Annotated in this window: 113 protein-coding genes and 1 tRNA gene (1 of these 114 running past the window's edge); 59 read left to right on the plus strand and 55 right to left on the minus strand. The window is 57.2% G+C overall.

Annotated features, from left to right (window positions below; translation table 11 throughout):
- Positions 1-449: 449 nt before the first annotated feature.
- From AACZ86_RS00005 to AACZ86_RS00015, 3 genes are all read left to right on the plus strand, one after another.
- On the plus strand, positions 450-692 hold the full coding sequence (locus AACZ86_RS00005) for a multiubiquitin domain-containing protein (RefSeq protein ID WP_339688353.1): 243 nt from the start codon (positions 450-452) through the stop codon (positions 690-692).
- 403 nt (positions 693-1,095) lie between these two features.
- Positions 1,096-1,599 (plus strand): Mov34/MPN/PAD-1 family protein, encoded by a 504-nt coding sequence (locus AACZ86_RS00010; protein ID WP_339688355.1) that lies wholly within the window; start codon positions 1,096-1,098, stop codon positions 1,597-1,599.
- 11 nt (positions 1,600-1,610) lie between these two features.
- Positions 1,611-2,477 (plus strand): ThiF family adenylyltransferase, encoded by an 867-nt coding sequence (locus tag AACZ86_RS00015; protein ID WP_339688357.1) that lies wholly within the window; start codon positions 1,611-1,613, stop codon positions 2,475-2,477.
- Between the two features lie 168 nt (positions 2,478-2,645).
- Here AACZ86_RS00015 and AACZ86_RS00020 read toward each other — a convergent pair whose 3' ends face one another.
- The 5 genes from AACZ86_RS00020 to AACZ86_RS00040 all read right to left on the minus strand — a co-directional run bounded on the left by AACZ86_RS00020 (position 2,646) and on the right by AACZ86_RS00040 (position 11,573).
- Entirely contained in the window at positions 2,646-3,587 is a 942-nt protein-coding gene (locus AACZ86_RS00020; RefSeq protein ID WP_339688358.1) for a DUF2493 domain-containing protein, read from the minus strand.
- A 317-nt stretch (positions 3,588-3,904) separates the two neighbouring features.
- Complete coding sequence (locus tag AACZ86_RS00025; protein WP_339688360.1) at positions 3,905-4,324, minus strand: hypothetical protein; 420 nt, start codon at positions 4,322-4,324, stop codon at positions 3,905-3,907.
- A 13-nt stretch (positions 4,325-4,337) separates the two neighbouring features.
- Positions 4,338-5,294, minus strand: coding sequence for a zincin-like metallopeptidase domain-containing protein (locus tag AACZ86_RS00030; RefSeq protein WP_339688362.1), 957 nt, complete (start codon positions 5,292-5,294; stop codon positions 4,338-4,340).
- 189 nt (positions 5,295-5,483) lie between these two features.
- Positions 5,484-7,454 (minus strand): ParB/RepB/Spo0J family partition protein, encoded by a 1,971-nt coding sequence (locus AACZ86_RS00035; protein ID WP_339688364.1) that lies wholly within the window; start codon positions 7,452-7,454, stop codon positions 5,484-5,486.
- Between the two features lie 138 nt (positions 7,455-7,592).
- On the minus strand, positions 7,593-11,573 hold the full coding sequence (locus AACZ86_RS00040) for a strawberry notch family protein (RefSeq protein WP_339688366.1): 3,981 nt from the start codon (positions 11,571-11,573) through the stop codon (positions 7,593-7,595).
- 24 nt (positions 11,574-11,597) lie between these two features.
- Between AACZ86_RS00040 and AACZ86_RS00045 the strand changes: the two genes are divergently transcribed.
- Complete coding sequence (locus AACZ86_RS00045) at positions 11,598-11,822, plus strand: hypothetical protein (RefSeq protein ID WP_339688369.1); 225 nt, start codon at positions 11,598-11,600, stop codon at positions 11,820-11,822.
- Positions 11,823-11,921: 99 nt separating this feature from the next.
- On the opposite strand, the gene AACZ86_RS00050 is transcribed toward AACZ86_RS00045, so the two are convergent.
- Complete coding sequence (locus tag AACZ86_RS00050) at positions 11,922-12,833, minus strand: toprim domain-containing protein (protein WP_339688372.1); 912 nt, start codon at positions 12,831-12,833, stop codon at positions 11,922-11,924.
- A 137-nt stretch (positions 12,834-12,970) separates the two neighbouring features.
- Here AACZ86_RS00050 and AACZ86_RS00055 point away from each other — a divergent pair, with 137 nt between their 5' ends.
- Entirely contained in the window at positions 12,971-13,597 is a 627-nt protein-coding gene (locus AACZ86_RS00055) for a lytic transglycosylase domain-containing protein (RefSeq protein WP_339688374.1), read from the plus strand.
- Positions 13,598-13,617: 20 nt separating this feature from the next.
- On the opposite strand, the gene AACZ86_RS00060 is transcribed toward AACZ86_RS00055, so the two are convergent.
- A complete protein-coding gene (locus AACZ86_RS00060; RefSeq protein ID WP_339688377.1) occupies positions 13,618-14,769 on the minus strand; it encodes an integrase arm-type DNA-binding domain-containing protein in 1,152 nt (383 codons plus the stop codon).
- A 148-nt stretch (positions 14,770-14,917) separates the two neighbouring features.
- Positions 14,918-15,005 (minus strand) — tRNA-Ser (locus AACZ86_RS00065).
- Between the two features lie 220 nt (positions 15,006-15,225).
- Here AACZ86_RS00065 and AACZ86_RS00070 point away from each other — a divergent pair.
- The 6 genes from AACZ86_RS00070 (at position 15,226) to AACZ86_RS00095 (ending at position 20,614) form a co-directional block, all read left to right on the plus strand.
- On the plus strand, positions 15,226-16,215 hold the full coding sequence (locus AACZ86_RS00070; RefSeq protein ID WP_339688379.1) for a peptidylprolyl isomerase: 990 nt from the start codon (positions 15,226-15,228) through the stop codon (positions 16,213-16,215).
- 389 nt (positions 16,216-16,604) lie between these two features.
- Positions 16,605-17,594, plus strand: a complete 990-nt coding sequence (locus AACZ86_RS00075; RefSeq protein WP_339688381.1) for a peptidylprolyl isomerase — start codon at positions 16,605-16,607, stop codon at positions 17,592-17,594.
- Between the two features lie 85 nt (positions 17,595-17,679).
- The gene (gene ald, locus AACZ86_RS00080) at positions 17,680-18,801 is read left to right on the plus strand and encodes an alanine dehydrogenase (protein ID WP_339688383.1); all 1,122 of its coding nucleotides are present in this window, start codon (positions 17,680-17,682) and stop codon (positions 18,799-18,801) included.
- Positions 18,802-18,921: 120 nt separating this feature from the next.
- Entirely contained in the window at positions 18,922-19,893 is a 972-nt protein-coding gene (locus AACZ86_RS00085) for an oxidoreductase (protein WP_339688386.1), read from the plus strand.
- On the plus strand, positions 19,890-20,099 hold the full coding sequence (locus tag AACZ86_RS00090) for a DUF5818 domain-containing protein (RefSeq protein WP_339688388.1): 210 nt from the start codon (positions 19,890-19,892) through the stop codon (positions 20,097-20,099). Before AACZ86_RS00085 ends, AACZ86_RS00090 begins: the two co-directional genes overlap by 4 nt.
- On the plus strand, positions 20,096-20,614 hold the full coding sequence (locus tag AACZ86_RS00095; RefSeq protein WP_339688390.1) for a GNAT family N-acetyltransferase: 519 nt from the start codon (positions 20,096-20,098) through the stop codon (positions 20,612-20,614). Before AACZ86_RS00090 ends, AACZ86_RS00095 begins: the two co-directional genes overlap by 4 nt.
- Here the strand turns inward: AACZ86_RS00095 and rpoN are convergent.
- The 5 genes from rpoN to AACZ86_RS00120 form a co-directional block, all read right to left on the minus strand.
- Positions 20,611-22,125 (minus strand): RNA polymerase factor sigma-54, encoded by a 1,515-nt coding sequence (rpoN, locus tag AACZ86_RS00100; protein WP_339688392.1) that lies wholly within the window; start codon positions 22,123-22,125, stop codon positions 20,611-20,613. The genes AACZ86_RS00095 and rpoN overlap by 4 nt on opposite strands.
- 2 nt (positions 22,126-22,127) lie before the next feature.
- Entirely contained in the window at positions 22,128-22,889 is a 762-nt protein-coding gene (lptB, locus tag AACZ86_RS00105) for an LPS export ABC transporter ATP-binding protein (RefSeq protein WP_339689348.1), read from the minus strand.
- A 232-nt stretch (positions 22,890-23,121) separates the two neighbouring features.
- Complete coding sequence (locus tag AACZ86_RS00110; RefSeq protein ID WP_339688394.1) at positions 23,122-23,670, minus strand: LptA/OstA family protein; 549 nt, start codon at positions 23,668-23,670, stop codon at positions 23,122-23,124.
- 1 nt (position 23,671) lies between these two features.
- Positions 23,672-24,316, minus strand: a complete 645-nt coding sequence (gene lptC, locus AACZ86_RS00115; protein ID WP_339688396.1) for an LPS export ABC transporter periplasmic protein LptC — start codon at positions 24,314-24,316, stop codon at positions 23,672-23,674.
- A gap of 59 nt (positions 24,317-24,375) precedes the next feature.
- The gene (locus AACZ86_RS00120; protein WP_339688399.1) at positions 24,376-24,993 is read right to left on the minus strand and encodes a ribonuclease H-like domain-containing protein; all 618 of its coding nucleotides are present in this window, start codon (positions 24,991-24,993) and stop codon (positions 24,376-24,378) included.
- A gap of 206 nt (positions 24,994-25,199) precedes the next feature.
- On the opposite strand from AACZ86_RS00120, the gene AACZ86_RS00125 reads away from it, so the two are divergent.
- Positions 25,200-25,526 (plus strand): hypothetical protein, encoded by a 327-nt coding sequence (locus AACZ86_RS00125; protein WP_339688400.1) that lies wholly within the window; start codon positions 25,200-25,202, stop codon positions 25,524-25,526.
- 188 nt (positions 25,527-25,714) lie between these two features.
- The gene (locus AACZ86_RS00130; RefSeq protein ID WP_339688402.1) at positions 25,715-26,386 is read left to right on the plus strand and encodes a cold-shock protein; all 672 of its coding nucleotides are present in this window, start codon (positions 25,715-25,717) and stop codon (positions 26,384-26,386) included.
- Between the two features lie 162 nt (positions 26,387-26,548).
- Here AACZ86_RS00130 and AACZ86_RS00135 read toward each other — a convergent pair whose 3' ends face one another.
- The 4 genes from AACZ86_RS00135 to AACZ86_RS00150 form a co-directional block, all read right to left on the minus strand.
- On the minus strand, positions 26,549-30,040 hold the full coding sequence (locus AACZ86_RS00135) for an autotransporter domain-containing protein (RefSeq protein ID WP_339688404.1): 3,492 nt from the start codon (positions 30,038-30,040) through the stop codon (positions 26,549-26,551).
- 292 nt (positions 30,041-30,332) lie between these two features.
- On the minus strand, positions 30,333-30,797 hold the full coding sequence (locus tag AACZ86_RS00140; protein ID WP_339688405.1) for a DNA starvation/stationary phase protection protein: 465 nt from the start codon (positions 30,795-30,797) through the stop codon (positions 30,333-30,335).
- Positions 30,798-30,928: 131 nt separating this feature from the next.
- Positions 30,929-31,495: a TMEM165/GDT1 family protein gene (locus AACZ86_RS00145; protein ID WP_339688406.1), complete on the minus strand. Its 567-nt coding sequence runs from the start codon at positions 31,493-31,495 to the stop codon at positions 30,929-30,931.
- Between the two features lie 12 nt (positions 31,496-31,507).
- Positions 31,508-31,843: a hypothetical protein gene (locus AACZ86_RS00150; RefSeq protein WP_339688409.1), complete on the minus strand. Its 336-nt coding sequence runs from the start codon at positions 31,841-31,843 to the stop codon at positions 31,508-31,510.
- Positions 31,844-32,041: 198 nt separating this feature from the next.
- Between AACZ86_RS00150 and rpmG the strand changes: the two genes are divergently transcribed.
- Positions 32,042-32,209: a 50S ribosomal protein L33 gene (gene rpmG, locus AACZ86_RS00155; RefSeq protein ID WP_066741431.1), complete on the plus strand. Its 168-nt coding sequence runs from the start codon at positions 32,042-32,044 to the stop codon at positions 32,207-32,209.
- Positions 32,210-32,227: 18 nt separating this feature from the next.
- Here rpmG and AACZ86_RS00160 read toward each other — a convergent pair whose 3' ends face one another.
- The gene (locus AACZ86_RS00160; protein ID WP_323798998.1) at positions 32,228-32,596 is read right to left on the minus strand and encodes a response regulator; all 369 of its coding nucleotides are present in this window, start codon (positions 32,594-32,596) and stop codon (positions 32,228-32,230) included.
- A gap of 52 nt (positions 32,597-32,648) precedes the next feature.
- Between AACZ86_RS00160 and AACZ86_RS00165 the strand changes: the two genes are divergently transcribed.
- The 5 genes from AACZ86_RS00165 to AACZ86_RS00185 are packed head-to-tail and all read left to right on the plus strand — an operon-like array spanning position 32,649 to position 36,004.
- The gene (locus AACZ86_RS00165) at positions 32,649-32,939 is read left to right on the plus strand and encodes a DUF3572 domain-containing protein (RefSeq protein ID WP_339688427.1); all 291 of its coding nucleotides are present in this window, start codon (positions 32,649-32,651) and stop codon (positions 32,937-32,939) included.
- A complete protein-coding gene (locus AACZ86_RS00170) occupies positions 32,932-33,609 on the plus strand; it encodes an HAD family hydrolase (protein WP_339688429.1) in 678 nt (225 codons plus the stop codon). The genes AACZ86_RS00165 and AACZ86_RS00170 overlap by 8 nt, the downstream gene beginning before the upstream one ends.
- A 12-nt stretch (positions 33,610-33,621) precedes the next feature.
- Positions 33,622-34,089: a RidA family protein gene (locus AACZ86_RS00175; protein WP_339688431.1), complete on the plus strand. Its 468-nt coding sequence runs from the start codon at positions 33,622-33,624 to the stop codon at positions 34,087-34,089.
- Positions 34,086-34,844, plus strand: coding sequence for a glycerophosphodiester phosphodiesterase family protein (locus AACZ86_RS00180; RefSeq protein WP_339688433.1), 759 nt, complete (start codon positions 34,086-34,088; stop codon positions 34,842-34,844). Before AACZ86_RS00175 ends, AACZ86_RS00180 begins: the two co-directional genes overlap by 4 nt.
- Before the next feature lie 5 nt (positions 34,845-34,849).
- Entirely contained in the window at positions 34,850-36,004 is a 1,155-nt protein-coding gene (locus tag AACZ86_RS00185; RefSeq protein WP_339688435.1) for a GNAT family N-acetyltransferase, read from the plus strand.
- A 1-nt stretch (position 36,005) separates the two neighbouring features.
- Here the strand turns inward: AACZ86_RS00185 and AACZ86_RS00190 are convergent, their stop codons facing one another.
- The gene (locus AACZ86_RS00190; RefSeq protein WP_339688436.1) at positions 36,006-36,302 is read right to left on the minus strand and encodes an SEL1-like repeat protein; all 297 of its coding nucleotides are present in this window, start codon (positions 36,300-36,302) and stop codon (positions 36,006-36,008) included.
- A 172-nt stretch (positions 36,303-36,474) separates the two neighbouring features.
- Positions 36,475-37,314: a pantoate--beta-alanine ligase gene (gene panC, locus AACZ86_RS00195; protein ID WP_339688438.1), complete on the minus strand. Its 840-nt coding sequence runs from the start codon at positions 37,312-37,314 to the stop codon at positions 36,475-36,477.
- Between the two features lie 101 nt (positions 37,315-37,415).
- Here panC and AACZ86_RS00200 point away from each other — a divergent pair, with 101 nt between their 5' ends.
- The 3 genes from AACZ86_RS00200 to AACZ86_RS00210 all read left to right on the plus strand — a co-directional run bounded on the left by AACZ86_RS00200 (position 37,416) and on the right by AACZ86_RS00210 (position 40,175).
- On the plus strand, positions 37,416-38,240 hold the full coding sequence (locus AACZ86_RS00200) for a division plane positioning ATPase MipZ (RefSeq protein ID WP_339688440.1): 825 nt from the start codon (positions 37,416-37,418) through the stop codon (positions 38,238-38,240).
- A gap of 3 nt (positions 38,241-38,243) precedes the next feature.
- Positions 38,244-38,678: a J domain-containing protein gene (locus AACZ86_RS00205; RefSeq protein WP_339688442.1), complete on the plus strand. Its 435-nt coding sequence runs from the start codon at positions 38,244-38,246 to the stop codon at positions 38,676-38,678.
- 87 nt (positions 38,679-38,765) lie between these two features.
- Positions 38,766-40,175, plus strand: coding sequence for a phosphomannomutase/phosphoglucomutase (locus AACZ86_RS00210; protein WP_339688445.1), 1,410 nt, complete (start codon positions 38,766-38,768; stop codon positions 40,173-40,175).
- A gap of 185 nt (positions 40,176-40,360) precedes the next feature.
- On the opposite strand, the gene AACZ86_RS00215 is transcribed toward AACZ86_RS00210, so the two are convergent.
- Entirely contained in the window at positions 40,361-40,483 is a 123-nt protein-coding gene (locus AACZ86_RS00215) for a hypothetical protein (RefSeq protein WP_339688447.1), read from the minus strand.
- Positions 40,484-40,778: 295 nt separating this feature from the next.
- On the opposite strand from AACZ86_RS00215, the gene AACZ86_RS00220 reads away from it, so the two are divergent.
- Both AACZ86_RS00220 and AACZ86_RS00225 read left to right on the plus strand, forming a co-directional pair.
- Complete coding sequence (locus tag AACZ86_RS00220) at positions 40,779-42,485, plus strand: D-aminoacylase (RefSeq protein WP_339688449.1); 1,707 nt, start codon at positions 40,779-40,781, stop codon at positions 42,483-42,485.
- A gap of 5 nt (positions 42,486-42,490) precedes the next feature.
- A complete protein-coding gene (locus tag AACZ86_RS00225; RefSeq protein ID WP_339688451.1) occupies positions 42,491-42,901 on the plus strand; it encodes a DUF1801 domain-containing protein in 411 nt (136 codons plus the stop codon).
- A 4-nt stretch (positions 42,902-42,905) separates the two neighbouring features.
- Here the strand turns inward: AACZ86_RS00225 and AACZ86_RS00230 are convergent, their stop codons facing one another.
- Positions 42,906-43,997: an AI-2E family transporter gene (locus AACZ86_RS00230; RefSeq protein WP_339688453.1), complete on the minus strand. Its 1,092-nt coding sequence runs from the start codon at positions 43,995-43,997 to the stop codon at positions 42,906-42,908.
- Between the two features lie 181 nt (positions 43,998-44,178).
- Here AACZ86_RS00230 and AACZ86_RS00235 point away from each other — a divergent pair, with 181 nt between their 5' ends.
- From AACZ86_RS00235 to AACZ86_RS00250, 4 genes are all read left to right on the plus strand, one after another.
- A complete protein-coding gene (locus tag AACZ86_RS00235; protein ID WP_339688455.1) occupies positions 44,179-46,788 on the plus strand; it encodes a ligase-associated DNA damage response DEXH box helicase in 2,610 nt (869 codons plus the stop codon).
- A gap of 60 nt (positions 46,789-46,848) precedes the next feature.
- Positions 46,849-47,802, plus strand: a complete 954-nt coding sequence (locus tag AACZ86_RS00240) for a retroviral-like aspartic protease family protein (protein WP_339688457.1) — start codon at positions 46,849-46,851, stop codon at positions 47,800-47,802.
- A gap of 102 nt (positions 47,803-47,904) precedes the next feature.
- A complete protein-coding gene (locus AACZ86_RS00245; protein ID WP_339688458.1) occupies positions 47,905-48,879 on the plus strand; it encodes a retroviral-like aspartic protease family protein in 975 nt (324 codons plus the stop codon).
- Between the two features lie 175 nt (positions 48,880-49,054).
- The gene (locus tag AACZ86_RS00250; RefSeq protein ID WP_339688460.1) at positions 49,055-49,864 is read left to right on the plus strand and encodes a transporter; all 810 of its coding nucleotides are present in this window, start codon (positions 49,055-49,057) and stop codon (positions 49,862-49,864) included.
- Between the two features lie 664 nt (positions 49,865-50,528).
- Here AACZ86_RS00250 and AACZ86_RS00255 read toward each other — a convergent pair.
- Both AACZ86_RS00255 and AACZ86_RS00260 read right to left on the minus strand, forming a co-directional pair.
- A complete protein-coding gene (locus tag AACZ86_RS00255; protein WP_339689349.1) occupies positions 50,529-51,179 on the minus strand; it encodes a glutathione S-transferase in 651 nt (216 codons plus the stop codon).
- 5 nt (positions 51,180-51,184) lie between these two features.
- Entirely contained in the window at positions 51,185-52,123 is a 939-nt protein-coding gene (locus AACZ86_RS00260; RefSeq protein ID WP_339688462.1) for a rhodanese-related sulfurtransferase, read from the minus strand.
- A gap of 80 nt (positions 52,124-52,203) precedes the next feature.
- Between AACZ86_RS00260 and pdeM the strand changes: the two genes are divergently transcribed.
- From pdeM to AACZ86_RS00285, 5 genes are read left to right on the plus strand one after another with little or no spacing between them, the layout of a single operon-like run.
- Positions 52,204-52,932 (plus strand): ligase-associated DNA damage response endonuclease PdeM, encoded by a 729-nt coding sequence (gene pdeM, locus AACZ86_RS00265; protein WP_339688464.1) that lies wholly within the window; start codon positions 52,204-52,206, stop codon positions 52,930-52,932.
- Positions 52,933-52,942: 10 nt separating this feature from the next.
- Entirely contained in the window at positions 52,943-54,085 is a 1,143-nt protein-coding gene (locus tag AACZ86_RS00270) for an 8-amino-7-oxononanoate synthase (RefSeq protein WP_339688466.1), read from the plus strand.
- Positions 54,082-54,711, plus strand: a complete 630-nt coding sequence (bioD, locus tag AACZ86_RS00275) for a dethiobiotin synthase (protein ID WP_339688468.1) — start codon at positions 54,082-54,084, stop codon at positions 54,709-54,711. The genes AACZ86_RS00270 and bioD overlap by 4 nt, the downstream gene beginning before the upstream one ends.
- Positions 54,708-55,973 carry an adenosylmethionine--8-amino-7-oxononanoate transaminase gene (locus tag AACZ86_RS00280; protein ID WP_339688470.1) on the plus strand — a complete coding sequence of 422 codons (1,266 nt, stop codon included), beginning with the start codon at positions 54,708-54,710 and terminating at the stop codon, positions 55,971-55,973. The genes bioD and AACZ86_RS00280 overlap by 4 nt, the downstream gene beginning before the upstream one ends.
- A gap of 58 nt (positions 55,974-56,031) precedes the next feature.
- Complete coding sequence (locus tag AACZ86_RS00285) at positions 56,032-57,882, plus strand: cation:proton antiporter (protein ID WP_339688472.1); 1,851 nt, start codon at positions 56,032-56,034, stop codon at positions 57,880-57,882.
- Here AACZ86_RS00285 and AACZ86_RS00290 read toward each other — a convergent pair whose 3' ends face one another.
- Entirely contained in the window at positions 57,883-58,572 is a 690-nt protein-coding gene (locus AACZ86_RS00290; RefSeq protein WP_339688474.1) for a YggS family pyridoxal phosphate-dependent enzyme, read from the minus strand.
- Positions 58,573-58,607: 35 nt separating this feature from the next.
- Here AACZ86_RS00290 and AACZ86_RS00295 point away from each other — a divergent pair, with 35 nt between their 5' ends.
- On the plus strand, positions 58,608-59,183 hold the full coding sequence (locus tag AACZ86_RS00295; RefSeq protein ID WP_339688476.1) for a thiamine phosphate synthase: 576 nt from the start codon (positions 58,608-58,610) through the stop codon (positions 59,181-59,183).
- Between the two features lie 10 nt (positions 59,184-59,193).
- Here the strand turns inward: AACZ86_RS00295 and AACZ86_RS00300 are convergent, their stop codons facing one another.
- Positions 59,194-59,829, minus strand: coding sequence for a hypothetical protein (locus AACZ86_RS00300; RefSeq protein WP_339688478.1), 636 nt, complete (start codon positions 59,827-59,829; stop codon positions 59,194-59,196).
- 453 nt (positions 59,830-60,282) lie between these two features.
- Here AACZ86_RS00300 and AACZ86_RS00305 point away from each other — a divergent pair, with 453 nt between their 5' ends.
- Genes AACZ86_RS00305 through holA form a run of 4 tightly spaced genes read left to right on the plus strand, consistent with a single transcriptional unit; the run spans position 60,283 to position 64,831 of the window.
- Positions 60,283-60,732 (plus strand): DUF3576 domain-containing protein, encoded by a 450-nt coding sequence (locus AACZ86_RS00305; protein WP_339688480.1) that lies wholly within the window; start codon positions 60,283-60,285, stop codon positions 60,730-60,732.
- A gap of 27 nt (positions 60,733-60,759) precedes the next feature.
- Positions 60,760-63,288: a leucine--tRNA ligase gene (gene leuS, locus AACZ86_RS00310; protein WP_339688482.1), complete on the plus strand. Its 2,529-nt coding sequence runs from the start codon at positions 60,760-60,762 to the stop codon at positions 63,286-63,288.
- Positions 63,285-63,806, plus strand: coding sequence for an LPS assembly lipoprotein LptE (lptE, locus tag AACZ86_RS00315; protein WP_339688484.1), 522 nt, complete (start codon positions 63,285-63,287; stop codon positions 63,804-63,806). Before leuS ends, lptE begins: the two co-directional genes overlap by 4 nt.
- Positions 63,803-64,831 (plus strand): DNA polymerase III subunit delta, encoded by a 1,029-nt coding sequence (holA, locus tag AACZ86_RS00320; protein ID WP_339688486.1) that lies wholly within the window; start codon positions 63,803-63,805, stop codon positions 64,829-64,831. Before lptE ends, holA begins: the two co-directional genes overlap by 4 nt.
- 1 nt (position 64,832) lies before the next feature.
- Here the strand turns inward: holA and AACZ86_RS00325 are convergent, their stop codons facing one another.
- Positions 64,833-65,378 (minus strand): DUF4402 domain-containing protein, encoded by a 546-nt coding sequence (locus AACZ86_RS00325; protein ID WP_339688489.1) that lies wholly within the window; start codon positions 65,376-65,378, stop codon positions 64,833-64,835.
- A 115-nt stretch (positions 65,379-65,493) separates the two neighbouring features.
- Here AACZ86_RS00325 and msrB point away from each other — a divergent pair, with 115 nt between their 5' ends.
- Both msrB and AACZ86_RS00335 read left to right on the plus strand, forming a co-directional pair.
- Positions 65,494-65,892 (plus strand): peptide-methionine (R)-S-oxide reductase MsrB, encoded by a 399-nt coding sequence (gene msrB, locus AACZ86_RS00330; protein ID WP_339688492.1) that lies wholly within the window; start codon positions 65,494-65,496, stop codon positions 65,890-65,892.
- An 86-nt stretch (positions 65,893-65,978) separates the two neighbouring features.
- A complete protein-coding gene (locus tag AACZ86_RS00335; protein ID WP_339688494.1) occupies positions 65,979-68,093 on the plus strand; it encodes a PBP1A family penicillin-binding protein in 2,115 nt (704 codons plus the stop codon).
- Between the two features lie 9 nt (positions 68,094-68,102).
- Here AACZ86_RS00335 and AACZ86_RS00340 read toward each other — a convergent pair whose 3' ends face one another.
- From AACZ86_RS00340 to AACZ86_RS00350, 3 genes are read right to left on the minus strand one after another with little or no spacing between them, the layout of a single operon-like run.
- Complete coding sequence (locus tag AACZ86_RS00340; RefSeq protein WP_339688496.1) at positions 68,103-68,849, minus strand: SprT family zinc-dependent metalloprotease; 747 nt, start codon at positions 68,847-68,849, stop codon at positions 68,103-68,105.
- Positions 68,836-69,282: a YcgN family cysteine cluster protein gene (locus AACZ86_RS00345; protein WP_339688497.1), complete on the minus strand. Its 447-nt coding sequence runs from the start codon at positions 69,280-69,282 to the stop codon at positions 68,836-68,838. Before AACZ86_RS00345 ends, AACZ86_RS00340 begins: the two co-directional genes overlap by 14 nt.
- Entirely contained in the window at positions 69,270-69,887 is a 618-nt protein-coding gene (locus tag AACZ86_RS00350) for an SCO family protein (RefSeq protein WP_339688500.1), read from the minus strand. The genes AACZ86_RS00345 and AACZ86_RS00350 overlap by 13 nt, the downstream gene beginning before the upstream one ends.
- Positions 69,888-69,995: 108 nt before the next feature.
- Here AACZ86_RS00350 and AACZ86_RS00355 point away from each other — a divergent pair, with 108 nt between their 5' ends.
- Complete coding sequence (locus tag AACZ86_RS00355) at positions 69,996-70,649, plus strand: ankyrin repeat domain-containing protein (protein WP_339688502.1); 654 nt, start codon at positions 69,996-69,998, stop codon at positions 70,647-70,649.
- Between the two features lie 7 nt (positions 70,650-70,656).
- On the opposite strand, the gene AACZ86_RS00360 is transcribed toward AACZ86_RS00355, so the two are convergent.
- From AACZ86_RS00360 to AACZ86_RS00410, 11 genes are all read right to left on the minus strand, one after another.
- A complete protein-coding gene (locus tag AACZ86_RS00360) occupies positions 70,657-71,175 on the minus strand; it encodes an MmcB family DNA repair protein (protein WP_339688504.1) in 519 nt (172 codons plus the stop codon).
- A gap of 80 nt (positions 71,176-71,255) precedes the next feature.
- Positions 71,256-71,963, minus strand: coding sequence for a cell wall hydrolase (locus tag AACZ86_RS00365; RefSeq protein WP_339688506.1), 708 nt, complete (start codon positions 71,961-71,963; stop codon positions 71,256-71,258).
- 204 nt (positions 71,964-72,167) lie between these two features.
- Entirely contained in the window at positions 72,168-72,479 is a 312-nt protein-coding gene (locus AACZ86_RS00370; RefSeq protein WP_339688509.1) for a DUF1491 family protein, read from the minus strand.
- A gap of 19 nt (positions 72,480-72,498) precedes the next feature.
- Complete coding sequence (locus AACZ86_RS00375; protein WP_339688511.1) at positions 72,499-72,978, minus strand: PaaI family thioesterase; 480 nt, start codon at positions 72,976-72,978, stop codon at positions 72,499-72,501.
- 8 nt (positions 72,979-72,986) lie between these two features.
- The gene (locus AACZ86_RS00380) at positions 72,987-73,454 is read right to left on the minus strand and encodes a PTS sugar transporter subunit IIA (protein WP_339688513.1); all 468 of its coding nucleotides are present in this window, start codon (positions 73,452-73,454) and stop codon (positions 72,987-72,989) included.
- Positions 73,455-73,596: 142 nt separating this feature from the next.
- The gene (gene raiA / locus AACZ86_RS00385) at positions 73,597-74,169 is read right to left on the minus strand and encodes a ribosome-associated translation inhibitor RaiA (RefSeq protein WP_339688515.1); all 573 of its coding nucleotides are present in this window, start codon (positions 74,167-74,169) and stop codon (positions 73,597-73,599) included.
- Between the two features lie 46 nt (positions 74,170-74,215).
- On the minus strand, positions 74,216-74,914 hold the full coding sequence (gene dnaQ, locus AACZ86_RS00390) for a DNA polymerase III subunit epsilon (protein ID WP_339688517.1): 699 nt from the start codon (positions 74,912-74,914) through the stop codon (positions 74,216-74,218).
- A gap of 27 nt (positions 74,915-74,941) precedes the next feature.
- Positions 74,942-75,550 carry a dephospho-CoA kinase gene (gene coaE, locus AACZ86_RS00395; RefSeq protein ID WP_339688520.1) on the minus strand — a complete coding sequence of 203 codons (609 nt, stop codon included), beginning with the start codon at positions 75,548-75,550 and terminating at the stop codon, positions 74,942-74,944.
- Positions 75,547-76,365, minus strand: coding sequence for a shikimate dehydrogenase (aroE, locus tag AACZ86_RS00400; protein ID WP_339688523.1), 819 nt, complete (start codon positions 76,363-76,365; stop codon positions 75,547-75,549). The genes coaE and aroE overlap by 4 nt, the downstream gene beginning before the upstream one ends.
- Positions 76,362-76,967 (minus strand): Maf family protein, encoded by a 606-nt coding sequence (locus AACZ86_RS00405; protein WP_339688526.1) that lies wholly within the window; start codon positions 76,965-76,967, stop codon positions 76,362-76,364. Before AACZ86_RS00405 ends, aroE begins: the two co-directional genes overlap by 4 nt.
- Entirely contained in the window at positions 76,960-77,817 is an 858-nt protein-coding gene (locus tag AACZ86_RS00410; protein ID WP_339688528.1) for a pyruvate, water dikinase regulatory protein, read from the minus strand. The genes AACZ86_RS00405 and AACZ86_RS00410 overlap by 8 nt, the downstream gene beginning before the upstream one ends.
- A 302-nt stretch (positions 77,818-78,119) precedes the next feature.
- On the opposite strand from AACZ86_RS00410, the gene hemE reads away from it, so the two are divergent.
- From hemE to AACZ86_RS00440, 6 genes are all read left to right on the plus strand, one after another.
- Positions 78,120-79,154: a uroporphyrinogen decarboxylase gene (gene hemE, locus AACZ86_RS00415; RefSeq protein WP_339688529.1), complete on the plus strand. Its 1,035-nt coding sequence runs from the start codon at positions 78,120-78,122 to the stop codon at positions 79,152-79,154.
- Complete coding sequence (locus tag AACZ86_RS00420; protein WP_339688532.1) at positions 79,151-79,594, plus strand: CopD family protein; 444 nt, start codon at positions 79,151-79,153, stop codon at positions 79,592-79,594. Before hemE ends, AACZ86_RS00420 begins: the two co-directional genes overlap by 4 nt.
- A 150-nt stretch (positions 79,595-79,744) precedes the next feature.
- Positions 79,745-81,001 (plus strand): transcription termination factor Rho, encoded by a 1,257-nt coding sequence (gene rho / locus AACZ86_RS00425; protein ID WP_339688533.1) that lies wholly within the window; start codon positions 79,745-79,747, stop codon positions 80,999-81,001.
- A gap of 18 nt (positions 81,002-81,019) precedes the next feature.
- Positions 81,020-81,319 (plus strand): antibiotic biosynthesis monooxygenase, encoded by a 300-nt coding sequence (locus AACZ86_RS00430; RefSeq protein WP_339688534.1) that lies wholly within the window; start codon positions 81,020-81,022, stop codon positions 81,317-81,319.
- Complete coding sequence (locus AACZ86_RS00435) at positions 81,312-82,040, plus strand: YjbE family putative metal transport protein (RefSeq protein ID WP_339688536.1); 729 nt, start codon at positions 81,312-81,314, stop codon at positions 82,038-82,040. The genes AACZ86_RS00430 and AACZ86_RS00435 overlap by 8 nt, the downstream gene beginning before the upstream one ends.
- A complete protein-coding gene (locus AACZ86_RS00440; protein WP_339688538.1) occupies positions 82,037-82,573 on the plus strand; it encodes an AAA family ATPase in 537 nt (178 codons plus the stop codon). The genes AACZ86_RS00435 and AACZ86_RS00440 overlap by 4 nt, the downstream gene beginning before the upstream one ends.
- Here AACZ86_RS00440 and AACZ86_RS00445 read toward each other — a convergent pair.
- Positions 82,570-82,971 carry a nuclear transport factor 2 family protein gene (locus tag AACZ86_RS00445; protein ID WP_339688541.1) on the minus strand — a complete coding sequence of 134 codons (402 nt, stop codon included), beginning with the start codon at positions 82,969-82,971 and terminating at the stop codon, positions 82,570-82,572. The genes AACZ86_RS00440 and AACZ86_RS00445 overlap by 4 nt on opposite strands.
- Complete coding sequence (locus tag AACZ86_RS00450; protein WP_339689351.1) at positions 82,968-83,666, minus strand: dienelactone hydrolase family protein; 699 nt, start codon at positions 83,664-83,666, stop codon at positions 82,968-82,970. The genes AACZ86_RS00445 and AACZ86_RS00450 overlap by 4 nt, the downstream gene beginning before the upstream one ends.
- Positions 83,667-83,798: 132 nt before the next feature.
- On the opposite strand from AACZ86_RS00450, the gene AACZ86_RS00455 reads away from it, so the two are divergent.
- From AACZ86_RS00455 to AACZ86_RS00500, 10 genes are all read left to right on the plus strand, one after another.
- Positions 83,799-84,071, plus strand: coding sequence for a DUF6489 family protein (locus AACZ86_RS00455; RefSeq protein ID WP_339688543.1), 273 nt, complete (start codon positions 83,799-83,801; stop codon positions 84,069-84,071).
- A gap of 15 nt (positions 84,072-84,086) precedes the next feature.
- On the plus strand, positions 84,087-85,385 hold the full coding sequence (gene mnmE / locus AACZ86_RS00460; RefSeq protein WP_339689352.1) for a tRNA uridine-5-carboxymethylaminomethyl(34) synthesis GTPase MnmE: 1,299 nt from the start codon (positions 84,087-84,089) through the stop codon (positions 85,383-85,385).
- A 73-nt stretch (positions 85,386-85,458) separates the two neighbouring features.
- Positions 85,459-87,324: a tRNA uridine-5-carboxymethylaminomethyl(34) synthesis enzyme MnmG gene (gene mnmG, locus AACZ86_RS00465; RefSeq protein ID WP_339688544.1), complete on the plus strand. Its 1,866-nt coding sequence runs from the start codon at positions 85,459-85,461 to the stop codon at positions 87,322-87,324.
- Positions 87,321-87,938, plus strand: a complete 618-nt coding sequence (rsmG, locus tag AACZ86_RS00470) for a 16S rRNA (guanine(527)-N(7))-methyltransferase RsmG (protein WP_339688547.1) — start codon at positions 87,321-87,323, stop codon at positions 87,936-87,938. Before mnmG ends, rsmG begins: the two co-directional genes overlap by 4 nt.
- A gap of 28 nt (positions 87,939-87,966) precedes the next feature.
- A complete protein-coding gene (locus AACZ86_RS00475) occupies positions 87,967-88,749 on the plus strand; it encodes an AAA family ATPase (protein WP_339688549.1) in 783 nt (260 codons plus the stop codon).
- Positions 88,749-89,714: a ParB/RepB/Spo0J family partition protein gene (locus AACZ86_RS00480; RefSeq protein WP_339688551.1), complete on the plus strand. Its 966-nt coding sequence runs from the start codon at positions 88,749-88,751 to the stop codon at positions 89,712-89,714. The genes AACZ86_RS00475 and AACZ86_RS00480 overlap by 1 nt, the downstream gene beginning before the upstream one ends.
- Positions 89,715-89,980: 266 nt before the next feature.
- On the plus strand, positions 89,981-90,475 hold the full coding sequence (locus AACZ86_RS00485; RefSeq protein WP_339688553.1) for a DUF4402 domain-containing protein: 495 nt from the start codon (positions 89,981-89,983) through the stop codon (positions 90,473-90,475).
- 202 nt (positions 90,476-90,677) lie between these two features.
- A complete protein-coding gene (locus tag AACZ86_RS00490; RefSeq protein WP_339688556.1) occupies positions 90,678-91,544 on the plus strand; it encodes a molecular chaperone in 867 nt (288 codons plus the stop codon).
- Between the two features lie 59 nt (positions 91,545-91,603).
- Positions 91,604-94,339, plus strand: a complete 2,736-nt coding sequence (locus tag AACZ86_RS00495) for a carboxypeptidase regulatory-like domain-containing protein (RefSeq protein WP_339688557.1) — start codon at positions 91,604-91,606, stop codon at positions 94,337-94,339.
- 77 nt (positions 94,340-94,416) lie between these two features.
- Positions 94,417-95,307 (plus strand): alpha/beta hydrolase, encoded by an 891-nt coding sequence (locus AACZ86_RS00500; protein WP_339688559.1) that lies wholly within the window; start codon positions 94,417-94,419, stop codon positions 95,305-95,307.
- A gap of 10 nt (positions 95,308-95,317) precedes the next feature.
- Here AACZ86_RS00500 and AACZ86_RS00505 read toward each other — a convergent pair whose 3' ends face one another.
- From AACZ86_RS00505 to AACZ86_RS00535, 7 genes are all read right to left on the minus strand, one after another.
- Entirely contained in the window at positions 95,318-96,226 is a 909-nt protein-coding gene (locus AACZ86_RS00505; RefSeq protein WP_339688561.1) for a diacylglycerol kinase family protein, read from the minus strand.
- Between the two features lie 93 nt (positions 96,227-96,319).
- Positions 96,320-97,960: an acyl-CoA synthetase gene (locus AACZ86_RS00510; protein WP_339688563.1), complete on the minus strand. Its 1,641-nt coding sequence runs from the start codon at positions 97,958-97,960 to the stop codon at positions 96,320-96,322.
- 88 nt (positions 97,961-98,048) lie between these two features.
- Entirely contained in the window at positions 98,049-99,212 is a 1,164-nt protein-coding gene (locus AACZ86_RS00515) for a CoA transferase (RefSeq protein WP_339688564.1), read from the minus strand.
- A 92-nt stretch (positions 99,213-99,304) separates the two neighbouring features.
- Positions 99,305-100,459 carry a nitronate monooxygenase gene (locus AACZ86_RS00520; protein WP_339688566.1) on the minus strand — a complete coding sequence of 385 codons (1,155 nt, stop codon included), beginning with the start codon at positions 100,457-100,459 and terminating at the stop codon, positions 99,305-99,307.
- Between the two features lie 93 nt (positions 100,460-100,552).
- Positions 100,553-102,550 carry an acetyl-CoA carboxylase biotin carboxylase subunit gene (locus AACZ86_RS00525; RefSeq protein WP_339688568.1) on the minus strand — a complete coding sequence of 666 codons (1,998 nt, stop codon included), beginning with the start codon at positions 102,548-102,550 and terminating at the stop codon, positions 100,553-100,555.
- Between the two features lie 105 nt (positions 102,551-102,655).
- A complete protein-coding gene (locus tag AACZ86_RS00530) occupies positions 102,656-103,468 on the minus strand; it encodes an enoyl-CoA hydratase-related protein (RefSeq protein ID WP_339688570.1) in 813 nt (270 codons plus the stop codon).
- Complete coding sequence (locus AACZ86_RS00535) at positions 103,465-105,087, minus strand: carboxyl transferase domain-containing protein (RefSeq protein WP_339688573.1); 1,623 nt, start codon at positions 105,085-105,087, stop codon at positions 103,465-103,467. Before AACZ86_RS00535 ends, AACZ86_RS00530 begins: the two co-directional genes overlap by 4 nt.
- 121 nt (positions 105,088-105,208) lie before the next feature.
- Here AACZ86_RS00535 and AACZ86_RS00540 point away from each other — a divergent pair, with 121 nt between their 5' ends.
- Entirely contained in the window at positions 105,209-105,937 is a 729-nt protein-coding gene (locus AACZ86_RS00540; protein ID WP_339688575.1) for a TetR/AcrR family transcriptional regulator, read from the plus strand.
- Between the two features lie 56 nt (positions 105,938-105,993).
- Here the strand turns inward: AACZ86_RS00540 and AACZ86_RS00545 are convergent, their stop codons facing one another.
- The 3 genes from AACZ86_RS00545 to AACZ86_RS00555 all read right to left on the minus strand — a co-directional run bounded on the left by AACZ86_RS00545 (position 105,994) and on the right by AACZ86_RS00555 (position 110,788).
- On the minus strand, positions 105,994-108,183 hold the full coding sequence (locus tag AACZ86_RS00545; protein ID WP_339688577.1) for a 3-hydroxyacyl-CoA dehydrogenase NAD-binding domain-containing protein: 2,190 nt from the start codon (positions 108,181-108,183) through the stop codon (positions 105,994-105,996).
- 89 nt (positions 108,184-108,272) lie between these two features.
- Positions 108,273-109,487 (minus strand): acetyl-CoA C-acetyltransferase, encoded by a 1,215-nt coding sequence (locus tag AACZ86_RS00550; protein WP_339688579.1) that lies wholly within the window; start codon positions 109,485-109,487, stop codon positions 108,273-108,275.
- 140 nt (positions 109,488-109,627) lie between these two features.
- Entirely contained in the window at positions 109,628-110,788 is a 1,161-nt protein-coding gene (locus AACZ86_RS00555; protein ID WP_339688581.1) for an acyl-CoA dehydrogenase family protein, read from the minus strand.
- A 152-nt stretch (positions 110,789-110,940) separates the two neighbouring features.
- Here AACZ86_RS00555 and AACZ86_RS00560 point away from each other — a divergent pair, with 152 nt between their 5' ends.
- A complete protein-coding gene (locus tag AACZ86_RS00560) occupies positions 110,941-111,507 on the plus strand; it encodes an NAD(P)H-dependent oxidoreductase (RefSeq protein ID WP_339688583.1) in 567 nt (188 codons plus the stop codon).
- Position 111,508: 1 nt separating this feature from the next.
- Here the strand turns inward: AACZ86_RS00560 and AACZ86_RS00565 are convergent, their stop codons facing one another.
- Positions 111,509-112,510, minus strand: a complete 1,002-nt coding sequence (locus AACZ86_RS00565; RefSeq protein WP_339688584.1) for an SDR family NAD(P)-dependent oxidoreductase — start codon at positions 112,508-112,510, stop codon at positions 111,509-111,511.
- A 202-nt stretch (positions 112,511-112,712) separates the two neighbouring features.
- Positions 112,713-112,730, minus strand: the 3' portion of a protein-coding gene (locus AACZ86_RS00570; protein WP_339688587.1) for a TonB-dependent receptor. Its footprint extends 2,499 nt past the window's final position; the window shows 18 of its 2,517 coding nt (coding positions 2,500-2,517); its start codon lies off the right edge, out of view; it ends in the stop codon at positions 112,713-112,715.

The following is a 112,730-nucleotide window of genomic DNA, read 5'->3' on the forward strand; positions in this document are numbered from 1 at the left end:
CCTTCAACCCTTCAATGGCACAACGCGCAAGGCGGCCTACAGCTCTCGCTTACGACAATACTGTGCATTACCCCGAAGAAGAAAGGTCCAAGGTCAAGGTCTCTTGGCCACCTGCGAGGCTTCTCAGTTTCCAAAACCCGCTTAAAGGTCTCTTGCAACAAGTCATCTGAAGAGAGACCGCTCCTTGCCAGGCGACGGGATATTCCGACAAGACGAGCAACATCAGCGTCAGAGATAGCATTAAGCCTCTCTAGCACTTCCTCTGGCAAGTAATATTCTACGCTGCTCGCCGCGGCGTCCATTAGCACTTCTCTCCTTCACTTATGCTGCTCCGCCCCGGCATACATTCGGACACAAAGGCCAAAAAAAAAATTGGTGTCCGAACTTGCTAGGTTGAAGAGCAGTAAGTGGTGAGGACACAATGTCCCGATTATGGAAGGAATGCAACCATGGCTAAGCCCGAAAAGAACCTCGGCCCGAACTACTTTCTTGACATCGAAGGCACGGTGGTGCCGTGGGAAGAGCCCACAATCACGACCGAACAGATTGCTGAACTCGGTGGCTGGGATCTCAGTCAGGGTGTCATCGAGATCGATGCCGACAACAATGAACGGACGCTCTCGCCGGGCGAGGTGGTCGAGATCAAGCCCGGTCGCGGTTTCAGCAAGAAGCACAAGTGGAAGCGCGGCTGATGAGGCTTCGGATAGAGCAGGAGCTTGCGCTGCTTCGAGAGCGATTTCCTGACATCGAACATTTGGAACACGGCGGGGAGGATTGGTTCCGTCTCCCTGCCTACGCCTTCCCACCTGGTTGGGGAATCAAGGATGAACCGATCTCCGAAGCGCCTATCGTCTTCAAGGTTGTCGCCACATATCCAACAGGGGAGCCCTATGGCTTTGCAGCTCCCGCTGGCATCAATTTCCGGGGCAAGCCCCCACAGAACACGGGGTCGCCAATAGCATATCCCTTCGCCGGCGAATGGCAGCACTTCTCTTGGAGCCCGGACGGCTGGCACCCCACTAGCGATGTGGAAAAGGGGGCTAATCTTTTGGCCTGGGTCCGCAGCTTCGCCCAACGTCTGAAGGAGGGCGCCTAATGACTATCCTTGCCATGTCAGAATCGCTTTACGATGGGTTGATCAGTCATCTTCTCCCACCGCAGAGTGGGCGAGAGCAAGCGGCCTTCCTCTTCGCGCGACCAACTCCTGACGATCAGAACGTTTTCGAGGTTGTGGCCTCAGAAAGACTTACGTCAGTCGATTTCGCTGCTCAGGAAAACGACTATCTTGAATTAGATGATGAAGTGCGTGCCAAGCTCATAAAGCAGGCGCATGACCTTGATGCCTCGCTCGTTGAGATGCATTCCCATCCGGGGCCGTTTCCAGCGGCATTCTCATGGGCAGACAGGCGTGGGCTGAGCGAAACTGTCCCTTACATGTGGTGGCGTTTGAAGAAGCGCCCATATTTCGCGATCGTAGTCGCACAGAGCGGTTTCGACGCATTGGTTTGGCGCATTGATCCAAAAATAGCCAAGCCGCTTGAAGGCATCCGCACCGGGTCTCGGCTTTTGCATCCTACTAACAACTCTTTGGGAGGCTGACTGTGAGTGGTATGTCCGACCGCTACCACCGCAGCATGCTACTCTTCGGTGCAGAAGGCCAGCAGAGGCTTTGCGAGACCAGCGTTCTTCTCGTTGGCGCGGGCGGTCTCGGCAGCCCCTTTGCACAACACCTCGCTCTGTTGGGGGTTAAGCGTGTGATGGCGGCGGATGCAGAAGAACTAGACGAAACCAACCGCAACCGATTTGTGGGAGCACGGTTTGATGATCCTGTGCCCGGCAGCGCGAAGGTCGATCTCGTCTGTCGGACGGTGAAGGAAATCAATCCAGAGGTTGATGTGCAACCCCTCCCATTCAATCTAGTTTCTGCGGAGGTTTTTGCGGCTGCGCGAGAAGCTGATTGGATCGTCGGCTGTTTCGACAAGGACGGACCGAGGGCGATCTTGAACGAGCTTAGTGCCGTCTACGATAAGCCCTATATCGATCTGGCCTCTGACGTGCCTGAACCGGGAATTTACGGCGGTCGTGTCTGCGTGTCTCTCAATGGCAACGGCTGCTTGGAGTGTATGGGGTTACTCGACCGCCGCGAGGTTCGACGCTACTTCGAAACTCCTGAGCAGCGCGAGCGTGAAGATGCCATCTACGGGATTCCCCAAGGTGCGCTGGAAGAAAAGGGCCCTTCAGTTTCGCCGATCAATGGCGTGATTGCCAGCATCGCCGCGACTGAATTTATGGTGGCCGTCACGGGCATGCGAGAGCCGACTAGATTGCAGGAATATCGCGGCTGGGAGTCGAAGGTCTTGGTTAGTAAGGACGAACCGACGGCCGATTGCCCGATCTGCAAGGGCATACGAGGGAAACCTCAAGAGGCCGATGTTGAACGCTATCTCCGGCTGCCACATCTTAGGTTCGGCGAGTAATTCTAACGACTGCTTTTCGACTTGGAATCGCACGAAACCCAACAGTCCGCTACCGCCCACACCAAGCCATTTCACACTACCTAATTGAATAGCCGGTTGTAGACAATGAACGGGCTGTCGAAGATGTCGCAAACTGGGCAATTTTGGTACTGCATGTTTAAAAATCGCTCACCCAGGCGAATTTGGAGAAGTCCCAAGCAGGCCGCGGCGGTCCACAACCGTTATGCGGCGCGTCTTGGCTTCAATGACAAGACGTTCCAGAACACCTGTACCAGGAAAGGCTATCAAATATCGCGGATTGAGGGAGAGCATCTGCTCGTTGCGCTTAAATCCTGCCCGGGCTCCGAGGCGACGGTCGAGCGCGAATACTAGCTGCTGAATACCGCGACGTTCCGCCCAGGACGCGGCTAAGCGATCTGCCCCCTTGGTGTCGCCGCCATGGACAAGAACCATATCGGGAACACAGTCCGATACCTTGTCGAGTGTTTCCCATATATTTTCGGCAAATCGCTTCGCATCGTCAGTGCTGTTTTGTTTTGTTCGGCCGCCAGCGAAAATTACTGGCGTACCTTCGGGAATATGGGCTTTCTTCCGACTTTGCGCGCGAGCGCGGAGAAAATCACGGCCATTGATCACCGCTGATGTGATGCCTTTGGCATGATTTGGCCGGGAACCGGTCATCGGCTTCCAGGACGAGCCGGTTTCATGGATATAGAGAGAGGCAGCCGTTTCGCGCATGGCCTCAAAGGCAATCATGCTTGCTTCAGCAGCCTGTGCGCGTTCGATCTGTTCTTCGAGATTGGAACTGTGGATTTCTGATCCGTCGGCGCTTGCAAGAAGCGCCCGGATTTCGTCGGTTGCGCGGTCGACAGCCGAGGATTTGCGCGAAGCGGCGCGGTGAAAGAGATTGACGAAGCCCCACGCGATGTCTTCGCCATCAGCTTCCAGAGCGGTATCGCTGAAAAGCGCAAAGAGATCAGACCAGACGCCGGCAAGCGTCTGCTGGATCGCGTTTTCACATGGAAAATCTGTGGGGCCAAATGGCGGCGTGGTGATCGACAGACCTGAAAGATCAAGTCCTGACAGCGACCGGGTAAAATTGTCATACATGGTTTTGCCTCCTGAACTTGGAAGCAAAGCGGGCAGCGGGATTGCGACGCGCTGTTGCCTCCGGCAGTGCCCGCATCGGACCGGGAATAGGCAGACATGCCGCACCGCCAACGGCGGGAAACCTCAAAGGCAAGGCTGGCGCGGGCCACACGGGCCGCAGTCCTTTGAGGTTGCGGCTGGCTGCCGACCGGTCCAAGGGCCTGTCCTGACAGGAGGCAAGGGGTGAGCAGCGCTGCAGCCAGCACGCAATGATTAGAGGGCAATAGCAAGTTCATGCCAAAACGTACCGGTAGCGAGCAGTTAAGGAACGTATCGCATCAGCCAGACACTGGCTCATATATGGCTTCGCCATTCGAGAAACGGCCGATACAACGATAATGGGAAAACATCACCAGAAAGCGGGCTTCAATTTGGGAAAGCCATTGATCTGTGCGGCCCTTCAAGGGAGCAATGCTATCTTTGTCCCAATAGCGATTGTCATCACGCGCTGTGATCCAGATGGCTGCGAGACCGCAATATACCGAGATACCAAAATCAGCAAAAGCGTTGCGCAGCAGGATGCGATCCTCGCGTCCGCGCCAGCCATTATAGAGGTTAAGTGACGGAAAAGCTTGTTTGGCCTGATGGATAATATTCTCGACAATCGCTTCATATTCCAGGTCCCAATGATCATCGCCTGCTTCGATAAACTGATAGGCAGTGATGGCGCCGGTTGGATAGCTCACTGAACGTCCCATGATCTATTCTCCTTCAGGCTGCTTCGGCAAATGCAGCGTCGCTATCCTGCGCACTCATCTGCTCTTTGCCGCCGAGGCGCAGCAGAAGCGATGCGGCTTCTTCGGCCCGTGCAGCTGCAGTCAGCATGGCGCGGTCATCTGATTTCAGCAGCTTGAGCCAGTGGCTGATGTAGCTCGCATGATTATCAAGATGACTTACCGGCAAGCCAAGCTCTGCGCCCAATATGGCGCTTGAAAGTTCAGCTACCAGTTCTTCTGCGGCATAGGCAGCGCTGCCAAAGCGGTTTTTAAGATTGCGATTTAAGCGTGATTTATGTCCGGTCCAGTGGGTCGCTTCATGGGCAAGGGTAGCGAAAAACTGGTTCTGATCATCAAACAGACTTCTTGGCGGCATGGTAATGCGATCTGCTAATGGCTCGTAATAAGCACTGCTGCCATACTCGCGGATATTGGCCCCGATGCGCGCAAAAAATTGATCCAGATTTTCTGCGCGCCCTTCGGGTTCAATCTCAAGCAGTTCAGCCTTTGGATAATAGCGCTCCGGCAGACCGTCGCATTGATCGGCATTGAAAATGGCATAGGATTTAAGAACACGGCGCGCTTCTTCCTGCACCTCACTATGATCCGCTGCTTCAACTTCTTTGGTATAGCTTTTATAGAATATGGCGATGGTCGATTTTTCGCCGTTACGGACCTGTCCGCCGAGCTTCGCGCATTGGCGGTATGTCATCCAGTAGGGCGAACAAAATCCTGCAGATTCGGCTACCATCCAGAGCCAGAAAACATTCATGCCTCGATAGGGCGTTCCGCAGCTGCGCAAGGGCCGGGAGAGAGGAATGCCGCGCCATGGCTGAACCCAGGGCCTGGTACCAGCTTCAAGTTTTTCTATAATCGCGGCTGTGATGCGCTGGGCAGGTGACACCGCGTTTTGCCGTGAATGACGGCGGTTAGTGGCTTTTTTCTTATACATGGCTTTTCTCCTGAAATCTCCGGACGAGAATGTCCGGTTCATGTCGGCAAAAAGCCGCTCTCTCCTCTTCCCTCTGGATTGGTACCGGGCTTGTGAAGTGCGGCCGATCGATGCGGGCAAGCGAAAAGGCGGCCCATCCCCATCGGGATGGACCGCCTCAGCCGAGCAAACAAACCTGTCAGGAGGACGTCAGGCCGCTTGTTCGGCTATCTCCTTGTCGCTGGCATCGTGAGCGTCCGGACAATCTCCTGAATCGCCTGCGGAGCTAAGCGGCGGGAAAGCCATGACAGCGGGCACCCATGCCAATGCGCGTTCCTTCACGCCTGCTTCGGCAATGAAGTTGCCGGAGAAGATGCGTTCGGCAGTCGCGGCCAGATCTGCCTTTTTGGACGCAGCGTAGCGGCTAACAAGTTCAGGTCCGCCGACAGCATCGAACGCCTCAAGGGTGCGCGCCTTGGGTATCCGGTCAAAATAATTGGCTGCAGTTGGCCGCCACCAATGCGCCATTTCGATACCGAGCATGCTGCCCAGACAGTCGTGCAGCGGATTTTGGCGCTCGCCAGTTACCGCCAAGCTAGCGACTAGCGTGCGTGCAACCACGTGGCTAAGCCATTGGCCGCGGGCATCGTCTGTAAGACCGCGGAACAAGAGGAAGCGAGCGACTTCTCCGTCACCGCTGCGCCAGCTTTCATCCAATGCAGCCGATGTTTCTGCAAGCGCTGCGGTAGCTGGCGCGTCCTTCGCCTCAAATCCCGCCACCGGGCCATGTGCGACTGGTCCGGAAATTGTGAGCGCTTTGGCCTTCTGCCAATCATGACTATCCTGGTCAGCGAGCGTGAAGACCAGAAGATCGAGCGCGAGCGCAGGATCACTGGCAAGATAGAGCGCGAGAACATCGCGGCGCTGCATCGAGAGTTCATCAAGAAGGCGCTGGGACAATATTGCAGGTTTGCCTGCATCTTGGGATTCGCTTGCGACGGGCTCAAGCGCGCCGTCGTCCGCATTATCCGGTTCACTTGCGCTATAATATTGGGGCACCAGCATCGGTTCACCCTCGCGTGAGAGGATGAGGAACGCGCCCGCATCTTGTTTCAGCTCTTCGGCAAGAATGGGTGGGCGATTGCTAAGGGCGCGCAGTTCCTTGTCGATTATGGCAAGTTCGGATTCTGCCTTCATCACCTCGTCTTCGGCGCTATCCTCATCTTCCAAAATCGCTGCCTGGATGTCGTAGGCGGCTTCGAGTTCACCCAGACGTGCCGTTTCGGCGGCCTCCAACGGTGCTGGTTCAGCAGGAAGCCGACTAAGACCGCCTACGAGCTCATGGCTGACATAGCAGTCGAGTGTCGGTTTGACCCAGGCAAGACCGGTTTCGCCGGCTTTTGCTTGTGCCGCTGCGTCCATGGCTCTGGCCGCCAGTTCCTCAAGTAAAGTGATATCGAGCCAGCTCTCGCTTGCTTCGTCGTCAAACAGTTCGCGCTCAATGCGGCCACCAGCACCGATATAGGCGTCGCGGCCGACAAGAATAGCCCGGGGATCGCTACCGCGGACGCTGCGTTCGAGTACCATGCGGCGAATACTGTCGGCGGTGATTTGATAATAGGCGTCCTGAACCTCGGCAAATACCTGAGCTTGCCGATCGATATCCGAAGTTGCTCCATAGGCTTTGGCGATATCCAGCGTGATTTCTCCGGCAGCCAGACTTTCAAAGACGCAAGGCGCAAGCGCAGCGAGCCGCAGTCTGCCCTCCACAAATCGCACGGTGACGCCGAAACGGCGCGCAACATCCGCTGCACATGCGCCCGCTTCGATAATTGCTGCAAAAGCCTGCGCTTCGTCGGCGGGGTTCATCTGCAACCGCTGAAAATTCTCCGCAAGGCTGGCTTCGCGCATTTCGTGTTCGTCGCCTTCGATCACCAGGCAAGTGACCGGCATATTTTTCTTCAACACGCCCTCTTCGGCCAAAGACGTGAGGGCTGCCAGACGGCGGCCACCGGCTTCGACCTCGAATTTTCCGCGCCGTGCTGAGCGGACAAGAAGATTCTGCAGCAGACCGCGCGCTGCAATATCGGCTTTCAACTGCGCGTCAGCTGCTGGATCGGAAGATTTGCGCACATTGCGGGGACTGGGAACGAGTTTGTTCAATGCAATAGACTGGATCATGATATTTACTCCTGATTGAGATGGACGAACCAGCCCGAAAGGCAGGTTCATAAACCCCCGAGCATCGCTCTTCTCTCAAGGCTTTTGGGGCCGGTTTTACGCCGGTTCGGCTCAATTTGGTGAAAGCGCTATGACCAGTCAGACCGCGAGATTGGTCAAAATGCAAGCAGCCTCATTCGTCGGCACGAATAGCCGTGTGCGGTAGCGGATGATTTCGGTGAAACAGCCCTTTGCCTTATACCAGTCGAGGCGCTGGGGACTGAAACCAGTAAGCTCAATGCGCTGCGATCCATTGACCAGCGATCGCTTCACAACGAGCGCGTCATGGCTGGCGAGCGCTATGGGCTTGCCATTTGTCATGACCAGATTTGCGATATCACTGGCCGGAACGCTGCCTGAATGCGCAAGACCGAAGCTTTCTGAAATCGCTGCAAGATCGGCGGCATCAACCTGCCTGCCAATCAGCGCGCGTCCATCCTTGGCAACAATACGAGCGACATGGATATGCTCGTCGCCAAGCTTGTTCCAGACCGGCAGGAGCAGCCCGGTGGTCAGATATATTCTCATGTGCTCGCGGCGACGGGCGGCCTCTTGTTCTTCGGCGCGCCAGATGCGCTCGAATGACTCACGGTCGACAGGTTCCCAGAGGCTTTCGCTCAGCGCTTCGATTGTCCAGTTGGCAGATTTGAGCGGGCGCAGGAGACGCCTGCGCTCAGTCACCGATCCGTCATCGTTGATGATACGGCGAGCCGGGATAGCAAGCGCAGCGCCGCCCGAGCGCGCATTGCGCATAGGCTGAACATGGGGCGAGGACAGGTCATGCAACCCCGCCAAACGCTCAAATCGCAGCGGCTTGAGTTGCCGCTCGGCATCGAGACTGAGCAGATGCGTGGTCGCGCCCGATACCGGATCGGCGCGCAGCAGCTGATCCGAAACAATCGCAAAATTATCGACCGCGATCGTTTCGATGCCAAGATCGAGCGTTCCGGCTTCGCGGGCGGCTTCGATGCGCGCCTCGATGAGCCCCAGATATTCATCGAAGATGGCGTTCTGGATGGCGATCGGCAGCGCAAGGATACGGTTCAGCCAGCGCTGGATCGAAGGCAGATTGTCAGTGAGACCGCCATCTGTGTCTTCAAGCCTCAGGCCCGTCAGCTCGCAGAAGCGGGCAAAAGAGACCGCTTCTAGCTTTCCGTCATAGAGCAGATGAAACCAGCGACCCAGCGCATCGCGAGCATAATCGCTTTCGAGATTATCGGCCGGATCAAAAAGATTTTGACCGCCGGTTTGTCTTTGGCCCCGGGTGAGCGCACCGAGCGTATCCAGACGTCTCGCGATTGTCGATATGAAGCGGCGTTCGCCTTTGACATCGGTGGTTACAGGACGGAACAAAGGCGCGGAGGCCTGGTTGGTCCGGTTGGTGCGGCCAAGGCCCTGGATGGCGTTGTCCGCCCGCCAGCCCGGTTCGAGCAGGAAATGGACCCGGCGTTGCTGGTTTTGGGCGCTTAAGTCAGCGTGATAGGACCGACCGGTGCCGCCAGCGTCTGAAAATATCAGGATCCTCTTGGCCCCGTCCATGAAGGCCTGCGCCTCGGTGAGGTTGGAGCGCGGCGACCGGCGTTCGAGTTGCTGCTGGCCTTTAAGGTCAGTTATCAGCCGGCGGGTGCGTCCGGTGACTTCGGCAACGGCCTGTTTTCCAAAATGGTCGATCACTGCGTCGAGCGCAATGGCAATGGGCGGAAGCGCACAGAGTTGTTCGATGAGGCTATCACGGGCGGCAACCGCGCGGCTGCAAAGAACGGGATTGCCCTGCGCATCGCTCATTGCCTCCGAGCGGAGATTGCCTTCTTCATCAGTGAACAGCTGCATCAAGCGAACCGGAAAGCTTTTGGACAAATAGTCGATCACATATTCGCGGGGCGATAGATCAATGCCGAGGGCTTCGCGCTCTTCATCGCTGAGTTCGGCGATCCGCCGGTCGAGCATTGCTTCCGATGTCGATACCAGCTGGATGACGGCCGATTGGTCATTTGCGAGCGCCTGTTCGATAGCCGGAATTAGGCACGGGAGTTTCATCGAAAGCAAGAGCTGTGCAAAGAAGCGCTGTTTGGTGCCTTCGAAGATGGACAGGGCCGCTGCCTTGGCATTGCGGTTGAGCGTATCACCGCTATCCTCGTCAACCACGCGCGTGGCCTCGAGTGCGGCTTCCAGATTTTGATGGATGATTGACCAGGCCGCTGAATAGGCATCGTACACCGCAATCTGCGCAGCGGTAAGTTGATGCTCGAGGATTTCATATTCGACGCCAGCAAAGGATAGCGCGCGGGCAAGATAGAGGCCTTGCGCCTTCAGATCACGGGCGACCAATTCCATCGCCGCAATACCGCCCGCGCGGATACTGCTCAGAAAGTCGTCATAGGTCGTAAAGGCGGTTTCTGGGCCCCAGAGACCAAGACGCGTCGCATAGCCAAGATTGTCAATATCCGAAGCACCAGTTGCCGAAGCATAGAGGACACGTGCGCGCGGTAGGAGATTTTGCAAGCGAAGGCCTGCTATTCCCTGTTCGGATCCCTTGACCGGTCCGCGGCTACCGGTGCTGCCAAGCGCATTGGCCATCGCATGGGCTTCATCAAAGGCGATAACGCCCTCGAAATCACCTCCGGCCCACTGGATTATCTGATCAAGTCTTGTGCTTTCCATCCGGCCCGAGCGCAATGTCGGATAGGTCACGAACAGGATGCCTTGCGAGCTTCCAACCTTTTGACCAAGTTTCCACGCCGACAAGGGCTGGATATCGAGCGGCAATCCGCCAAGCACCTGCCAGTCCCGACGCGCGTCCTCGATCAGTGCTTCGTTCTTGGATATCCAGATGTGGCGGCGCTCGCCCGCAAGCCAGCGCTCCATGATAATCGCAGCTATCTGACGGCCTTTGCCAGCGCCGGTTCCATCGCCAAGGAAAAAGCCCTGGCGGTAGCTGTGACCATCTTCGGCTATTGCTAACTGGGTGCCTTTATCATCCGGTGCAAATCTACCGGGCAAATCGCGTTCAAAGGCGGCGCTGGCATAGATGAGTGTTTCGCACTGCGCCTCCGACAAGAGGCCGCTGTCTTTCCAGCCAGCAGGTAGTAGGGGGTTTGCGGTGACGATTGGCGCTGGGACCGAACCCATCGCAACCGATTCCACCAGCGGCGTCGGGTGCGGCGGTGCTTCCTTTATCGATACGCGGCTTGGCCGGTAGGGCAGATAGATGCCCACCTGCTCGGGCAGGTCCGCCGGGTTATCAAGAACAACATAGTCGAGGGCCTCGCAAACGGCAATTTCTGCGCCCCGGTTCGCAAAGGGTGCCAGCGGCCGGTTTCGCTGTTCAGCGCTCAGAGGTAAAAATGGACGACGAGGCGTGGGTAGCACAAGGTTCAGCGCAGAAGCAGATTGCCGAGCGGGCAAGGACGCGATCAAATCATATAGTGCGCCTAGCGATGTCGTGACCTGACTGCCAGCGGACTCCCTATTGCTGCCCTTGTCGATCACAACCAGGCGCACCGACACGCCTGTACCAACTTGGCGAAAGGCTCCCTCGATGACCAGATCAAGATGCAACCCAGCCGGATCGTTACGTCGAACAAAGTCTTTAGCCTTGAAGCTTTCGGGCATGATTGCAACGATACGTGCTGTCGGCGATGCCAAACGAAAGGCAGCGCGCAGATGACGCATCGCCGTCTTGGCGTCTTTGCCGCGTTCGGCGCTCCGCGCAAAAGGTGGGTTGATGAGTATGACAGTTGGCTGGGGTGCTGCGGGAAGAAGGTCATCGATCAGCTCGCCGTCATGGGCAGAGATAGCGGCGCCCGGGAAAAGCTCGCGTAGAACAAGCCTACGCGAGGGATCAATCTCGTTGAGGAGTAAGGGAATTCTATGGATAGCTGGCCATAACGCCAGCATACCCGTGCCGGCTGATGGTTCGAGGACAAGGTCAGCTTTCGAGAGCTGCGCTGCCTTTGCCATAAGCCAGCCGAGTATCGGCGGCGTGGAAAATTGCTGAAGCGCATTTTGCTCCTCGCTGCGCACATGGCGGGGCGGCAGTGCGGAATTTAGCCATTCAAGCCGGGCTTCAACTTCTGCCAATGGAGAATTGCTCCCTATCCGGCTGTGCTCTCGAAGCCAGAGCAGCGCGCCCAGTTCGATCGCATGATTGCTGTCGGCTATGGACCAGGAATGCGCAGCATCACTGCCGCCTGTTGTGGTTTGAAAAAATTCATTGATATCATTCCGCTTGAGATGTCGCCCACAGCCAAGAGCACATACAATTTGCCGCGCGGCTTTAATGAATGCCGACGTAAAGGTGTCGGCAGTGGATTCGGGATTGGCGAATAGGGATGTCTGGAAATTCATGGGCGGCCTCCTGAGGTTTGCGCGACCGGCCTGACGCTATTGTCAGACCCATGGTCACCCCTCAAAAAGCCTGCTTTCCTCTTAAACCTTTCGCCGCGCCGTCCAGTTCACCAGCTCGTCATTCCAGTCAGTTCCGGGCAATGATGGTGTGCGGACTAGAATTCGGCGGCTAGCTCGCAAATAGGCTGACCGACCGCGTTTCGCGGCGAGGACGCCGCCTTGGTCGGCATCGACAAAGAGATGGAGCTCGGTCACACTTTCCGGGATGGCAACAAGACCAAAGCGTTCGTTACCAAGCGTTGCCCAGCAGGGAATGCCAGTGAGCGCACGCGCTGAGAGCGCGCTTTCCACCCCTTCTGCCAAGCCAAGACAGCCATCTTTTGGAGGAAACAGACGAACTGCGCCTTCGCCGAGGCGGCCAAGCGCGCGCTTGGGTTTTTCGAAGTTTGCTATGCGGGGAAGCGTGCCATCCAGAAATGTCCGGTGGACGGCAATGACACCTTCGTCGAGACTGACAGCTGCAATCATGGCCGGCAGAAAACGGACCATGCCTTTTGGGCCCAATGGTGTTTGGGCGTTAAAACGCAGCATTGGCGATGAGGCCAATATGCTTCGGGCTTCGAGATAGGCTTTGGCGCTTGTGCCAGAGATATACCGGGCTTCGCGCCATATACGCAGTGCCGCACGTGACGGCCTGACGTCCACGCGCGCGGGTCCATCGAACGGTACGCTGCCGCCATCGAACAGATTGCGCTGATCCACGCCTTGGTGCGCCAAGGCAGTTAGCACTTCACTCTGCGCGCAGCCTGCGAAACAGTGAAAGAGTATTGCATTTCTACCGATGCTCACTCCGAGCGATGGCGTATGATCATCATGCGCGGGGCAGCAGGCCATTCCCTTGGTACCTGACCAGTGGCCGTTCAATTTTTTGCAAAGATCACGAGCCGTTTCTTCGAGAGACGACCGGGACTGGCCTTGGACAATTTGGGACATGGGGCGGGATCCTTTTAAACAAACTTGATCCCCCAATTGAAGCTCTCTCCCCTCTTCGAACCCGCAGAAAGCGTTTTCCTACAGATCAATATTCACATTATGTTCTTATTTGATTCGAAGCAACATGGAGATCAAATATGCTGAAATTATATTGGATTTTGTTGCCTGTCGCGGCGCTACTCGGCGGCGCGACAGCCGGTGAAAATATGCAGGGAAATGAAACAGGAAGCGCGGAAAGGCTGTTTCCTCCGACTGCACATTTTGAACTCTTTCAACACGGTATTTGGCCGAGAAACGATGCCAGCCCGGATGCTGGAGATATTTATCTCGAGCAAGCTGCTCAGCCCATAACTCACTCTCCAACTCGATCATCGTTTCGAGAGAAAATATATGAAGCGGCAATTCGAAAAGCCGAATTACGCCATGGTATTCCAACCGGGCTGCTGCAGGCATTGATCTGGCAGGAATCGCGCTTCGATCCAATGGCGATAAGTCCGGCTGGGGCAGCTGGTTTGGCGCAGCTAATGCCGGGGACGGCCCGCTATCTCGGCGTGGCGAACCGGCACGATCCCGATGCCAGCATTGACGGGGGTGCGCGATATTTAAAGGAAATGCTTGGGAAGTTCGGGGCAATCCATCTTGCGCTTGCAGCTTACAATGCCGGTCCCGGAGCAGTTGCACGTGCGAGGGGAATCCCCAAAAATCGCGAAACGCCGGGATATGTTAGAAAAGTGATATCCCGCTGGAAGGCTATCGTCGGTTGAATGGGGTTAACAATGGCTGCTCACTTTTTCCCGATCAGGAATTTTGACCAATCAGCCATTAATGGCGTACGCTTGTCGAGGTAATTTGTGCGGCGGTAGGCTGCTTCGACTTTGTTGGCGATTGTATGGGCAAGGGCGGCTTCTGCAACTTCGCCGGGATAATTCGTCCTTTCGGCAACCCAATCGCGGAACGACGAACGGAAACCATGCACTGTGTATACCTCGCCCTTGTCGCGCAATATCTTGAGCAAGGTCATATCCGACAGCAGGCGCTGCGGATTCTGACCGGGAAAGACCAGATTACTCAGTGGGGAACGGAATATAAACGCTCTCTTTAGCACTTCCAATGCAGCTTTTGACAGCGGGACAACATGCTCGGTCCCGGCTTTCATGCGTCCAGCGGGAATGGTCCAGAGCTTCTTCTCCATATCGATCTCTGCCCAGTGTGCGCCGCGCACTTCGCCGGAGCGAGACGCGTTCAGGATGAGGAATTCAAGCGCCAGACGACCAATCGACTGTCGCTCGCGCAGCCATGCGATGAATGCCGGTAATTCGGGGTAGGGCATTGCAGCGAAGTGGCCTTTCTTCTTGGGTTGACGTGGCAAGCCACGGATAACTGAACGCATGGGAGCTTCAGTCTCACGAAAGCCTTTTGCGCATGCCCAATCCAGCACGGACCCGATTCGCTGCCGCACCCGCTTTGCGGTTTCGGGCTTGGTCAGCCATATGGGAGAGAGTACATCACGAATTGCTGGCCCTTCAATCTCCGACACGAGCTTTTCGCCCAAGGCCGGGAAAGCGTAGGTCTCAAGCGTGTTGATCCACTGAGCCTGATGCTTACCATTCTTCCATGCAGCTTTGTGCTCTTCATGAACGCGTTTGGCCGCGTCGCTAAAGGTAGGGATCGTCATCGCTGCTTTCTCACGCTCGGCCAGAACGTCAACACCTGCTTTCACCTCCTTGCGCAAAGCGCGCGCGGCCTCGCGCGCATCGGTCAAAGCGAGATCAGCGAGACTGCCCAGCCCGATATCCCGACGCTTCCCATTGGCCTGGACCCGCACAATCCAGCTTCCTTTGCCTTTTCCTGCGTATTTGAGGATCAGGCCCTCTCCGTCAGAATATCGACCAGGTTCCTTAAGATTCTTGATCCCGATTGACGTCAATCTTGCCATCACTCGCTCCTTTCAGACCCACACTCAGACCCACACTCTATGTCGGATGCATATGAACATATAGAGAACAATATGGATAATGAAAAGTAGAAAAACGCAATATTTCTGCGGGTTTCTGGACTATAAGGGACTTTCGGGGAAAGTGAATTGGCGGAGACGGAGGGATTCGAACCCTCGATAGGTTGCCCTATACACGCTTTCCAAGCGTGCGCGATCGACCACTCTGCCACGTCTCCGCATATACCGTCTGACCCGTGAATCTGGTCGAATATCAGACAGCGCCGCTTCCCTAATGCGGGAAACAGGCTTTCGCAAGCGATAGTGTCGGGTTAGGATGCCGAGGAACAGAATATTGGGAATTTAAACCGTTCGTCCTGAGCTTCTCGGAGGACGCCTCGCGACGAACAGCGTGGTTCGACAGGCTCACCACTAACGGCAGGAAACGGGAAATTTTATATGAACAAATTGCTCTCCATCGCCTCACTGGCGGCGCTTGCCGTATCCGCACCAGCTCTGGCTCAGGAAACCGAAAAAACCGAGTTCCCCAGCCCTAATGCCATCGTAGATGCGGCCCCGGCCAGCGACTGGGTGAAGATGGCGCCGAGCGACCTGCTGGTCATGGACCTCGCGCCCGGTGCCGAAGGCAACGCACGCCGCGTGGTCATCCAGCTTATGCCGGAACCCTTTTCGCAAGGCTGGATCCGCAATATCCGCAAGCTGGCTGAGGCAAAATTCTGGGATGGCACCAGCATCAACCGGGTGCAGGACAATTATGTCGTGCAATGGGGCGATGCCGGTTACGATAATCCGGAATCGGGCGAGACCGAGCAGAAGGCTTTGCCGGATGGTTTGGAGACGGTGCCGGAGAGTGAGTACTTATCGAAACTGACGCCGATTGATGGCGAGAGCTCAAACATAGACAATTCTGATCCAGCGTCCGACGCGAAAGAGGGTTACAGGGATGATGCTTATGGAACGGCTCTATTCGGGCTAGGCTGGCCACTTGGTTCAGGCAATAACAGTCTTTGGCCAATCCACTGCTACGGCGCAGTTGGCGTAGGTCGTAACTATTCCCCCGACACCGGCAGCGGTGCCGAACTTTACACCGTGATCGGCCATGCGCCGCGCCATCTCGACCGTAATATTGCCGTGGTCGGGCGGATCATCGAGGGGATCGAGTATCTCTCGAGCCTGCCGCGCGGCAAGGGGCAGTTGGGATTTTACGAGGATGCAAGCAAGCGCGTGCCGATTTCCTCGATCCGCCTGGGCGATGCATTGGATGAAGACCCGGCACCTGCGTTTGAATATCTCAATACCGAAAGCAAGGTCTTCGCCAAATATGCCGACGCCCGCGCCAACCGCCGTGATCCGTTTTTCATCAAACCAGCTGGCGGAGCGGATATCTGCAATATTCCGGTGCCGGTGCGCCGAGTGAGCGGGGAGTGAGCTGAGGTAAGGGGATAATGGTAGCTGTGTTCTCCCGCGAAGGCGGGATTCCATCCAGAACCATATGCTCGAGACGCCATTTCTCGAGATGGACCGCAAAGCGAGACACCCGCCTCGATTTGCCCTGCGCAGGGGCACAATTTCTCTTTCCTACATCTCGTAATTTCTATTAGTCTGGCCTCATGTTCCAAATCCTGTCCACCGCCTCCCCACCACGGTTTTCAGCAATTTCCGCACGGGAATTTTCCTTCATAATAGGGTGTGTGACTCTGTGTGACCCGAAGATTATTCCTCGCCGCAGAACGGAGCACAGGAACCTGCAAAAGGGCAGGAAGCTTTCTTTTTCTTAACAGTGTAAAGTGTGTAAAGTTCATCAAGAAAGGAGTCGCATGAAAAACTATTTTGGATCAGCGCACATCGCCTTTTGGGTCTTGGCCGCAGCGTGTTTTTCATTCCCCTCTCCGGCACTGGCGCAAGAGGAGGTCGCAGAAAAAAGCCCCACCGAAATCCTCGCCGCCGCGCCGGTCGAACACTGGCTACCCATCCCCCTCACCGACCTGATGGTGCTCACGTTGCCCGATGCCGCAGACGGTACAAAACGCCATGCGGTAATCCAGCTTCTCCCCGCCAATCTGTCCGGCGGCCACGTCCGCAACGTCCGGACCTTCGCAAAGAGCCGCTGGTGGGACGGCACCAAAATCTACCGCGTTGCCAAGGATTTCGTCACCCAGTTCGGCGGCAACCCCGATGCCAAGAAGCTTCCCAAAGGCCTCGAGACGGTTCCGGAGAGCGAATATTATAACGCCGCGCTCGGGGTGAAGCGTGATGCCGACATGGCGGCGCTGCAAGCGGCAGTCGACTATAGCAACGAATATCAGGGCACCGAAATCCGGCCGCTGATGAAGATGATCTACGAAAATGGCGGCGCGCAAAAGGTCGGCTTTGGCGGCGGCTGGCCGATTGGCAGCAAGAGTGTCGACGGCGAAACGAAATATTATCCGCTCACATGTCGCGGATCATTGTCGCCCGCCCATTATGACCCGCCAGACGCCGGAACGGGCGCAGAAATGTCGGTGATCACCGGCGAAGCGGCGCGCAGTCTCGACACGACTTTCGGCATGGTCGGCCGGGTGATCGACGGGCTGGAGCATTTACAGAATCTGCCGCTGGGCACGGACTCGGGCGGTTTTTACGCCAATAAATCTCAGCATATCGAGATCAAATCGATCCGGCTGGCCAGCGAATTGCCGCTCGCCGAGCAGCCCGCTTATGAATATCTTGCCAGCTACAGCCCTGCGCTGCTGCAATATATCGAGGCCCATGGCGGCTATGGCAATATTTGCACCGTGCCAGTGCCGATTAGGAAAGTTTCAAGATAGGGCAACAAAATTACAAGGCGTCTCGCGCAGGCCGGTATTTGCTGTTATTGATTGCCACTAGACTCAAAAAAACAGGAGCCTCCCCATGCGCGTCGGAACCCCCAGAGAAATCAAGAACCATGAATATCGGGTCGGCCTGACCCCTGAGTCAGTCCGGGAATTGACTGCCCACGGCCATGATGTGCTGGTGGAAACCGGAGCAGGACTGGGTATTGGTGCCGAAGACGCGGAATATATCGACGCAGGCGCGACGATTGCCGGCACAGCCGCCGAAGTCTTCGAAAAATGCGACATGGTGGTCAAGGTCAAGGAACCGCAGGCCGTCGAACGGGCGATGCTGCGAGAAGGCCAGATATTGTTCACCTATCTCCACCTCGCGCCCGATCCCGAGCAGACCGCCGATCTGGTCAAATCCAAGGCGATCTGCATCGCCTATGAAACCGTAACCGGCACCGGCGGATTGCCTTTGCTCAAGCCGATGAGTCAGGTCGCCGGACGCATGTCCATCCAGGCCGGTGCGACCGCGCTGGAGAAAGCCCATGGCGGCCGCGGCATATTGCTCGGTGGTGTCCCGGGCGTTGCGCCCGGCAAGGTGACGATCATCGGCGGCGGTGTCGTCGGTTTCAACGCTGCACAAATGGCCGCTGGTCTCGGCGCCGACGTGACGATCCTCGACCGCGATCCCGATGTGCTCGAATCGGTTGGCACCCATTTTGAATCGCGCGCCAAGACGCGTTTCTCGAACAAGGCCAATCTGGCCGAATGCGTTGCCGACGCGGATCTCGTGATCGGCGCAGTGCTGATCCCTGGCGCAGAAGCCCCCAAATTGGTCACACGCGAAATGCTCAAAACCATGCGCCCCGGTTCGGTATTATGCGACGTAGCAATCGACCAGGGCGGCTGTTTTGAAACCTCCAAGGCGACGACCCACGAAAACCCGACCTATGTGGTCGACGATATCGTCCATTATTGCGTCGCCAATATGCCCGGCGCGGTATCGCGGACCTCGACCTATGCGCTCAACAATGTGACCCTGCCGCACACGCTAGCGATTGCCGCCAAGGGCTGGGAAGCGGCGCTGCGCGATGACGCACATCTGGCCCAAGGCCTGAATGTCTGGAATGGTCAGGTAACCTACAAGGCGGTCGCCGAAGATTTGGGCTATGAATATATGCCGGTATCGGAGATTGTGGGACTGAAGGCGTAATCTGGTTGGAGAACAGCTGTTTGATCCGTTCGTGGTGAGCTTGTCGAACCACATCTCTCGGACGAAATATGTCCTTCGACAAGCTCAGGACGAACGGCATAACAAGAAGGACGGACCTACATGGCAGCAGCAGACCAGAAACCGCTCGGCTCCGGATTTCCAGCGAAGAGCGAACCGCACGAAATACTCGCCGGCATTGATCTGTCCGGCAAGACCGCCATCGTCACCGGGGGCTATTCCGGCATTGGCCTGGAGACCACCCGTGCTTTAGCCGGTGCGGGCGCGACGGTGATCGTGCCGGTTCGCGATCCGGCAAAAGCAAAAGAGAATCTGGCGACCGTCGACGGCAATGTCTCTTCGGCAAAAATGGATCTCGCCGATCTCGCTTCGGTGCGGGATTTTGCTGCCTCGGTTGCCGGCGATGTCGACTCGCTGGACCTGCTGATCAACAATGCCGGAATCATGGCTTGCCCGATCGAGCGTGTCGGGCCCGGCTGGGAAAGCCAGTTCGGCGTCAACCATATGGGCCATTTCGCGCTGACCAAAGCGCTGATGCCCTCGCTCGAGAAAGCCGCCGCGCCTCGCGTGGTCGCGCTGTCGTCGGTCGCCCACAAGCGCAACGGCATATTGTGGGATGATATCCAGTTCGAGAAGAGCGACTATAATAAATGGGTGGCTTATGCCCAGGCCAAGAGCGCCAATGCCTTGTTCGCCAACGCGTTGAGCCGCCGTATGCAAGCCTTTGGCGGTCGCGCCTTCTCGGTCCATCCGGGCGGCATTTTCACCCCGCTGCAGCGCCACCTGCCCCAGGAAGAGCAGATCGAATTGGGGTGGCTGAACAAGGACGGCACGGTGCCGCCGATGATTGCGGAAATTTTCAAGACAACGACCCAGGGCTGCACCACGAGCCTTTGGGCCGCCACGTCACCGCTGCTCGATGACATGCCGGGCGTCTATTGCGAAGATTGCGACGTCGCGCAGCTGGTTGGTGAAGACTCACCCTCCTTCATGCATTGCGCACCGCATATTACCGTCGACGAAGATGCCGAGCGGCTGTGGGAGCTTAGCGAGACATTGCTCGCCGCTGCATGATGGTAAAGGACGACCAAGAAACCAGGGAATATGCCGGACTGCTGCAGCGCGATGCGACCGGCTTCTTTCTGAAATGCGATGATGGCGAGCGCTATCGGCTCGAGCTGTTGCGCACCCCGATTGACGAGGTCGAGAAACGGGTGGTGGTGACCGGACGGGCTACCGGCAATGCCATGCTCGAAGCAGACGGAGTCCGGCTGGCATGAATTTCGACCGTGCCGGAACCGGTGATATCGAACGTCTCCATGCGCTGGTTGAAAGCGCCTATCGCGGAGAAAGCGCCAAGCGCGGCTGGACCCACGAAGCCGACCTGCTCGGCGGGCAGCGGACCGATGCCAAGGCGCTACGGGAAATCATCGAAGCGGACAGGCAGGTGATCCTGCTCGCGAAAAACGGCGATGCCATCGCGGGATGCGTGCAGCTTTCCCATGTCGGGGAAGGGCTTGCCTATCTCGGCTTGCTGACCGTCGATCCTGATTTGCAGGCCGCAGGGCTTGGCAAGGAATTGCTGACCCGGTCGGAGCAATTTGTCCGCAACAACTGGCAGGCGAAAGCGATCGAGATGACCGTCATCCGCCAGCGCAGCGATCTGATCGCCTATTATGAACGTCGCGGCTATGGGCGGACCGGCGAACTGCGACCCTTTCCCCACGGCGATCCGCGCTTTGGCCGGCCCAAATCGCCGGATCTGGAATTCGCGGTGCTGCGCAAGCCGATCTAGGCGGCCTTGCCCTCGAGCGCCTTTTGCCGGCGGCGCTGGACCGAACTGCCCATGCCGAGCGCTTCACGATATTTCGCCACCGTGCGCCGGGCAATATCGAAGCCCTTGTCTTTCAGCAGGGTGACCAGCTTGTCGTCGGACAGGATCTTCTTGGGGTCCTCATTGTCGATCAGGGACTTGATATGACTCTTCACCGCTTCCGCCGATGCCGCCTCGCCGCCGGTCGAAGACTGGATGCCGCTGGTGAAGAAATATTTCAGCTCGAACGTCCCGCGCGAGCAAGAGAGATATTTGTTCGACGTCACCCGGCTGACAGTCGACTCGTGCATCTCGATTTGTTCGGCGACATTCTTGAGCGTCAACGGCCGGAGATGCGCCACACCTTTGCGGAAAAACTCCTCCTGCTGCTTGACGATTTCCGTCGCGACCTTGACGATCGTGCGCTGCCTTTGATCAAGCGCCTTGACCAGCCAGTTGGCGTCGGCAAGACATTCGCTCAACCATTCTTTCGATTGCTTGTCCTGCGCACCGTCCTTCAGCTCGGAATAATAGCTGCGGTTCACGAGCACCTTCGGCAAAGTGGCGCTGTTGATTTCGATGATCCAGCGGTTCGCGCGTTCGGCGATGAAGACATCGGGGACAACCGACTGCACCGCGCCACCGCCGATCTTGCAGCCAGGCTTCGGATCATAATTGCGCAGTTCGCTGATCATATCCATCAGGTCTTCGTCATCAACACTGCATATCCGCTTGAGCTGCGGCAATGCACCTTTGGCAAGCAGGTCCAGATTGTCGATCAGGCGCTCCATGGCAGGATCATAGCGATCCGCATCCCTGGCTTGCAGCGCCAGACATTCTGCCAGATCCCTCGCGCCGACACCGACAGGATCAAGCGTCTGAACGACGGCTAATATACGCTCTATGTCAACGAGCCCGACATTCAGGCGCTGGGTCAGTTCGAGCAGGTCAGCCTGCAAATAACCGCACTCGTCGATCTGGTCGATGATATGCTGGGCGACGAACAGATCCATGCCTGAAAGAACGGCGCCCGCCTGATCCATCAAATGGTCGGTCAGGGTTGTCTCGGCAACCAGCATATTCTCGAAATCCGGTGCCTCACCGCTTGCGGTCGAACCGGAACTGGAACTTGATCCATTCAATCCCAGCTGACCGTCAAGCGCGCCATCGCTTTCCGACAAGCTATTATTGGAGAAACTGTCCGTGTCACCCTGCATGTCGAGAGTGGATTCCGATTCCGCCGGACCGGACGACAATATTTCGTCGCTGCCCTGCGCTGCAGCCTCGCTCGGTTCAACATCTCTATCGTTTGCTTCACCACTCTCCGTCGAAATCTCGCCAGTGTCTAACAACGGATTTTTTTCGATCTCGTCGGAAATAAAGGTTTCCAGCTCGAGATTGGATAAGGTCAGCAACTTGATCGCCTGCTGTAATTGCGGCGTCATTACCAGCGACTGACTCTGCCGCAAATCGAGACGAGGCGCGAGTGCCATAGCTAGAGTGCGAAGCCCTCGCCCAAATAGAGCCGTCGTACATTGGCATCCGCAACCAGATCTTCCGGACTTCCGGCGAACAACACCTGCCCGTCATAAATGATGCAGGCCCGATCAACGATATCGAGCGTTTCGCGAACATTATGGTCAGTGATCAGCACACCGATGCCGCGCTCGCGCAACTGGCACACCAGATCGCGGATATCCGCTATAGAAAGCGGATCGATACCGGCAAAAGGTTCATCCAGTAGCACGATCGAAGGACTCGCAGCCAGCGCACGGGCGATCTCACACCGCCGCCGCTCGCCACCCGACAGTGCCATCGCTGGCGAGCTTCGCAGCTTGGTCAAACCGAATTCATCGAGCAGACGGTCAAGCGTTTCATGCCTGACCTGAGAATCAGGCTCCACCATTTCCAGAACCGCCATGATATTCTGTTCAACGGTCATCCCTCTGAAGATAGACGTTTCCTGAGGAAGGTAGCCGATACCGAGAATAGCGCGGCGGTACATGGGGAGGGACGTGATATCCTCGCCATCGAGCATGATCCGCCCGGCGTCCGGTCGAACCAGACCCATCACCGAATAGAAGCAGGTCGTTTTGCCTGCGCCATTGGGGCCAAGAAGCCCCACTACTTCACCGCGTCCGACAGACAGCGATACATCGGACAGGACCGAGCGCTTGTCGTAACTCTTGGCGATCGAAACCACAGCGAGGCCGTGCTCCATGGCATCACTTGCCATAGCGGCCCCCGGGTCGGCCATTACCGGAATGTCACTGGCGGCGGTGTCGTTCATCTGTCGTCCTCATTTGCATGGGCTGTCTTGTTCGCTGGTTAACAGCATGCCCCAATCTGGTCCAAATTGGCAAGCTTTGTGCATGGTTGATTGAAAATGGTCTTTTCATGAACGGAATCAAGCTAGGCCGGGCTCGGAATATCCATGAGTCTTCTGATTCCCGATCGGGACTGACACTTTACCAACATTGCCGGTGATTTCAGTCTTTACGCTGAGGAACGGTGAACGTGCCTGATACTCGCCCGCCGGAGCCTTGCGTACCAACGGAAGCCCCCCCGGTAGAACGTCCGTCTATCGTCGATTTTCCGGATGCGAGGTCGATTATGACACGCCCGCCGGACAGACGATTTGTACCTTGGGTAAGCGTGACATTACCCAATAGCGTGATCAATCGTCTGTTGAGATCATATATGGCAACATTTCCCGACGCGGTGTCGCCGGCTTTGCGGACGGTGACGCCGCCGGATGCATCGATCCGGTCAATCTCGATCCCGCCGGCGTTCCGGTAGGCAACGGTCATCCGTGCCGCGTTGAGCACAAGGCCTGCTTGCTCGACCCGGACAGCGCCTGAAAGCACGACACGGTCGGCACGATCCTGAACCTCGATACGACCGGCATCGAAATTCACCGGCGCGTTGCTGTTGTGACTCCCGAAAACCTGTGCCGGAGCAGGACCTGCGAGCAGCAATAGCCCGGAAGCCAAGAAAGCCGTACCAGCGGAAAGGGAAAGAAAAAGTTTCAATTTCATCTTATGGTCTTCTTAATCCATTTTGTTCGATCCGCAAACTCGCATTGCCGTCCAGGCTTACGGTGCGCTCAGCCAGGTCTGCTTCGAGCCGATCGGCGCGGAATGTGCCGATATTGGTCCGGCCTTCAACCACCCCGCCACTTTTTAATGTCCGTTGCTTGAGATCAACCGTCACATTGTTGGTCGAAAGCCGGTAACCGCTGGCTGATTCAACCTGCACCGGCCCTGGCACCCGAACATTTTCCTGATCCATATCATAGCTACCGTCGTTTGCACGTATCTGGGCCGGCCCGTCCTGTAGCAAAATACGCGCGGAGAGATCCTGCAACTCAACGACAGCTTCGCTCGAACTTTTCTGCACGGCGGAGCCCGCTTTCAGCGAGAATGGGCGGCCTTCGCTATCCTCACCCCGATAGAGCGCTTCAGTGACTCTCATCCGTTCCTTGGCTACGTCGACGCTATTCTTGTCGAGAACAAAACTCAGTTCACCAGACATGGTGAAGGGAGCCAGCGCCAGCATCGACCCCAATACGCCAACTCCGGCAGGCAATATGAAACGCAACCATTTTACGTTCCGGTCATGCGTGCCATTCGGGGCAGCAAATTCCTGACGTTTCGTCCGGACTGGATTGGCGGAAGTTGACATAGGTGAACTACAATTCCAAAAATCAGAAATTACGACAATTGAGCGAAAGACCCAGGCGTTCAGGCATGGGCAAAAATATCCGTTTCCGCCCAGCCCGCCAGATCCAGTCGTGCGCGGTCAGGCAAAAATTCAAAGCAAGCCTGCGCGAGCGCCGTTCTGCCTTCCCGTTCGAGCCGGATTACCAGTTCATCCATCAATCTGTGCAGAAAGCGAACGTCGGATGCGGCATATTCCCGCTGGGCATCACTCAGTTCGGGATTTCCCCAATCACTGGATTGTTGCTGCTTCGAAATGTCCTGGCCAAGCAATTCCCGGACGAGTTCCTTCAATCCGTGGCGATCCGTGTAGGTACGGATGAGACGGGAAGCGATTTTGGTGCAGAATACGGGAGCCGCCATCACGCCCATATAATGCTCGATAGCCGCAAGATCAAAACGGGCAAAATGATAAAGCTTCAACCGCTCGGGATCAGCCAAGATGGCACGGAGATTGGGCGCTGCATAATCACTATCGGGACCGAAACGCACGAGATGCTCGTCACCCCCGCCATCTGATATCTGAAGCAGGCACAGACGGTCACGGGGAGTCTGCAGTCCCATGGTTTCTGTATCCACCGCAACCGGGCCGTCGCTCAGAACGTCAGCGGGAAGATCTTCTTCATGAAAAAAAACTGCCATGATAATTTGCCTGTCTGTTTCTATTGCTGGAACATACTCATTTTCTCAACCGTGGCGCTGGCGCGACAACCATTTTGATATTTGGTTTCGGCCATGGCCAGAGCAGCGGCTGGGGAAATTGACAGTCCCGTTTCTTTGGATATGCTATGTGCCGCAGGCGGGTTCAAACAGCAAGTTTAGTTTAAACATGAAATCACACCTGAAGCTTGAACGCTGCAGCAGGAGTTTACCGATATAACGGCGAAAATGCCATAACCAGCCGCTCCCGGCTTCAATTTCAACAAGGCGACCATAGTCTCACTTCTCTATATTGCAGGGTTGGTTATCGGGATAACCAAAATTTTCGGCTTTATACTTGCGTTGGCTTGGAAGAACAGGTCGTCGGTATAATTGGCGGTATTCTCTCTTTCGTTTTGATCGGGATTCCTATTCCTCTGGCACTTTTCATATTGATATTGGTCCGTTCTGTGGTTGCATTGTTGAAAGCACAGAAACAGGAATCGATCGCCGATCCGAAAACATGGCTTTTCTGATCGGGCCCATCAGAATATCAGAATCGGTCTAGCTGCGACGCAAACGCCGATTTCATTCGCTTATTCCTCTATTTTTCTATATAGTTGTGCCGCGCGGCAATTAGATTCGCGCGAAGCAATGTTCCGGAAATCGTCCGCTGTGACATTGGGATTATTGGATAGGGCGAATTGAAAGTGGCGATTTAAGAATGGGTTTTGACAGAAACCGGCGAGGTAGAGGCCGGGACAAACGCGACGGCTTCGGCGACGAAAACTTCGATGGATATCAAGGTGATAACGGTCCGCCCGTAGAAAGATATACGCGGCCAGACAGTGATTCCGGCGGTGGCAGACGGGGCGGCGGCATGCCGGACCAGGTAGTCGGCGAAAGCACCGGCACCGTAAAATTTTTCAATGCGCAAAAAGGTTTTGGCTTCATCGTGCAAGATGGTGGCGGCGAAGATGTTTTTGTTCATATCAGCCAAGTTGAACGCGCGGGCCTGAAAGGCCTTGCCGAAGGTCAGACATTGCGCTTTTCGCTGGTTGATCGTGGCGGCAAGGTTTCGGCTTCGGACATTCAGATCGAAGGCGATCTTATAGAAGTTACCGATAGCGCCCCTCCTCGTGAAGATCGCGGTGGCGGCGGAGCCCCTCGCAGAGAACTTACCGGCGAGAAAGCCACTGGCACCGTCAAGTTTTTCAACGGCAGCAAAGGCTTCGGATTCATCCAGCGTGATGACGGACAGCCTGATGCATTCGTGCATATTTCAGCTGTAGAACGCGCTGGTATGCGCGGGCTGGAAGAAGGCGATAAGCTGGAATTTGAACTAGAAGTGGATCAGCGCGGCAAGACCGCAGCAGTGAATCTGGTCGCAAAGTAGCTAACCGGACGCTATACACTATATCACGAATTAGGCGGGCTTTTTGGCCCGCCTTTTTTTTGCGTATCTGATAGCTTGGATGCCTCTCGAGACAGTATTGTATAACGGACATAGAAAAGCCCGCCGGACTTGTCCGACGGGCTTTTCCAAATTTTCCGACTATCAGAAGCGGAAGGTAACCGCCGCTGAATAGACCTGACTTTCGACATCGCTGCGACCGACCGAGGTATCGACCATCAGGTCGAACGACGTGCTGCCGGCGTTGTAGCGAAGGCCGACGCCCAGTTCGCCCCAGTTCCGGTCAACCGGTGCCAGAGCGAAGCCTGCCAGAGCGCCGGTACCGCCAACGAAATTTGCGCCGAACGTGCTCGGGTTGTCGTTCAGGAATTCATGAACAAAGTTCATCGAAACACGCGCCTGCAATTTCTTGCCTGGCTTGCTCTTGAACTCGACGCCAGCCAGTCCCTGAATACTGTTATAATCGGGCCGGACAATCGTCAGAGCCGGTCCGCCACCAGCTTCGGAAATAGTATCGAAATTGATGTGGGCGGATCGAGCACCAATTCCCGGAGCTATAATCGTATCGAGAATATCGAGTTCTTTCGAAAGGCCAATTTTCGACGCATAGATCAGACTGTCATCATCGGTGGTCAAAGCGAAAGTCTGCGCCCCGACAGCGACGTTGCGCAGAGTCTGAGCGTTGAAGGTACCGATACTCAACTGGGCATCCAAGACATAGTCACCACCGAAGCGCGACTGGCCGTAGATTGAACCCATGATCGTGCGGCTCTCTGCCTGCTGCCCCAAGGTCACGCCGGCATCAACATCAGAATAATATGCCGACACGCCGATCATGCTGTTTTCGCCGAGATAATATTCCACGCCGCCAGCGATGAAGAAGCCGTCAAATTCATCGTCGGAAGAGCCAGTACCCGGCATAGCCTGCGTATTGCCCTCGACAAAGCCTCCGGACAGATAGACTGCCATATCCTCATTGACGCTACCGGAAGTCACCATGCTGTCCACAGCGCTTATAGTTGCATCACTCATGATTGCCGGAGAACCAGGAATATTGGCGCCGCTTAAAGAGGCCGAAGCCAATTGCAGGGGCTTGCCGCTCACCGCGATCGTCCCGCCATTTGTGGAACGGTCGGCAAAGCTCATCCGACTGTCATAGAACCGGCCGATGTTGGTCAAAGAACCTCGGGCCATGTTCTGGACAGCAGCCTCTGTTGTCGGGGCCCAACTGTCGAATGTAGCCTGGACGGTTTCGACATCTGAGTAGTCCAGGAAGTCGAACAGTCCGGAAACAGCAGCATTTCCGCGATTCCGATCCATCAACGCTGCATAGCTGACTTGGAGCGGATCGTTTCCGTCAACAGCCGTTTGATAGCTTTGAACGCTAATCGTCATGTCGACAGCATTTGCGCTATACACAAGTTGAGAAGACAAAATCGCAGAAATTTGGGTTGCGCTATCAAACTCATTGGTCACGCCGCCGGTCGCGGTGAGAATACGATAGGTGCGTTCGGTCGTTTCAAAACCGCCAACGGGCGAGAACACAACGTTACCACCAATATCGGCGACACCATTAACAGCTAGAAGATCGGAGTCTCCCGAGGCGCCTATATCGACCATCAATGTGGAACCCGAAGACAGGATGACATTGCCATTCACCGTCAATGTTCCAATTGTTCCAACCGTGCCCGGAGCGATACCGCCGGCAATGCTAGTCAGGAATGGCACGTTCAGCGTTCCGGAACCCGACAGCAATCCGGCAAAGAGGGAATAGTCGCCGACACTGTTCAGTGTACCGTCAACAGCAATCCGGCCTGCGGTCTGGTTGACGTCAATTTGAGCCGACAGGCTTGATCCGGAATTGATCATCAATCCAGCCGCACCGCCAACATTCAATCGATCAATGGTCACATCGCTGTTCAGACTTGTCGCGCCTGCCTGATCCAACGTGACTTCGAAATAGCGAGCCTTGACGCCGCCTGCGACATCGGCATCTATGTTATCGGGAACGAAATCTGTTGCGCCGACAAGACCATTATCCAGCGTCGGAGCCGGGAATGGGTCGCCTGCGGCCTGAGGTGCTTCTTCAGCGCCTTCCGGTCCGCCATTGGTTTCAGCGACAAGGTCGCCGGCCGGGATGGCACCGCCAGAGATTGCGATATTCTCGACCAGAGTCGCACTGCCACTAATCGCGATATTTTCGACGATCATACCATCACCGCGGATCGCGGCATCGGCCAGCAGTTGTGGCCGTCCAGCTGTTTGTGCGGCAGGAGCTGCAACCGCATCTGCCTGCGTTTCACTGCCCGAAGTCAGGCTAGAAGCAGCCTCCGCGTTAGGAACTTGTGCCGACGTGGGTGCTGGGCGCGATGGAGGTGTATCCGTTCCAGTCGCAAAATCAAAACATCCATCACCTGCGTTATCACCGGCTTCATCGTAACAGACTTCGCCAAACTGCGGTGTTGACTGCGTGATTCCATCAGTCTGCGCATCGGGGAACCCGTTTACCACGTTACCGCTTGCATCAATGATACGATAGGCTGGATCTAGATCGGTCTGCCAGTGGGTTGCATCTTCCCATGCGCCGTCACCGGCCTTCGCACTTACATAGCGATAAGGATTTGTCGCTGCGATATAGTCTGCGAACAGGAACAGCGGCTGGTAAAAGCTTTCGGTGCCATAGGAACTGAAAACCTGGGGGCCAAAGAAGCGTGAGCCGCCGGACAGGACACCAATCTGGAGATCTTCGGTCGAGAGGCTGTTATTCGCTGCATCGAGGATCAACGGACCGCCGGAATCGCCCCCTGCCGTCGTACCTTCGCCGACACGGGCTTCATCTTTGTAGAGATTGAAGTCAAATGGATCGGCTTGGTTCGGATCGTCGAAGTCGATACGATAAAGAACCTGCGGCAGATCACCAAAGGGATCACCGAAAAGAAACGTGTTCCGGTCATCGAACGTGGTCAGCGCGCCGAGCATATTCTCGGCGGCTTTCCGTCGCCAGTCGATACCGATATCGGCACCTGTCGTACCACTACCGGTGCGACCGTAGCCTGTGATGTTAACATGGTAACCGGTGCCGTCCGTATCATCGATTGCGCCAGGGTCGGGGAGCGGAGAGAATAACAGGGCCCATGTCGGGATATTGGCTGCCGGATCGGACAGAGTGGCCAAGGCAATATCACCTTCGAGAAAACCAAAGCCTTCGACCCGTGCTACAGAATCGGGATTATAGGCAATCTGGCTGATATTATAGACAAACAGATCGGGATTGGATGCGAAACTGTTCCCGAGCCAATTTTGGAAACCGGGAAGAGCATTCACATCGAACGAAAACGCCGATTGAATAGCCCCGTTGGTTTCAAAATCACTTTCAGGACGATCATTCACGCAGTGCGCAGCGAACAACACGGTCCGCGGGTTGATCAAGGTACCACTGCAGACAAACCCATCATTGCGGAAAAACATGCCGACGCCGTTCACACCGCCGTCGTTGTCAACAATCTGCTCCGGTGTATAATTGTCATTTGGAACAATCGCCTGAGCGGGAGTTACCAGAGCGAGTGTTGCGATTGCTCCGGCAGCTGCGGTACCCAGAAGTACCGACCGCGTGGAATGTCGGAAATGCTTGATCATGAAAGAAAGCCCCCTGTAATATTCTGTTAGAATAGACCCCGGCCGAGGCCTTGCTTTATTTTCCTATCCAAATCAAAGTGTTAATAGTTAACTGGATTTATGATAGCCGGGTAAATGGGAGTTTTCCGAGGTTTCCTTAAACTACAAAGTCAATGTTTGGTGACATCCATGGTTATTGAGCAACACGCTTTGGCCAATTTCCGCCAAAAATATCCGTCGTCTGTTTACATGTTATCCAGACGGCGGCAATTCGAGTGGGCTGCCCAATTCTGCCCATTCCAGCGGAGATCATTCAATCTTTCTGTGCAATTTCCAGCAAGAACCAGGCGCGTTCTTCCGCCTGGTCTGTCCAGTCATCCAGCAGGCCATCGGTCGCATTGTCGCCAGCCTCTGCGGCAAGTTCTTTCGTCTCCCGCAGTTTTGCCACGAGCTTGAGATTGTCCGCACGCAGTTCCTCCAGCATGTCCGCCGCTGCAACCTTCGCATCATCATTGTCGGATACGCTCTGCCGTCTGGCGATATCGCCGATCGACGTGAGCGTGCGATGACCGTTCTTGCGGACCCGCTCGGCGATCAGGTCGGTGGTGGCAAGAATCTGCGTCGCATGATCGTCGAACATCAGGTGATAATCACGGAAATGGGGCCCCGATACATGCCAGTGGAAATTCTTGGTCTTGAGATAGAGTGCGAAACTATCGGCTAGAACTCCGTTTAGCGCCTCCGCTACGGCCTTTTTTGCATTGTCACCGGTGGTCATAATCTGCTCCTTTTCATTTTCCATCTCAGGAAAAATAAAGGCGCGAAGACGATATTCCCAACGGAAAAACTGGTTGTCACAGATTGACAATATCGATCAGATTGGCGCTGTTAAGGATTCCCGTGATCGAACTAGAAAATGCCCCATGCGCTGAGCGCCAAGACGCTGCCGATCAGGAGAAAACCGGCGGCACCGAAAAGCCGGACAGCCTGCATCGGAACTGCATCTGCCAGCCGTTGTCGCAATAAAATGGCGGGCACACAGGCGATCATTACGCCTATCCAGCCACCGGCAGCAGCAAATATTCCCATATCGGTCCGCGCGGCTGTCGCCGCCAGAATGAACTGGCCCTTGTCGCCGAATTGCAGAATGAACAGCCCGAGGAAAGATGTCCAGAAGGGCCCGATACTCCAACCTTCCAGCAAGTCGGTCGGGCGCCGCCATGCAATCATGCCGACCCCGGCAAATATCAGCGACAGGGCATAGAAGAGCTGTAACGGCTCTTCGCTTATCCACTGGTTGACGGCGGATCCCGCTACCGCAGAAATCGCGCAATTGCACAGGGTTGCCAAGCCCAATCCCCAAATGACCGGAGAGATGCGCCCGTATCTCATCGCCAGAGCCGCACAAAGGATCTGCGGACGGTCGCCAAATTCGGCGAGTGCCATTGTAAAAAGAGAAGTTAGAAACGCATCCACTATATTATGCGGTTAGGGCTGGCCGCCGAGACGAAGCGCGACATTGGCCATCAGCGCTTCGGTCATGGCCGGGCTAATCTCTTCGCAATCCAGAGTCGCGCGCATCGCTTCAAGATAGAAGCGCGCAACCGTAGTGGCCCCACCATTTTGTATGGCGGGCTGCAGGGCGGTTTCGAAGGCACAACTGAGATCGTGGAGCGCAAACAGGTGATGCTGGGTAGCCTTTTGCCGGACATGGTCGAGATGCATCAGAAATTGCACCGGGTGCCGGGCAACCAATTCAACTGGCAAATCGTCGAGCAAAGTCCGCATTTCTGCCTGCACAAATAGATTTTGATCATGGTCCATCGCAACTGCCCCTGTTTCGATGATATCATTGCAAAAACATGGTTAAGAAGCGGTAAACGGAATGAAGTTTATCGCCGGAATAGTGGTGGAGGCTTTTTCTTGACATTCATCGGCCTTTTCACCATTAGCGCGGGGAACGAATGCGGCGCCGGATAGCGTCGCTGTTTTTATTTCAGCTTCTGCCTTAAGGAATGCACCATGGCGAAACCAGCCAATGTAAAGATCAAACTCGTCAGCACGGCGGATACCGGCTTTTTCTACGTAACCCGCAAAAATCCGCGGAATCTTACCGAAAAAATGGTACAGCGCAAATATGATCCGGTTGTGCGCAAGCATGTCGAATTCAAAGAAGCCAAAATCAAATAAGCAGGCTTTGGCCAGACTTTAGCGGTGCAGAACTTGCTGCACCGATTCGATGAATTTCGCGACCGATATCGGCTTTGAGACATAAGCCTCTGCTCCGGCACTCAATATCCGGTCTTCATCACCCTTGCCGGCATAAGCGGTCACGGCCATGATCGGTATGATCTTGAGCTGGCCGTCTTTCTTGATCTGCTCGATCAGCTCCAGACCGCTGACGTGCGGCAACTGGATATCCATCACGATCAGATTCGGGACAAAGCTCCGCGCTTTTTCGAGCACTTCCCGGCCATCGCTGACCGGCTCGACCACAAAACCATGGGCCCGCAGCAGGTCGCAAAATAGCTTGAGGTTCAATTCATTGTCCTCGACCACCAATACTCTTTTTGCCACGACCGGTTTTGCCCTTTCAAACTTGCTGCCGACCCATTAGGCGAAAGCGGCAATGGAAACAAATCCCAATCTCGGACCCGATGCCGACATCATCGCCTTGCAGGCGCTCGGCTGGGTGCTGCAGGATCAAGACCGCGCGGAACGGCTGCTCGCTTTGACCGGACTGGACCCCCGCGAACTGCGGTCTGGCTTGGAAGATCCAACGATGCTGGCATCCCTGCTCGGTTTTCTTGCCAATCACGAACCCGATCTAATCGCCTGCGCAGAGGCCATCGGCGTCGCACCCGAAAAACTGGCTGCCGCCGCAAATCATCTTAATGCCCCCGGAGATTTTTATGAGTAACAGGCCGCTTCTGATCAGCGATTGCGACGAAGTCTTGCTCCATATGGTAGTGCCGTTCCAGCAATGGCTGGATAGCGACAAGCATATCCACTTCGATCTCGAGAACGGGAGCAATTTTGCCGAGGCGCTGCGCCACAAACATGATGGCACACAGGTTTTGCCGGAGCAGATCTGGCCGATGCTGAAGGAATTTTTCGACACCGAAATGTACCGCCAGGGCGCCATCGAAGGCGCGGTAGAATCGATCAACAAGCTCGGCGAAGTCGCCGATGTTGTCATATTGACCAATCTGCTTGACGATCGCCGCGAAGCGCGGGCGGAACAGCTCAAGGCCGTCGGCATCGATTTTCCTGTCTACACCAATCAGGGCGGCAAAGGAGAGTTGCTGAACAGCATAATCGCCGAATTTGAGCCCAGCGTCGCCGTCTTTGTCGATGATCTGGGTCATCAGCATGGCAGCGTCGCGAAACATGCACCCGACGTTTGGCGGCTGCAATTGGTCGGTGAGCCGATCTTGGCAAAACATATCACGACCAACCCTGCTGCCAGCGCCCGTATCGATATATGGAGCGAAGCCCTGTCCTGGATATCCGAAAAATTTGATAATGCCCTACCGGCTCCGGCGATGGATCTGCCGTCGCAAGAGCTTGACCCCGCCAACCATGCGTGAGAGATTTGCCTTATGACCGATAATATTGAAAGCGCCCTGACAGCCAAAGGCATAGAGCTGCCTACACCCGCTGCCCCCGTGGCCTCTTATGTTCCCGCTGTGGAAGTCAATGGCCTGCTCTATATCAGCGGACAGGTCTCGATGGCCGACGGCCAGCTGATCACCGGACGGCTTGGCGAAAATATGTCTCTGGAAGAGGGGCAACAGGCCGCCAAGGCCTGTGCCTTGATGATCGCGGCGCAGATCAAGAAAGCGGCCGGATCGCTCGACCGGGTCGACCGGATCGTCAAACTCGGCGTTTTCGTCAACAGTACGGCGGATTATACCGACCATCCCAAGGTCGCCAATGGCTGTTCCGACATGATGGAAGTGATTTTCGGTGCCGCAGGTCAGCATTCCCGCAGCGCAGTTGGCGTGTCGTCATTGCCGCTCGGCGTAGCGGTCGAGGTCGACGCCATAATCGCCCTGAAACCCGAGTGATCGGGCCGCTGCTAGACAATGCACTTGCGCCGGCTCCGGCGCCTGGCCGGGTAGCGTTCCTGAAAGGCCAGCCATATGCCCATCGCGGATTGCACGGCAATGGCGTGCTGGAGAATAGCCCCGCCGCCTTTGCAGCCGCGATCAAGCTGGGTCACGGGATCGAGTGTGATGTCCAGGCAGCCGAAGACGGCCGCGCCTTTGTATTTCATGACTATGAACTGGACCGGCTGACGGACCAAAGCGGTTTGATCGTAAAAATGCGCGCCGACGATATTGACCGGGTCCAGCTGAAAGGCGGGCATGGCAAGATTCCGCGTTTGCGCGAAACACTCGCCCAAGTCGCGGGTCAGGTACCAATCCTGATCGAAATCAAATCGCGCAACATGCGGGTTGGTCCGCTGTGCCTTTCGGTACGCCGTGCTCTGGAAGGCTATGGCGGCAAAGCGGCTATCATGTCCTTCAATCCGCTGGTTGGCGCATGGTTTCGGAAAAATGCCGACCATATCGTTCGCGGGTTGGTGGTGACGGAAGAAGACAGCAAGAACTGGCGCGGCAGAATCGCCCGCCACCGCAATCTTTGGACAGCGAAGCCCGATTTTCTGGCTTATGATATCCGCGACCTGCCGTCCCGCTTTGCCGCTGCGCAACGCGCCCGTGGTCTGCCAATCGTGACCTGGACGGTACGCTCGTCCGAACAGGAAGAAATCGCGTCAGTATATGCCGACGAACCGGTTTACGAGATGCCGCAGAGCTGATCGCGATGTCTGATTCCCCGGCCGCTCCTGTTGAAATTCACGCTCGCGTTGCCGATGATATCGCCAGCCTGCCGGCGAAACAATGGGATGCCTGTGCCGGATCGGCCAATCCTTTTGTCTCCCACGCTTTTCTGTCCGCGATGGAGTTATCCGGTAGCGTCGGTCCGGGTACTGGCTGGAAGTCCCTGCCGATCATCATCGAAGATGAAGCCGGCCAAATCGCTGCGTGCCTGCCAAGCTATCTCAAATCGCACAGCCAGGGCGAATATATTTTCGATCAGCAATGGGCGCATGCGTTTGAACATGCCGGGGGCCAATATTATCCGAAAATCCAGATAGCCTCACCCTTCTCGCCGGTGCCCGGACCCCGCTTGCTGCTGCGCGACAAAAATTTGGCTTTGCCGCTACTAAAAGCAGCGGAACAACTCACCGAAAATAACGGTATTTCGTCGGTGCACGCGACATTTGTCAGCGAGGACCAGCTCGACTATTTTCGCGAAGCGGGCTGGATGATCCGCACCGACAGCCAGTTCCACTGGCGCAACGACGGCTATGAGAGCTTTGATGATTTCCTCGCGGCCCTGTCTTCGCGAAAGCGCAAGGCGATCCGCCGGGAACGGACCAAAGCCCGGGAAGAAGTGGAAATCATCCACTTGTCGGGCGATGATATCCAGCCGGATCATTGGGACTATTTCTGGCAGTTTTACCAGGATACCGGGATGCGCAAATGGGGGCAGCCCTATTTGACACGCAGTGCTTTTGATCTGCTGCACCAGAAAATGGCAAGCAAGCTGTTGCTGATATTTGCCATGCAGGATGGTATTCCGGTGGCTGGCGCGCTCAACGTCATTGGCGAAGAGACGCTTTACGGCCGCTATTGGGGTTGTACGCGCGACATCCCGTTTCTGCATTTCGAGATTTGCTATTATCAGGCGATTGACGCTGCCATAGCGCGAGGATTGAAGACGGTTGAGGCCGGAGCACAGGGTAGCCATAAACTGGCGCGCGGCTATCAGCCGGTGCCGACCTGGTCAGCGCATTATATCGTCGATCCGGGATTTCGGTCGGCGATTGCCGACTATCTGGAACGCGAGCGACAGGCGGTTGCTGCCGATATCGAATTTCTGGCCGATATGGGGCCGTTTAAAAAATCGTCTTAGCCTATGCCGCGCGGCGTGTATTGTCCTGCAACCAGCTGCGTGCGTCCCGCTGGGCTTCGGCAATTTCGCGAGCCGTCATTTCCAGTGAAATTTCTGCCCGGCAGATCTTGCTTTCATCATGGCCTGACAAGGCGGCCAGATTGAACCATTTATGGGCTTCGATCAAATCGACGTCGATGCCCTCCGATCCGGTAGAATAGATCACGCCCAGATCAAAATATGCATTGCTGCTGCCTTGTGCTGCCTCGGAGAGGCGGCTTTCTATCAGAAAGGCGGCGCTTTTCATGCTATTGCCCATATTCTCAGTCCTGTTTTTGTTGCCGCATTCACTGGCGACAGGACGACTTTCACCGCAATTTCCTAAAGGAATGGTTAACGGGAATTGGGGAAAATTGATTCGGCCGTGTAAAAAGGGCGCGAAATCAAGCAATCCCATATTATTCAATGGTTAACAAAACAGCAGTGTAGCCTTAGGAAACGGGGATATTGTCGATCAGCCGCGTACGGCCGATATGGGCAGCGGCAAGAAGACGGGCCGGTTTTGTAAAATCATGCAGTAAGGCAAGCGTATCGGCGTCGCGCAGCTCGAGATAGTCGACTTTGTGAAATCCTGACCCCAGCAATCGAGCCTTGGCATCCGTCAATATCGCTGCCGCCGGCTTGCCAGCGGCTATCGCTTTCGCGGCATCCTGCATCGCTCGAGGGAGCGCTACGGCATTGCCTCTTTCCTCTGCTGTCAGATAGGCATTGCGCGACGACAGGGCCAGACCATCGGGATCGCGAACGGTCGGAACGCCAACGATTTCATGGGTGAAGTCAAGGTCGAGCGCCATCCGCCGGATAACCGCAAGCTGCTGATAGTCTTTCTCTCCGAAAAAGGCAGCATCGGGACGGACCTGATTGAACAATTTTGCGACGACTGTGGCGACGCCGTCAAAATGGCCTGGCCGCGCCGCACCACATAGTCCGTCGCTGATCCCGCTGACGCTGACATTGGTGGCATAGCCCGGTGGATAGACCTGGTCCGCCGCCGGTGCCCACAGCAATTTTACACCTGCCGCCTCTAGCAGAGCAGCATCGGCGGCTTCCTGACGCGGGTAGGCGTCCAGATCCTCCCCTTCGCCAAACTGCGTCGGATTGACGAAGATCGAAGCGACCACTGCATCGCTTTGTTCTTTTGCCACTTCCACCAGCCGCATATGGCCCGCGTGTAGCGCGCCCATGGTCGGGACGAGCCCGATTTTAAGTCCCGACGTGCGAAACTCCGCCAAAGCATTGCGCAGCGAATCCAACTCTCGAACAATTTGCATGCATCACTCTTTGCATTTAGATTTTTCTGTAAAGCTCTGTTAGGCTATGCGACGGTGAACCGCCCTTCGCAAGGGCCTAGAACAGGGATATAGCTGAAAACGTGACCAATAATGCGCATCATATCGTCTTCGCCAATGAAAAGGGCGGGACCGGCAAGTCCACCACTGCGGTTCATGTCGCGGTTGCGCTTGCCCATCAGGGTCACAAGGTGGGGATCATCGATCTCGATCCGCGCCAACGCACCACCTATCGTTATCTGGAAAATCGCGACGCGACGATGAAACGGCTGAATATCGATATTCCGCAGCCTTTTTTTGAAGTCTTCGAAGAGGATAATCTGTCCCGGCTCGAACAGCAGATAGAACGGATGTCCCACGGCGTCGATTTTCTGCTCTACGATACGCCCGGCCGCGACGACAAATTTGCCCGCTATGTAGCAACGCGCGCGAATACACTGGTCACGCCAATCAACGACAGTTTCGTCGATTTCGATCTGATCGGCCAGGTGGACCCGGAAACCTACAAGGTGCGGAAACTGAGTTTTTACGCGGAATTGATCTGGGAGGCTCGCAAGGAGCGGGCCAAGGCTGATGGCAAGACGATCGACTGGGTGCTGCTGAGAAACCGGACCCAATATGTCGAAGCGCATAATATGAAACGGATCGTTGCAGCGCTTGCCGAATTGTCGCAGCGCGTGGGATTCCGTATCATTCCCGGCCTTAGCGAACGGGTCATTTACCGCGAACTGTTTCCGTCGGGCCTGACGATGCTGGACAAGAAGCATCTCGGCCGCCTGGCCACAAGCCATCTGGCTGCACGTCAGGAACTGCGGGAACTGATCAAGCATCTCGCGCTACCGCCAGCCGTCCAACGGCAGCCGGAAGATAATAAACCTGCTCTCGGCAAACCAAAGCTGGTGGCCTGACCGATGATGCCATTGCTCATATTCGGCGGCGCCATTCTGGCCTGGCTGGTGTTGTCGGGCAAGGCAAAGACCATGACTCCAAACCAGTGGCTGGCCCTGGTAATGGCGCTGGTGGGCGCGAATTTCCTGCGCGGCGGTGGCTGGGTCATGGGCGGGGCGATGATTGCCGGCGCGGCTTTTCTGAGCGGCTGGCGGATCTTGATACCGGCCCGCGATCGGGTGGAGCCAAAGCGCAAACCGCGCAATTTCGAACTCGACCGGGCGCGATCCTTGTTGGGGGTCAGCGATGGCGCCGGCTTTATCGAAATCAATGCCGCCTGGAAAGAACGGCTGGCGGAACATCATCCCGACAATGGCGGAGACGAGCAGCTGGCGAAGATGATCAACCGCGCCCGGGACCTGTTATTGGAAGATTTGGAAGCATCTAACGGGCAGTGAACCTGCGATTCATATCGACAGTAATGCTGGATTTATAGGTATATGCCGCTTACAAACCGGAAAATCCAACAATCCGGGACTTCCAACATGACTTCACCATCCTCGCACGATTTTCACCCCAGTTCGCTGCGCGAATATGACATTCGCGGCATCATCGGCGAGACGCTGGGCGCGGAGGATGCTTATGCCATTGGCCGCGGTTTCGGGACGCTGATCGCCCGGGACGGCGGTTCTGCGGTGGCAACCGGATTTGATGGCCGGACCAGTTCGCCGATGTTGGAAGAGGCGCTTGTTCGCGGTTTGAATGATGCCGGAATCAATGCCATTTCTGTCGGCATGGGCCCCACTCCGATGCTTTATTATGCCGAATCTGTACTAAATCAGGTCCAGGGCGGCATAATGATCACCGGAAGTCACAATCCGGCCAATTATAACGGCTTCAAGATGGTGTTTCAGGGGCGTCCCTTTTTCGGTGCTGATATCCTTAAGCTCGGCAGCATGGCGTCAGAGAGTGACTGGGACAGCGGTACCGGTTCGCTCGAGCGCATCGACATCATCGACGAATATGTCGAGCGCCTGCTGAAGAATTTCACCGGCAATGCCTTCAAGGTCGGCTGGGATTGCGGCAATGGCGCGGCCGGACCGGTGATCGAGAAATTGACCAGGCTGCTGACCGAGCGAGGCGCCGGCGAGCATCATCTGCTTTACACTGAAGTCGACGGATCTTTTCCCAATCACCATCCCGACCCGACCGAGGAAAAGAATCTCGAGGACCTGAAAGCTCTGGTCGCGGAAAAAGGTCTCGACTTCGGTGTCGCCTTTGACGGCGACGGCGACCGGATCGGCGCGATTGATGGCCAGGGCCGGGTGATCTGGGGCGACCAGTTGCTGCAAATCTATGCCGAGGATGTGCTGAAAAGCGATCCCGGCGCGACGATCATTGCTGACGTCAAGGCGTCACAGGCTTTATACGACCGGATCGCGGAGCTTGGCGGCAAACCGCTGATGTGGAAGACCGGCCATAGTCTGATCAAATCGAAAATGAAGGAAACAGGTTCGCCGCTCGCCGGCGAAATGAGCGGCCACGTGTTTTTCAAACATGATTATTATGGCTTCGATGACGCGCCTTATGCGGCGATCCGCCTGATCCAGGCGGCGACCAATATCGGCAAGTCGGTAACCGAGTTGCGCAGCGATATGGTCGAGATGATCAACACGCCGGAGATGCGATTCCAGGTTGATGAAAGCCGCAAGTTCGCGGTAATCGACGAAGTGCTGGAACGGCTTTCGGCCAGCGGCGCAGAAGTCAACGATACCGATGGCGCGCGGGTCAATACCGAAGACGGCTGGTGGCTGCTGCGCGCCAGCAACACCCAGGATGTGCTGGTCGCCCGGGCCGAAGCCAAGTCGCATGACGGGCTCGACCGGCTGATGGCGCAGATTGACGAGCAGCTGGCACTATCGGGGCTGGAGCGCGGCGAGCAAGCGGGGCATTAGTCCCCGACGGCCGGACGGAAGATACGCTCCGGTCGACCTTCATCAGATGAAGGTCGCGCCGTTGGCCGCGGGACCGACCGCGGAGATTACAAATATTGCCGAGCAGAACATGGCGGCGAGACCGGCGGCGATTTCCTCACGAAAAGTGAAGCGGGGCATGATATTTTCCTTCCTGCTGGCTGGCATTATGCGATCAACGACGCGCTATTCCGAACCGCGGGACCGACACTTGCGGCGACCAATACGGCAGCAGAAAAAATAGCGGCGAAAGCGGCGGCGATCTGGTTCTGGATATTGACGTTCGACATTTTGAAATTCCTTCATGTTTAAAACTGGCCTCCGCAATTTCTGTTAGCGAAGATAGGAATAGCTTTGCATACAGCGTGCCAGTTCGTATATTTCTATGTGTATCAATATGTTACCTCATATTCCGGAAAAAGTCGTCCGCCATTGATCCTGATTAATGGGAAATTTCCCCATATTTTGGTCAGGCAAGTTCCGAGGCCATCGGCATTCGACTATCAAATTACATGTTGGCGCGTCGCTGCTGACTGTGATTAGATATGCAGACTGTATTTCATGCAGAAATTATAAGGAATGATCATGGCTGCGGATTTTGACCTGATAATACGCGGCGGAACCATTGCCGATGGCAGCGGTGGTGATCTTATCTCCGGCGATATCGCAGTCAGCGACGGCAAAATAGCGGCGATCGGGCAGATCACCGGCAAGGGTCGTGAAGAAATCGACGCGACGGGCAAGATCGTCACCCCCGGCTTTGTCGACGTCCACACCCATTATGATGGCCAGTGTATCTGGGCGGAAGAGCTCAGCCCGTCGTCTTCGCACGGCGTGACCACGGCGATCATGGGCAATTGCGGCGTCGGCTTTGCGCCCTGCCGCAAGGAAGATCACGACATGCTGATCAACGTGATGGAAGGCGTCGAGGATATTCCCGGCGTGGTCATGTCCGATGGCCTGCCCTGGAACTGGGAGACATTCCCGGAATATCTCGACGTCGTCGACAAGGGCAAGCGCGATATCGATATCGCAGCCTATCTGCCGCACTCCCCCTTGCGCGTGTACGCCATGGGTGCGCGCGGCGCGTCCCGCGAACCGGCCAATGACGATGATCTGGCAATGATGCGCAGGTTGGCACGGGAAGCGATGGAAGCCGGAGCGATCGGCTTCGCGACCTCGCGTCTCTCGATCCACAAGACCGCAGACGGCGGTTCTATCCCGACATTCGAAGCCGATGTGGCCGAACTGGAAGCGATTTGCGGCGGAATGGCGGATGCAGGCACCGGAACCTTCCAGGTGGTGCTTGATGCGTTCGTCGGCTGGGACAAGGAATATAAGGTGATCGAACGGGTGATCGAATCATCCGGCCGGCCTGCCACTTTCACGCTCGCCTCCGGTAATGACGGACCGCCGCGCTGGCGCAAGGTGCTGGATATGATGGAGGCCACCCACGCCAATGGCGGAAAGGCAACCGCCCAGATCATGCCGCGACCGATCGGCCTGATCGCCGGGCTGGAGCTGACGGTCCATCCCTTCATTCTCTGCCCGAGCTGGGCGAAGATTGCCGACCTGTCGGTAGAGGAACAGGTCGCGGCGATGTGCGACCCGGAGCTTCGCAAAGCCCTGCTAAGCGAGGAGTTCGAACATGGGCATCCGTTCAACGCGCTCGCCCGCGACTGGAACTGGCTGTTCCCGCTCGACAATCCACCGGATTATGCACCGCCGAAAGAGATGAGCATGGCGGGACAGGCAGCCGCGAAAGGCTGCACGCCGCAGGAGATTGCCTATGACCGGCTGCTCGATACCGACGGCAAGGGCCTGTTTCTCGCCGCTTTGGGCAATTACGAGAACGGCACATTGGCCAGCGCTCACGAAATGCTGAGCCACCCGCACTGCATTCCCGGCCTCGGCGACGGCGGCGCCCATTATGGCGCGATTTGCGACGCCAGCTACTCGACCTATTTGCTGACCCAATATGTCCGCAAGCCGGGAGCCGAGAGTTTTGAGCTGGCGGAAGCGATCCATATGTTGTCGCACAAGGCCGCCAAGGCGGTTGGGCTGGACCAGCGCGGTCTGCTCAAGCTTGGCGCAAAGGCAGATATCAATGTGATCGATCTCGACCGGCTGCAATTGCATCTGCCGGAGATCGTCCGCGATCTGCCAGCGGGTGGTCAAAGATTGCACCAGCGCGCAACCGGCTATGATGCGACGATCGTGTCGGGCGAGATCATCCGGCGGTTCGACCAGTCCACCGGCGCGCGACCGGGACGGTTGATCAGGGGGGCATAGAGAGCGTGGAACAGTCGCTTCCGGCAGAGACAGCGGACATATTCGATCGGCTCCCGGAGGAAATGGCTGGCGCGTTGCGAAATCTTCGCGCGCTCATTCTCGAAACGGCAGCGGAAAACCCCGCCGTGGGGCCATTGCAGGAAACGCTGAAATGGGGAGAGCCGGCCTTTCTGCCGTCAGCCAGCAAATCCGGCACCACCGTCCGCATCAACGCCCACAAGAAATCCGGGACACGATATGCATTTTATGTCCATTGCAGCACCGATCTCGTCGAGCGCTACAGAGCGCTGTACAGCGACGTTCTGCAATTTGAAGGCAGTCGCGCAGTGTTGTTCGATCTGGCAGACGCCCTGCCCGTCGATGCGGTCAAACATTGCGTCGCGATGGCGCTGACCTATCATCTGCGCACCGACTGAGCGGCTAATCGACCGCTTTCTCCGGTTCTGCCTGCCCCTGTTGCATATCGGAGAAAATGCTCCAGAGCGCGATGAACAGGGCGGCGACCAACGGGCCAATGACGATGCCATTGATCCCGAACAGTTGCAGTCCGCCGAGCGTCGAGATCAGCACTACATAGTCCGGCATCCGCGTGTCCCTGCCGACCAGCGTGGGTCGGACGAGATTGTCGACCATGCTGATCAGGAATATGCCGCAGAGGATCAGCACGACACCCTGCCAGATATCGCCGGAGACGAACAGGAATAGCGCAACAGGAACCCAGACAAATCCTGTTCCGATCGCCGGAATCAGCGAGAATATCCCCATCAACACCGCCCATAGCAAAGCACCGCGGATATCGAGCGCCCAGAAGACGAGACCACCGAGACTGCCCTGGATGATCGCGATGATCAGACTGCCCTTGATCGTCGCGCGGATGACGACCAGGAATTTTTCCTTCAGAATCCGGCCATTTTCCGGGCTCAAAGGAATGATCTGATCAATCCTTTCCGTCAGCGCGCGACCATCGCGGAGCAGGAAGAAGGTCAGATACATCATGACGCCAAGACTGAGCAAGAATTGAAAGGCCCCCTGACCGACGCTGAGTGACCGCGTGACCAGAAATTCAAGAATCGCGGAAATCGACTGTTCTATCTCCGCCCTGATGGCGGCAAAATCATTATAGCCATAGGCGGCCAGCTGGACCTGCATCCAATGGGGAAGCGAGCGTTCAAACGCCTCGAACACCGCTCCGAAATCGATCTCGCCATCCTGAACCCGCACGTAAAGACTCGCCGCTTCCTGCGCCAGAGCCATGCCGAGCAGGATCGTCGGGACCACAACCAGCAGCAGGATCAGCACCAATGTGATCACAGCGGCGAGATTGGTCCGGCCCGGCAGATAGCCCAGCAGACGCTCGTAGACCGGACGAAACAGCACCGCGACAACGACGCCCCAGACGATGGCCCCGAAAAACGGTTCGACCAGCACCGCAAATGCCAGCGAGACGATCACCAGAAGCGTGATCAGAAAACCCCATTCAACCCGTTTCTTCGATGCCGCTGGATCGTTCATTTTTTGTCGCTCTTATTGGGTCTGCTGCCGCGACCATGTTATATTTCTCTGGTCTGCAGATACGGGATTAATTCAGAGCGGGCAAGGATCAGGCGCGATTGTTAGTCGCAATATCGACACTATATTACGCAGGAAGCGTGTAGGCCTGTCGATGCAGGAAAAACGGAGCAAGATCAGCGTAATGGCCGACGACAAAATCCCGCCGATCCTGGCCGACTGGTTTGCCTCGCGCGGCTGGGCAGTGCGGGAACATCAGCTGGAGATGCTCGCGGCAGCGCAGGCGGGACGCCATGCCTTGCTGACGGCGCCGACCGGTGCGGGCAAGACGCTGGCGGGGTTTCTGCCGACGCTGATTGATCTGATTGAACAGACGGACAGAAAACCCGTTCGCCCTGAACCTATCGACGGGCCGGATGCGCCTAGCCCCGTGCTTCGACAAGCTCAGCACGAACGGACGCGGCCTGCCAGTACCAATAAAACCACCGTTGGTGCTGGGCCTGTCGAAGCATCTGCCCAGACACAAGCTAGCCTTCCAAAGACTCCGGGCAGACGGAGCGATCTCCACACGCTCTATATCTCTCCGCTCAAGGCACTCGCGGTGGACGTCCAGCGCAACCTGCTGACGCCGATCGAGGAAATGGGCCTGCCGATCACGGTCGAGACCCGCAGCGGCGATACGCCGGCCAGCCGCAAGGCGCGGCAGCGGGTCAAACCGCCGCAGATCCTGCTGACCACGCCGGAATCGCTCAATCTTCTGCTCAGCCAGCCGGAAAGCTTCGCCCTGTTCGCCGGTCTCAGACGGGTGGTGATCGACGAGGTCCATGCCTTTGCCACCGGCAAGCGCGGCGACCTGCTCGCCCTGTCGCTGGCGCGATTGCAGAAAATCGCACCGGAGATGCAGCGGGTCGCCCTGTCCGCGACGGTGGCCGAGCCGGACGATTTCCGCGCCTGGCTCGCGCCTTATGGCGATATCGACACGGTGACCCATGTGCTTGGCGCGGAGGGCGCGCCGGCCGACGTATCGATCATGCTGCCCGAAACGCCCGAAGGCGACCCGGTGCGCGTGCCCTGGGCCGGTCATGCCGGAACCTATGCGATTCCGCAGGTGATGGAGCAGATACGCAAGAACCGGATGACATTGGTCTTCTGCAATACGCGGTTTCTCGCCGAATTTACCTTCCAGAAGCTGTGGGACATCAACGAGGACAATCTCGCGATCGGCGTCCATCACGGCAGTCTGTCCCGGGAGGCACGACGCAAGGTCGAGAATGCCATGGCGTCAGGCAGGATGCGGGCGCTGGTCTGTACCGCCTCGCTCGATCTCGGGGTCGACTGGGGCGATATCGATTGCGTGATCCAGATGGGCGCGCCGAAAGGCTCGTCGCGTCTGCTGCAGCGGATCGGTCGCGCCAACCACCGGCTCGATGTGTCATCAAAGGCTTTGCTCGTGCCCGGTAACCGTTTCGAATATCTCGAGGCCCAGGCGGCGCTCGACGCGGTCAACGAGGGCCGCCGCGACGGCGAGCCGTTTCGCGTCGGCGGTCTTGATGTGCTGGCCCAGCATGTGATGAGCTGCGCCTGCGCCGGTCCGTTTCAGGAGGATGATCTGCTCGACGAGGTGCAATCCGCCCTGCCCTATAGCGCCCTGTCGAAAGAGCAGTTCGAGCGGGTGCTGAACTTCACCCGCGACGGCGGCTATGCGCTGAAGGCCTATGACAAGTTCAAGCGGCTGCGGCGGGATGCCAAGGGCGTCTGGCACCTGACCCATCCGAAATTTGCCGCCCAGCACCGGCTCAACGCCGGGATCATCGTTGACGGCGCGATGATGAACGTGCGGTTCAAAAATGGCCGTAATCTAGGCAAGATAGAGGAAGGCTTTGCCGCCACGCTGTCGGTCGGCGACACGTTTTTCTTCGCCGGGCTGAGTCTGGAGCTGATCAGGATGGATGCCAGCGATGTGATCGTCCGCGCGGCCAAGAAAGCCGCGATGATTCCGAGCTATGGCGGAGCGAGACTGCCGCTGACCACCCATCTTTCCGATCGGGTGCGCGGCTTTCTGACCGACCGCGCCGGCTGGGCGCGCTTCCCCGATGATGTTCGCGAATGGCTGGAGATGCAGGACCATCGCTCGGTCATGCCCGAGCCGGGGCAGTTGCTGGTCGAGACCTTTCCGCACAAGAAGCTGCATTATATGGTCTGCTACAGTTTCGAAGGCTGGAACGCGCACCAGTCGCTCGGCATGTTGCTGACCCGGCGGATGGAAGATCGCGGCCTCAAACCGGTCGGCTTTGTCGCCAATGATTATGCGCTGGCCTGTTATAGCCTCGAACCGGTCACCAATCCCGGCGCCTTGTTCAGCGCCGACATATTGGAGGACGAATTTTTCGAGTGGGTCGAGGGTTCGCACCTGCTCAAACGCGCCTTTCGCGAGGTCGCCGTGATCAGCGGTCTGGTCGAGCGCCAGCATCCGGGCAAACGCAAGACCGGCAAGCAGGTCACATTCTCGACCGATCTGATCTTCGATGTATTGCGCAAATATGAGCCGGACCATCTGCTGATGCAGGCGGCCTGGGCCGATGCGCGGGCGCGGATGACCGATGTCGGCCGGCTCGGCGATCTGCTCGATCGAGCGGCCGACTCGATCATCCATGTCGAGCTGGAGCGGGTCAGCCCGCTCGCGGTGCCGGTGCTGGTGATGATCGGCCGCGAACATGTGGCACAAGGGGCGACCGACGATGCGCTGCTGATCGAGGCGGAATCGCTGATCAACGAAGCGATGAAAGTGGATTAGCGTCCGGCGTCTCGTCGCACGGCATTTGGAAGGATCCGGTTTTTCGCGTAAGGCTGGCAAATGGCTTGTTCGACAATGCTGCTTCCCCTCTGCGCGTCGCTATTCGCGGCCCAGCCTGCAGTGGCGGTTCCGGTTGAACCGGAAGCCGAAGCGCATATCGCCGACGCGCTGCCCGACCAGTTTCTTCAACCCGACTCCGAAGAGATTGCGATCGCGCAGGACCGGGTCGAGCGGATGACCGTAACGGTCGGCATTGGTCAGAGCGGCCCCTATCAGTTCATCATCGATACCGCTTCCCAGCGCACCATCCTGTCCAGGGAAATTGCCGGTGCGCTGGCGCTTGATCTCGAGGACGAGGTCAAGATTGTCGCGCTGGCCGGTACCACTACAGTACAGACCGTCTACGTCCCTAGCCTGACCCTGGGCAAGCGCAGCTATGACAGCCTGATCTCACCTACTTTTCGTGCCGCCAATATCGGCGCCGATGGCGTTCTCGGTCTCGACAGCCTGCAAGGACAACGGATATTGTTCGATTTTGTCGGCAAACAAATCTCGGTCGGCGATACCAGCGAAAAGCTGCGTAGCCGGTCTCGCCGGGAGATTGTGGTAACGGCAAGGCGGCGGTCCGGGCAACTGATCTTCACCAACGCGACGATTGGCGGGATCAAGACCAGCGTGATCATCGACACCGGCGGGGAACTGTCGATCGGCAACAAGTCGCTGCAAAGGCGGTTGCGGCTGAAAGCTTCCGCTTTGCAACAAACCAGCCTTGTCGACGTTACCGGCCGATCAGTCGAAGCGGATTACGGGATCGCCGAGGAACTGGTGATCGGTCGCGCCCGTTTTGGTATCATCCCGATCGCCTTTGCCGATATTGCACCATTCAAGGCTTTGAAGCTGGGCAAGAGACCGGCCTTGTTTCTCGGCATGGATGCCTTGCGCCAATTTGACCGGTTGGCGATCGATTTCGCCAACCGGAAAATCTACTTCCTGCTGCCGGAGGGTCTCGAGTGACGTTATTGGTCGAGTGAGAAGGGCTATTTGTGGTATAGCTTTGGCAAGTTGGAACCGGGAGCGTAGATTGTCGCTGACCGGAGCAAACAGATCGGAGATATTATGTCCCCTTTTTTGACGAACATCATTCCCGCTTTCCTGACGCCCGCGCTGACGATGGCCTTTCCTATTCCCTTTGGCCAACCGGTGACACCCGAAAGCTTGCCGACTCCCGCCGGCGAGATTGTCGATATCGATCAGGATCGTGCCAAACGGATGACCGTACCGGTCAGCATAGAAGGCAACGGTCCGTTTTCCTTTGTCATCGACACCGGCGCGGAACGCACCGTGATTTCGCGCAAAATCGCCGACAATTTGGCGCTGGAAGGCGAAGAACCGGCCCAATTGATGAGCATTGCCGGTATTTCCATGGTCGACATGGTCTACGTGCCCCGGCTGACCCTGGGCCAGAAAAATTATGACGGGCTGGTTTCGCCCGTATTGGCGGCACAGCATATCGGCGCCGATGGTATATTGGGCCTCGACGGTTTGCAGGACCAGCGCATCCTGTTCGATTTTGTCACAAACCAGATTATCATCGAGGATGCAGATGAAGCGCGCGACCGGCCACCGTCACGCGAAATCGTGGTGACCGCCAAACGCCGGTCCGGCCAGCTGATTTTTACGGACGCGACGATTGCCGGTATCGAGGTCAACGTCATCATCGATACCGGAGCGGAAATGTCCATCGGCAACAGTGCTCTGCAAAAACGAATGCAGAAACGAGCCAAAGAATTGGGCGATGATAATCTGTTGATTGCCGTCACCGGAGAAACTCTGGGGGTGGAATTCGGGAGATTACGCGAATTCCGTATCGGTCGTGCCCGTTTCGCTAACCTGCTGGTTGCTTTCGCCGATGCGCCGCCGTTTGAACGCTTCGGACTGGCAAACAAGCCGACCTTGTTGATGGGCATGGACATGCTCCGGAAATTCGATCAGGTCGCGATCGATTTTCCCAATCGCAAAATCCATTTTCTCACTCCCAAAAATGCCCCGTTATATACCAGCGACTCAATAGGCACCCGGATCAAGTTCTGACCAGGCAACTTCATGACACCGACAGGAAAGTCTCAAAACTCGTCTAGCTTAGAGCCTAAACCACCTTTTGCAAAAATAAAATGGATTAAACCGGCAATCCGGTTCGTTCCCTCCACACACAGACAAGCATCCGCCTCTTTGGCGCTTTGCGATTTCTTCAAGGAGCGAACCAACCATGCGCATTTTTCTTACTTTACCGATCCTGCTCGCAACCGCCAGCCCTGCCCTTGCACAGGACGTTAGCGAACAACAAAACAGCATCCCGCAGAACGAAACCCGTTTCCAGATTTTCACCGGCGTTGACCATGTCGAAGGCGATGTCGGCCAAGGCCTGGACTATGAAACCACTTTTGCGACCACGGGCGTGGCGATGAGCAAGGGCCGGTTCAGCGCGTCGGCCTCGATTCCCTATATCTCGTCCACCGCTCCGCAGGAAGTTATCATCAACCAGGGCGGGCTGTTCGGCACGCCACTGCTTGGATCGAACGGCACCCAGACAGGCCAAGTCAAGCGCGAGGGCATCGGCGACCTTTCGCTCGCCGCCGCCTATCAGCTGCCGGTTGCTGGTGTCGACGCCAGCATCGGAGCTTCCGTGAAAGTCCCGACCGCATCGAGGGACAAGGGCCTCGGAACCGGCAAGGTCGATTATGGCGTCTCCGGACAGCTGTCCAAGAAACTCGGTGCGGTCGTGCCGTTCGTCGGCGCCGGCTATACGATCATCGGAGAGCCGGATAATTTCGAAACGCGTAACACGCTGTCAGGAACCGCCGGCAGCCATCTGCTGCTCGGCGAGAACAGCGCGCTGACGGCCTCTTATTCCTATGAACAATCTGCTTCCTCCAGCATCGGCGACAGCCAGAGCATCAATATGGGGTTCGGAACCAATCTGACCCGCTCGGTCCGGATCGGGGTTGATGGCGCAGTCGGCCTGTCGGACGCCGCGCCAGATACGAAGGTCGGGCTCAAGCTTCGGGTTGGAATTTAAGGGTGGATTTGCTTTCATGTTGCTTTCAGAAGGCTTTGCGGAGACAATGCTATAGTGTTGAAGCGAAAATCCAGAATAGTTAGGTATTTTTCTACCTTTCAGCGTGACCCCAAACAACTAGGTCCGTTGATCTAGGTTCGATCGTCATGACTGTAACTGAAACTTCGAATGCGCGTCGAGTACAAGGTATTCCAAATTCATCACCAGCGTGCCGTCGATAAATTGCCGAATTTTGATTAATTTATTTATCTATGTTTATTGGGGGCTAAGTAATTGTACCAATATGGAGTATATAGATCAATCCCTATAGTGTGGTTCGCGCGAGCAGCTATTACCCAACTATTTATGCAGTTATTTATATTTTTTGCATTTTATGCAATTAGTCCAATTTATACCGTCATATCATCAATAATTGCTACTGTGTACATCGCCGTAAAGACATGGCGCCGTGGCATGAATTCTGCATCAATAGGCTGGAAAATTGCGACATGTTTAGCTCTTGTATTTAATTTGGCCGTTTTTTCAGTGGTTGCACAAGATAGAATTCCCTTCTCTGGCTAATAATTTCAAATTACGGTGACGTTGCGTAATTGAAGTAGCCATCCTCCATAGGGATCACGGTGACAGGTGCAAAAATCCCCGGAACACGATGGCTTCGCCTACGCTACGCCGCCACTTCCAAAGCGAAAACCGGTTCTGCATCTCCACTCACCCACTGCGGATATTTTACCATCGTCGTGGCGAATAACGCAGATGCAAGATGATCGCCGAGCCAATTCTGCAGGGCAGGTAGGGGCAGCGCATTGAACCAGTCGCGATCGTTGTTGGCGAACTGGCGGACGAATGGGAAAATGGCGTGGTCGGCCAGGCTGGGCTTCGCGCCCATCAGCTGCCCCGATGTCTGAAGCAAACCATCGAGCTTTTCGAGAAAGACCAGTCCGGCGCTGCGATGGTCGAGCGGGTCGACATTTTCGTAGCGCGTCGGATATTTATAGCGGTCGAGATGGTCCTTGAACGGGCCATCGGCTTCCGCAATCAGCGCGGCTTCGGCGTCACTGCCCATAAGCCAGTTTTGCGGGTCGTTGCGGGCCAAGGCCCAGTGCATGATCGCCAGGCTTTCATCGATGACCTGCCCGTCCGGCAACACCAGCACGGGCACCGTTGCCTTGGGCGAGGCAGCGATCATTTCTTCGGGTTTGTTGCGCAGCACGACTTCTCGCAAGCGAACCGGAGTTGCGCTGACCAGCAGCGCCATCCGCGCGCGCATCGCATAGGGGCAGCGCCGGAAACTATAGAGGACCGGCATTTCGGTCATGGCGGTCATGCCGTGCCGAGATGCTGACGGCCTTCTTCCGCCGCTTGCTCGACCTGACGCTGGCGTTCGCGATAGCGCGCGCGCTGTTCGTCGCTGCGCTGGTCGATGCAATGCGGGCAGGCTTCGCCGGGCACATAATCGGGCGAGGCACGGTCAGCGACATTGAGCGGCATCCGGCAGGCATAGCATTGGCCATAGTCCGATTCCTGCAAGCCGTGACCGACCGCAACCCGCTGGTCGAACAGGAAGCAATCGCCCTGCCACATGCTTTCCGCTTCGGGCACATGTTCGAGGTATTTCAATATCCCGCCCTTGAGATGATGGACGTCGTCAAAGCCCTGCGCCTTGACATAAGCGGTTGCCTTTTCGCAGCGGATCCCGCCGGTGCAGAACATCGCGATCTTGGGTTGCTTGCTGTCCTTTTGGCGCAGCTCCTCGGAAAATTCGTCGAACCAAGCGGGAAAGTCGCGGAAACTCTTGGTGTCCGGGTTAATCGCGCCGTCAAAGCTGCCGATCGCCACTTCATAACCATTGCGGGTATCGATCACCACCGTGTCGGGATCGGCGATCAGGTCGTTCCAGTCTGCCGGATCGACATAATTGCCTTGCTGGGTCGCGGCATCGACACCCTCGACACCCATCGAGACGATTTCCTTTTTCAGCCGGACTTTCATCCGCAGAAACGGCATCGTGCTGGCCTCGGAATATTTTACCTCCAGCCCATTGAACAGCGGCAGGGCACGCAAACCGGCAATCACCGCGTCAATATCGACCGATGCGCCGGCGATCGTGCCGTTGATCCCTTCGTGGGCGAGCAAAATCGTGCCTTTGAGATGATGCTCCTCGCACAAGGCGAGTATTTGCAGACGCAGGGCAGCGGGGTCGTCGACCACGGCAAAATGATAGAGCGCGGCGACTTTTACGGGAGATTGAGATTCGGTCATGGCTGCGCATATAGGATGGTTGCGGCAAAAATTCCAATAGAGCGGCTTGCATAGCTTTGATGTTCATCGCATAGCGGGTCATGGTTCCCCTTCTGTTCGCCAATCACCGCTTTGATATCGTGGCTCCTGCAGCGCTCTACTGGCCGGCGAAGAACGCGCTGCTGGTTGCCGATCTCCATCTCGAGAAAGCCAGCTTTTACGCGCGGCAGGGCCAGATGCTGCCGCCTTATGACAGCCAGGCAACGCTGGCGGAGCTGGCCGATCTGGTCGGTGCTACCGGTGCGACGACGATTTTCTGTCTCGGTGACAATTATCATGATGATGAAGGCGAGGCGAGGCTGGAACCGGAAGCGGCAAGGCAGCTTGCCGCGATGACCGGCGCGCTGGAGTGGATCTGGATAACCGGCAATCACGATCGTGACGTGGCTGGCCTGTGGGGTGGCTGCGTGGTCGATGAATGGACCGGCGAAGGGCTAGCACTCCGCCACCAGGCCAGCGCTAACAGCCTGTTGCCCGAAATATCGGGCCATTATCACCCGAAATTCCGCATCGCGGTGCGCGGCCGCCATGTTGCGCGGCGCTGCTTTGTCAAAGGTCGCCAGCATCTGATCATGCCCGCTTTCGGCGCGCTGACCGGCGGTATGGCGGCCCAGGATCCGGCCATCGAAGCATGTGTCGGCGGTCCGGCAGAGGCAATCATCGGCCTGGCGAAGAAGCCGGTGCGATTCCCGCTTCCCTTTAGCGAGTCACCAATAGACTTTATCGATGAAGGGCAGCTTGCATTGCCTCTGGCCACCAGCGGCTGCTAACGGCGCGGTCATGGATCGATTCACACCCTATCGCGACCAGCTCGATGCGCTGGAAAAAGCAGGACGCAAGCGGCGGCTGTCTATTCCGGCCGGCAAGGATTTTTCCTCGAACGACTATCTCGCACTATCCCGCAGTCCCTATCTGAAAGATTGCGCCCAGACCGCGATCGCCAACGGCATGGCGCACGGATCGGGCGGATCACGGCTGCTCGGCGGCAACCATCCCGAACATGAAGCGCTCGAGGCCTTTGCCGCAGACCATTATGGCGCGGAATCCAGCCTGTTCTTCGGTTCCGGCTTTGCCGCCAACGCGGCCCTTTTCGCGACCCTTCCGCAGACAGGCGATCTGTTGCTCTATGACGAGCTTATCCACGCCAGCGTTCATGACGGCATGAAGCTCGGCCGCGCGGAGTTTACAGGCTTCCCGCACAATGATTGCAACGCTGTCGAGCAGGAAATTCGGAACTGGCGCGCATCCGGCGGTACAGGCACCATCTGGATCGCAGCGGAGAGTCTGTACAGCATGGACGGCGACCGGGCGCCGCTGGCCGATCTCGCGCGCATTGCCGACATGCATGACGCCATGCTGGTTATCGACGAGGCCCATGCGGTCGGGGTCTATGGCGAGGGCGGTACCGGTCTGGCCGGTGACATTGGCAGGCAGGAGAACGCGATCCTGTTGCGGACCTGCGGCAAGGCGCTGGGCGGCGAAGGCGGCCTGCTGACCATGCCGAAAATCCTGCGCGAATTTTTCATCAATCGCGCCCGGCCGTTTATCTTTTCCACGGCGCCGAGCCCGCTGACCGCGCATCTGGCCCGGCAAGCGATCATCTATGTCGCGGACAATCCGTCGCTGCAGGCCGGTCTGGCCGGGCATATCGCGCTGGCCCGGGACTGTTTTTCCGGCCTGTCCCTCGGCGACCATCAGGATAGCCAGATTTTCCCGATCATCCTTGGCGAAGACAGGGTGGCGGTAGAAGTGGCGGCAAGACTGCAGGGCCAGGGATTTGATGTCCGCGCCATCCGCCCGCCGACGGTGCCAGCAGGAACCGCGCGTCTGCGTATTTCGCTGACCCTGAACGTGACGCAGGACGATATTCGGGACCTCTCGGCCGCATTGCACGAAGCGCTGGTATTGGCGGACGCGGCATGAACCGGCAATTGGTCATCACCGGCACCGATACCGATATCGGCAAGAGCGTTTTTGCCGCAGCGCTGACCGCGGCCCTGGGCGCCAGCTACTGGAAACCGGTGCAGGCCGGCCTCGCAGACGGCACAGACAGCGAGACCATAGCGCGGCTGGGCGGAATCGATCCTGCCCGGATATTGCCCGAACGCTACCGGCTCAAGATTCCCGCCTCGCCGCATTTTTCGGCGGCGCAGGAAGGCATTGTCATCGGTCTGGACGATCTCGACATCCCGCAGGTTGACGGTATGCTGATCATCGAAGGCGCAGGCGGTGCGCTGGTCCCGATCAACCCGGAGCTGCTGTTCGCCGATCTCTTCGCCCATTGGGCGCTGCCGGTGATCATCGTCGCCTCGACCAGTCTCGGGACGATCAACCACAGCCTGTTGACGATCGAGGCTTTGCGCAGCCGCGGCGTGCCCATCCATGGTATCGCGTTCATCGGCGACGAAAATGTCGATAGCGAGCAGACCATCTGCCGGATCGGCGCTGTGCCCCGCCTCGGGCGCTTGCCGGTCATCGATGAACTCTCACCGGAATCATTGCAGGACGCCTTTGCTGCGCATTTCGATATCGGAGACTTTGCGTCATGAGTATCAATATCTGGCACCCGTTCACCCAGCACGGTCTTGGCGAACCGATCCCGGAAATCGCGCGGGCCGACGGCGCGGCGCTCTATCAGGCAGACGGCACCAAGATTATCGACGCAATATCGAGCTGGTGGGTGCAGACCCACGGCCATTGCCATCCCAGGATCGTCAGCGCGATCCAGGAGCAGAGCGCCAGGCTGGACCAGATGATCTTTGCCGGATGGACTCACGAACCGGCCCGGGAACTCGCAGCGGGATTGTCTGACTTTCTGCCGGCTTCTCTGGAACATATCTTCTTTTCCGACAGCGGTTCGACGGCGGTCGAGGTCGCGCTGAAAATGGCGCTCGGCTATTGGCATAATCGCGGAGAGTTGCGCCAGAAAATCCTCGTCATGGAGCATAGCTATCATGGCGATACGATCGGTGCGATGTCGGTCGGCGCGCGCGGCGTGTTCAACCAGGCCTATGCGCCTTTGCTGTTTGACGTCGGCACGATAGGCTTTCCGGAAGCCGGCGCAGAGCAGGCGACGCTCGACCAGCTTGAAGCATTTTGCAAGGATCGCGAGAACCCGCCGGCGGCGCTAATCGTCGAACCGCTGATTCTCGGCGCCGGCGGCATGATAATATATAGCGCCGATATATTGGCGCAGATGGCGGCGATCTGTCGCGAGCATGATGTCCTGTTCATTGCTGATGAAGTGATGACCGGATGGGGCCGCACCGGCACCGTCTTTGCCTGCGAACAGGCGGGCGTCGAACCGGATATATTGTGCATGGCGAAAGGCCTGACCGGCGGCGTCATCCCGCTGGCCGTTACCGCTGCCAGCGATCCCATCTTTCAGGCGCATTATTCCGAAGATCGCGCGCAGATGTTCTTCCACTCGAGCAGTTTCACCGCCAATCCGATCGCCTGCGCGGCGGCCAATGCCAATCTCGCCATCTGGCGCGACGAACCGGTGCAGGACCGGATCGACGGCATCATCGCCTCGCATCGCGCCTTTGCAGAGGGACTGAAACGCAGATCCAACGTCAGCGGGCTGCGCCAGTGTGGCACCATATTGGCGTTCGAAATCGATGATGGTGCCGGCGACTATATGTCCAGTCTCGGACCGCAACTGCTGGCGTTCTTCCGGGATCACAAGATTTTACTTCGACCGCTGGGCAATACGATCTACATCATGCCACCTTATTGTATCAGCCCTGTGGAACTGGATGCTGTTTACGCCGTTATCGAGGAAGCAATTGACCATTTCGGTGATTGCTGATCCACAGGCGGCAGAAAGTTTTTTTGCATAAGGCCGAAAAACCCGCCAAGGATAGATGATGGAACTAGTTGACTCTCTCATGGTCAAGATCGCGCTGATCGGCCTCCTCGGCATCGGTGCGCAATGGATTGCCTGGCGGACCGGTCGTCCCGCCATCGCTCTCATGCTGATCGTCGGCATTCTGGCGGGCCCCGTGCTCGGTATCATTGATCCCGAACGCGATTTCGGCGCGTTGCAGGAACCGATCATCAAACTGGCGGTTGCCGTGATCCTGTTTGAAGGCGGGCTCAGCCTGAACTTCCGCGAATTGCGACAAGCGGGTGGCGCGGTAACGGCAATGATATTCATTGCCGGACCGATTGCCTGGGTACTGGGCACCGGAGCCGCGCATTATGGCGCTGGCCTGTCCTGGGAAATCTCGGCGTTGCTCGGCGGTATCATGATCGTCACCGGTCCTACCGTGGTCGGTCCGATGCTGCGGACGCTGCGGGTTCCGTCGCGGGTTCGCAATATCCTGAAATGGGAAGGCATTGTGAACGATCCGATTGGCGCTCTGCTCGCTGTCGGCATCTATGCCTATATCACCTATGAAGGCCCCGATGCCAATATCGCCGTCATCAGCATGGATGTGCTGGCCGCAAGCTTCATTGCCGGTCTGATCGGTGCAGGACTCGGCTTTGCCGTCACCTGGCTGTTTCCCCGGGGCAAGGTTCCGGAATATCTGAAGGCTCCCTTTCTGCTGGTCACGGTGATCGCCGGTTTTGTCATCGCCGATCTGATCAAGCATGAAACCGGATTGATCACGGTCACCGTGATGGGCATCGTCATGGCCAACCGGCAAATCTATTCGAGTCAGGCGCTCTACCGGTTCAAGGAAGACCTGGCGGTGCTGCTGATTTCCGGTGTGTTCATCATCCTTTCCGCCACGCTGGACTGGGAAACGGTGCAGCAGTTCCGGCCACAATTTGTCATCTTCCTGATCTTGCTGCTGTTCGTTGTGCGGCCGCTCTCGGTGCTGCTGGCTCTGTTTTTCAGTTCGGTACCGTGGCGCGAGCGCCTGTTCATCGCCTGGATAGCTCCGCGCGGGATCGTGGCGGTCGCGATCACCGGTCTGTTTGCCATACGCCTGGTCGATTACGGACTGCCGGGGGCCGAGGCGCTTGTCCCGCTCAGTTTTGCCGTTGTCATAGCGACGATATTCGCGCACGGCTTTTCCGCTTCCTGGGTCGCCGAACGGCTGGGGATTTCCGAAGGAAAAGGCGAAGGCGTGTTGATCGCCGGTGCCAACCGCTGGTCAATTGCTCTGGGTAAAATGCTGAAATCTCTCGATATCGATGTTCTGATTACGGACGACAGCAAATTTGCCCTGCGACGGGCGCATAGCGAAGGCCTGACGATCCGCCACGGCGATGTGCTCGAAGAGGCGCATGATGACAATATCGATATGGGCGAATTCCAGCATCTTATCGCCGCCACCGACAATGACAGCCAGAACCAGTTGATCACCGCAGATCTCGGCCCGGAAATGGGCTATGAGCAGATCAGCCGGCTGGCCAATGACAGCCACAGCAAAAGCCGGGTTGGGCATGGCCGGCTGTTGTTTGAATCGGGCGCGGATTTTGGCACTTTGCTTGATCGTGATCTGGCGGGCTGGCGATTCAGCAAGACCAATATCACCGAGAAATTCAGCGCCGAGGATTATCGGAAGAATCTGGAAAAAGACGAGGAGCCGCTGGCCGTTCTCAAGCCTGACCGGCGGCTGCTATTCTTTGCAACGGATGCCCGTCCGGTGATCGAGGAAGGCGATGTCGTCATCAGCTATGTCGCCGCCGATACACCCGAAGAGCGCAAAGCGGACCGCGCTGCCAAAGACAGTGAAAAGAACGGCGAGAGATCCGACAAGGGCTGATTATGCGGTCTGTGGCGCTCGTTCGCCAAACAGGGCCGTGCCGACGCGTATGTGGGTGGCACCAAGCTTGATCGCCTTTTCAAAATCGCCGGACATCCCCATGCTGAGTCCGTCCAGCCCGTTGTCACGCGCAAGTTTGGCGAGCAGAGCAAAATAAGGCGTCGCATTGGTGCCGTCCGGCGGAACCGCCATCAAGCCGGCCACTTCAATACCGGCGTCGCGGGCTTGTTCGAGCAATTGCGGAACCGCCTTGATATCGCAGCCGCCTTTTTGGGGTTCTTCGCCAATATTGACCTGCAGGAAACAGGGGGGGCGGCGCTCCTGCCGATCCATTTCCTTCGCCAGTGCCTTGATCAGCGACATCCGGTCCACCGAATGGATATAATCGAACAGGGCCACCGCTTCCGCAGCCTTGTTGGATTGCAGCTGGCCGATCATGTGCAGTTCGACATCGGGATAGTCCGCTATCAATGCCGGCCATTTCTCGGCCGCTTCCTGCACCCGGTTTTCGCCGAACACACGATGGCCGGCCGCCAGTAACGGCCTGATCTCATCGCCGCTACGGGTTTTCGACACGGCAATCAGCGCGATATCGGATATTTTTCGGCCCGCCAATCTGGCAGATTTCTCGATCTTGCCGCGGATGTCCTCGAGGGCTGGATTTGCCAAGTGTGAATCTCTCTCAATCATATTCTTTCGCCAAGCTTGCGTCTATAGAGCTGCTTATGTTGCGAGACCAGCCCTGCCCCCTGTTGCCGGACCAGAGAGGTTCGACCCTGCCGCGGATATGGTTGTTCACCGACGAGCGGAATGACGCGTTTCTCGAGCACAGCATCAGGCAACTGCCGCGCGGTAGCGGGATTGTCTTTCGCCATTATCATCTGCCGGAACCGTCACGGCGGGCGCGATTTGAAACGGTCCAAAAACTGGCCCGGCGCCGCGGACATATTATATTGCTGGCCGGATCACCGGCACTGGCCAGACTCTGGGGTGCCGATGGCGTGCATGGCCGGACGTTGCGACGGTCCGGAATAGGAAGACTGTGGCACAGCGCTCCGGTTCATGATGCCCGGGAAATCCGGCAAGCCAATCGCGTCGGCGTCGATATCTGTTTTCTGTCACCGGTCTTTGCCACCCGGTCGCATCCCGGCCAGAGGCCACTGAATCCGTTGCAGGTTCGCCGCCTGGCTGCCCTGTCCAATGGCGCGGTGATATATTTGGGGGGGATGAATGCCCGCCGCTACCGGGCGCGCAAAAATCACCTGACCCACGGCTGGGCCGCGATCGATGCTTTAAGCTGAATGCAGAATTTTAGAAGCGGAACTGGGTTCCGACATAGACGGCCTGGCTATCCTGACGATTGTCGGTCAGTGGCGCCATCCGGTCACGCTCGTTGTTGATCCGGACACCAGCGGTCACAGCCAGATTGCGGGTAAGCGAGTAGCTGCCACCGACATCAAGCGTATAGTCTTTCTGGCTGGCATCCAGTGCGCGTGGCGCGGCGTTGATCGGCGCGGAAGCATCGATCGACATGCGTGTGTTGAAACGACTCTTCTTGCCGCTATTCTCATCGCCCATCAGTTTTTCGGAACCGATTTCCGACAGATCGGGCATATTGCTAGCCAGTTTTCTGACCGGGATCGCAAAGCTCTTCAGGCCCTTCGCAGAGCCGAGGCTATAAGAAACCGGTGCAATTTTTGCTGCGTTTGTCACACCCGATCCGGAAACTCCGGCGAGAATATTTTCACGAATGGAAACGGCATCAGCCGATTTCTGACGAACCACCACCGTCACGGAACGCTCTCCGTCGCGGGTGCCGCCGGTAGGCGTAAATTTGAAGCTCGCATTGCCGCGCAAGGCGCTGAGTTTGAACTGGGCTACGAGATCAGGGTCGGCACCGGCCACGGTGAAGGAACCGATCGATCCCAGTGTTTTGAGGGATACCATATGGTCATCGCCGGAAAGCACTCTCGCCAGGGCAGGAGTCATGGCAAGGCCCGAGAGTGCGAGTCCCGTCGCTAACCAACCGATATGACTACCCTTTTTCCTCATGACGAGTGCGATTCCCCTTTAAGCGGCCTTAGCTATAGCAAAAATTGACGCTCTGCACGAGTCAACTTCGCCTTTTGTCCGATTTTGCATATCTAACTTAAATCTGTTGCAGTTCGGTTACGCTTTTGTCTGGACATTTGGCAGAGCCTAGCAGTTTGAAGATGAACCCGGGATGATTTTGCCGTCATTCAACTGCGGTTCAGTCCGCGCTGCACAAGAGCAAAACATGCGCTTATGCTTGCCCCTTGCGGCAAAGCATTTATAGAGAGCGCTGAAATGATATCATGTCCGGAACAAATCCTGTGAAATGGATTTGCGATCGGCGCAAAATGCAACCAGGAGCGCTTCATGTCCCGCCTCAAAACATCTCTCTTCTTGCGATCTGCAACCGCTAGTCTGCTGACATTGTCCTTGCTTTCTGCCTGCGGCGGAAAAGAGCGTCCCAAAGCCGACCTGGCGGCATCTCAGGTCACCACCATCGGCGTGAACGCCTATTTGTGGCGTGCCTCGCTTGATGCCCTGGCGTTCATGCCGCTGACCCAGACCGACAGCAATGGCGGCGTGATCCTGACCGACTGGTATGTGAATCCGGAAAATCCGGGCGAGCGGATGAAAATCAATGTCTCGATCCTCGACCAGGATTTGCGCGCCGACGCCCTGCGCGTCGCGGCATCGCGTCAGGTTGCCAGCAACGGCACCTGGGTGGACGCACCGGTCAAGGCAGCGACCACGCAGAAACTGGAACAGATCATTCTCACCAAGGCCCGCGATCTGCGGCGCGGTGCGATCACCAACTAATTTCCTCTACCATATAATGGGGCCGCAATGACCGATCAGCGATTCAATCCACTGGCGGCGGACAAACGCTGGCAAAAGCGCTGGGACGAATCGCGCGTGTTCGAAGCGGATGACGCAAGCAGCAAGCCGCGCAGCTATGTGCTCGAGATGTTTCCCTATCCGTCGGGCCGCATCCACATGGGCCATGTCCGCAACTATACGATGGGCGACGTGCTGGCCCGCTTCCGGCGGATGCAGGGTTATGAAGTGCTCCATCCGATGGGCTGGGACGCCTTTGGCATGCCGGCGGAAAATGCGGCAATGGAAAAGAAAGTCCATCCCGGCGAATGGACCAGAGCCAATATCGCATCGATGCGCAGCCAGCTGAAGACTTTGGGTTTCGCCTTTGACTGGAGCCGCGAACTGGCGACCTGCGACCCGGATTATTATGGCCATGAACAGGCATTGTTCATCGACCTGTTCGAGGGCGGTCTCGTCTATCGCAAGGAATCGGCGGTCAACTGGGATCCGGTCGACATGACCGTGCTCGCCAACGAGCAGGTTATCGACGGCAAGGGCTGGCGTTCGGGCGCGCAAGTCGAAAAGCGCAAGCTCAGCCAGTGGTTTCTCAAAATTACCGATTTTGCCGAGGATCTGCTGGCCGGACTGGGCGACATGAAAGGCTGGCCCGAAAAAGTGCGACTGATGCAGGAAAACTGGATCGGCAAGTCGCAGGGTCTGCAATTCAATTTCGCTCTGGCCGAACCGCAGGATGACATAGCGACGGTCGAGGTCTTCTCGACCCGTCCGGATACGATTTTCGGAGCGAGTTTCGTTGCTCTGGCCGCTGACCATCCGCTGACGCAGAAGCTGGCAGCAGAAAATGACGCGCTCGCCGCCTTTGCCAAGGAATGCAAAGCCGGTGGCACGACCGCCGCCGAGCTGGAGACAATGGAGAAAAAGGGCTTCGATACCGGCCTGACCGTCACCCATCCGCTCGATCCCGACTGGCAACTGCCGGTCTATGTCGCCAATTTCGTATTGATGGATTATGGTACCGGCGCGGTATTCGGCGTGCCCGCGCACGACCAGCGCGATCTCGACTTTGCCCGCAAATATGACCTGCCGGTCAAGCGCGTGGTTTCCGATGGCGACGAAACCGGTGCCGAATATGTCGGCAACGAAGCCTATACCGGACCCGGAAAGATCGTGAACAGCGCGTTTCTTGACGGCATGACCATAGAAGCGGCACAGAAGACCGTCATTGACCGCGCCCAATCCGAAAACTGGGGCAAGGCACAGACCACATGGCGTCTTCGCGACTGGGGCGTATCGCGCCAGCGCTACTGGGGCACGCCGATTCCGATCATCCATTGTGATGATTGCGGTCCGGTACCGGTTCCCAAGGATCAGCTGCCTATCGTGTTGCCCGAAGATATCGATTTTGAAACGCCGGGCAATCCGCTGGAACGACACGCGACATGGAAACATATCGACTGTCCGAAATGCGGTAAGGCAGCGCGGCGCGAGACCGATACGCTCGATACATTTGTCGACAGCAGCTGGTATTTCCTGCGCTTTGCCAGCCAGCCGGACGACCGGCCCTTTGATCCCGAAGTGGTCAAACAATGGCTGCCGGTCACGCAATATATCGGCGGCGTCGAACATGCGATCCTGCACCTGCTCTATGCCCGCTTCTGGACCCGCGCCTTGGCGAGCATCGGCAAGCTGGACTTTGCCGAGCCGTTCGAGAGCCTGTTCACGCAGGGCATGGTGACGCACGAAACCTATAAACATGGCGACGGCAGCTGGCTGTCTCCCGACGAAGTCGAGAAGAACGGCGCCGACTGGGCCGTCATCACGGATGGATCACCGGTCACCACCGGCCGGGTCGAGAAAATGTCCAAGTCGAAGAAAAATGTCGTCGACCCCGATCCGATCATCGAGCAATATGGCGCCGACGCAGTGCGTTTCTTCATGCTCTCCGACAGCCCGCCCGAGCGCGACCTGCCATGGTCCGAGGCCGGTATCGAAGGCAGCTGGCGTTTCGTCCAGCGGCTGTGGCGCCTGTTCATCACGGTCGCCGACAATGCTGATAAAGGCGAAGACAAGACGCTCCGGCGCAAGCTCCACCAGACCGTTGCCGGCGTGGCTGGCGACGTCGAGGCATTGTCATTCAACAAGGCGGTGGCGAAGATATTCGAACTGGTCAATCTGATCGAGAAATCCGGGCCTTCCGCAGACCGGACCATTGCAATCAAGTCACTTGCCCGGATCGTAGCGCCGATGGTGCCGCATATTGCCGAGGAAGCGTGGGCCTTGTTCGGCGAAAGCGATCTGGTTGCCAATGCGCCATGGCCGGAGGTCGACGAAAGGCTGCTGGTCGATGATGAAGTGACCATAGCGATTCAGGTGCGCGGCAAGCTGCGCGATACGATCACCGTTGCCAAGGGCAGCAGCAAGGATCAGCTCGAAGAGCTTGCTCTGGCATCCGAGAAGGTGCAGCGTAGTCTGGACGGAGCGGAAATAAAGAAGGTGATTGTCGTGCCCGACCGACTGGTCAACATCGTAATATGAAGAACATGATCGCCCGGATCACCATGGTTGTGACATTGTCAGCGCTGCTGGCCGGCTGCAATTTGCGGCCGCTTTATGCCGGTGGCACGACTGGCGTCGTCGCGCAGGAACTCGGCCATGTCGAGATTGAACCGATTGCCGGCAAGGCCGGATGGCTGATGCGCAACGCGCTCAAGGACCAGCTCGACGCGTTTGAAGGGCAGCAGGCGAAATATCGCCTGACGGTTGCACTGGAAGACAAGATTTCCGGATTTGGCGTGCGCAGCGATGACCGGATCACCCGCGAACGCAGAACCTTGCGCGCCCGCTATCAACTGGTCCGCCTCGCCGATTCCGTGGTGGTACTCGACGCCACGGCCGGTTCCGATGCCGGTATTGACGTGGTGTCGTCGGAATATGCGACTCTTGCGGCAGAAGATACGGCGCTGGAAAATCTGGCCACCCGTGTTTCCAACCAGATCGTAACCCGGCTGTCTCTGTTCGCCCGGGAAGAGGCCAACGCGTCGCCACAGCCATGAAGGCAAAGCCGGAAGACATTGTCAGGCGCTATCATGCCGGTCCCGACCAGTTTCGGCTGATCCTGTTATGCGGCCCCAACGTCACCCGCTGTCAGGCGCTGGTCGACGAACTGGTGCAGCCGCTGGCGAAGTCCGCAGAACGGGTCGACATGACCATCGGCGATCTCAGCGACAGTCCCGCCCGGCTGAACGACGAAGCCAATTCCGCTTCGCTGTTCGGGGACAAGCGCTATATCATATTGCGGCTGAACAGCGGTGAAGCGGTGCGGGCAACCGCAGCGATCGAAACCTTGCTGGCAAGCGCGCCCGGCGGCGATCCCGTCTTTGTCATCGCTCCCGGCATGGGCGACAAGACCGCCCTGGCCAAATCGATCATCGCGGCACCAGATGCGATGATCGCGACCTGCTATGAAACCACGCCGGAACAGGCGGTCGCCACCATCCAGACCATGGCAAAGGCCGAAGGCCTGCGGATCAGCCGGGAGATGGCGCAGGAAATAGCCGCGCTGACCAGCAATGATCTGGTGCTCGCCCGGCTGGAAGTCGAGAAAATAGCACTTTATCTCGACGCCACGCCCGAAGACCCGAAGGCACCGGAATCCGACATCCTCCTGTTGCTCGGCGCGGAGAACGACGAAGAGGATATCAGCCTGCTGATTCACGCCGCGCTCAATGGCGATGCCGCCCGACTGGCGCAGGAAATTGCCGCTTCCCGCGCGCAGGGGATTAGTGAAATTGGTCTGATACGGATCATGTTGCGCCACCTTACCAAGCTCGCGGAGCTCCGCAGCAAGGTCGACAACGGGGGCAATGTCGATTCTGTCGCCGGTCACCCCAGCGTATTTTTCAGAGACCAGAAACATTTCAAGCGGCAGCTGCGCATTTGGTCGTCGCAGCATATCGCCCGGCTGATCGAGCGGGTCCTGCAACTGGAGATCACGTTGAAAAGCAGCGGTCAACCGGACCAGGTTCTGCTGGAAGATGAGCTGCTGCTGATTGCCCGGAAGGCGGCGAGGAGCCGATAGGTCACTCGTAATCGGCGGTGATTGCTATCCTGCCGCGGAACTGGCCGCTGGCGTCGCCTCGCACCCTCAATTTGCCACCGAAAGAAAAGATCAGTCGTCCGGCCTGATCCAGTCGGGCCATCGCCGGCAGATTTGTCTCGAGTTTTTCCAGCTCCGCAATCGAACCATTGGCCGAGCTCAGCTGTATCCGTTCCGGCAGCGATACCCGCACGCTACGCCCCGGTTCGCCGGTCAACCGTCCTTCACCATGCAGAGCCATACCACCAAGATTGGCGATACTGCCGCTAATTTGTCTGGCACCGGACGTCGGATCAATGCTGACCTCGCCACCATTGCTACCCAATAAAGCCATTCGCGAGAAATCCAGATTGGCGGTGATTTCAATCTGTAACGGGATTTCCGACTTGTCCGTGGTCGTTCCGGCGAGATTATCAGGCACCGGACTTACGGCGCAAAGCCGGCATTGGGCACGCGCTGCGTCCGGCAGATATGCCAGACATACGGTCACCATGGCCCCGAACAGCAAGGATTTTACGACCATCTTCATAGGCCGGTAATTTGGCCGGATATGCTGAATATCTGGTTAAGATCAGATTTGATTCGTGACGATACCGGATGCCAGGTCTCTTGACCGGCTGCGATTGAGGCCCCATTTACCGGATATGGAAAAAACAATATTGAGCGATGAAGAATGGCGGCGACAGCTCTCGCCCGAACAATATCATGTGCTGCGCGAAGCGGGCACCGAACGGGCTTTTACCGGATCGCTCAATGCGGAATATCGCGATGGCGCGTTTTTCTGTGCCGGCTGCGGTAGCAAATTGTTTGAATCGCAAAGCAAGTTCGATAGCGGCTGCGGCTGGCCCAGCTTCTCCGCCCCCGCCGACAATGACGCGGTAACCGAGATCAAGGACAATAGTCTCGGCATGCGCCGGGTCGAGGTGCGCTGTTCAACCTGCGACGGACATCTTGGCCATGTTTTTCCCGACGGTCCGCCGGAAACCGGACTGCGCTATTGCATGAACAGCGCCGCGATGGCGTTCGAGCCCAAGGCAGACTGATTTTTCCAGTGCTTCCGTGTTCAGCCTGCAGTAAGGCGTTAACACGCTAGAAAAGCTTAAATTCAGCGTATAATGGGCAGAACAATATGGCGCGTGGCAAAAAACGCAGCGAAAATCAGGGGCCGGTACGCAAATGGCTGTGGCGGATCTTCAAAACCGGTCTTGTCGCCGGTTTGTTTGCCACGATCGCGTTGGTGGTTGCCGTGCTGGTCGCGCGATCCTCGCTCCCCGGCTTCGAGGACCTGAAGTCCTCACCCAATGGCCAGATGATCCGGGTGCTGGACGTCAACGGCAAGGAACTGTTTTCCATGGGCCCGAGCTACGGCGAGTGGCTGCACTATGATGACATCCCGGAAGTCATGAAGGCGGCAATGGTATCGGTCGAGGACCGGCGCTATGAAAGCCATCCTGGCGTTGACCCGATCGGAATAGCCCGTTCGCTGCAAGTACGGGCGCAGCGCGGCTATTGGGCCCAGGGCGGCTCAACCATCACCCAGCAACTGGCGCGAAACATATTCCTGAACAACAACCGGACCTTTGGCCGGAAAGGGCGCGAAATATTGCTCGCCCTGGCGATGGAACGCAAATTTTCCAAAGAGCAGATTCTCGAGCTCTATCTCAACAAGGTCTATTATGGTGGCGGTGCTTATGGCATCGATGCCGCTTCCCGGCGGTTCTTCGCGCATGGCGCCAGAGATCTTGATCTGGCCGAGGCCGCTATCATCGCCGGTCTGGTCAAAGCCCCCTCCCGCTATTCCCCGACTGCCGATGCCAAAGCCGCCATCGGCCGGGCAACCGTGGTTCTCGAGGTGATGCAGGATGCCGGTGCGATTACCGCAGCGGAAGCATCGAAAGCCAAACCTGCTTCGGTCAAGCTGGCGCCGGAGCCGCGGCAGAATAGCGTCCGCTATTTTACCGACTGGGCGCTGCCGCAACTGGACTTGCTGATCGACGAAACGATCGAGCCGATCGAGGTATGGACGACGCTGGATCTCGATATGCAGCGCGCCGCCGCAACAGCGATCCAGTCGCGCGTCCCCGCCGGTGCCCAGGGCGCGCTGGTGGCGATCGACCGCGATGGCGCGGTTCGCGCGATGGTCGGCGGTACGGATTATGTGACATCCAACTATAACCGCGCAACGCAGGCCGTCCGCCAGCCGGGGTCGGCCTGGAAGATATTCGTCTATATGGCAGCGCTCGAAGCGGGCTATGCGCCCGATGATATGGTGACCGATGCGCCGATTACCATTGGCAACTGGACGCCGCGTAACAGCGGTGACCGCTATGCGGGTGACATCAACGTGCGCACCGCCTTTGCTTTTTCCAAAAATACCGTCGCGGCGGCGATTGGCAATGACATCGGTACCTCCACGATCGCCAATATGGCGCGTCGTTTCGGTATCACCACTCCGATCGACACCAATCCCTCGATGGTGCTTGGTACCTCCGATGTGCGACTGATCGACATGACCCGCGCCTTTGCGTCGGTCAGCGCCAAGGGCGTCGCGATAACGCCGTTTGGCATCACCAAGGTGCAGACGATGAAGGGTGATATTCTCTATCAGAGCAAATTTGACGGCAGTCGCGTGCTGGTTGATCCCTGGGTGGCAGCCGGAATTACCGATCTGATGCAGACTGCAGTGAACACCGGCACCGGACGGGCAGCGCAGATCGGCCGGCCGGTTGCGGGCAAGACCGGGACCACCAGCAGCAACAAGGATGGCTGGTTTCTCGGTTTCTCGAGCGGCCTGACCACGGGCGTCTGGATGGGGCGCGACGATGCCAAACCAGTCAGTGGCTTGCAGGGTGGCCGGGCTCCGGCATCGGCCTTTGCCCAGTTTATGAAAATTGCAGTGGCCAAGCGCAAGATCGAACAATTCGATACCGAACTGGTGCTGCCGGAATGGCAACTGGAACCGGACGAGGACGAGCTGTTCGGCGCGCCGGAAGACGGTATCTATGTCGACGAGAACGGCATGCCGATAGAGACCGGCCGCGGTATCGAATATGATCTGGAAGGCGGGGAAGCTGCCGATAACCCACGGCTGGACCAGGACTGGATCGATTCCGTGATCGGCCGCGGCGGAGATCCTGCGCCCCGCAAGCCAGAGCCGACCCCGGTCAAGAAACCGAAGCCGCTGCCTCCGCAGAAGCAGCCGGAATCCCTGCTGCCCGATGCGATGCGCTCCGAAACGCAATAAGGAAGGGATTCAGTCGGTCGTTGGCGACTGCCGCTCTACGCCAACCATGTGCAGGCCACGGCCATGGTCCTTGAGCCAGCGATCGGCGACACGCCGGTCCAGTTCGTAAATCCGGTCGAGCAGCGCATAAAAGCGCGCACTATGATCCATATGCGTAAGATGCGCCACTTCGTGCGCCACCACTGACCGGCGGACATGGGCTGGCGCCATGACCAGCCGCCAGCTCAGTCTGATGGACTTGTTACCGGAACAGCTGCCCCAGCGGCGGCGCGCATCGCCGACCGCCAATTTGGGCAAATCACTGCCGGCTCGACTGCAGTAAAATTGCAGATCTTCGGCAAAAATCGTGCGGGCCTGTGCCTTGAGCCAGCGAAGCACACGGGTCTCGACATGTTCAACCGGTCCGCCCAGCCGGATTTCGCCTTCGACGCGATGCGGCGCACGCGCAAAATCCGGGGACCATTTTATGATATAGGGTTCGCCGACAAAGGCGATCTGGCTGCCATCCTCGACCGGAACCGGTGGCACGGCTTCGGCAAAGCGGGCATTGAGCCAGTCGGATTTTGACTGGGCAAAGCGCAGCGCCTGATGTTCCGACGCGTGCGTGGGCACCGTCAGGCGAACGACGCCCTTGACCGTATCCGCCGAAACAATGATCGACCGGGCCTGTTTGGATCGCCGCAAATGGAGAGGATATTTGACCCCGTCGAGGCTGATCGCGAGCGCTTCGGGACGCGATGAGCTAAAGAGGCGCATCGAGAATATGCTGCTCAAGCGGTCCGGCCTTGCTTTCGGGAATGACCTTTCCGCGGATCGACTGGCCGGCCGCATGGATCGATTCCCGATCCCCGGAGACCAGATAATGCCAAGCCGGTAACGGCAGGCCGCGGGCGCGCATTTTATAGGCGCAGCTGTCGGGCAGCCATTCAAATTCTTCCAGCTTGTTGCGGGTCAACCGGACACAATCGGGAACGTGGAACTTGCGGTGGCGATAATCGCTGCACTGCGCGCTTTGAAGATCGAGTAATTTGCAGGCGATGTTGGTCATGTAGATCTGGCCGTCATCCTCGTCTTCCGCTTTCAGCAGACAGCATTTGCCGCAGCCGTCACACAAGGCTTCCCACTGGCCGCGATCAAGCGTTTCGAGTGGCTGTTCCCAAAACGGTGGATCGGAATCTAGCGGACCCATCGGTTTATTTCAGCGGCAACATCCTGCGGCGTGCCATCAAAGGGCAGCAGCGCGAGCGGCTCGCCGTCCGGTCCGAACAAATAGGCCTGACGGCTGTGGTCGACGAGATATTCACTCGATGATTCATCTTTGCGGATATCATAAATGATCAGATATTTTTCCGCGACGGCCGCAATTTCCTCGGCGGTGCCGGTGAGACCGATAAGCCGGGGGTGAAAGGCGGAGACATATTGTTTCAGAACCGCCGGCGTGTCCCGCTCGGGGTCGACCGATATGAAAATCGGCTGGATCTTCTTGCTCAGGGCCGGATTTTCTTTTTCCGCCTGCTTCAATCCCAGCATGATATTGGCAAGGTCAATCGGACAGACATCCGGGCAATAACTGTAACCGAAATAGATGATCCGATACTGGCCCTTGAACTCGGATTCCGATGTTTTGCCACCATCCTGGTTGGTCAGCGTGAAGTTACCGCCAATCCTGGCCCCCGCTAGCGGTGGCTCGCTATCCGCCGCCGTGCTCCCGTCGGATGCGGCATTACAAGCGATCATGAGGGTCAATAATCCTGCGCTGAGGATCGATTTTGCGATGTTTTTGAAATTGTTCATTACGGGGCCAGACATGGTCTGCTAGTGAATCAAATTCAACAGATAATTGATAGTCAGCAATTATAACGGATCGGTGATAAGTCTCCGGTTAGCAAAATGGGGCCTAGAATGTTCAACAAAAATCACACTGGCGCAGTTTGGGCTGGTAAATTCACCCTTTTCCTTCGCTTTGCGGGAATTGCGGTCGCAGCAACGTCCCTGTCGACGCCCGCCGCCGCGCAATTTTCGGACAGCTATAATTTTCTGAAAGCGGTCAAAGACCGGGATGGTGAAGAAGCGACTAAATTTCTCAGCCGTCCGGGTTCGGTGATCGTCAATACGCGCGATCACTCTACCGGCCAGACGGCCCTGCATGTCGTGGTCGAGCGCCGCGACAATACCTGGCTCCAGTTCCTTCTGCAAAAAGGGGCCAATCCCAATCTGTCGGACAAAGAGGGGGTTACCCCTCTCCATCTCGCGACCCAGCTGCGCTTTGTCGATGGCGTCAGAACCCTTTTGGACAAAAAGGCAAAGGTCGATGATGCAAATAAGCAAGGCGAGACCGCGCTGATTCTGGCGGTTCATCTCCGTGATGCGGAACTGGTCCGCGTGCTCCTGGCAAACGGCGCCGATCCGGACTGGACCGACACGCTGGCCGGAAAGTCCGCCCGCGACTATGCATCGCAGGATCGCCGGACAGCTTCAATTTTGGCGGAGATTGAAAAAGCGGATGCCGAGAAAAAACCGGCACCCGAAGGTCGGTTTTTCGGGCCGGAGGGCTAGTCCCCGATCAAATGCCGCCCGGTTCGTGCAGACCGGAGACGGGGCTGATCCAGCCATCGGAGATCGCTGCACGGCGCATCGCACGGCGCGCCAGCCGCATGATCTCTGTCTTGCGCCGCGCCGGGGCAAGCGCATGGGTCGCAGCGGCGCGCACCATTTCTGCATCATAAGCATCGGCGATGATCAGGCCGGTGCGATCGGGCAGAAAATCTGCACCATTGACCGGTGCCGCATCAAATCCGGTCGGCAAGGCCCAGTAGAACCGGTCACAATAATCCAGATATTCCGTCCATTTGCTATCGCCGAGCAAATCGCTGCGCGCGACCTTGATCTCGACAATGACGATCTGTCCCTTCGCATCGATCCCCATCAGATCCGCCCGGCGCCTGTTTCGCAAGCTGACTTCGGGCAACACCAAGATATCATGTCTCAAAAACATCCGGGCGACACCGCGAGCGACGGCCTGCGCGCCGGTCAACTCGTCATGAGCTGCCAACAAGCCAAGCGAATTATCGATAATCGTCATGAAAGCTGATTAGAACATAAAAAGAACAAAATAAAGGCCCCCGCAAGGGAGCCTTTATGAATTCGATATGGCCGGAGCGATTAGCGATAGAAGATATGATTATCGATCGAAGCCAGCCGCTTCAAGCGCCAGCCCGGCGAAACATGACGGGCGTGAAAGAATAATGCGCCCTCCACCGAACTTTTCCAGCCGTCGTTCACCGCGATTTTGGCAATTGCTACCGCGTTACGCCAGGTCTGGCGTCCGGTTTTGATGCGTGGCATCTTGCCACCGCGAACGAACGAGAACTGGCTGCGCTGATAGACAACGCCGCAGATACTATCGGGAAAACGCGACGATTCGACGCGAGCCAGAACCACGCGGGCAACGGCAAGCTGACCCTGCAGCGATTCGCCCTTGGATTCAAAATAGACTGTTCCGGCGAGACACTGCATCTCGGCATCAAGGGATCCCTCTACCGATTGCTGGCTCACCAGCTGACGCAACGACGACGCGTCGTCATTTGTAAAGTCGACATCTTCACCAAAACCGCGCTCTGCGCCTTCATTGGCAATCTTGTCTGACTCGATAACATCCTTGGGAATTTCGGCGACAACTTCCTGTTGTTCGCCAAATACAATGGCCGGGTTCGATTCGTCGGCTTCCAAAAGAGCCGGATCGACAAAAATCTCGGATTCAGGTGTCTCATCGGTTGCTTCCAACGCGAAGGACACATCGGTAACGGACAATGCCGCGACCGTAGTAAGAGCAAGCGACAAGACGCTTGCGGCACGAAAAATTTTGCTCATAAACCTGTTTTTTTATGCGGTGAGACCAGAGCGGTTCATGACTTTCTCGTCAAAACTGCCAAAACAGACCCAAAAAACCAAAGCGAAGGTCTGTTACTGCTCTCCCCGACTGCGTGTTTACCACCTGTCATTCCTGACAAACCCAGTGGCAACCTGCGCATCAAAGTAGAGCGCCAAATATGGTTTTGCGGAATAAAGTCAAGTTTACTGACCCAATAGGGCGATGAGCCGTTCCGCTTCCGGGATGTCCAGTTCAATTAACCACATATCGGGATCAAAGCAGAATCTTTGTGCTATATAATCAGTTAATTCTTTATTGTTATCAGTGTCTTGCGGCCATATTTGCTGCCAGTTGGGGGAGCCGTCAAGCGTCGGCATATTCTCTAGAAGCCTAGGGTTTTCGCCCTTTTCCAGGCATTGAATCAGGATCGCGCCGGATATCCTGTCGCCCTTTTTCAGCACGGCCCCGAAACCGCCATGTTGGCTAACCAGCCTGAGAAGGGTCTGTACCTTCATTTCCGCAGACAGCCGCGGCTCAATCATCTTTCTGATAGCCGGGCAGGGATGCCAGGGGGATATGCGAACGCATGAATGTCCCGGTACCACGGGCAATTTCTTCACCTTCGCTGTCGACCAGCCGGGCATCGGCAACAAATACCCGGCGTTTACCACTAACCCAGCGACCTTCGGCTATTACCGGACCGGATTTGAGCGGTTTGGTGAAGAGCAGATTGAACGCGGTGGTCAGGATGAAGCGGTCGGAAACCAGGCTATTGGCAGCGTAGAAAGCCGCATCATCGAGCATTTTGAAATAGGCCGTGCCGTGCACTGCCCCCGCTGCGTGATAATAGCGTTCGTTGACATCAAAAAAAATTCTGGCCGTGCCGGGTTCACCGATTTCCAGCCGCGAATTGAACAGCCGGTTGATCGGGGCCTCGGCATAAAGCCGTTCGAGGGCGCGAAAATGTCCCTGCGCGCCGCCGCTTTCCAAACCAGTTTCAGGATTATCTGTCATGGCGGATATCAGGCAGCCCGCTGCTCGCGCTGCTTGCTCAGCAATGCATATAGGGCATCGTGGCCCGATGCGCCGCGGAGCTTCGCAACCATATTGTCATCCCGCAGAAAACGGGAAATCTCGGCGAGAGCCTGCAGATGCTCGACTCCGCCTTTTGCGGGAGACAGCAAGGCGAATATCAGATCGACCGGCTTGCCATCTTGCGCATCGAATTCCACCGGTTCGGCAAGGCGCAGAAAGATACCGACGCAACGGTCAAGATCGAGCAATTTGCTGTGCGGTATGGCGATCTGTCGCCCGAATCCGGTTGAGCCCAGAGATTCGCGGGCCACCAGTCCTGCTCGTACGGCTTCAGCATCAAGCCGATAGCATTTCTGGCCGATTTCGCCGATCATACGCAAGATTGCGTCCTTGCCACCGTCGCCGGGGCAATCCCGCACGGCTGCAATATCCAATCGAACGGACGAGATTGTCATCATATATTCCTTTTATCCCGGCCTTTTGTCCCGGTGATATTCGCCAAAAAACGCAAATATCCCGGAATCTGGTGGCCGGAGCGCATTGGCCCGGTCGACAGAAACGCCAATCATCTGCCGATCAGGCCACTAAGCGACCCTATCAGCTATGCGGCTCTACCCAACCAATTGTGCCGTCGGGGCGGCGATAGACCATATTATGGGTGCCAGTGCCAGAGTTTTTGAACAATAGCGCGCTGGTATTGCGCAAATCCATCATCATCACGGCATTCGAAACGCTGGCTTCCGGAATATCGGTGCTGGTTTCGGCGATGATCGGAGGAGAATCGCCATCCACTTCGCTTTCCTCTTCCTCGTCATGGGAATCGAACACCCGATAGGCCGCCTCTTCCTGTTTCGCAGCATATTGCGCCTGGACATGATGATCGTTGAGTCGCCGCATATAACGACGCAGCTGTTTTTCAATCTTGTCGGCGGCCTGATCGAATGCCTGATGGGCATCACCGGCTGCCGCGTCGGCTTTAAGCATCAGACCCTGCATGACGTGATTCACAATGTCGCATCTGAAATGCCCATGCGGCGCTTTGCTGACAGTGACATTGGCGGAGATGGCCTTGGCGAAATATTTGCTGGCGATCGCGCGCATCCGGTCCTCGGCATGGGTTTGGAGCGCATCACCGGTATCGACCTGGTGTCCTGAAACACGAACTTCCATAATTATTCTCCTTTTATTGGGTACCGTTACACAATTGGCAGTACCGTTAGACCTCTGTCCAAAGAGGGCTTTCGATACCCTCGATAAATTTCTGATGCCGCGCCAGTTCATCCGCACTCGCATGATGCTCTCGCGCAGCCATAAACGTCCGGCGTTCCGTCCGCTGTGATGTTGATTGCATGCTGGCAAGATTTTCCTGCCGTTTGCTGTCCTCCGCCAACCCCAGTCCGATCTGGCGGCCACCGGTCAGTTCGATATAGAGCTGGGTGAGCAATTCCGCATCGAGCAGCGCACCATGTTTTACCCGGTGGCTACGGTCGATGCCATAGCGCGAGCATAATGCATCGAGCGACAATTTGGCACCGGGATGTTTGGATTTTGCAATCGCCAGCGTATCGATCATGCGAAACCGCGAAATCGGTTTAAACCCGCATAAAACCAGCTCGGCGTTGAGAAAATTGAAATCGAATTGCGCATTATGGGCGACAAGATTGGCATCACCCAGAAAATCGAGAAGCTCTTCCGCTCCGGACGCGAACAGTTTCTTGTCGGACAGAAATACATCGGAAAGTCCGTGCACATTCTCGGCCGCCTTGGGCATCGGCCGTTCCGGATTATAATAGCAATGGAAGCTCTGCCCGGTTTCGATCCGGTCAATCATTTCGATACAACCGATTTCAACCATCCGGTCCCCATTTTGTGGATCAAAGCCGGTGGTTTCGGTGTCGAAAATTATCTCTCGCATGAGTCCAATATCGGAGCGAAGTTTGGGTTACGCAAGGGAAGCTTTCAGTTTTTGAACAAGTTTTTGCACTTGCTGTCGTGTTTCGGTGAGAGGCCGGGATGTATCGATCACAGAATCGGCCTTTTGCCGCTTTTCCGCGTCCGGCATTTGCAGCGCCTTTATCTGCTCAAACCGCTCCTCGGTCATGCCGGGACGGACCAGGACACGACTGCGCTGGTCTTCCGGCCCTGCGGAAACCACGACAATATGGTCAACGCCCTCGGCGCCCGATTTTTCAAATAGCAGCGGAATGTCGAACAGGATCATCGGCCGGTCGCTATGTTGTTTCAGAAATGCCAGCCGCATTTCCCCTACCGCCGGATGAATCAGCTGTTCGAGCCGCTGCAGGGCAGCCGGATCTCCGAGCACCGCCGCTCCCAGCTTCTGGCGATCCACGCCCTCGCTGTTCGTGCTGCCCGGAAACATGGCCTCGATCGCTTCGACCAGGGCGCCGCCCGGTCCTTGCAACTGGTGCACGGCGGCATCGGCATCGAACAAGGGAACACCTTCGTCGACAAACATTTGTGCGACGGTGGATTTTCCCATGCCGATGGAACCAGTGAGACCGATTATATGGGGCCTGTCCCGTTTCGTCATGCGATCAACAATTTTCTGAGTTCGGCATCATCTTCCATCGGCGGCGTCGCGCCAAAGAACAGTTCGAAGGCCAGTGCTGCCTGCCCGATCAGCATATCCAGACCATCGACCACCGCCAGATCGCGTTTTTTGGCCGCGCGCAGAAGACCGGTCTCAAGCGGCGCATAGACAAGATCGTAAACCAAAGCGTCGGCCGGCAAAGGATCGAGATCCACCTCGAGCGGTGCCTTGCCCGTCATGCCGAGCGGGCTGGCATTGATCAGAAGATCGGCTTCCGGCAAGCGCGCATCCATCGGCAGGACGCTGCCTTTCACCGAGGCCTGCATCAACAGGCCCGTCGCTTTCAGGCCGCTGCGCGCGAGAAATGTTATTTCGCCGATTCCAACCTGTTTCAGGGCGAATAATACCGCCCGCGCGGCACCCCCGGCCCCGATCACGACCGCATGTTTCCCCGACCAGTCGGTGTCGGCAATCGGTGCCATAAAGCCGGCCGCATCGGTATTTGTCCCGATCAGACTGCCATCTTCCTGTCGGACAATGGTGTTCATTGCCCCGATCTTCTCGCGAACTCCGCCGGGATCACTCACCAGGTCCATTATCGCGATCTTGTGCGGCAGAGTTACATTGCAGCCGCGCCAGGCCGGGTCGGACCGCCGCTGTTCGATATAATCCGCCAGTTCGTCTGGCGTAACATGGTGACGGCGATAATCCGCCTTGATCGCCAGCCGGTCGAGCCAGAATTTGTGGATCAGCGGAGATTTGCTCTGCGCAATCGGGTCACCGATGACATCGGCATATGGAATGGCTGTGGTCATGACGTCAAAATACCCCGAATGCGAAGATAGTCGAGCAGGTGCAGCAACGGCAGCCCCATGATCGTGAACTGGCTGCCGTCAATAGCAGAAAAAAGCTGGGCGCCTCTACCCTCTATCTCGTAACAGCCGACACAATAGCGGATATTATCCCATTCGGTCTCGACATATTGCTCGATAAAAGAGTCGCTTAGCGGTCTCATCGACAGCGTCGCGATATCGATATGGCGCCACACCGGAATGCCCTGTTCGGCAATCACCGCCGCGCTGAACAGCTTGTGCTTTCTGCCCGACAGCAATTTCAGATGAGCAATGGCATCAGCGCGGTCGACCGGCTTGTCGAGCATCATTCCGTCGTCCATGGCCAGAACCTGGTCGGCACCCAATACCAGCCCGGCTCCGATCCGCCGCGACAGCCGGACCGCTTTTGCCTCGGCAAGCGCATCGGCTAGATTGCGGGCGGTCACGCCTTCGCTCTTCAGCCCTTCTTTGAGCGCTTCTTCGTCAACATTGGGGGCGATCGCTTCCGCGGCCACGCCGGCAGCGGCCAGCATAGCGCGCCGTGCCTGACTTTTTGAAGCCAGAATCAGCGGCAGATCATTCATCGCTGTCGGCCTGACCATTGCTGGCTACGCTGTCTCCGGCGGCAACATGGCGCTCGTTATAGAGATTGATAATTGCCGCAGCGGATTCCTCGATAGACCGGCGGGTCACGTCGATCATCGGCCAGCCATTGTCGGCGAACATCCGCCGGGCATATTGGGTTTCTTCCTTGACCTTCTCTTCGTTGACATAATCGGTTTCCGGCGCCTGGTTCAGCGACAACAGACGGTTGCGCCGTACCTGGACGAGCCGCGAGGCACCGGTGATCAATCCGACAATCAGCGGATTTTTCAAGCGAAACAGAACCTCGGGCGGCGGAGATTCCGGGACAATCGGAATATTGGCGGTCTTGAAGCCCCGATTGGCGAGATAGATGGACGTCGGCGTTTTCGAGGTTCGGGACACACCGGCAAGCACGATATCGGCTGCCTCCCAGTTTTCCCAGCCGACACCGTCATCATGGGCAATGGTGAACTGGATCGCCTCGACCCGGGCGAAATAGGCCGCGTCGAGAATATGCTGGCGGCCCGGTCGCGCTTTGGCTTCCTGGCCGAGCATGTTCGACAAGGCATCGGTCACCGTATCCAGTGCCGGAACCGACGGCAGACCGAGATGCCGGCATTCCCGCTCGAGCTTCGTCCTGATGTCGCGATTGACGATAGTGAATATGACCAGCCCCGGATTGTCCGCGACCTCGGCCAAAATCCGGTTGAGATGCTTCTCGGAACGGACCATGGGCCAGAAATGCTTGATAATCTCGACACCGTCAAACTGCGCAAGCGCCGCTTTGGCGATGTTTTCGAGTGTCTCGCCGGTGGAGTCCGATAATAAATGGAGGTGGAGCCTATTCATGACCTAAGCTTTGTGATTTCACGGTGGATAAAGCAAGGGATGAAGTTGGGGATAACCACTTGCGGAATATTCTTACCCGACTCCCACAAATCCATCCACAGCGCACCAACATTGATGGATTCCATCCACAGACTGTGGATAGCGGGGATCAAATTCTAGAATCGGTTAATTTTTCGTTTACGGCCACCTGTCAATCTGTTTGTATTTGCGGCGCTGGCAGGTTACCGCCTTTTCCACGCTCTATCATCAACAACAATTCTATAATTAATACTTAAATATATATAATGGATGACCGTCTTTCTATGCCGAACGGAACCGACTCCCCTAAAATTCTCCTCCAGACATTGCTCGGCAAGAAAACCGATCAAACGCCGGTCTGGCTCATGCGTCAGGCAGGCCGCTATTTGCCGGAATATCGCGAATTGCGTGCGCAAAAGGGCGGATTCCTCGAACTTTGCTATGATGCGGAATCGGCAGCGGAAGTGACATTGCAACCGATCAAGCGTTTTGGCTTTGACGGTGCGATTCTGTTTTCAGACATATTGATCGTCCCGCATGCGATGGGCCAGAAACTGTGGTTTGAGAAGGGAGAAGGACCCCGGCTGGCACCAAGGCTGGTTGATGCCGCTTTGTCGTCTCTAGAGGGTGCTCCCGAGCATTTTGAAGCTATTTACGCCACGGTGCGCCGGGTTGCCGAACGGCTCGACGACAAAACAACCTTCATGGGCTTTGCCGGCAGCCCCTGGACCGTCGCGACCTATATGGTCCACGGACAGGGCAGCAAGGATCAGGGTGTCACCCGGCGTTTTGCGTACAAGGACGAAGCGGCTTTTTCCGAACTGATCAACGCAATCATCGAGAATACGGTCGAATATCTGCTCGGCCAGATCGAGGCCGGCGTCGATGCGGTGCAGCTGTTCGACAGCTGGGCCGGATCTTTATCACCGGCACAATTTGAAAAATGGGTAATCGCGCCCAATGCGGAAATCATATCGCGGCTGAAAGCGGTTCATCCCGATCTGCCGATAATCGGTTTTCCCAAGGGCGCCGGCGCGAAACTGGTCGCTTATGCGAATGAAACCGGAGCCAGCGCGATTGGTCTGGATGAAACGGTGGATCCGGTCTGGGCCCATGCAAATCTGCCATCCGAGATTCCCTTGCAAGGCAATCTCGATCCGCTGGCTTTGATTGCCGGCGGCGAAGCGCTGGAACAATCGGTCCGTCATATCCTTCAAGTGTTTGAAGATCGCCCGCATATTTTCAATCTCGGTCACGGCATTTTACCGGACACGCCCATTGAACATGTTGAAAAGCTGCTTACACTTGTGAGGCAATGAATGAAATTCTGTCGATGCTCTATCTCTGGTTGAAAGCGGCCCATCTGATCTTCGTGATTTTCTGGATGGCTGGGCTGTTCATGATGCCGCGTTTTTTCGTCTATCATCAGGAAACCGCGGTCGGTTCGGAAGAAGACGGGAAATGGATCGAGCGCGAGGGCAAGCTCCGCAAGATCATTCTCAATCCGTCCCTAATCGTCGTCTGGGTGGTTGGATTGGCGCTTGCCTATAATATCGGCGCGTTCAGTCAGGGCTGGTTTCACGCCAAATTGCTGATGGTACTGGCGCTTTCCGGATATCATGGCTGGATGATGGCCTATTCCAAAAAACTGGCGCGGGGCGAACGGACAATGACGGATAAAGGCCTGCGTCTGGTCAATGAAGTTCCTGGCGTTGCCGCGGCGATCATTGTGATATTGGTGATCATCAAGCCATTTTGAATGGCGTTAGTTGACACTCAAATAACAAAGGCGTAAATAAACGCCAAAGCCCGTCCGGGCTAAATTTTCATGTATATCGAATTTCGAAGCCAGCAAATAGCTGCACACATGCAAAAAATATGATTTCCCAAAACATCTGGATAAAACTCCATGCATTTAAAAGAATTAAAAGAAAAATCGCCCGCCGGTCTCGTCTCGATGGCGGAAGAACTGGGCGTTGAAAGCGCGTCGACCCTGCGCAAGCAGGATCTGATGTTCGCGATTTTGAAAGAACTCGCCGATCAGGACGAACTGATCATGGGCCTCGGCACGATCGAAGTGCTGCCCGACGGATTTGGCTTTTTGCGCTCGCCCGAAGCCAATTATCTCGCCGGTCCCGATGATATTTATGTTTCTCCCAACCAGGTCCGCAAATTCGGCCTGCGCACCGGTGATACGGTCGAAGGCGAAATTCGGGCCCCGCGTGATGGCGAGCGTTATTTCGCGCTGACCAAGCTGACCGCGATCAACTTTGACGAACCTGACGCTGTCCGTCACCGGGTGAATTTCGACAATCTCACGCCGCTTTATCCAGACGAGAAGCTCAAGCTCGACAGTCTCGATCCGACCGACAAGGACAAGTCTGCCCGGGTGATCGATATTATTTCGCCGCAGGGCAAGGGCCAGCGCGCCTTGATCGTTGCGCCGCCGCGCACCGGTAAAACCGTCTTGCTGCAGAATATTGCCAAGGCGATCACCGACAATCATCCGGAAGTTTATCTCTTGGTCTTGCTGATCGACGAACGGCCGGAAGAAGTCACCGACATGCAGCGCTCGGTAAAGGGCGAAGTGATCAGTTCTACCTTTGACGAACCCGCGACCCGCCACGTGCAGGTTGCCGAAATGGTGATCGAAAAAGCCAAACGCCTGGTCGAGCACAAGCATGATGTTGTCATCCTGCTCGACTCGATTACCCGTCTCGGCCGTGCCTATAACACCGTCGTACCGAGCTCCGGCAAGGTGCTGACCGGTGGTGTGGATGCGAACGCGCTGCAACGACCTAAGCGCTTTTTCGGTGCTGCCCGTAATATCGAGGAAGGCGGTTCGCTGTCGATCATTGCTACCGCGCTGATCGATACCGGCAGCCGGATGGACGAAGTGATCTTTGAAGAATTCAAGGGCACCGGCAACTCGGAAATCGTGCTGGATCGCAAGGTCTCCGACAAACGTATCTTCCCGGCACTCGATGTCGGAAAATCCGGTACGCGTAAGGAAGAATTGCTGGTCGAGGACGAGAAGCTGAAGAAAATGTGGGTTCTTCGTCGTATTCTCATGCAAATGGGCACAATCGACGCGATGGAATTCCTGCTCGACAAGATGAAGGATTCAAAATCCAACGACGATTTCTTCGACAGCATGAACCAGTAAAATCTCCGGATTGCCCCGATGATATTGGAACATGCGATATTGTGTGTCCGGCCGGGGCAATCGGATGATTTTGAGCGGGCAATGGCAAAAGCCAGGCCGCTTATTGCACGTCAGCCGGGCTTTCAGTTGATCGAGGTTCGGCCTTCTTCAGATGATGGAGAATGCTATCTGTTGCTGGTCCGATGGGACCGGATTGAATCGCATCGGGAACGATTCCGCCAGTCAGACGATTATCAACAATGGCGTGCCTTGCTTCACTCTTTCTATGACCCTATGCCCGAGGTGAATTATTTTGGACCCTGTATTTTCCATGATTGAACTTCTTTCAATATTCACCTTCGCCGCAAGCGGTCTCAGTTCTGTTTCCGACATCTGGGCAGCGATTGTCCATGATTTCTCCAATATCGGATCACCGGCAGCGCTGGCGGCCTTCGGGCAGGTGGTGCTGATCGATCTGGTATTTGCAGCGGACAACGCAATCGTTGTCGGCGCATTGGCTGGCGGCTTGCCAGCAGAACAGCGGCGCAAGGTCATTCTGATCGGTATCGCCGCCGCGCTGATATTGCGCATCCTGTTTGCGCTGATTGTCGTGCAATTGCTGCAGATTGTCGGTCTGGTGCTGGCTGGTGGCTTGTTGCTGCTCTGGGTTGGCTGGAGTTTCTACCGCGAGATTTTCCACGAAGGCGAATCTCCCGGATCGGAAGAGATTGAAGGCGACGAACGCAGCGGCGTAAAGGCGCAGAGAAGCTTCTGGGCGGCTGTATGGGCCGTTACCGCAGCTGACGTGTCAATGAGCCTCGACAATGTCCTTGGCGTGGCTGGCGCGGCGCGGGAGCATCCCGGTATATTGGTGATCGGACTGCTGCTGTCAGTCGCGCTCATGGGCCTCGCGGCCAATGTCATCGCCAAATATATCGAGCGCTACAAATGGATTGCTTATCTGGGGCTGGCGGTCATCGTCTATGTCGCCGGCAAGATGATCTATTCCGGCCTGGTCGGTGACGAGCAGACGATTGGTGTTTTGACGCTGTTCGGGTGATCCTGAACGCGACAAATATCGCCATTGTAACGGGTGGCCCAGGATCCGGTAAAACGACCCTCTGTGAGAAATTATCTCTCGAAGGAATCGCTATTGGTAGCGAGTCCGGTCGCGCTATTCTGGCCCGGGCTGATGGCCATGATTTGCGAAAGCGTGATCCGCTGGCCTATTCGCTCGAAATATTGAAACTGGATCTTGAGAAGTTCAAAACGGCCAATTCATCCGGCGTGAACTGGCTGTTTGATCGTGGCTTTCCGGATAACGCTGGTTTTCTTGACCTGATGGGCTTGCCTAGACCCGATGAACTGGATCAGGCATGTCGCAACCATAGATATTCTGGCCCGGTGTTTGTCGCTCCTCCGTGGAAGGAAATCTATCGTAGTGATCTGGATCGGATTCAGGATTGGGCCGAAGCCAAGGCGACTTATCATGCGGTAACAGCGGCGTGGAGAGAATATGGTTATGTCCTGATTGAATTGCCCAAGGCTAGCATCGAGGAACGTATGTCATTCGTAAAGGTCCGTTTAGTCTAACCCTTCATCTTCTCCAGCATCTTGCCCATTTCTTCCCAGACCTTGTTGATCGCCTTGAGTGGCCGGACCATAACCTTGAAGTCCTGAATCTTGCCGCCGTCATTCCAGCTGATGATATCGACGCCGTTGACCTGGATCCCGTCGAGCTCGAGTTCAAATTCCAGCATCGCCATATTTTTACTCTCGTCGACAATTTCACGGACATAGCGGAAGCTGTCATTGGCGAGCACGATATCAGCCGCGCTGAGATAGGCGACAACGAGCGGCTTGCCGGCTTGCGGTGTGTGGACAACGGGGGAGTGGAATACCGCGTCTTCTGCGATCTGGTCGCGCAGGCCGCTTCCATCCTTGTCTGCAAAATGGTCGTGCCAGACTTTCAGACTGTCGCGTGCGCTCATGCCAGATGTTCCTTGAAAAAGGCTTCGGTACGGCTGTCGGCCAATGTTGCGGCGGCTTCGTCGCGGCGCGCGCCAAATTGGGCGGCAAAGCCGTGGTCGAGGCCGTCATAATCGTACAATGTCACCTTTGGATGATCGTCCAGTCCGGCGTGCATTGCTGCCTGCGCATCGGCGGGGACAAATCCGTCGGCCGTGGGGATATGCAACATCACTTCGTGCGCAATCGCGTGCTTCTCATCGAGCAGACCGTCGATTCCGACGCCATAATAGCCGACAGATGCCCGGATGTCAGTGCGTGCGGCGGTCATGAAGGCGAGACGGCCGCCGAGGCAGTAACCGACGCAGCCGACTTTGTGGCTGCCTATGCTGTTCTGGGCAAAATGGATGACCGCTTCGATGTCGCGAATGCCCTGATCCTGGTTGAATTTGCCCATCAGGTCGAGCGCCTGCTGGAATTCAGCCTCGACATCGGCATCGAGATTGGTGCCTTCGTTTATCCGCCAGAACAGGTCGGGAGCGATGGCGAGATAGCCCTGGCTGGCCCAGTGGTCGCATTTCGCCCTGATCCCTTCATTGACGCCGAAAATCTCCTGGATGACGATGATAGCGGCGCTGATCTCTCCCTGCGGACGTGCCATATAGCAGGGAATTTCGGCGTCTCCGCTCAATGTTTTTACCTGTTCGATCGCACCCATCTTGTCGTTCCTTTGCATCATGTCTTGATTCTTTGACCACAATATCCCCATATCGGTGGCAGGCAAGGTCGAACATCAACCTGTTGCGTGGAGGGGGAACTTCGTCGCGATGGCCAAACAGAGGAATATATAATGAAAGTCAGCGTTGAACTGGACTGCACACCGGAAGAGGCGCGCCGCCTGATCGGCTTGCCCGACGTCGCGAAACTCAACGAAAGCTACGTCCAGGAAATGTCGAAGTTCCTGCAGGGTGCGAATTCGGTCGAGCAATTGCAGAATTTCACCAAGATCATCGCGCCAATGGGCGAGGCGGGTCTGAAGATGTTTTCGTCCTTCCTGACCGGTGCCATGGGCGCTGCATCGGGCGGCGGAAAATCTACCTCGACCAAGAAAAAGAGCGACTAGCTGCCGCTTTCCGTGATGTTGTCCGCTGATGATACAATTTTCGCATTGTCCAGCGGACAACCGCCGGCAGCCATAGGAATCCTGCGGATCAGCGGTCCGCGAGCAGGGCAGGCGCTCGAATCCCTCACCGGTAATTTACCAAAACCGCGTGTTGCTGGACTCCATAATATTACCAATATGGTTAACGGGGAGCTGCTCGATTCAGCTTTGTGCCTGTGGTTCCCGGGGCCGAATAGCGCCACGGGTGAAGATCTCGCCGAAATTCACTGCCATGGCGGCCGCGCGGTCATCCGGGCGATAGAAGCGGCGCTGGAACAGATTGATGGTTTGCGGCAGGCGGAGCCGGGTGAATTTACCCGAAGGGCTTTTACTCATGGAAAAATGGATCTGGCGGAAGCCGAGGGTCTGTCCGATCTGTTGTTCGCCGAAACCGAATTGCAGCGCAAGGCGGCGGTCCGCAATGCCGGTGGGGCTCTATCGCGCAAGATCAATGACTGGCAATTGCAGATATTGTCGCTGTCGGCGCGGGTCGAGGCGGAGCTGGATTTCTCCGACGAGGATGATGTTGCGCCCGAGCAGGCCGCGGTAGTCCAGAACAGCGCCCGGCCTTTGGTCGAAGAAATGCGCAATCTGCTGGAGCGGCCACGTGCGGAAAAATTGCGCGACGGGATTAGAGTGGTGCTCGGCGGTCCTCCGAATAGCGGCAAGTCGACATTGCTCAACGCTCTGGTCGAGCGGGAAGCGGCAATCGTCTCGGATATAGCCGGAACCACCCGCGACGTGATCGAGGTGCCGATTGCCCTGGGCGGCATTCCGTTTCTTTTCATCGATACCGCCGGCGTTCGGGAGAGCGGAGCAGAGACGATCGAGCAGATCGGCATCGATCGCGCGCATCAACAATTTGCGGCTGCGGATATTATTTTGTGGCTAGGTGATGAAGGGCAGGGACCGGCGCAGGACAATCTCATCGAGGTCAGTTCTCGCAGCGATCATCCGGAGCATCAACCGAAAGTCAGTGCCGCCTTCACCTTATCGCCGGTCAGCGGTCAGGGCATGGACGCATTGGTCGATCATCTGATCGTCCGGGCGAAAGACATCCTCCCCGATGGTGACCAGGTCAGCATCAACGCACGCCAGGCCAATCTGCTTTCGAACGCCTGCGACAATCTGTCTGCGATTATCGACGAAGCGGATTATCTTATCGTCGCGGAACATCTGCGCATGGCCCGCAAGGCGCTTGACGAGATCACGGGCAAGGCGAGCACCGAAGATATGCTCGACGGCCTGTTCGGAAAATTCTGTATCGGCAAATGATTGTTCCACGTGGAACAGCAGAGGGCACCGGTAGATTTTGACCTGCAAACCCGCTTGAGCTATGGGCCGCAGCATGAGCCAAGAATTTGACATCATTGTGGTTGGCGGAGGCCATGCCGGTTGCGAGGCTGCCGCTGTTGCGGCGCGCATGGGTGCGTCTACCGCGTTGGTCAGCTTCACCCGCGAAAGCATCGGGGCGATGTCCTGCAACCCGGCAATCGGCGGACTCGGCAAGGGCCATCTGGTGCGGGAAGTCGATGCTTTTGACGGGCTGATTGGTCGCGCCGCCGATGCTGCCGCGATCCACTATCGTATGCTCAACCTGTCCAAGGGCACAGCGGTGCAGGGGCCGCGGATCCAGGCAGATCGCAAACTCTATAAAGCGGCGATTCACAGGATGCTCGACGCCCAGGACGATCTGACCATCGTCGAGGGCGAAGTGGCCAGTCTCATCATGTCGGAATCGCGGGTCAGCGGAATCGTCATGGCGGACGGATCGACAATCAATGCCAAGGCTGTGATCCTTGCCACCGGTACATTTCTCAACGGGAAATTATTTCGCGGCGAGGAACGGCATGAGGGCGGACGGACAGGCGAGGCCGCTTCTGTTTCGCTGGGCCAACAGATCCGTGATGCGGGACTGCCGATAGCCCGATTGAAAACCGGAACGCCGCCGCGCATTGACGGCCGGACGATCAACTGGGCGGTCTTGCCCGAGCAGCCATCTGACGATGACGGCTGGACGATGTCGCCGCTGTCAAAAGGGCGTACGGTCGCGCAGACATTTTGCGCGGTTAGCCGGACCAATGTAGAGACCCATGAAATCATCCGCGGATCGCTTGATCGCTCTCCCTTGTTCAGCGGCGCGATCGACGCGCAGGGGCCGCGCTATTGTCCTTCGATCGAGGACAAGATTCATCGCTTCGCCGATCGCGATTCGCATCAGGTGTTTCTCGAGCCGGAAGGCCTCGACACCAATCTCGTCTATCCGAACGGGATCAGCACCTCATTGCCCGCCGATGTTCAGCTCGCCTTCGTGCGCAGCATGGACGGACTGGAGAATGCCGAGATCATCGTTCCCGGTTACGCGGTAGAATATGATCATATCGATCCACGCGCCCTCGACCGTTCGTTGAAGGTCCGTGATCTGGATGGGCTTTATTGCGCCGGCCAGATCAATGGAACCACCGGATATGAAGAAGCAGCGGCCCAGGGACTGATCGCCGGGATCGGTGCCGCATGTCTGGTGCATGGCAAGGACGCGCCCATGCTCGATCGCGGCACCAGCTATATGGCGGTGATGATCGACGATCTGGTGTTGCAGGGTGTCACCGAGCCTTATCGCATGTTGACCGCTCGGGCGGAATATCGATTGCGCTTGCGGGCGGACAACGCGTCGACCAGATTGACCCCGATAGCAATGGCTCTGGGTTGCGTTGCTGCGGAACGTGCCGTCTGGTTTGGCGACCGCCAGCAAGCGCGTAATGATATTTTTGCGGCGCTCGAATCGGTCTATTCGAGCGAAGATCTGGTGAAGCTCGGGATCAATGTCCGGCGTGACGGTACCAAGCAGAGCCTGTTCCAATGGCTGCGTTTTCCGAATATCAGCATCGCTTCATTGGAAGATTTGGAAGCATGTTTGAAGACCGGCAATGTCGACCTGATGGCCGAGATTGAGGAGGATGCACGCTATGCGCCCTATCTCGAACGGCAGGAATCGGAATTGCGCGATCTTCGCGCCAACGAGCAAATTCGCCTTGGCGACGATATCGATTATGGCGTCATCGCCGGGCTTTCCAACGAGATGGTCGAAAGACTGACCACGGCGCGGCCCGACAGTCTGGCTGCAGCTTCGCGGATCCGAGGCATAACGCCTGCGGCGCTCGCCGCGATTCTCGTTCACGCCCGTCGCCGGGATTCAAGGAATATCGCCGCATGACGGAAGAAGAAGCGCAAGCCTGGCTTCGCGCAGAATATGATGTTTCACGTGAAACATGGCAGCGGCTTGAAACATTCAACGCGCTGTTGCGCGACGAGATGCAGCGACAGAATCTGATATCCAAGGCCAGCGCAGATAGCCTGTGGTCCCGCCATGTCGTTGATAGCGCCCAGTTGTTGCGCTATGCCCCGGCGCCGGAAACCGGAAAGATCTGGCTCGATCTCGGAACGGGCGCCGGCTTTCCCGGGATCATAATTGCGATACTGACACCCTATCAGGTGCATATGGTCGAGTCCCGGAAACGCCGCGCAGAGTTTCTCAATCAGGTGGTAGATCAGACCGGCATAAGTGATCATGCGAGTGTCATTGCCGACCGGTTGGAGAATATAGAAAGCTTCCCGGCTGACGTTATAAGCGCCCGCGCTTTTGCTCCGCTGGATCGGCTCATCGCACTTTCGCACCGCTTTTCCACAGAAAATACGGTTTGGCTCTTACCTAAAGGTAAAAATGCGGTAAGGGAACTTAAAGGCCTGTCGCCAAAAAGGCAAAAAATGTTCCACGTGGAACATAGTTTGACCGATCCGGATGCCGGAATATTGGTGGGAAAGGGCTAGAAACCTATTTTTCGAGGTTGAACTGAATATGGTTCGTATCGCAATAGCCAATCAAAAAGGCGGAGTGGGCAAGACCACCACAGCAATCAATATGGCCACCGCGCTGGCCGCCAGCGGATGGAAAGTCCTGCTGATCGATCTCGATCCGCAAGGCAATGCCTCCACCGGCCTCGGACTTTCGCAAGGCGATCGCGTCAACAGCAGCTATGATCTGCTGATCAACGACGTGCCGCTCGCCGATTGTATCAACCAGACCAAAGTGCCCGGACTGGAGATTGTTCCCGCGACCGTCGATCTGTCCGGTGCCGAAGTCGAGCTGGTCGGATTCGAAGAGCGGACCCATCGTCTGAAAAAAGCACTGGATAGCGCAGACAACGGCCGCTGGGATATTTGCCTGATCGACTGCCCGCCCTCGCTGGGTCTGCTCACCCTCAACGCGATGGTTGCGGTGGAATCCCTGCTGGTGCCATTGCAGTGCGAGTTTTTCGCGCTCGAGGGGCTGAGCCAGTTGCTGCAAACGGTCGAGCGGATTCGCGCGCGATTCAATCGCCAGCTTTCGGTGATGGGCGTGGTCCTGACCATGTATGATCGTCGCAACAAACTGACCGAACAGGTGTCCGATGATGTCCGGGCCTGTCTCGGAGATGTGGTATTTGAAACCGTGATCCCGCGCAACGTCCGGCTTTCGGAAGCGCCGAGCCATGGCCTTCCGGCGCTGATCTATGATTACCGGTGCAGCGGGTCCGTCGCCTATATCGACCTTGCCCGCGAATTGATCGGACGCTTGCCGGACAGAAAGGTAGCTGCGTGATGGCCGACGAAACGACCGTGAATGAGAGGAACAAGAAGGCGCCAAAGCGCGCGACCGGACTGGGCAGGGGCCTCAATAGTCTGTTTGGCGAGATCCAGCGGGAAGAACCGATTGTAACCGAAGCACCGGGTGCCTCCGGTAATAATGATGCCGGACAAGCACCGGCGCCGGCTATTGACGGACTACGCTCGATTGCGGTGTCCGATATCCGGCCGAATCCCGATCAGCCGCGGCAGACGTTCAACACCGACGCGCTCGACGAACTGGCTGACAGTATGCGGCAGCGCGGCGTTATTCAGCCGATTGTCGTGCGTCCCCATGGCAAGAATTTCCAGATCGTCGCCGGTGAACGCCGCTGGAGAGCCGCGCAACGCGCCCGGCTGCATCAGATTCCCGCGGTTGTTCGCAATCTTAACGACGAAGAAACGCTTGAAATTGCGATTGTCGAGAATGTCCAGCGCAAGGATCTCAACGCGATCGAAGAAGCGGAAGCTTATGCGCGGCTGAGTCAGGATTTCGGGCATAGCCAGGCGCGGCTTGCCGAGATTGTCGGCAAATCGCGGAGTCATATCGCCAATCTCATGCGTTTGCTCGAACTGCCCGATGGTGTGAAGAGTCTTGTCGTCGACGAAAAATTATCCATGGGTCACGCCCGGGCGCTGATCAACGCGCCCGCTGCCGAAGAGCTGGCGTCTCAAATAGTCAAACAGGGGTTGTCGGTCCGCGACGTCGAGCGTCTGGTCCGCAAGTCATTAGCGGGTGACAAACCCTTGTCTGCCAGAAAACAGGCGGCGATGTCGGAAACCGATGCGGATATCCAGGCGCTGGAAACGCATCTCGGGGATTTGCTCGGGCTGAAAGTGACTATCCAGTCGAACGGGCAGGGTGGTTCCATGTCGATTGAATATGCGAATCTCGATCAACTCGACCTGATTTGCCAGCGCCTTACCGGCGAACATATCTAGCTACTAGAGTCCGGAAATGGTCCGGATTGCTACCAAGGATGGCAAATATCGCGAAAGATTTCGCACCAAACCACCCATAATATCTCTATATTTCAATATGTTAGTCAGATAATAAAATATTAACCATGACTGGCAGCAAAGCTTTATCCTTTCCCTCGGATAAGCAATGTCGAATGTTGGTACAGGCGACGTTCCGGTCAGTGGGTTTGACGGGAGCGCACCGCACGTGCCCTTTCGGTAGTAATATAAAAATAGGGACCAGAACTATGACCAAATTTATGAAAGCCGCTTTGGCTTCTTCCGTGCTTGTGGCATCTGTCATGGGCGCGAATGCAGCCAATGCTGCAACTGCATCTGCCGACGCAAAAGCAAATATCCTGCAACAGGTTACCGTAACTTCCGATGGTAGTGATCTTGACTTCGGTACGATCGTAAGCGGTGCATCTGCCGGTACTGTCGCTGTGAATGCTGCTGGCACCGCAACTTGCAGTGCAGCAATCGTCTGTTCCGGCGCAACTTCCGCTGCCGGTTTTGATGTTACCGGTACAGAGAATGCAACCGTCACGATCTCGACTGATGCGTCGGTTACGTTGACCAACGCGAATTTGGATACAATGTCTGCTTCGCTGACACCCAGCGTCACGAGCATCGTTCTTGATGGAACCGACGCTTTTGTAGTTGGCGGCACGCTTGCCGTTGCTGCTAACCAGGCTGATGGCGCCTATGTGGGCAACTTTGACGTAACCGTCAGCTATCAGTAAAAACTGAACCGACGGCAGAAAGCCGCCGATCAGCACTAAAAAGCCCGTTCGCACCTTGGGTTGCGGACGGGTTTTTTTATGAACTTCTGCAAGTTGAGGGCGGTCAGACAATGACCGGGAATCGTCCATGGTTAGCGCTTTGGTAACCCTATTTAGCCATAAGGGCTGTGTGGGGCCGGCTGTGGGAAGCCAACCTCTCCGAATGACCAGTAAGCCGGAGAATATCATGACCATCCAGAGATTTAGACTATTGAAGAAATGCTGCATCGGGCTGGGCGCCTTGGCGTCAGCCATGTCATTATCATCGACGCCGGCACAGGCAGCGGGTGACCTGTTGGTTGCGCCGACCCGGGTTGTCCTCGACGGGCAGCGCGGGACCGAAGTTATATTGAATAATATCGGCTCGGAGACGGCCACTTACCGGATATCGCTGGAACTGCGCCGGATGACCAGCGAAGGTCGTCTGGAAGATGTCAGCGCAGAACAGGAAAACGACATCGAGCGGGCTGCAAAGGAAATGATCCGCTACGCGCCACGCCGGGTGACGCTGCCGCCGAACCAGCCGCAGGCGATCCGCCTTGGCGTCAGAGCTCCCGAAGGTCTGCCTGATGGAGAATATCGCGCGCATCTTCTGTTTCGCGCCATTCCCGAGGCCCGGTCTGTTACCGAACAGAATGCACCAGAAGGGGGTTTCTCGATATCCCTGACACCGATTTACGGTGTCACCATCCCCGTGATCATCCGTCAGGGCAATTTGCAGGCGACTGCTGCTATCGCCAACGGCAGGATGGAACAGCAGGGGGATGGCCAGGCACTGACCTTTGATCTTAGTCGAACCGGCGATCGGTCGGTATATGGCGAAATCCGGGTTACAAAGCCGGGAACAAGCGAGCCGGTCATGGTTGCACGGGGGATTGCGGTCTATCCGGAAGTCGGCCAGCGCAGCGTTACGCTTCCGGTACCACCCGAAGTGGCAGCGCAGCTCAAAGGCCAGGTATCGGTTGAATATTACGAACCCGCGAATTCCGGCGGAGGACTTATCGCCAAAACGGACATGGTTCTTAGATAATCATTTCATAACAATGACTTATGTCGGCCTCACGCCGTCACGAAGTCATGATATGAACCATGAATGAGCGATATGATATAATCGGCCGGAGCTACCACGCCCTGGTCAAGGCCGCGGGGATCATTGCGATCTCGGCGGCTTCGCTGTTCATGGCATCGCCTGCGCAGGCGATGGCCGACTGGACCGCAAACGACGATGATGCCTTATTGTTTGACCTGCGGTCTGGCAATTATCGGCTGGGAGACGGCGTTCGCGGCTATCAGACCGATAACGGAATCTGTGTCGATCTTGCCGATGTCATCATGGCGATGGACATTCCGCTCCGGCTCGACAAAAAGTCGCGCCGCGCAACTGGCTGGATCTTTACCGAGAACCAGACGCTCACCATCGATCGTGACAATGAAATGGTGCAAAAGGCCGGTTCTCCGGCAAAATTGCGGTCCGGGCAAATATATGACGTGCCCGAGGGCTGGTGCGTTGACGTGAAAAGCCTGTCGGAATGGTTTGATGTGAAATTCATCCCCGATCTGTCCAATGCGCTGCTGACTCTCAAATCCGACACCCAATTGCCCTTCGAACGCGCGCTCGAGCGCAAGGAACAGGCGGCCAAAATCCGTCCGCACAAGAGTTTTGATCTGTCCGGTCTGCCGCAATCGTCGGAACCCTATAAATTCTGGCGCACCCCGTCGGTGGATGCCGTGGTTTCGGCTGGTGGACTGAAAGACAGGCGATCGGGGCAGAAATTTGACCTGCGGTACGAACTTTTTGCGTCCGGCGAAGTCGGCAAAGCGAGCTTCGATGCCCGCTTGTCCTCCGATAACAAAGGCGTACCTGAAAATCTCAGGGTTCGAGCCTATCGAACCGATCCGAAGGGCCAGCTTCTCGGACCGTTGAAGGCCACCCATTTCGCCCTGGGCGATGTATCGACATTCTCCACGCCGCTGGTGTCCCAGTCGGTCGCAGGACGCGGGGCATTGGTGACCAACCGGCCCGTCGAACGGCCGGATAGTTTTGATCGGACCAGCTTCCGCGGCGAACTGCCCAATGGCTGGGACGCAGAACTATATCGCAACGGCCAGTTGCTTGCTTTTGCCGAAAATCGCACCGATGGCCGTTATGAATTTCTCGATGTTCCCTTGCTTTACGGCCAGAACCGTATCGAAGTGGTGCTATACGGCCCGCAAGGACAGATAAGACGCGATACCAAGGTGATTCCGGTGGGTCTGGACTCTATTCCACCCCGGGATACTTATTATTGGGCAGGGATTCACGAGGCCGGCGAGGATCTGATCCGGCTCGGGGAGTTTTTGCCGATCCGCCAGGCCGGTTGGCGCGGCGGAGTCGGGGTTGAACGGGGTCTCAATAATAAAACCTCGGTTGCAGCCTCGCTGTTCAGTCTGCAAATCGATGGCGATCGCCACAATTATCTTGAGGGATCGGTTCGCCGGGCGGTGGGCCCCACGCTGGTTGAGCTATCGGCTTCATCGAACCTCGGTGACGGGATGGCGTTTCGCGGCCAGCTGCTCGGACAGCTTGGCAATAGCTATATTACCGCCGAATCTATCTGGACCAAAGACGAATATATCTCGGACCAGATCGAAGAAGATATCAGTTCACGCCATAGTCTGGCGATTGATCATAGTTTCAAAATTGGCAGCAAATTGGTGCCTTTTCATATCGATACGCAATATGAGACGCGTTCGGACGGCCGCGAAATTCTCGATGTGACTGGGAGAATGTCGTTTAATCTCAGATACTTGTCTCTAACCGGCGAACTCAACTGGGAAAAAAGATTTAGTGATTCGGGTGCAGGTGCGCCGGATCAGCTCGATGCACGGCTGCTTGCCACCGGGCGGATCGGCAAGGTCCGGTTGCGCGGTGAAGCGGTGTACAGGCTCGCGCCGGAGAAGCGTTTCGAACGGGTTGATTTTACCGGCGAATGGCGGGCTGGCGAACGGTCCGACTGGCGGGCCGAGCTGGGCTATGACGCGAGTCTCGACCGCGCGCGTGCAGGCATCGGGATTGTTCGCCGTTTTGACCGCTTTTCGGTCACCGCGAGCGCCGAGGCCGCGACCGATGGATCGGTGGCAGCCGGTCTGAACCTGGCGTTCAGTCTGGGACCTGATCCCCGAAGCGGAAAATTCCGTTTGTCGAGCAACAAGCTGGCCAATAGCGGCCAAGCCCTGGCGATCGTCTATCGGGACGAAAACAGGGACGGAATCCGTCAGGCCGGAGAGCCATTGGTTGAAAATGTCGAGCTGACGGCCGGCCAGTCGGTGACGCTGACCGCTACGGATACCAATGGCCGGGCGATTATCGACAATCTGCTGCCCTTCCGGCCAATATTGATCGGGATAGACAGCAGCAGCTTGTCCAATCCCTTCGTGCAGCCCGCTCTCCCCGGTGTGGTGATTACGCCGCGGCCCGGTGTTGCGGTAACCGTCGAACTGCCGCTGGTCAGTGCCGGCGAGGTCGAGGGGACCTTGGTGCGCAGGGGCGGCGGCGCGATTGCCGGTGTCGGCATGGAACTGGTGAACGGCGAAGGCCGCGTCGTTCGCGAGACCCAGACCGAGTTTGACGGATTCTTCCTGTTCGATGGTGTTCCCTACGGCATTTACACGGTCCGCATTGCCAAATTGTCAGCGCAGGCGATCCAGGTTCCGGTGATTCTTGGCGCGCGAGCGGTGGTGGACGAAGATAATCAGGTGGCGCGGCTGGGTGCGATAACGGTCGGTAACAACGCCGATATGGCGCACAATGATAGCGACCAGCCGGACCCTGAAGCCATGCCCTAGCCTTTGATTGCTGCGGTTCTTGTAACGCTTGTGCTTTCTGTTACTTATCCTGTTTTCGCGTAGTTCAGGAACCGTCCATGCAAGTCATCGCCAATGGTATCAATATCGAAGCAGAAGATCACGGCAACCCCGAGGATCCGGCCATATTGCTGGTCATGGGCTATACCGCCCAGCTGATCTACTGGCCGATGGATTTCGTCAACGGTCTGGTTAAAGAAGGTTTCCGGGTCGTCACTTTTGATAATCGCGATGTGGGTCTGTCCTATAAATTTGACGGGGTGCGGCCACCGCATCCGATCCGGCAGATGCTCACCAAACGCTTTTTCCCGAATCGGCAAATGGCTCCCTATAATTTGAGCGATATGGCGAGGGACGCGGTCGGCGTTCTCGACGCCCTGAAGATCGACCGGGCGCATATTGTCGGCGCGTCCATGGGCGGTATGATCGGTCAGCTGATTGCGGGGGATCATGCCGACCGGGTGCTGTCCTTTACACCGGTGATGTCATCGACCAACGGTCCCGGGCTTCCCGGAGCCAGTGCCGAAGTACGCAAGGTGCTGATGCAAACGGCTCGCGCAAAAGCGCGGACACCGGACGAGGCTCTGGAACTGGGACTCGCCTTTTCGTCGCTGATCGCGTCCGAGGAAGGCCGGAACCGGCCGGAGGAACGCCGGGCGATGATGAAACTGGCGCAAGAACGCGGCTTCTACCCGCCCGGGCCGAAGCGCCAGATGGCGGCGATCATCGATACCGGAAATTTGCGACCGACGGCGAACCGGATCACCGCGCCGACGATGGTCATTCACGGCGCCGATGATCCGCTCATCCCGTCCGTCTGCGGTCAGGATATCGCGGCCAATGTCAAAGGCGCCCGGTTCGAGCTGGTTGAAGGCATGGGGCACGATCTGCCACCCAGCAAATTGCCGAAAATGGTCGATCTGATTGCAGCCCATTGTCGGGCCGCCTGAAAACCTCCGATTATTCGGGTAGCGGCAAGCAATAGGCAACGCTCTGGTCGGTCATATTGATTTCATATGGTTGACCCGCCAGCGTGTCCCCGTCCGCCTGAAACGCGGCCAGTCGGGAGATTTTGTCCTTTGCGATTATCGTTAGCCGACGAGCCGGCAGGGACCGGACGAAATCGAGCTGTGCGGGGTCACGACCGCGCGCGATCCGGAGCAGGAAGCGGATAAAATCCCTGCGCCGGGCGCGAGTCAGCAATATGACCTGGAAATGCCTGGATCCCAATTCCGCTGCCGGCGCCAGGACCCAGCTTCCGGCATAATATCGGGCCTTGATTACATAGACGGCGCTGCAATTCAGATGTTCTGTCGTGCCGTCGGGCGCTTCCACTGCCAATGAAAAGTGCAGCTTCGGCCAGTCGCCGAGCAACTTTATCAGCGACCATGCATAAGCCGCGCCGCCAATGCGCTTTTTCAACGCGGGGCTGTGCCGTGCGACGGCCTGTCCATCGGGACCGGCACTGATGCAGGCAACGAAGGGCTGGCCGTCGCTGGTTACCAGCGGGGCTTCGAGGCGCGCCACTCGCTTGTCTAGAAATCCGGCCATGATCTCGCGTGCAAATATTTCCGGATCACTGGAATAACCAAGTTCTTTCGCGACCAGATTCACCGTGCCGGCGGGAAACACGCATAATGGCCTGGATATTCCGGAGCGAACCATTGATGCGACGACCAGCTGCAGGGCTCCGTCACCGCCCGACACACAGACGAGATCACAGTCGGGAAAAATCTCGAACTGCCCGTCCTTCTCGGTCCGGCCCAGTCTTACTTGCGCGCCGCATGCCTGGAACGCGCGGGACAGGTCATCCAGCCGGGTTTGATTAAACGTGCCGGAGGCCGGATTATGAATGAGTTCGACGATCATCGGGCGCTCATGCGGTGGATGGAGGTGATCCGTCAATGACTGAACGGAAGGCGCTATGTTCCCGACGGCTGGTGCCGGCTGCGGGTGACCTGTCTATGCCGACACCTGCAGTCGCTCCAGGGCAATTTCCCTGGCCGCCTTATAGCCGGCCTTGCCATTGGCCGCGCGCGGAACCTCGTCCACCACGATAATGGCCCGCGGCGTCTTGTAGGCCGCCAGTTTCGAGCGGACATGTTCGGTCAGCGCCGCTTCATCGAACCGGGCGCCGTGCACCAGGGAAATGATCGCGGTGACTTTCTGGCCAAAGCGGTCGTCGGCTATCCCTACCACCAGGCAATCATAGACCGATTCATGCGTCTTGAGTGCTTCTTCGACTTCTTCGGGAAAGATCTTCTCGCCACCGCTGTTGATGCAGGCGGAACCTCGTCCGAGCAAAGTGATCGAGCCATCCGCCTCGACCGTCGCGAAATCGCCGGGAATCGAATAGCGGACACCGTCGAATGTCTTGAAAGTGGCCGCGCTTTTCGCTTCGTCCTTATAATAGCCGAGCGGCACCATTCCCCCATTGCAGATCAGGCCCATTTCACCGGAACCGGGTGCTATTGGCTTGCCGTCTTCGGTCAGTACTTTGGTCGTCGGATTCATATCGAACTTGGCGGTCTGGTCGCTGTCGATATTTTCGGCGGTGGTGATCGAAACCCCCATGCTGCCTTCGGTCGAGCCCATGCTGTCGACAATCGCGATATGCGGCAAATGGCCTAAAAGGCCGCGCTTGACCTCCGTGGACCACATCACGCCCGATGATCCCATCATTAGAAGTGATGATAAATCAAAGACTTTCCCTGCCGTCTTGGCCTCTTCCAGCGCAGCGAGCATCGGCTTGGCGAAAACATCGCCGACGATGGTGATATCGGTAACTTTCTCGTCTTCGGTCAGCTGCCAGAGCGCTACCGGATCGAAATGACTGTTGTCGTTCAGTACCACGCAGCCGCCGAGGCTGTGCGGAACCATCGCACCGATCCACATGCCGGTACCATGCATCAGCGGGCATGCAGGAATGGAGCGCGATGTTGCGCCCGCAGCGTGCAGCTGCTGTACGAGTGGTCCAAAGCCGGAGGCGTCGGCTGGCGGTGTCATCATCCGCATTTCAAATCCCTTGGCGAGCAGCGCGGTGGCAAAGCTCTTGTGATCATACATCACGCCTTTGGGCATGCCGGTCGTGCCGCCGGTATAGAGTAAGTACAGATCGTCACCCGACCGTTCGATTACCGGCATGGGATCCGTGTTTTGCACGGCTTTTTCGTAGGAGACAGCGCCCTCGAGATGCTGGCCCGATCCGTCGTCGATTTCGAGGAAGAGTTTGATCTGGTCGAGCTGATCCCGAATCGCGGCGACGCGCGGGGCAAATTGTGCCTGAAACACCAGCGCTTCGCTGTCGCTGTCGTTGATGACATGGGTCAGTTCTGTTTCGAGATAGCGATAGTTCACATTGACCGGGCAGATACGTGCTTTGAAGGCACCGAACTGGGTCTCCATATATTCCGCCGAATTATAGGAATAGATTGCCAGCTTCGCACCGGCCTTCAGGCCATGGTCGGTAAGCACCTGTGCAACCCGCGCGGCTCGATCTTCATATTCTGCCCAGCTATAGCGTTTGTCGCCATCTACGATTGCGGGCTTGTCGGGAATTGCCGCCGCAATATTTTCCCAGATATTTGCCATCTGCCAGGTCATGCGATTCTCTCCTTATTTTTTCAGTCAGAATAGCCAGATCGCGGGTAGACGCAACCAGATGACGGGCGCTGCAATCGATTGATTCGATCTATGCCTGCGTAGGTGCGGCGAGTTCGGCTAATATGGCTTCGCTATGTTCACCGAGCGCCGGACTGGGGCCGCAGGGTGTCGGCTTGGTCCCGCCAAAACGGGCCGGGGATGTGACATGCCGGACCGGGCCGAGCAGCGGATGATCGCTCTGTTCGAAGATACCGACAGCCATGGCTTGCTGGTTGGCCGGCAGGTCTTCCAGCGCCACACAGGGGGCAGCCGGCACATCACGAGCGGCGAGACCGGTGACCATCTCTGCGCTGGTCAGGTCGGGCTTTTGCGCGGCGATGATCGAGGCAAGCTCCGCCATATGGACGCTGCGGTTCGCCATGCCCTTATATTTCTCTTCCGTCTTCAGGTCCGGGCGGCCGACGATGTCGAATATCGCCGCCCAATGGTCGTCGGTCATAGCGGCATAAGCGATTGCTCCGTCGGTCGAACGGAGCGGCAATTGATAATAGTCGGCGAAGGGCGCGCCGTGAGTCACGTCGTCGGCTTGCAGCGTCAGGTGCATCCCGCCGTCGGGCCAGAGAAAGGCGATGCAGCTTTCAAGCATCGACAGATCAATATGCTGGCCGATACCGATGCGTTCGCGTGCGAACAGGGCTGCGGTAATCGCCTGCGCGGCCGTATAAGCGGTGATCTTGTCGCAGATCAGGGTTTTGACATAGGCGAAACCTTCGGGATGACCCTGCAGGGTCATGAACCCGGCCATCGCCTGCATCACATGGTCATAGGCCGGGCGGCCGGATAGCGGCCCTTCGTGGCCAAACCCGGTGATGGCGCAATAGACAAGCTCCGGTTTCTCCTGGCGCAGCGCCTCGCTGCCCAGTCCAAGCCGGTCCATCACACCCGGGCGGTAATTGTGAATCACCACATCCGCCGACAGACAGAGTTGCCGGGCATGGGCGACGCCCTCTTCTGTTTTGAGATCGAGCGTGATCGAACGTTTGGCGCGGTTGCAATTGTGGAACAGGCCGGAGATGCCGGATTTCTGACTGCCCAGCCAGCGCATCGGATCACCGATGCCGGGCGGCTCGACCTTGATCACGTCCGCGCCCTGCTGGGCGAACATCATTGTCGCCAGCGAGGCGGTGACCATCGTGGAAAATTCGATGACCCTGATTCCGGCCAGTGGCTGCGTCGATGTTATCTCTGTCATGCAATCCTCAATCCCGGCTTCGTTCGAGCCGGTCCGGAGGAAGCATATGGTGCAATTGATCCCGCGACAAGCTCAGGATGGATAGGGAAACGTCATTCGCCCAGATTGGCGGCCAGTCTTTCATATGCGGTGAGAAAATCTTCCTTGAAGCCCTGCACCACCTGACCGGCGGTCATCTGTTCGTTCATCAGGCCAACGCCCTGCCCGACCCAATAGGTGGCCAGATCCTTGGCGCCCTGATTGTCACCCTGACTGAGCTTGTCGAGCACCCGCAACGGAGGCTCCGCGACCAGAGACTGTAACGGCATGGGAAGCGGGGATGGCGCGCCCTCAGCCTGCCAGGCATCGGTCCAGGGGGAGCGCAACTGCCGCGACGGCTTGCCGGTGCGCGAGCGCGCCCGCACGGTGTCGCGTGATGTGGCAGCGAGCATTTTCTCTTTCACCACCGGATTGGTCTCTGCCTCGACCGTGGTCAGCCAGACCGACCCGCACCAGACGCCGCTGGCACCCATGGCCATGGCGGCCGCCATCTGCGCGCCGGTGGCAATGCCGCCCGCGGCCAGTACCGGCGTGTCATCGCCAATCTGGGCGAGCGCGTTGCAGACTTCCGGGATCAACACCATCGTGGATATATCTCCGGTATGGCCGCCGGCCTCGCCGCCTACGGCAATGATGATGTCGACACCGGCCGCAACCTGACTCATCGCATGATCTCTCGTCCCGACCAGAGCGGCGACCGGCACATTGTGCCTTTGCCCCATTTCCAGCATCACTTGCGGCGGGATACCCAGAGCATTGGCGATCAGTTTGATCGGATGGCGGAAAGCGACTTCCAAAATCGCTGCCGCCGTGCCGCCGCGCAAATTGTCGGTGAAGGCGACCTGTTCGCGGCGGACCGCTTCGATGTCCTCGGCGCTACGCGCTGCATCGACACCATGACGCTGCATTATGTCATTGGTAAATTGCTTATATTCGTCCGGGATCGAGGCGAGCACGGCATCCGGATCAAGCTTTTCGCCCTTTCCCTCGACCTTGTTCGGGACGATGATATCGAGACCATAAGGCTTGCCGTCGACATGGGCGTCGATCCAGTTGAGCTCCTCTTCGAGCGTCTCCGGCGAGCAGTTTACCCCGCCAAATACGCCCATGCCACCGGCTCTGGAGACGGCAGCGACGACATCGCGGCAATGGGAGAAGGCAACCAGCGGAAATTCGATGCCGAGCATGTCGCAGATTTTATTGTTCATTGGTGGGTCTCCTCATTGCCGTTCGCCCTGAGCCTGTCGAAGGGCCCGTGGCGGTCAATCGTACTTCGACAAGCTCAGCACGAACGGTCTTTATCAACTATCGGTTTCTTCAGCTTCATCGGCGACAATTTCCAGGATCAGGTCATCGGCTGCAATCTGTTTGCCAGCGGTTGCCGCGATGGTTTCAACCGTCCCGTCAATCTCGGCGAGTATCTCGTGCTGCATCTTCATCGCCTCGAGCACGGCCAGCTTGTCGCCCTTGGCAACCCGCGCTCCGGCTTCGACCAATATTTCGAGCAACAGCCCGTGCATCGGCGCGACCACGGTTCCGCCGCCGCCGGCGTCTTCCATGGCGCTGAGGCCGGTCAGGTCGGTGACAGTCAGCGAGCGTTTGGGCAGCGCCAGATACAGGGTGCGATGGTCATCATAATAGATGGCTTCGATAGTCCGCCCGTCAACGCGCAATTTCGCGTGATCGGCGGTCAGGCTGATCAAGTCCACCTCGACTCCTTCTTCGCCGGATCTGACCCGGTAATGACCGGGCTTGTCGACATGGACATGGATGGTCTGGGCATCTTCGCCGTCGGCATATTGCGCCACGGTTTCCAGCGAGCCGGTGCTGGACCAGTCGAGCATTTCCGGATTGACGTTAAGCGCCAGCCTATGCGCCGCCTGTTGCCGCAGCTTGTGATGGATGACCGCCGCGATGGCATAAGAGGCGAAATCATGCGCCCCGAGATCCACCCCGTCTTCGCCGTAATTCTCGGCGATGAAAGCGGTGGTTGCATCACCGGCGACAAAGTCCGGCCGGTCGAGCGCATCGATGAGGAAATCGCGATTGGTCTTGGGGCCGAACAGGGCTGTTTCCGATAGCGCCTTGATCATCCGCCGCCGCGCTTCGTCGCGGGTTGCGCCATGGGTGACGATCTTGGCGACCATTGAATCGTAAAAGGGTGATACTTCGCCGCCGGTCTCGATACCGCTGTCGACCCGCGCGAGGCCGGATGGCTGCCACAAATGGATCGGGCCGGTGCTGGGCAGAAAATCATCTGCCGGATCTTCGGCATAGAGCCGGACTTCCATCGCATGGCCGGTGAGCGTGATGTCCTGCTGCTCAAGACCGAGCAAGTCGCCTGACGCGACTTTCAGTTGCAGTGCGACCAGATCAAGACCGGTGATTTCCTCGGTCACCGGATGTTCGACCTGCAGCCGCGTGTTCATTTCGAGAAAATAGAAGCTGCCCGACTGGTCGAGGAGAAACTCGACCGTTCCGGCACCGACATAGTCGACCGCCTTGGCCGCTTCGACCGCAGCCGCGCCCATTTGCTCGCGCAATAGTGGCGTCATGACAGGGCAAGGCGCTTCCTCGATCACCTTCTGGTGGCGACGCTGGACAGAGCAATCGCGCTCGCCGAGATGGATGGTATTGCCGTGGCTGTCGGCAAAGACCTGGATTTCGACGTGGCGCGGCTTGATAATCGCTTTCTCGAGGATCAGTTCGCCATTGCCAAAGGCGTTCTCCGCCTCGGACCGGGCCAGTTTGATCGCATTGGGCACGTCTTTGAGATCATGGACCAGCCGCATGCCGCGACCGCCACCACCAGCGGCTGCCTTGACCATCAACGGCACACCGATCTTGCCTGCTTCGGCGACCAGTACATCGTCCGCCTGATCATCGCCCTGATAGCCGGGCACGCAGGGCACGCCGGCGGCGATCATCGCGCGTTTCGACCGGGCCTTGTCGCCCATCACGTCGATCGCTTTTTCCGGCGGGCCGACGAAGATGATATTCGCGTCAGCGCAAGCCTTGGAGAAGGCCGCATTTTCCGAGAGAAACCCGTAGCCGGGGTGAATCGCATCGGCGCCGGTGTCCTTGGCGGCCTGGATGATCTTGTAGATCAGCAGATAGGATTCATTGACCGGAGCCGGACCGATATGCACCGCGTCATCGGCCATTTTGACATGGGGCGCGTTCGCGTCCGCGTCGGAATAGACCGCAACCGTGCGGATGCCCTGCGCCTTGGCGGTGCGCATCACCCGGCAGGCGATTTCGCCGCGGTTGGCAACCAAGAGTGTGTTGATTCGGGTCATTTTATTTTCCTTCACCCCGTTCGTGCCGAGCCTGTCGAAGCATGGTTTCGCGCCAGCTGTCCTTCGACAAGCTCAGGACGAACGGAAGAATTTGCGAATATCTGTTCATTCCGGTTTCACCACCCAGCTGGGCTTGCGCTTCTCGAAGAAGCTGGCGACGCCTTCCTTGGCCTCGTCGCTGACCATGCGGTCGGCGAAATTCTCTGCGGCTAGTCGGACCACCTCTTCGCGCGGCTTTCCGGCAATCTGGCCGAGCAGTTCTTTGGTTGCAGCCACGGCGCCCGGCGCTGCGCCCAGGACCTGTTTTCGGAGCTGCATTTCAATGGCTTCCAGACCCGCGACATCGTCGGCGATGAAATCCGCGAAGCCCAGTTTATGGGCCTCTGTGCCGTCAAACCGCGCGGCGGTCAGCATCAACCGGCGACCGGTGGCATAGCCGAGCTTCTGGATCACAAAGGGGGATATCTGAGCCGGTGTCACGCCAATGGCGGTCTCGGTCATCGCGAAGCGCGCGCCGCTTTCGCAGATCACGACATCGGCGCAGCAGGACAGGCCGAAGCCGCCGGCCATCGCCGCGCCTTCGATCAATACGATTACCACTTGCGGCGCGGTGTTCACCAGGTCGAAAATCTCCGCTGCACCGCTCGACATCTTGATGATCGCCGCGCGGTCGCCGCTTTGCTGGAAATTTTCCTTGAAATTCTTGAGATCTGCACCGGCACAGAAGACGCCGCCGCGCCCTCTAAGGGTGATTCCGCGCACTGCGCGATCATCACGAACGCTTTTCAGCACTGTGCCAAGTTCCGCAACCAAGACGTCACTCAGGGCGTTGCGGTTTTCCGGCTGGTTGAACCAGATGGTGAGCCAGCCCTGTTTCAGTTCGAGCTGCAGGGTCTCGGTTACGGGAAGAGCGCTCATATCCGCGCCACCCCGAAGGCATTGGGGTGCAGCGTCCGGTTCTGTGCCTCGAAGATCGTCTCCAGAGCAAAACCGAGAACCTTGCGGCTGTCACGCGGGTCGATCACGCCATTGTCGAGCACCCGGCCGGAGGTGAAGAAGGCGCTTTCCTGCGCTTCGAAAATATCCTTGATCCGCTGTTCCTGCTTGGCAATCGCTTCTTCGTCGGGTTCAACGCCTTTGCGCTTGGCCTGAACCCGGGCGACATGGCTCATCGTGTTGGCCGCCGAAGCACCAGCCATGACGCCAGTTTTCGCGTTCGGCCAGCTGAACAGGAAATCGGGCTCGAAGGCGATGCCGCTCATCCCGTAATTGCCCGCGCCAAAGCTCGCGCCGATATAAAGCGCCAGTTTCGGCACCCGCACGTTGGATACCGCCTGGATCATCTTGCTGCCGAGCTTGATCATGCCCTTATGCTCGGACTCGGTGCCGACAATATAGCCGGTGGTGTTGTTGAGGAAGATGATCGGTAGCTGCGACTGGTCGCAAAGCTGGAAGAAATGGGTCGCTTTGGCCGCCGCTTCTGGATCGAACGGACCATTATTGCCGATCAGTCCGACCGCATGGCCCATGATGCTCGCCTGCATGCAGACCGTGCCGGGGCCATAGCGTGGTTTGAATTCCTCAAAGTCCGAACCGTCGACGATCCGGGCCGCGACTTCGCGGACATCATAGGGGATGGTATAGTCGGTCGGCACGACACCGGCAATCTCGTCGATGTCGTAGATAGGTTCTTCATAATCATTGCGACGGATCGGGGTGGTATTCTTGTTCCAGTCAAGCCGGCCCATGGTTTCGCGGGCGATGGCAATGCCGTGGGCATCGTCATCGGCGAGATATTCGACGCTGCCGGTCGTGGAAGCGTGCATTTCCGTGCCACCAAGCTCGCGGTCGTCGGCGACTTCGCCGGTTGCCGCATGAACCAGCGCTGCGCCGCCGAGCGCTGCCATGCCATTGTCGCGAATGCCGATCACATAGTCCGACATTCCGGGCATATAGGCGCCGCCAGCGGTTGACGGTCCGTGCAGAACCACCATCGTCGGGATACCCGCCGCACTTAGCCACGCAAGATTGCGGAACAGCATGCCGCCGTGCGCCCAGAGCTCGACCTTATATTCCATCAGGTTCGCGCCCGCGCTTTCAACGAGATGGATGAACGGCAATTTGAGATCCTGGGCAATTTTCTGTGCGCCCTTGCTGGCATCCCAGCCGCCGGAGGTCGCTGCCCCGGCCCGGATACCACTGTCATCGACCCAGATCATGCAGCGCACGCCTTTGACAAAGCCGATACCCAATATCACGCTGCCACCGGGAATGCTGGTCTCGGGATTGCTGTCCTCGAGCAGATAATTGGCCATATTATACAGGCGCAAGAAGGGCATTCCGGGATCGAGCAAACGGGTCAGCCGCTCGTGCGGGGTCAGCTGGCCGCGTTTTTCAAAGGTCGGACGACGCTTTTCCGACGCATCAACCGCGCGCTTCTCGAGGCTGCGGAGATGATCGATCAGCGTCAGCATGTCCTTGCGGTTCTGCGCAAAACTGTCCGAACCGGTGGCAATTTTCGATTTAAACTGGGGCATATTCAGGACGCCTTTGCGGGAAATGGCACAGCGGAATATTCGTCATTTGACACATTCAGTCTCCTATGGCTATTTGAATAGCATTCGGTATTTTCGAGTCAAGCTCAATAAAGGACAGGTTTTGGCGACTAAAGTGGTCACTTTGGAAACCCAGCGCAGCAAGCTGGAGCGCAAGGAACAGGCGATTCTGGACGCGGCGCGCGCCATTTTCGTCAACCATGGCTTTGACGGCGCGCGCATGTCGGAGATCGCGCGCCGCGCCGGTATCGGCGAAGGCACGATCTACAGCTATTATGAATCCAAGGCCGAATTGATGCTCGCGGTCTTGCAGAAATTCTGGGACGGGCTGACTCTGGAAGCCGAGGCAGTCATGGCGTCAAGCACGGTCGAGGATTTTTCCGACCGTTTGCGGGCGCTGGCGCAATATCATCTGAATACGGTGATATTGAACGCCGACTTCATCAATCTCAGCTTCGCCCTGCGCCGCAACAATAGCGAGGTCAGCGTCTCGCGCGACCATCTGCGCCATTATGTCGCGGTTTTCGACCAGCTGTTCCGGCGCGGGCAGGATCGTGGAGAATTGCGGCAGGACGCGGTGCTGTGGCAGGCGCGTGATATCTTCTACGGCACCCTGGAATATAGCGCGCGGTCGATCGAGATGACCATCGGGGCAGAACGGGCCGAACGACAGCAAGGCCCGGTGGTCGAGCAGATGGTGGCGTTGTTCGAGGCTCATTATGGAGCGGATCGCGCTGCTAAACCGGCGGATAACGCCAATATTGATCATATGTCCCGGCAGATTGAGCAGCTCGACGCAAAGCTCGATGCGCTGGCGAAACGGGTTTCCTGACAGGCAAAAAAAGAGCCCCCGAAGGAGCTCTCTTTCTTATTCTTGGTTGTTCCGGCTTAGGCTGCTTTATAGAAGCTCTCGCCAGCGTCCGCTTTTTCGCGGAAGCTCATAGGCGGTTTGAACCGTTCGCCATGTTGCTGCGCCAGATTGTCGGCGATGCGGACGAAATTGTCGACACCCATCGTGTCGATATGGCTCATCGGACCGCCGGTCCAGGGCGCGAAGCCCCAGCCGAAGATCGCGCCGAGATCGGCAGATTGCGGATCGGAGACCACGCCTTCGTCGAAACATTGTGCGGTGGCGATCAGCTGGATGAACATCAAGCGCTGTTTGACCTCTTCGACATCCGGCTGTTCTTCGGCCAGCGCGAAATGGTCGGCGAGGCCAGGCCAGAGCTTTTTCGACCCGTCATCGGCATATTCGTAGAAACCACCGCCAAAGCGCCGTCCACGACGGTCGATCTGCTTGACCATGATGTCCATCAGCTCTTCGGTGCCGCTCGGAACATAGGCGTCGCCCAGTTCTTCCTTGGTTGACGTCATAATGTCATAGCCGAGCTGCAAGGTCGTTTCGTCGACCACGGCGAGCGGGCCAATCGGCATGCCCATCGCGATTGCGGCATTTTCGATCAAGGCCGGTTTCACGCCTTCGGCGACCATCAGCATCGCTTCATTGGCATAAGGCGGGAACACACGGTTGGTGTAGAAGCCGCGGACATCCTTGACGACAATCGGAACCTTGCGGATTTTCGCATTATAGTCGAGCGCAACCGCCAGAGCCTTGTCGCCGGTTTCGGCGCCAGGGATGATTTCCAGCAACGGCATTTTCTCGACCGGCGAGAAGAAATGCATGCCGATAAACTGGTCAGGACGTTCGCTGTTCTTCGCCAGACCCGTGATCGGGAGAGTCGAGGTGTTGGATGCAAAGATGACATCCTTGCCGATGACCGCTTCGGTCTTTTTGATCACGTCGGCCTTGATGTCCGGACGTTCGAACACCGCTTCGATGATCAGGTCGACATCTTTCAGATCGTCATAATTATCGGTCGGTTTGATCCGCGCCATGAAAGCATCGGCTTTTTCCTGCGTCATCTTGCCACGCTTCACGCCCTTGTCGACGATCTTCTGGCTGTAGGCGATAGCCTTTTGCGCTTCTTCCATGCTGCGATCGAGGACGACCACATTCATGCCGCCCTTGGCCGTGACATGGGTGATGCCGGAGCCCATCAGGCCGGCACCAAGCACGCCGACGGTCTTGAGTTCTGTTGGTGGCACGCCTTCAGGGCGGGCTGCGCCCTTTTCCGCGGCCTGTTTGTTGATGAACAGGGTGCGGATCATATTCTTGGCTTGCGGGCCGGAGAGCAATTTGGTGAAATATTTGCTTTCGACACGCAACGCGGTGTCGATCGGCAGCATCGAGCCTTCATAGAGGCAGGACAGGATCGCCTTGACCGCTTCGTAATTGCCCTTGCTCTGCTTCAGCGCAATCGCCGAGGAGCCGAGATAGAGCGGAACGGCGCGCGGATCCATCGATCCGGCACCACCGGGGAATTTATAGCCCTTCTTGTCCCATGGCGCGGAGGCCTTGGGATTGGCTTTGACCCACGCTTTGGCTTTCGCGACGACTTCGTCAGCGGGGACGACTTCGTCGATAAAGCCCTGGGCCTTGGCAGCCTGCGGGTTGGTGGGTGCGCCCATCATGATCATCATGCCGGCGGCCTGCAGTCCGGAGAGGCGGGGCAGGCGCTGTGTGCCGCCGCCGCCGGGCAGCAAGCCAACCTGTACTTCAGGCAGGCCAAGCTGGATCTTGAGATTGTCGGCGCAAACGCGATAATGGCAGGCCAGCGCCAGTTCGAGACCGCCACCGAGAGCGAGGCCGTTAAGGGCACAGGCAACAGGTTTGGCGTGGGCCGTGCCCTTGAGCAGGTCCTTGGCGCTGTTTCCGCCGGTTTCCATGCGGCGCAACATGCCGTTGAGTTCCCAGGCGCTTTCAAACGCTTCGGCCATGCTGGCGGCTTTTGACGCGCCGAGCATGTTGAGATCGGCACCGGCGAGGAAGCCGGATTTCTTGCCCGATGTAATCACCGCGCCCTTGATTTCTTCCTTGCTGATCAGCTCTTCGACGAAGGTTTTGAAGTCAGTGATCAAGGCCTGGTTCCAGACGTTCATCGACTGGCCGGGGAGATCGATGGTGACCAGGGCAATGCCGTCGCTGTCAATATCCACTGTGAATGTTTCGTAGGTCATGTGTTCTGTCCTGTATTCGTTTTCCGGCAATGGCCGGAATCCAGTTCAAAAAGGGAGCCTGCGCCCGGTCCTGGCCGGGGCGCAGTCAATTAGTTCACCCGTTCGATGATCGTGGCGATACCCATGCCGCCGCCGATGCAAAGCGTCGCGAGAGCGGTCGATTTGCCGGAACGTTCGAGCTCGTCGAGCGCGGTGCCGAGGATCATCGCGCCGGTCGCGCCGAGCGGATGGCCCATGGCGATTGCGCCGCCGTTGACGTTCATCACGCTATGGTCGACATTCATCGCATCCATGAAGCGTAGAACGACGGCAGCAAAGGCCTCGTTCAATTCCCACAGATCGATATCATTTGCTGTCATTCCAGCACGTTCCAGTGCCTTCTTGGCGGCAAATTCGGGGCCGGTCAGCATGATCGTCGGTTCGGAGCCGATGGCTGCCATCGACACGATCCGCGCCCTGGGTTTCATACCATATTTCTCGCCAGCCATCTCGTTACCGACGAGAACCGCTGCGGAACCGTCGACGATGCCCGAGCTGTTACCGGCATGGTGGACATGGTTGATCTTCTCGATCTCGGGATGCTTGAGGATCGCGACATCGTTGAAGCCGGGCATTTGCTCGCCCATCATCTTGAACGCAGGGCCAAGCGCGCCGAGCGACTGCATATCGGTTTCGGGACGCATCAGTTCGTCGCGATCGAGCACGACTTCGCCAATCACATCGCGGATCGGCAGGATCGATTTGGCGAAGCGCTTTTCGTCCCACGCCTTGGCGGCGCGCTTCTGGCTTTCGACCGCATAGGCGTCGACATCATCGCGGCTATAGCCGTATTTGGTGGCGATCAGGTCGGCGGAAATGCCCTGAGGTACGAAATATTCCTGAAAGACGAGAGTCGGGTCGGCCATGCCGCCGAGACCGTCGCTGCCCATCGGGATGCGCGACATGGATTCGATTCCGCCGCCAATCGCCAGATCGGTTTCGCCGGAGCAGACCTTGCCGGCCGCGATGTTCACCGCTTCGAGACCGGAACCGCAGAAGCGGTTGACCTGGATCGCGGATGTTGTGTCGGCATAGCCGGCTTTCAATGCCGCCATGCGGCTGATTACCGCGCCTTGCTCGCCCACTGGAGAGACGCAGCCAAAGGCGATGTCTTCGACTTCGTGGCCCTCTAGTTCGTTGCGATCGTTGATCGACGCCAGTACCTGGGCGGAAAGGTCGAGAGCAGTGATTTCGTGCAGGGCGCCATCGTTGCGGCCCTTGCCGCGCGGCGATCGCACTGCGTCATAGATAAAAGCTTGCGTCATTTGGGGTTCCTCTCGCTGGAAGAATTGGAAGGATGTTGCGCAATGCTAATGGTGCAGTGCAGCATAGTCAAGCAGTTTACGTAAACGTCAACTTGAGGAGAAGGCGACTCGCCTTCTCCCGGTGCCGTTTGCATCATAAACTAATCTAGGATCGATTGATATTTCTGGCTGAAAACGTCGCGGCCGACGATGTAGCGCATGATCTCGCTCGAACCGGCATAGATCCGGCTCATCCGGGCGTCGGTGAATATGCGGCTGATCTCATATTCTTTCATATAGCCGGCGCCGCCGTGCAGCTGCAGGCCGAGATCGGCCATTTCCCATTCGATTTCGCTGCCCAGCATCTTGCCCTTGGCAGCGATATTGGCGTTGAGCCCGCCTTCGTTGTGGATATCCACACAATGGTCGACATAGACTTGCAGCATGTCGATTTTTGCGTCCATTTCCGCCATTCTGAACTGGGTATTCTGCATATCCGACAATTTCTTGCCGAAAACATCCCGGTCCATGACAAATTCGCGCGTTACATCGAAGGCGCGCCGTGCCGAGGCGGCATAGCCGACCATGGCGATCAGCCGTTCCTCGGCCAGCCCTTCCATCAGATGGATGAAGCCCATGCCGGGCGTGCCCAGCGTATTTTCCTTCGGTATCTTGACGTCATTGAAGAATAGCTCGGCTGTATCCTGCGCATGAAGCCCGATTTTTTCGAGATTCTGGCCGCGCTCGAAGCCTTCCATGCCGCGTTCGAGGATCAGCAGGACCATCGCATGTTTGTCTTCGACACCGTCAATCTTTGCAGCGACAATCACCACGTCGGCGTTGATGCCGTTCGAGATATAGGTTTTCGATCCGTTGAGCAGCCAATGGTCGCCCATGTCTTTCGCGGTGCTTTTCATGCCGGATAAATCGCTGCCCGCGCCGGATTCGGTCATCGCGACGGCGAGGATCGTCTCACCGGTCACACATTTCGGCAGGAAGCGTTCACGCTGCTCTTCATTGCCTATATTCTTGAGATAGGGGCCGACCAGCCGGCTGTGCAGTGTATTATACCATTCGCCGCATCCTGCCCGCGCGGTTTCCTCGATGATGATCTGCTCGTAGCGGAAATCATTATCGCCCATGCCGCCATATTTCTCGTCCGGCCAGATCATCAGGAAGCCCTGATCGCCAGCCTTCTTGAATATCTCGCGATCGACGATCCCGGCTTCGCGAAACTCGTCCATTCGCGGCGCGACTTCGTCGGCGAGAAAGCGACGATAGGCGTCGCGGAACATATGCTGTTCTTCGGTAAATTTGCGCATGGAAACATCCTTTGATCGTGGAGAGAAGCGCGCGCTCGAAGCCCGCTAGTTGTTGCCGGTCTTAATGGGCGAGATTTAATCGGTCAATTAAGAAACAAGTCTGTTAAACAAGGCCGTTGCAATTGCCCATCAACCATCGTTATGGCGTTCGCGTGGAACAGACAAAAAAACCTTTCATCCTCGGGCTTGGCGGTACGACCAGTCCGGTATCCTCGACCGAAGTCGCGCTGGCGATCTCATTGCAAGCCGCAGAAGCTGCAGGAGCGGAAACAGAATTGTTCGGATCGGATCGCCTGATGGCACTGCCGCATTACCGGTCTGATCCGGCCGGCCTGAACCAGACCGGCAAGGATCTTGTCGAACTGGTCCGCCGTGCCGATGGCATTTTGATCTCGAGCCCCGGCTATCACGGCACCATCTCTGGCCTGGTCAAGAATGCGATCGATTATATTGAAGAGACATCGACCGATGGTCGTACCTATCTCGACGGTTTGCCGGTCGGGCTGATCGTCACCGCTTACGGCTGGCAAGCGGTCGGCAGCACATTGGCTGCGCTGCGCTCGATCGTTCACGCCCTGCGCGGCTGGCCGACACCGCTGGGCGTTGGAATCAATGCATCGGGTGGAATGTTCAGTCAGGGCGTCTGCACGGACGAAAGCGTCAACGAGCAGCTTAAAATGGTTGCACAGCAAGTGATGTTACGCGCCGAAACGCGCTAGATCACTGCGGCGGCAGATTGCCGTAGAAGTCCCGATACCAGCTGACGAACCGTTTCAATCCGTCTTCCAGCATGACCTTGGGTGCATAGCCGGTCAGCGCGTGCAGCTTGGATATGTCCGCATAGGTTGAGGTCACATCGCCGGGCTGCATCGGTCGCATGATTTTTTCGGCTTCAAGGCCGAGCGCATCTTCCAGTGCGGTGATCATGTCCATCAAGCCAACGGGGCGGCTGTCGCCGATATTGAGGATGCGATGTTCATGCCGCTCGGGCGGATGGTCGAGCGCGCCTAATATGCCGTCGACAATATCATCGATATAGGTGAAGTCGCGCGCCATCCTGCCTTCGCCGTAAACCTCGATCGATTCGCCAGCCAAAATCTTCTGGGTGAAACCGAAATAGGCCATGTCGGGCCGACCCCAGGGACCGTAGACGGTGAAGAAGCGCAGGCCGGTCATCGGAAAACCGTAGAGTTTCGCGTAGGACTGGCTCATCAACTCGCCCGAGCGCTTGGTTGCGGCATAGAGCGAGACCGGATCGGTGGCGGGTTCTTCTTCGGTAAAGCCTTCCCCGCCCATCGGCTTGTCACCATAGACCGAGCTTGAAGATGCATAGACCAGATGCTGGAAATTCTCGGCATGGCGGCTGGCTTCGAGCAGCGACAAATGGCCCTGCAGGTTGGACTTCTGGTAAGCGAACGGATTCTCGATACTGTAACGGACACCGGCCTGTGCCGCGAGATGGATGATCCGCTGCACGTGGTTGGTCTGGACCAGCGTCTTGACGCCATCGGCATCGGACACATCCATTTCGACAAAGCGGAAACCGTCCAGAGCCTCGAGATTGGCGAGCCGTGCGGCTTTTAGCGCCGGATCATAATAATCATTGAGATTGTCGATCCCGATTACCGCTTCCCCGCGCTCTATTAGACGCGTCGAGACGGCATGGCCGATGAACCCGGCGGCTCCGGTGACGAGAATGGGAGATTTTTGGGTGTCAGGCATGATGGCTTCCGTTGATGTCAATCGCAGTGCCTCTAGCACGAACCGGTAAAGATATTGCAAGCGATTGCAGCGGCCATTCCGTCCGGAGGCGCAGCTAGTCCTTGCGCAAAGAAAAACGGCGGCGCTTTTCAGCACCGCCGTCTTTTTAATCCTTGTCAGTCCGGCGCGATCTCGTGCCGTACCAGACTTGATGTTGTTGTGCTTAGTAGCCGAAGATGAG

The organism is uncultured Parasphingorhabdus sp. (assembly GCF_963975735.1).
Taxonomy (GTDB): Bacteria; Pseudomonadota; Alphaproteobacteria; order Sphingomonadales; family Sphingomonadaceae; genus Parasphingorhabdus.

Bases quoted from the DNA above. Each gene is read 5' to 3' on its own strand.
- AACZ86_RS00345 (WP_339688497.1), bottom strand. From the start codon at position 69,282: ATGGGTCCGCTAGATTCCGATCCACCGTTTTGGGAACAGCCACTCGAA.
- AACZ86_RS00130 (WP_339688402.1), top strand. From the start codon at position 25,715: ATGGGTTTTGACAGAAACCGGCGAGGTAGAGGCCGGGACAAACGCGAC.
- AACZ86_RS00020 (WP_339688358.1), bottom strand. From the start codon at position 3,587: ATGTATGACAATTTTACCCGGTCGCTGTCAGGACTTGATCTTTCAGGT.
- AACZ86_RS00300 (WP_339688478.1), bottom strand. From the start codon at position 59,829: ATGGTATCCCTCAAAACACTGGGATCGATCGGTTCCTTCACCGTGGCC.
- raiA (WP_339688515.1), bottom strand. From the start codon at position 74,169: ATGGAAGTTCGTGTTTCAGGACACCAGGTCGATACCGGTGATGCGCTC.
- AACZ86_RS00030 (WP_339688362.1), bottom strand. From the start codon at position 5,294: ATGTATAAGAAAAAAGCCACTAACCGCCGTCATTCACGGCAAAACGCG.
- AACZ86_RS00190 (WP_339688436.1), bottom strand. From the start codon at position 36,302: ATGGGCAATAGCATGAAAAGCGCCGCCTTTCTGATAGAAAGCCGCCTC.
- AACZ86_RS00475 (WP_339688549.1), top strand. From the start codon at position 87,967: ATGGTTCGTATCGCAATAGCCAATCAAAAAGGCGGAGTGGGCAAGACC.
- AACZ86_RS00250 (WP_339688460.1), top strand. From the start codon at position 49,055: ATGCGCATTTTTCTTACTTTACCGATCCTGCTCGCAACCGCCAGCCCT.
- AACZ86_RS00550 (WP_339688579.1), bottom strand. From the start codon at position 109,487: ATGACGCAAGCTTTTATCTATGACGCAGTGCGATCGCCGCGCGGCAAG.
- AACZ86_RS00150 (WP_339688409.1), bottom strand. From the start codon at position 31,843: ATGGACCATGATCAAAATCTATTTGTGCAGGCAGAAATGCGGACTTTG.
- AACZ86_RS00495 (WP_339688557.1), top strand. From the start codon at position 91,604: ATGAATGAGCGATATGATATAATCGGCCGGAGCTACCACGCCCTGGTC.
- AACZ86_RS00230 (WP_339688453.1), bottom strand. From the start codon at position 43,997: ATGAACGATCCAGCGGCATCGAAGAAACGGGTTGAATGGGGTTTTCTG.
- AACZ86_RS00025 (WP_339688360.1), bottom strand. From the start codon at position 4,324: ATGGGACGTTCAGTGAGCTATCCAACCGGCGCCATCACTGCCTATCAG.
- AACZ86_RS00380 (WP_339688513.1), bottom strand. From the start codon at position 73,454: ATGACAATCTCGTCCGTTCGATTGGATATTGCAGCCGTGCGGGATTGC.
- AACZ86_RS00505 (WP_339688561.1), bottom strand. From the start codon at position 96,226: ATGATCGTCGAACTCATTCATAATCCGGCCTCCGGCACGTTTAATCAA.
- rpoN (WP_339688392.1), bottom strand. From the start codon at position 22,125: ATGGCACTCGCGCCTCGTCTCGATTTGCGGCAGAGTCAGTCGCTGGTA.
- AACZ86_RS00060 (WP_339688377.1), bottom strand. From the start codon at position 14,769: ATGGCAAGATTGACGTCAATCGGGATCAAGAATCTTAAGGAACCTGGT.
- AACZ86_RS00260 (WP_339688462.1), bottom strand. From the start codon at position 52,123: ATGACCGAATCTCAATCTCCCGTAAAAGTCGCCGCGCTCTATCATTTT.
- AACZ86_RS00090 (WP_339688388.1), top strand. From the start codon at position 19,890: ATGATGGTAAAGGACGACCAAGAAACCAGGGAATATGCCGGACTGCTG.
- AACZ86_RS00480 (WP_339688551.1), top strand. From the start codon at position 88,749: ATGGCCGACGAAACGACCGTGAATGAGAGGAACAAGAAGGCGCCAAAG.
- AACZ86_RS00375 (WP_339688511.1), bottom strand. From the start codon at position 72,978: ATGACAGATAATCCTGAAACTGGTTTGGAAAGCGGCGGCGCGCAGGGA.
- AACZ86_RS00305 (WP_339688480.1), top strand. From the start codon at position 60,283: ATGTCCCGCCTCAAAACATCTCTCTTCTTGCGATCTGCAACCGCTAGT.
- AACZ86_RS00135 (WP_339688404.1), bottom strand. From the start codon at position 30,040: ATGATCAAGCATTTCCGACATTCCACGCGGTCGGTACTTCTGGGTACC.
- lptE (WP_339688484.1), top strand. From the start codon at position 63,285: ATGAAGAACATGATCGCCCGGATCACCATGGTTGTGACATTGTCAGCG.
- AACZ86_RS00360 (WP_339688504.1), bottom strand. From the start codon at position 71,175: ATGACGATTATCGATAATTCGCTTGGCTTGTTGGCAGCTCATGACGAG.
- AACZ86_RS00490 (WP_339688556.1), top strand. From the start codon at position 90,678: ATGACCAGTAAGCCGGAGAATATCATGACCATCCAGAGATTTAGACTA.
- aroE (WP_339688523.1), bottom strand. From the start codon at position 76,365: ATGACCACAGCCATTCCATATGCCGATGTCATCGGTGACCCGATTGCG.
- AACZ86_RS00240 (WP_339688457.1), top strand. From the start codon at position 46,849: ATGGCTTGTTCGACAATGCTGCTTCCCCTCTGCGCGTCGCTATTCGCG.
- AACZ86_RS00430 (WP_339688534.1), top strand. From the start codon at position 81,020: ATGATATTGGAACATGCGATATTGTGTGTCCGGCCGGGGCAATCGGAT.
- AACZ86_RS00420 (WP_339688532.1), top strand. From the start codon at position 79,151: ATGAATGAAATTCTGTCGATGCTCTATCTCTGGTTGAAAGCGGCCCAT.
- mnmE (WP_339689352.1), top strand. From the start codon at position 84,087: ATGTTGTCCGCTGATGATACAATTTTCGCATTGTCCAGCGGACAACCG.
- AACZ86_RS00500 (WP_339688559.1), top strand. From the start codon at position 94,417: ATGCAAGTCATCGCCAATGGTATCAATATCGAAGCAGAAGATCACGGC.
- lptB (WP_339689348.1), bottom strand. From the start codon at position 22,889: ATGGCCGACCCGGGGGCCGCTATGGCAAGTGATGCCATGGAGCACGGC.
- AACZ86_RS00095 (WP_339688390.1), top strand. From the start codon at position 20,096: ATGAATTTCGACCGTGCCGGAACCGGTGATATCGAACGTCTCCATGCG.
- AACZ86_RS00350 (WP_339688500.1), bottom strand. From the start codon at position 69,887: ATGAACAATTTCAAAAACATCGCAAAATCGATCCTCAGCGCAGGATTA.
- AACZ86_RS00245 (WP_339688458.1), top strand. From the start codon at position 47,905: ATGTCCCCTTTTTTGACGAACATCATTCCCGCTTTCCTGACGCCCGCG.
- AACZ86_RS00055 (WP_339688374.1), top strand. From the start codon at position 12,971: ATGCTGAAATTATATTGGATTTTGTTGCCTGTCGCGGCGCTACTCGGC.
- AACZ86_RS00210 (WP_339688445.1), top strand. From the start codon at position 38,766: ATGACTTCACCATCCTCGCACGATTTTCACCCCAGTTCGCTGCGCGAA.
- AACZ86_RS00295 (WP_339688476.1), top strand. From the start codon at position 58,608: ATGTTGCGAGACCAGCCCTGCCCCCTGTTGCCGGACCAGAGAGGTTCG.
- AACZ86_RS00555 (WP_339688581.1), bottom strand. From the start codon at position 110,788: ATGCGCAAATTTACCGAAGAACAGCATATGTTCCGCGACGCCTATCGT.
- AACZ86_RS00290 (WP_339688474.1), bottom strand. From the start codon at position 58,572: ATGATTGAGAGAGATTCACACTTGGCAAATCCAGCCCTCGAGGACATC.
- AACZ86_RS00365 (WP_339688506.1), bottom strand. From the start codon at position 71,963: ATGAGCAAAATTTTTCGTGCCGCAAGCGTCTTGTCGCTTGCTCTTACT.
- AACZ86_RS00450 (WP_339689351.1), bottom strand. From the start codon at position 83,666: ATGGGTGCGATCGAACAGGTAAAAACATTGAGCGGAGACGCCGAAATT.
- AACZ86_RS00370 (WP_339688509.1), bottom strand. From the start codon at position 72,479: ATGAAGGTACAGACCCTTCTCAGGCTGGTTAGCCAACATGGCGGTTTC.
- ald (WP_339688383.1), top strand. From the start codon at position 17,680: ATGCGCGTCGGAACCCCCAGAGAAATCAAGAACCATGAATATCGGGTC.
- AACZ86_RS00335 (WP_339688494.1), top strand. From the start codon at position 65,979: ATGGCGCGTGGCAAAAAACGCAGCGAAAATCAGGGGCCGGTACGCAAA.
- AACZ86_RS00170 (WP_339688429.1), top strand. From the start codon at position 32,932: ATGAGTAACAGGCCGCTTCTGATCAGCGATTGCGACGAAGTCTTGCTC.
- AACZ86_RS00485 (WP_339688553.1), top strand. From the start codon at position 89,981: ATGACCAAATTTATGAAAGCCGCTTTGGCTTCTTCCGTGCTTGTGGCA.
- AACZ86_RS00515 (WP_339688564.1), bottom strand. From the start codon at position 99,212: ATGACAGAGATAACATCGACGCAGCCACTGGCCGGAATCAGGGTCATC.
- AACZ86_RS00110 (WP_339688394.1), bottom strand. From the start codon at position 23,670: ATGAAATTGAAACTTTTTCTTTCCCTTTCCGCTGGTACGGCTTTCTTG.
- AACZ86_RS00405 (WP_339688526.1), bottom strand. From the start codon at position 76,967: ATGAATGATCTGCCGCTGATTCTGGCTTCAAAAAGTCAGGCACGGCGC.
- AACZ86_RS00070 (WP_339688379.1), top strand. From the start codon at position 15,226: ATGAACAAATTGCTCTCCATCGCCTCACTGGCGGCGCTTGCCGTATCC.
- lptC (WP_339688396.1), bottom strand. From the start codon at position 24,316: ATGTCAACTTCCGCCAATCCAGTCCGGACGAAACGTCAGGAATTTGCT.
- coaE (WP_339688520.1), bottom strand. From the start codon at position 75,550: ATGACGAAACGGGACAGGCCCCATATAATCGGTCTCACTGGTTCCATC.
- AACZ86_RS00010 (WP_339688355.1), top strand. From the start codon at position 1,096: ATGACTATCCTTGCCATGTCAGAATCGCTTTACGATGGGTTGATCAGT.
- msrB (WP_339688492.1), top strand. From the start codon at position 65,494: ATGGAAAAAACAATATTGAGCGATGAAGAATGGCGGCGACAGCTCTCG.
- AACZ86_RS00140 (WP_339688405.1), bottom strand. From the start codon at position 30,797: ATGACCACCGGTGACAATGCAAAAAAGGCCGTAGCGGAGGCGCTAAAC.
- leuS (WP_339688482.1), top strand. From the start codon at position 60,760: ATGACCGATCAGCGATTCAATCCACTGGCGGCGGACAAACGCTGGCAA.
- AACZ86_RS00085 (WP_339688386.1), top strand. From the start codon at position 18,922: ATGGCAGCAGCAGACCAGAAACCGCTCGGCTCCGGATTTCCAGCGAAG.
- AACZ86_RS00535 (WP_339688573.1), bottom strand. From the start codon at position 105,087: ATGCCCCAGTTTAAATCGAAAATTGCCACCGGTTCGGACAGTTTTGCG.
- AACZ86_RS00235 (WP_339688455.1), top strand. From the start codon at position 44,179: ATGGCCGACGACAAAATCCCGCCGATCCTGGCCGACTGGTTTGCCTCG.
- AACZ86_RS00445 (WP_339688541.1), bottom strand. From the start codon at position 82,971: ATGAGCGCACGCGACAGTCTGAAAGTCTGGCACGACCATTTTGCAGAC.
- AACZ86_RS00565 (WP_339688584.1), bottom strand. From the start codon at position 112,510: ATGCCTGACACCCAAAAATCTCCCATTCTCGTCACCGGAGCCGCCGGG.
- dnaQ (WP_339688517.1), bottom strand. From the start codon at position 74,914: ATGCGAGAGATAATTTTCGACACCGAAACCACCGGCTTTGATCCACAA.
- AACZ86_RS00175 (WP_339688431.1), top strand. From the start codon at position 33,622: ATGACCGATAATATTGAAAGCGCCCTGACAGCCAAAGGCATAGAGCTG.
- AACZ86_RS00530 (WP_339688570.1), bottom strand. From the start codon at position 103,468: ATGAGCGCTCTTCCCGTAACCGAGACCCTGCAGCTCGAACTGAAACAG.
- AACZ86_RS00545 (WP_339688577.1), bottom strand. From the start codon at position 108,183: ATGACCTACGAAACATTCACAGTGGATATTGACAGCGACGGCATTGCC.
- AACZ86_RS00340 (WP_339688496.1), bottom strand. From the start codon at position 68,849: ATGCGCCTCTTTAGCTCATCGCGTCCCGAAGCGCTCGCGATCAGCCTC.
- AACZ86_RS00075 (WP_339688381.1), top strand. From the start codon at position 16,605: ATGAAAAACTATTTTGGATCAGCGCACATCGCCTTTTGGGTCTTGGCC.
- hemE (WP_339688529.1), top strand. From the start codon at position 78,120: ATGCCGAACGGAACCGACTCCCCTAAAATTCTCCTCCAGACATTGCTC.
- AACZ86_RS00205 (WP_339688442.1), top strand. From the start codon at position 38,244: ATGATGCCATTGCTCATATTCGGCGGCGCCATTCTGGCCTGGCTGGTG.
- AACZ86_RS00355 (WP_339688502.1), top strand. From the start codon at position 69,996: ATGTTCAACAAAAATCACACTGGCGCAGTTTGGGCTGGTAAATTCACC.
- AACZ86_RS00120 (WP_339688399.1), bottom strand. From the start codon at position 24,993: ATGGCAGTTTTTTTTCATGAAGAAGATCTTCCCGCTGACGTTCTGAGC.
- bioD (WP_339688468.1), top strand. From the start codon at position 54,082: ATGAACCGGCAATTGGTCATCACCGGCACCGATACCGATATCGGCAAG.
- AACZ86_RS00410 (WP_339688528.1), bottom strand. From the start codon at position 77,817: ATGAATAGGCTCCACCTCCATTTATTATCGGACTCCACCGGCGAGACA.
- AACZ86_RS00050 (WP_339688372.1), bottom strand. From the start codon at position 12,833: ATGTCCCAAATTGTCCAAGGCCAGTCCCGGTCGTCTCTCGAAGAAACG.
- pdeM (WP_339688464.1), top strand. From the start codon at position 52,204: ATGGTTCCCCTTCTGTTCGCCAATCACCGCTTTGATATCGTGGCTCCT.
- rsmG (WP_339688547.1), top strand. From the start codon at position 87,321: ATGACGGAAGAAGAAGCGCAAGCCTGGCTTCGCGCAGAATATGATGTT.
- AACZ86_RS00285 (WP_339688472.1), top strand. From the start codon at position 56,032: ATGGAACTAGTTGACTCTCTCATGGTCAAGATCGCGCTGATCGGCCTC.
- AACZ86_RS00220 (WP_339688449.1), top strand. From the start codon at position 40,779: ATGGCTGCGGATTTTGACCTGATAATACGCGGCGGAACCATTGCCGAT.
- mnmG (WP_339688544.1), top strand. From the start codon at position 85,459: ATGAGCCAAGAATTTGACATCATTGTGGTTGGCGGAGGCCATGCCGGT.
- AACZ86_RS00325 (WP_339688489.1), bottom strand. From the start codon at position 65,378: ATGAAGATGGTCGTAAAATCCTTGCTGTTCGGGGCCATGGTGACCGTA.
- AACZ86_RS00255 (WP_339689349.1), bottom strand. From the start codon at position 51,179: ATGACCGAAATGCCGGTCCTCTATAGTTTCCGGCGCTGCCCCTATGCG.
- rpmG (WP_066741431.1), top strand. From the start codon at position 32,042: ATGGCGAAACCAGCCAATGTAAAGATCAAACTCGTCAGCACGGCGGAT.
- AACZ86_RS00215 (WP_339688447.1), bottom strand. From the start codon at position 40,483: ATGTCGAACGTCAATATCCAGAACCAGATCGCCGCCGCTTTCGCCGCT.
- AACZ86_RS00005 (WP_339688353.1), top strand. From the start codon at position 450: ATGGCTAAGCCCGAAAAGAACCTCGGCCCGAACTACTTTCTTGACATC.
- AACZ86_RS00435 (WP_339688536.1), top strand. From the start codon at position 81,312: ATGATTGAACTTCTTTCAATATTCACCTTCGCCGCAAGCGGTCTCAGT.
- AACZ86_RS00185 (WP_339688435.1), top strand. From the start codon at position 34,850: ATGTCTGATTCCCCGGCCGCTCCTGTTGAAATTCACGCTCGCGTTGCC.
- AACZ86_RS00270 (WP_339688466.1), top strand. From the start codon at position 52,943: ATGGATCGATTCACACCCTATCGCGACCAGCTCGATGCGCTGGAAAAA.
- AACZ86_RS00510 (WP_339688563.1), bottom strand. From the start codon at position 97,960: ATGACCTGGCAGATGGCAAATATCTGGGAAAATATTGCGGCGGCAATT.
- AACZ86_RS00015 (WP_339688357.1), top strand. From the start codon at position 1,611: ATGTCCGACCGCTACCACCGCAGCATGCTACTCTTCGGTGCAGAAGGC.
- AACZ86_RS00520 (WP_339688566.1), bottom strand. From the start codon at position 100,459: ATGAACAATAAAATCTGCGACATGCTCGGCATCGAATTTCCGCTGGTT.
- panC (WP_339688438.1), bottom strand. From the start codon at position 37,314: ATGCAAATTGTTCGAGAGTTGGATTCGCTGCGCAATGCTTTGGCGGAG.
- holA (WP_339688486.1), top strand. From the start codon at position 63,803: ATGAAGGCAAAGCCGGAAGACATTGTCAGGCGCTATCATGCCGGTCCC.
- rho (WP_339688533.1), top strand. From the start codon at position 79,745: ATGCATTTAAAAGAATTAAAAGAAAAATCGCCCGCCGGTCTCGTCTCG.
- AACZ86_RS00455 (WP_339688543.1), top strand. From the start codon at position 83,799: ATGAAAGTCAGCGTTGAACTGGACTGCACACCGGAAGAGGCGCGCCGC.
- AACZ86_RS00280 (WP_339688470.1), top strand. From the start codon at position 54,708: ATGAGTATCAATATCTGGCACCCGTTCACCCAGCACGGTCTTGGCGAA.
- AACZ86_RS00035 (WP_339688364.1), bottom strand. From the start codon at position 7,454: ATGATCCAGTCTATTGCATTGAACAAACTCGTTCCCAGTCCCCGCAAT.
- AACZ86_RS00165 (WP_339688427.1), top strand. From the start codon at position 32,649: ATGGAAACAAATCCCAATCTCGGACCCGATGCCGACATCATCGCCTTG.
- AACZ86_RS00525 (WP_339688568.1), bottom strand. From the start codon at position 102,550: ATGACCCGAATCAACACACTCTTGGTTGCCAACCGCGGCGAAATCGCC.